The organism is Gluconacetobacter tumulicola, from assembly GCF_014174215.1.
Lineage (GTDB): Bacteria > Pseudomonadota > Alphaproteobacteria > Acetobacterales > Acetobacteraceae > Gluconacetobacter > Gluconacetobacter tumulicola.
This window is the reverse complement of record NZ_JABEQL010000001.1, coordinates 114,323-229,665: the sequence shown is the minus strand read 5'-3', so window position 1 is coordinate 229,665 and position 115,343 is coordinate 114,323. Positions and strand designations below refer to the sequence as shown.

The window sequence follows — 115,343 nt, the reverse complement described above, 5'->3', positions numbered from 1 at the left end:
AAGAACGACGACATCTCGATTTCCGTGCCGCCCATCGCCTGGGCGATCCTGGTCAGGTGCTGGCGCGAGAGGACGGCGGATTTGCGGACATATTCGCCGACATCGTAGGTGACTTCCGGATGCGGAATGCCCAGCGCGTCACGACGGTCCTTGGACAGGACCAGGCGATTGTCCGGGTTCGGCAGGACTTCGTGGTTGGCATAGATATCCACGCCATGCGCCGTGCGGCGACGGATTTCCTCGTCCAGTTTCCGGCCGACCAGGCCCATGGACAGCGCCTTCATCCCGGCGCGGGAATTCTGGGCGGTGTTGTTGTAGCCGATCTGGATGGCGGCATAGTCCGAACGGAACGGACCGTCGCGGAAATTGGTGATCGAGCTCATCTGTACCGAGCCGCCGCCGGCCCAGACGGGCTCGGCCGCCTGGAAGCTCATGCCGATGCCCGGATGGTCCATCATGTTGCGGCCGACCTGGTCGGACGAGTTGGCGATGCCGTTCGGGTTGCGATCGTTGGCGGCGAGCAGCAGCAGTTTCGGCGTCTCGATACCATTGGCCGCGATGACGAAGGTCTTGGCAACGACGCGATGCGATCCCTTGTCCGGATCGTAGTAGTTCATCGCGACGATCTTGTTCTTCGCGTCGGTCTCGATCGAATAGACGACGGCGTTGGGGATGATCCGCGCGCCGGCCCGTTCGGCCTTCAGTGCCGAATAGATGCCATTATACATGGCGCCGATCGGGCAGATGGGCATGCAGTTATTGTTGCCGCAGCACTGGGGACGGTCGTCATAGGGACGGCTGTTGCGTGCCTGGGGCACCGGCGTGTTGTCATAGCCGAGCGGCTTGACGATGTCCGTGAAGACGCGGTCGCCCGGCCCGTACGGCATGGAGTCCATCGGCCACGGATTCTTCCGCGGCGCGGAGGGGATGATCTCCTGCCCGTTGGGGCCCTTGACGCCCATTTCGCATTCCGCGGCGTAGTAATAGGCTTCGAGCTCATCATAGCTGAGCGCATAGTCGCGGCCGACGCCGTAGGCCGATTTCAGGCGGAAATCGTTGGGCAGGTAGCGCCAGCTGGACGCCGCCCAGTGCCAGGTGGTGCCGCCGACACCCTTGATGATGCCCTGGCGATAGGCGCTGGCATCGGGGCCCTTGACGATCAGGTAGCCGTTATCGGGGAAATAATTGGTGTGCGGCGCCCACGGAACCGACGGGTAGGGCGTCGCGTAATCATATTCCGACTTGTTGTTCGGCGGCATGTTCCGCCAGTTCTCGACGATCTGGTCGCGGTCGCGATAGGGGCCGGCATCGAGCAGGATGACGGACACGCCGTTGCGCGCGAGCTTGTGCGCCAGCATGGAGCCGCAGATGCCGGCACCGGCGATGACGACGTCCGCCGTCAGCGTTTCTTGAGCCATGAGTGAATCTCTCCTGTTTTCCGGCGGCTTACGCGGCGCGTCTGGACTTGAGGATAAAACGAAGCGCCAGGGCGAGAGCGCCCAGAATGATCAGGCCGACAATGCCGAGGACCGCGAGAACGCGCGGTTCGGAAAGCTGCGCGATGGCGGGCTTGGGGCCGCCGGCGCGAATGGTGGCGACGCTTTCGGCGGTGACGGTCGCCTGCCCGCTGCCGAAATGACCCGTCACGTAATTGGCGATTGCCGCGACCTGCTGGTCGTCCAGGCGCTGTACCAGCGATTGGGGACCGAAGTTCGGCATCAGGGTCTGATGGCCGTCGACCGTGCGGTCGACACCGAACAGGATGCTGGCGACCAGGTCGGCCGGGTTGAGCTGGCCCGTCGTCGTGTTGCCGATCAGGGAGGGGTAATATCCGTCGGCCGATCCCTTGCCGTTCGACTGGTGGCAGCTTGCGCAGACTTCCTCGTACAGCACGTTTCCTTCGGTCATGCCTTTGAGGGTGCTGTCATTGCGGCGCGCATTGGCGGCGGCGTAGTCGAAGAGCGCCGCCTTGCCGTCATGGGCGAAGTTCGCGGTGTTCTGGCCGGGCTCGGCAATCGCCGGTACGGTCTTGAGATAGGCGACCATCGCGGCCAGGTCGGTCGGCGTCAGGTACTGGAAGCTATGTTCCACCGCTTCGGCCATCGGGCCCGCGGCGCGCGCATGCGCGGATTTGCCCGTCCGCAGATAGTCCTGCAGTTCCTGATCGGACCAGCCGCCGATACCCGCAACCTTGTCGCTGGTGACGTTGGGCGCCCGCCAGGAGCCGAGATCGCCGCCGGCGAGATAGGCCGAGGATTTCGGCGCCATCATGATGTTGCGCGGTGTGTGGCATTCGCCGCAATGGGCCAGCGTATCCACCAGATATTTGCCGCGGTTCCATGCCGCATCGTGCGTGGCGTCGGGCACGAAGGGCTTGCCCTCGACGCCGCTCAGCAGCTTCCAGCCCCACAGCGAGGCACGGATCGAGAAGGGGAAGGGAAGGTTGGTCTTCGGCGCTGGCTGGTCGACCGGCTTGACCTCGTGCATCAGGTAATCATATAGCGCCGCGACGTCTTCGTCCGTCAGCTGGCTGTACGATCCATAGGGCATGGCCGGATAGAGTTCGGCGCCATCGGCGCGCACGCCGTGGCGGATCGCGCGCGAGAATTGCTCGAGCGTGTAATTGCCGATGCCATAGGTCTTGGACGGCGTGATGTTCGTCGAATAGATCGCGCCCATCGGCGAGGCGATGGCATAGCCGCCGGCCAGTTCCGCGCCCTCATGGCCGTTGGTGTGGCAGGCGGCGCAGTCGGCGGCGACGGCAAGATAATGGCCACGGCTCATGGACGTGTCGGCATGCGCGATCGCATGCCCCGTCAGGACCAGCGGGGCGGCCAGCCAGAGGCTGCGGAGGAGTCTCCGGGAGTTCGATACGGAATTTTTCATGATACGCCCCGGTCAGAATTGCGGCATTTGCTCAACGGGAGCAGGTTCGGCGACCCAGTAGTTCGGTCCGTTATGCGCATAGGTCGGGATGACCACGACATCGCGCGCAGGCTGATACATCAGGGCATTTTCAAAAGCATAGACGCGGGCGTTGGTGCCGTCCTCGATCACGCCGGAATACCAGGCCCGGATGATGTGCAGCAGCGTGTCGTGCAGCGGTGTGCCACGCAGGGATTCCTCAAGCGCCTCGACATCGGCCGGCTTGTTGTCGGCGACCGTCTTGACCAGTGCCGCGAGTTGAGCCGGAAAGAGCGCGCTCTGTGCACCCAGGGCGCCCAGCAGCGATTGGCCGACCAGCGGGTCCAGCGCGCTGTGTCCGGTCGCGAAACGGGAAAAGCTGATGAAATCAGCGGCTTCGTCTACGGTGGCACCGGTTGCTGCCTCGGCCGTGCCGGGCTGGAAGGACGGCAGGAGCAGGCCAAATGCCGACGCGGCGGAGACCATCAGCATATGGCGGCGGGACATATGGCCGCGCACAGGCTCCCCCCGCGCTTTATCGGAATTTCCCATGTTTTTCCCAGACGAGTTCAAAGGTATGGATTGTGCAAATATCAAGGCGTACGAACTATGTTTCCGATGTCCTTGAGATCTGAAGCATCATTGACGGATGGCAATCCATAATCGCCGAAATATCGGAACGCAATGGATTGATATGGTGAGCGGAGGAGCAAGAAGAGATAACGTTTTTTTGAACACGAGAGTAATTTCCAACAGATTCCTGACTTTCAGAAAATTAATAATCAAAGACGAAAATAAAAATGTTATAACATGATGGGAATGAGTTGATGTGGGTATGATTATAAATAATAGATGGCTCCATTCTTTGATTTTGGCGCATATTATTAGAATAATGTTATAAAAATCCGTAAGAAATTTCTTAATATCAGTATATGTATATAGTTTTTATACAGAATTACTGCAAAATTTGAAAAATTGATCAAAAAATAGACGGTGGGATGGCTTGAGTCGCGATTTTATCCGGAAACTAAAATTTTTTTTAATGGGAAAACGTTTTCTAATTTGTATTCACGGATGGCATTCGCGCGCCGCTTTGTGAAAAAAACTTTACGCAAGGCTGTTTTGGAAATATGGATCTGTGTGGGTTTGGGGCAGGTTCGGCCTGGACCCATGACGGCCATCGCAGGGCCCGCGCGGGCATATGATGATTAAAGAGCAATCATGGCCGATTGCGTTTTATTTCTTTATAATCATATGCCTTTTCAAAAATGAAAGATGACCTGATGCCCCTTTCCCGGCCATAAACGAGACGAAGCGTTTCATAGAGAAAAAGTTTCGCCATATTCCCAATAGGACTCCGATGATCGGACACTGTGAATGTCACCGGTCGCGCCACTTTGTGAAAAGTGTTGGACGGTTTGTAGCGTTTTTTATTTTGGTATGCAGCCTTCATGCCGGCGACGGTCATGCCCAATCGTCAAGCAGCAATAATCCCCCGTCGGCAACCAGCAAGGGCGAGGCGGTCGAATACGGCGCGGTCTCGTCCAAGGCTTACCAGCCGACGGCGTATCCGCTGGATGATGTGGGCGGATTCACGATCGGCCCCGTCATTCCGACCCTTGCGGGAGCGCCGCATCTGTTTGGTGACTGGTACGGCATTCAGCCGTGGCTGCTCAAGCACGGCGTTTTCCTGAACCTGGCCCTGAACGAGGAATATGTCGGCAATATCACCGGCGGCAAGACCCGGTCGAACGTGCTGGCGGGTCAGGTCGCGGGAGAGCTGGATATCGACTGGCAGCGCCTGGCCGGCGTGGAGGGGCTCTGGACCCATATGCTCGTCATCAACGGGCATGGCCGCAGCTTCAGCCTCAATTCCGGCGATTCGGTGACGAATCCGGAACAGATCTACGGCGCGCGCGGCAACGTCGTGGCCCATCTTGTCGAGATGTATGCGGACAAGAGCTTTTTCAACAAGCGCGTCATCGTGTCGGTGGGCGACATTCCGACCGGCAGCTTCTTCTCGTATGATTATACGGCGTGCTTTTTCATGAACGTCTCGGTGTGCAGCAACTGGGCGCCGGGAAAATACAATCCGGGTGGTCGTGACTGGCCGTCGGGGAATGTGGGCGGCGTGCTGAAGATCCGGCCGACGCAGCAGACTTATATCGAGGGTGGTATCTTCCTTGTCAGCCCGCATGCCTATAACGGCGGTATTTCGGGATGGGCGATTGCGCAGGACGGCATGGACAAGGTCACCTCGCAGGTCGAAATCGGCTGGATGCCCGAGTTCGGCAAGCACAAGCTGCGCGGCAACTACAAGATCGGCTATTGGTACGACAATTCGCGCTATCCGAACCTGTATGAGGATATTCACGGCAATTCCTTCCAGGCGACCGGTCAGCCGCGCCGCTATGAAGCCGGCATGAGCGTCGCATGGTTCATGTTCAACCAGATGCTGGTCCGTAACGGAGAGGGCCTGACCAACGGCCTGATCATCGAAGGCGGTGCGGGCTATGCGCAGGGCAACCTGGTTGCGATGCGCGATCGCGAATGGGTCGGTTTCGTGGAAAGCGGCACGCCGTGGCATCGTCCGAACGATGCGATGGGCATCATGTTCCAGCATTACGACATGAGCCGTACCGTCAGCCTCCAGCAGGAATCGTCCCTGGCGCTCGGTCTTCCGTTTATGTCGAACCAGTGGGGCCCGGTCTACGGTATTCAGAACTGGGAAAATGCCTACGAGGCTTTCTACAGCATCAATCTGGCGCCGGCGACCAACCTGATGGCCGATTTCCAGTATATGCAGCATCCGGGCGCCACGACGACGTTCAAGGATATTGCCATCCTGGGTGGTCAGTTCACGACGAATTTCTGATCGTCTCTTGACGCTCCGCAGGCGTGGCCCACAATGGGCCACGCCTGAACCGTTATGGAAAACAGGTGGTCCTTCCTTGATCGTTCCGAGACGATCCATGCAAAGGTGACGACATCATGATTCTATTCTCCGGCCTGTCCTTCTCCTCGACCGAAGGGGGGCGCGTGCGGCGTGCGGCGATGCGCTGCGCGGTGGCCGCGTCCTGCCTGCTGGTGGCCGGGGCGGTGTTTCCGCGTGCGGCGCTGGCGCATGAGCGCACCATGGATCTCAAGACCTCGCTTGCCTTCATCGAGCGTGCGAAGCAGGCCGCCGATGCGATCCATGCGCATGTCGCCATTGCGATCGTCGATGAGGGCGGCAATCTGGTCGCACTCGAGAAAATGGACGGCACGCAGCTCGGCAGCATGAAGCTGGCGATCATGAAGGCCAAGACCTCCGTGAACTATGCACGTCCGTCGGCGGACATGGAGCATGCCCTGAATGGCGGCAATTACATGATCGGCACCCTGCCGGATACGCTGCCTGCCGGCGGCGGATATCCGATCACCATCGGCAACAAGATGATCGGTGCGCTGGGCCTGAGCGGCGGCGAGGGCGAGACCGATGCCAATCTGGCCAAGGAAGCTGTCACGACGGCTCTGCAGGCCCTCAAATAAGTTTTCTCCGGCTTATTGTTCGCAGCGGGGCGTTTTGCCCCGCGATGGGGATATCAGCCTCGACTCCAGGCTGATATTCCGGATCCGAAATCCGCTGGCGCCTTTTGGAGATTTGCAGAGCAAGAGAAGATGGTGTGACGCGCCCGACGAGGCGCGGCATGCTCTCCCGTCCTGCTTTGAAGAGCGTCTTCACGCGATTGAGTGCGCTACCTCATCGCGACCCGCGCCGACGGCGGGACCATTTCCCTGACATTTTGTACGGTCCTGGTCATGCATCGGCGCGGCGAGAGCATATAATGATATCCTTATATGTGCAAATTATATTGACTGTTGTGCGAGCGGGTGCCTTAATCCGGCACGTCATGGTTCCGCGTCCCGTTGGGGCGCGGCGAAGAGGGAAGCCGGTGTGATGCCGGCGCTGCCCCCGCAACTGTAAGCGGCGAGCATCGGTCCATTCGCGTCACTGGGGTTTGCGCCCCGGGAAGGCCGGACCGGCGATGCGCGGACTCGCGAGCCAGGAGACCTGCCATGGCCACAAAGATCCTCCGGCGGGGTGTCCGGATGGGGCGTGGATGATGCCGCGCCGGCCCCTGGGCCGGCGTGAGCGCGCGTGCGCACCTGTCCCGACGGCACCGCCCAACCAGACGAGGCAGTCATGAGCGTTACCGTCGCTACCCTGGGGTTCCCCCGCATCGGCCCCCGCCGCGAACTGAAGACCGAACTGGAGCAGCATTGGGCCGGGCGGAGCGATGCCGCGTCGCTGCTGGCCGCAGCGGCCCGGCTGCGCGCCGGCAACTGGGCCTGGCAGCGCGACCGGGGGGCGGATGTGATTCCGTCCAACGATTTCTCGCTCTACGACCATGTGCTGGATACCAGCGCGATGGTGGGGGCGATTCCGCCGGTCTATGGCTGGGCCGGCGGGCCGATCGACAGCGCGACCTATTTCGCCATGGCGCGCGGCACGCAGGGCGAGGCCGCCTGTGCCCATGGCCATGCCGCGCATGCGGCGGGTGGTGTGCCGGCGGCGGAAATGACAAAATGGTTCGACACCAACTACCATTATCTGGTGCCCGAATTTTCTGCCGATCAGGTGTTCCGCCTGTCCTCGACCAAGCCGGTCGATGAGTATAACGAGGCCCGCGCCCAGGGGATCGAGACGCGGCCGGTGCTGCTGGGGCCGGTCAGCTACCTGTTGCTGGGCAAGGCGCGTGGTGGCGATTTCGATCCGCTGACGCTGCTGCCGCGCCTGCTGCCGGTCTATGTCGCCGTGCTGCGCGCCCTGGCCGATGCCGGCGCCGGCTGGGTGCAGATCGACGAGCCCTGTCTGGTGCTGGACCTGAACGATGCGGCGCGTGCCGCCTATGCGCAGGCCTACGCCCAGCTTCATGCGGCGCTGGACGGTACGCGCCTGATGCTGACGACCTATTTCGGCGATCTGGGCGACAATCTGGCGACCGCGCTGGCGCTGCCGGTCGACGGGCTGCATATCGACCTGGTGCGGGCGCCCGGGCAGTTGCAGCCCGTGCTGGATGGGGCGCGGCCCGACCTGGTGCTGTCGCTGGGCGTGATCGATGGGCGGAATGTGTGGCGGGCCGACCTGCATGCGATCCTGGAGAGGATTGCGCCGGCTGTGCGCTCGGGCCGGACGCTCCAGCTTGCGCCGTCCTGCTCGCTGCTGCACAGCCCGCTGGATCTGGACCGCGAGACCGCGCTGGACGAAGACGTGCGCTCCTGGCTGGCCTTTGCGGTGCAGAAGATCGGGGAACTGGCGATTCTGGCCCGGGCGTTGAACACGGGTGTGGAGTCGGTGCGCGGGGAACTGGATGCCGCCTCGGCCGCCGTTGCGTCGCGCCGGACCTCGCCGCGTATCAACAGCCCGGCTGTCCAGGCGCGCGTCGCTGGCGGAAGCGGGCAGGCGGGCCGCGCCACGCCGTTCCCTGTGCGGCAGGCCGCGCAGCGTGCGATGCTGGACCTGCCGCCTTTCCCGACCACGACGATCGGCTCGTTCCCGCAGACGCCGGAAGTGCGTCAGGCGCGCGCCGCGCAGGCAAGGGGCGCGCTGGCCGGCGACGCGTATGAGGCCTTCCTGAAGGAGGAGATTGCCGCTGCCGTCCGCTGGCAGGAAGAGATGGGGCTGGACGTGCTGGTGCATGGCGAGTTCGAACGCAACGACATGGTGCAGTATTTCGGTGAGCATCTGTCGGGCTTCGTGTTCACCAGGCATGGGTGGGTCCAGTCCTATGGTTCGCGCTGCGTGCGGCCGCCGATCATCTATGGCGACGTCGCGCGGCCCGAGCCGATGACCGTTGGATGGTGGGACTATGCCCAGTCGCTGACGGCGCGGCCGATGAAGGGCATGCTGACCGGACCGGTGACGATCCTGAACTGGTCGTTCGTGCGCGACGACCAGCCGCGCGAGACCACCTGCCGCCAGATCGCCTATGCCATCCGTGACGAGGTGGTGGATCTGGAGCGGGCGGGGGCTGCGATCATCCAGATCGACGAGGCCGCGCTGCGCGAGGGGCTGCCGCTGCGGCGGCGCGACTGGCAGGCCTATCTGGACTGGGCGGTCGCGAGTTTCCGCATCGCCTCGTCCGGCGTGGCCGATGTGACGCAGATCCATACCCACATGTGCTATTCGGAATTCAATGACATCATCGCCGCCATTGCGGCGATGGATGCCGATGTGATTTCGATCGAGACCGCGCGGTCGAAGATGGAACTGCTGGATGCCTTTGTCGGCCATCGCTATCCGGCGGAGATCGGGCCGGGTGTGTATGACATCCATTCGCCGCGGGAACCCTCGGTGGACGAGATGGTGGCGCTGCTGAAGGCCGCAGCCCGGCGGCTGGACGCGCGGCAGATCTGGGTGAATCCGGATTGCGGGCTGAAGACCCGCAAATGGCCCGAGGTCTGGCCGGCGATCGCCAGCATGGTCGCGGCGGCGCGGGCGATGCGCGCGGGTTGAACGGAGCCTGTTGCATCCGGGCACGGAACGAGGTTGGTTGGGCGCTTCGCGCGCGATTCGCTCGCCCATCCCTTCGTTCCGGAGTTTGCCCAACGTGTCGTCCCGCCTGAATCGTGCCCTTGGACCCTGGCAACTGATGTTCACCGGGCTGAGCGCCATGATCGGGTCGGGGTGGCTGTTCGGGGCCGAGCGGGCGGCTTCCACCGCCGGCCCGGCCGCCATCCTGGCCTGGCTGCTGGGGGCGTTCATTGCGCTGGTCATCGCCGCCATGGCGACCGAACTGGGCGGCATGTTTCCGGTGGCGGGCGGCATGGTCCGTTACGCCAACCTGACGCACGGGCCGCTGGTCGGCTTCATGGCCGCCGGGGCGAACTGGCTGTCGATCGTCAGCGTCGTGCCGGTCGAGGCCGAGGCGTCGGTGCAGTATATGAGTTCCTGGCCGTTCTCCTGGGCGCGGGGGATGTATCATGACGGGGTGCTGTCGCCGGGCGGACTGGCGGCTGCCGCCGTGCTTGTGGTGGTCTATTTCCTGCTCAATTTCTGGGGCGTGCGGTTCTTTGCCCGGTTCAATTCCGCCATCACGGTCTTCAAGCTGATCGTGCCGGCGACGACGGCGGTGCTGCTGATGGCCAGCAGCTTCCATGGCGGCAACCTGACCGGTGCGGAGACGGGGGGCTTCATGCCCTATGGCCTGTCCGGCGTGCTGACGGCGGTGGCGACCTCGGGCATCGTCTTCGCCTTCAACGGGTTCCAGAGCCCGCTGAACCTGGCGGGGGAGGCCCGCAATCCGGGCCGCAGCATTCCGTTTGCCGTGATCGGGTCGGTGGCGACGGCGACCGTGATCTATCTGCTGCTGCAATGCGCCTATCTGGGGGCGGTGCGGCCGGGTGCGGGGGGATGGGCGACCCTGTCCTTTTCCTCGCCCTTTGCGCAACTGGCCATTGCCTTCAACCTGAACTGGGTGGCGGTGCTGCTGTATTTCGATGCGTTCCTGGCACCCAGCGGGGCCGGGGCGACGCATCTGGCGTCCAGCACGCGCATGACGCTGGGCATGCAGCGCAACGGCACGCTGCCCGACCTGCTGGGGGCGATCCATCCGGAATATGGGGTGCCGCGCCCGGCGCTGTGGTTCAATCTGGGGGCGGCCTATATCTTCCTGTTCTGCTTTCGCGGCTGGGGCATCCTGGCGGCGGTGATTTCGGTCTGCACCGTGATTTCGTACCTGATGCTGCCGATTTCGGCGCTGGCGCTGCGGGGCACGCTGGCCGATCGGCCGCGTCCGGTGCGGGTGCCGGTGATGCGGGTGACCGGGGCGCTGGCCTTCATGTTCTCGTCGCTGCTGCTGTACTGGGCGCGCTGGCCGCTGAGCGGGGATATCATCCTGCTGATGCTGCTGCTTCTGCCGCTCTATCTGTGGTGCCGCCGCCAGGATAGCTGGGCGCAGCATCGCGCGGCGGCGCGGCATGCCATCTGGTTCATGGTCTATCTGCCGACGATCGCGGCGCTGTCCTATGCCGGCAGCCCGCAATTCGGCGGGCATGGGTGGATTCCCTATGGGTGGGACCTGATCGTGGTGGCGGGGGTCTCGCTGCTGTTCTGCGCATGGGGGGTGCGCAGCGCCGTGGCTGCGCCGGACCTGTCGCTGATGGATGAAGCGGATGACGGGCTGCCGGATATCGGGCACTGAACGGGTGCTGGGCGTCGTTGTGTGCGTGTCCATTGTGGACGCGGCGGCGTACCCGGTTGCCTTCCTGCGCATGGATGGACTCGCGCCCGGCTGCATCGACGTGTGCAACAAGAAGGCCAGGACCGCCGCGCTGTTCCATATGGACAGCGCGGATTTCGCCCTGGCTGCCGTTTCGTAAAATAGACCAGAATCCTGGACTGATCCGATGTCGACAGAGATGATTCCGGACGGGCACGGTATTGCCCGCATCCCGCCGCCGCATGGAACGGCCCTGGCCTTCCTGACGCTGACATTCGGCACATTCGTTGTCGGGACCGGCGAGTTTGCGATCATGGGGATGCTGCCCCAGTTCGCCTCGTCGCTCCATGTGTCGGAATCCCAGGCCGGCTATGCCATTACGGCCTATGCGCTGGGGGTGGTGGTCGGCGCGCCGCTCTTCACCATTCTCGGTGCCCGCCTGTCACGCCGGGAGCTTCTGCTGGCGCTGTTTGCCTTTTTCTGCTGCGGGAATTTTCTGTGCATCCTGATGCCGACCCCGCTGCTGGTCGATGGCGCACGCTTTATCGCCGGCTTGCCGCATGGCGCGTTGTTCGGGATTTCCGCGCTGATCGGTGCCTCGATGGTCGATCGCTCGCGGCGGGGCTGGGCGGTTGGCCGGGTGCTGTCGGGCATTGCGATCGCCACGCTGATCGGCGCGCCGTTCTCGACCTTTGCCGCCGATCATCTTGGCTGGCGGGTGGCCTATGCCGTGATCGGGCTGGCCGGTGCCGTGACCCTGCTGGGCGTGTTGCGGTATATTCCGGCGGACAAGCCCGATCGTGCCGTGACGCCGCTGGGGGAATTGCAGGGGCTGGCCAATGCGCAGGTGCTGCTGACGCTGCTGACGGCGGCCATCGGCTTTGGCGGCATGTTCACGCTCTACACCTTCCTGACCAGCATCCTGCATAATGTGACGCAGGTCCCGGAATGGATGGTCATGGTCTATATGGTGGTCTGGGGCGCGGGCATGCTGGCGGGTGCGAATGTCGGGGCCTGGATTGTCGACCGCAACCTGAATGCGGCCGTGCTCGTTGCGCTGGTCGGCAGTATTGCCACCATGCTGGTCCTGCCGTTTGTCCTGCACAGCCGCATCGGCCTGATGGCCGATGTCTTTCTGGTGCCGACCTTCTTCAATGCGCTGGGGCCGGCATTGCAGACGCGATTGATGGATTTTGCCGGCAACGCGCAGACCCTGGCCGCGTCGCTCAACCATTCCGCGTTCAATATCGCGAACGCGCTCGGCGCCGTGCTGGGCAGCGTGCTGCTGGCCCATCAATTCGGCTATGGCGCGCTTGGCATGGGTGGGGCCCTGCTGTCGGTGGGCGGGCTTCTGGTCTATCTGGTGGCGTTGTTTGCTCTGAGAGTGCGGAACGCCGAGTCCGCGTAAGGACTGGCGCGCGGCCTTTATCCGAGGGCGGCCGCCATCTCCGCCAGTCTGGCGACCGTGTTCATGTTGCGTGCGGTTCCGGTCTTTTCGCTGGGGATGCGCAGGCGGGTTGTCGCCATGCCGTTGGGGTAGAAGACGAACAATGCGCGTGGTCCCAGGCGGATCTGTTCGTCTTTCATGCCCGTGACACCCTCCATGGGATCGGCCGGCAGGGGGGTGTCGACGAACAGGGCCATGACGCGATTGCCCGGCATGTCGCGGAACGGGTTGCGTGCCACGATATCCGCGATCTCGGACGCGGTTCGGACGATTACGCCCACGCGCTTGCCGCAATAATCCTGTAGCCGGTCCTCGAGTGCTGTCCGCACATGTTCTTCGGGCCTGTCGCTGTGGAAGACGACGTTGCCGCTGGCGATATAGGTTTGCACGCGTGCGAGCCCGGCCGCCGTGCAGAGTTCGGCCAGGGTGGTCATCGGCAGTTTTCCGGTGCCGCCGACATTTACCGCCCGCAGCAGGGCAACATAGGCTGTCATTGGTTTCTCCTCGTCAGGACCGGGCTAGCCGGCGCAGCCATGCGGCGGCGGCCAGTGCCGCGCCCAGCAGCAGGAGCGTGAAGCTGGCGACCCCGTTCCATCCCAGGCCGGACCACCACCAGCCGCCGACCGACCCGGCGATGCTGGAGCCCAGATAATAGGCCAGCAGATAGAGCGAGGTCGCATGCCCGCGGTCGGTGCGCGCCAGGCGCCCCACCCAGCCGCTGGCGATGGCGTGGGCGGTGAAGAAGCCGATCGTGAGGAATACGATGCCGAGGAAGATGATTGGCAGGGCATGCGCCAGGGTCAGCACGATGCCGACGGCCATGATGAGGATGCCGGCCGTGAGCACGTGCCCGCGGCCCATGCGGTCGGACAGCGCGCCCGCGACCGACGAGGACACGATGCCGAACACATAGACCGAAAAGATCAGGCCCAGCCTGGTCTGGTCCAGATTGTAGGGCGGGGCCATCAGCCGGTAGCCGGCATAGTTGAAGATGGTGACGAACGTGCCCATCACCGTGAAGCCGATGGCGTAGAGTGCCGGCAGCGCCGGGTCCCGCAGGTGACGTGTCCAGGCCTCGGCATGGTGGCGGGCGCTCAGCCCCGGCCGGGGGACGAAATTGCGCGAGGGCGGCAGCAGCGCCAGGAAGCCGAGTGCGGCGAGCAGTCCGGCCACGCCGATGATGGTCATGGCGGCGCGCCAGGACAGTGCGTCGGTCAGGATGCCGGTGCCGACCCGGCCGATCATGCCGCCGAAGGCGGTGCCGGCGACATACAGGCCCATGGCCAGGCCCAGCTCGCCGGGATGGATCTCCTCGGCCAGGTAGGTCATCGCCACTGCCGGCACACCGCCCAGCACGAAGCCCTCGGCCATGCGGGCCGCCAGCAGGGCCGGCCAGACCGGTGCGCAGGCGGCGACGATGTTCAGCAGCGCCGACAGGATCATGGACAGGGTCATGATCTCGCGCCGGCCGATGCGCTCGGACAGGGCGGCGGCGAGCAGGATGGCGATGGCGAGCGCGCTGGTGGAGAGCGAGAGGGAGAGCGAACTGCTGGCAGCACCGATGGCGAACTGGCTGGAGAAGGCCGGCAGCAGCGGCTGCACGCAATAGAGCAGCGAGAAGGTGGCGAAACCCGCCAGGAACAGGGCCAGTCCGGCGCGTCGATAGGCCGGGCTGGCGCGGGTGATGAACGTGCCGGCATCCGCCGGAGCAAAGGGCATGAGGGCGTCCGATCGAGGGGTCAGAACATGGTCGTCGGAGGCTGTTTGAAAAATGGCGGTGCTGGCAAGCCCTGTGCGCGTTTTTCGGGGCAGGGGATGGCCGGACGGCGCGGCAGGTCCCGGCAGTCCCCCGAAAACAGGGACTGCCGGGCGGCGTCAACTTCGCGCGAGCCGCCGATGGTGGGGTAGCCGGGCCTGCTTTGGATTCAGCCGATGACTGTCATCCGGCCGACATCGACCAGCCCGTGATCGGTGATTTTCAGGTGCGGCACCACCGGCAGGGGCAGGAAGGCCAGTTGCAGGAACGGTTCTGCCAGCGTCACGCCCATGTCTCGCGTTGCGGCGCGCAGGATTTCCAGTTGCGCGCGCACGGTCTCGAAAGGTGCGTCGCTCATCAGGCCGGCGATCGGCAGGGGCAATTCGGCGCGGATTGCTCGGTTCTCGACGATCACGAAGCCGCCGCCGATTTCGGCCAGGCGGTTGACCGCCCTTGCCATGTCCGCATCGTTGACGCCGACGACGCAGATATTATGCGCGTCATGCCCGACCGAGGATGCCAGTGCCCCGCCGCGCAGCCCGAAGCCGCGTACGAAGCCCCGGCCGATATTGCCGTTCAGCCCGTGCCGCGCCACGACCGCGACCTTGGCGATGTCGCGGGGGATGTCGGGGAGGGTCTGGCCGTTGGCCTCTGGCAGGTCGAGGGTCAGGAACTCGGTGATGATCTGGCCGGGGATGATGCCCATCACCGGGCGGGCGGTGCCGCTGCCGGGCACCGCGAAATCCTCGGCCGTTGCCGGCCGGTGCAGGATGACGCTGTTGCGCCCGGGGGCGGCGATGGGCTGGCGCTGGTCTAGCGCCGGCCCGATCGGCCGGCCGCCGGCCAGCACGTCGGAGACCGTGCAGTGTTCCAGATCGTCGAGGAAGACGATGTCGGCACGTTTGCCCGGTGCCAGCATGCCGCGATCGGTCAGCCCGAAGGCGCGTGCCGCCGTCAGGCTGGCGGCGCGGTAGGCGGCCAATGGGGGCACGCCGCGCGCGATGGCGCTGCGGATCAGGAAGTCGATATGGCCTTCATGCGCGATTTCCAGCGGATTGCGGTCGTCGGTGCAGAAGGCGAGGAACGGCGAGGTTTCGACCGTCAGCAGCGGGGCGAGCGCCGCCAGGTCCTTGCAGACCGAGCCTTCGCGGATCAGCACCGTCATGCCCTTGCGGATCTTCTCCAGGGCCTCGTCGGCGCGGGTGGCCTCGTGATCGGTCGAGATGCCGCCCGACAGGTAGCCGTTCAGCTTCTTGCCGCGCATCAGCGGCGCGTGTCCGTCGATATGGCGGCCGGCGAAGGCGGCCAGCTTGTCCATGCAGTCGGGCGCGCCGGACAGTACGCCGGGCATGTTCATGAATTCCGCCAGGCCGATGACCTTGGGGTGGTTCATCAATGGCGTCAGGTCGTCCGCCATCAGGACGGCGCCCGAGGTTTCGACCGGCGAGGAGGGGACGCAGCTGGACAGATTGACCCGCAGGTCCATCACCATGCGGCTGGCGGCGTCGAGGAAATAGCGCAGTGCCGGGACGCCCAGTACGTTTGCCATTTCGTGCGGATCGCAGATCGCGGTCGTGACGCCGTGCGGGAGCACGCAGCGTTCGAATTCGAAGGGTGTGACCAGCGAGGATTCGACATGCAGATGGGTGTCGATGAAGCCGGGGACGACGATGCGGCCGCGCCCGTCGAGCACATTGGGGCCGTCGTACCGGTCCAGCGTGCCGACGATGGTGTCGCCGCAGAGAGCGATGTCGGTGTCGATCAGCGCGCCGGTCACCAGATCGAACAGCCGGACGTCGCGGACGACCAGATCCGGCGGTTCCTGGCCGCTGCCCTGGCGAATGCGGCGGGCGATCAGGTCGGGAGAGATGCTTGCCATGTCGTTCTTAAGCACGGACAGGCGAGGTCGTCCATTATATCCGTGTGGCGTCCTGCCCGGCGAGCGGAAGGGCGGGGGCGGGTGACGGGCGCGGGGTCGTGACGTCGGGCATGGCCCATAATGCGGCGCCGCCCGCCAGGGCCGTGCCGATCACATACAGGGCGGGGGCGCGCGGATCATGCCCCACCAGGGCCGAGACGCAGGCCGGCGTCAGGCCGCCGAAGACCGCGTAGGAGAGGTTGTAGGAGAAGGAGAGGCCGGAGAAGCGGATTGCCGGGGGGAAGGCCCGCACCATCGCGATCGGCACCAGGCTGACATAGCCGGCGCCGATCCCGGCCAGGGCGGCCAGTGCCGGGAACCATGACGGATGAGCCGGGGCCACCGCGTACAGCCCCCAGGCGCCGGCGATCAGCAGGGCGATGACCGGCGGGATGACACCGCGCAGGCCCCAGCGGTCGGTCGCCGCCCCGATCGCCACCGCGGCGATGGTGATGGTCAGCGTGGCGATCAGGCTGGCCTGCATGGTGCTGGTGGCGGAAAATCCGTGCAGGCTTTGCAGCAGGGCGGGCATCATCAGCAGCAGGACGACGATGGCGGCGGTCAGCGTCCAGGTGCCGATCACCGACAGGATGATGGCGCGGCGGCTGGCGCGCAGCACGGTCAGCAGCGGGGCCTGCCGCGCCAGCGCGTCGCTGGCCTGCATTTCGGCGAAGACCGGGGTTTCGTGCAGCCAGCGGCGCAGGCGCATGGCGATCAGCCCGAACACGCCGCCCAGGATGAACGGCAGCCGCCACCCCCAATCCGCGATCTCGGCGGGGGAAAGGGCCGCATTCAGCCCCAATGCGACCAGCGAACCGATCAGCATGCCGGCCGTCAGCCCGCCGGTCAGCAGGCCGCAGGCCAGGCCGGTATGCCGGGCGCTGGCATGTTCCGCGACGAAGACCCAGCCGCCGGGGGCCTCACCGCCGATGGCGGCGCCCTGGGCCATGCGCAGCAGCAGCAGCGCCAGCGGCGCGCCGACCCCGAGCATGTCGAAACCGGGCAGCAGGCCCATCAGCAGGGTGGGGGCGGCCATCAGCAGCACGCTGAAGGCGAACATTTTCTTGCGCCCATGCAGGTCGCCGAAATGGGCCATGATCACCCCGCCCAGCGGCCGGGCCAGATAGCCGGCCCCGAACAGGCCGAAGGTCTCGGTCTGGCGCAGCCAGTCGGGCTGGCTGGCGGGGAAGAAATGCTGGGCGATGATCTTCGCGAAATAGGCGAAGATGACGAAATCATAGAATTCCAGTGCCCCGCCCAGCGCGGCAAGTGCGAGCGTGCGCAGGTCCTTCCATGTCAGGCTGGCGGCGTGGGACGGGGCGGGGGATACGGGCATGACGGGGCTTGGTTCGCTGGGGCGTTGATGGGGCGGGCAGACGGCCTGCGTTCCATATGCTTTGTCAAGAGCAGGGTTTGCGCATCATTTGGAAAAGAATGTCTTGCGTTTGGGTCATATAGACCTCGAAACTGGGGTCCGGCCTGTCAAAAAGGCGGCCGGTGCAAGCATATAAAAAAACAAGAACGCGAGTGCATCCCAATGGTCGATACAGGCCTGACCCGTTCCGAGGAGCGGTTCATTCGCTGGTCTTTCGGGACCTATTCCGGCAGCAATCCCTCGCTGTCGGAGGGCATCATCCTGCCGACATGGAAAAGCGGGCCGCAGGTGGGCCAGCCGCGTATTCCCGCGTCGATCCGCGATCTGGTCGCGCGCGGCCTGTTGCGGGTGGCTGCCGGCGAGGCGCCGCCGCGCGCCTATTTCACGCCCACCGGCATCGACGCGGTCCGGCGCATGTTCATCAAGCCCCGGTTCGATACGCAGCGCTACGTGCATCTCTGGCGCGAGGTCGAACATCGGCTGGAGTGCGAGTAGCCCGCGATCCGGACCGCCCTCTGGATTTATCCACAGAAATGGGGACAATCCTGTGGGCGAAGTCGGGGAAGACGGTCGGACGAATCGGTTTCCGGCAGGCAGGCGCACGCAACGTCGCGACCCGTTCCGGAGGAGGCAGCCGCATGGTGCCGGTCGATCACATCCCGATCGTATTCTCGGCCGGTGTGCCGGAGGATCGGTGGTCCGACGTACGGGCGGCGCCGCATTTCCGCCGCTGGCTGGAGCAGGCCGCCGCGCGCTTCGACCTGCGCCGCGTCGTGGTGCGGGATGTGGTCTTTTTCGGGGCGCGGGTGGGGTTCATCCTGGTCGATGCCGATGCGTGGCATGACGGGCGGAAGGTGCCGGGCGCCGCGCTGTTGCGTGGGGATTCGGTCTCGGTCCTGGTGGTGCTGCATTGCCTCGGCCATGCGGCGCGGACCATCCTGACCCGCGAGCCGCGCCTGCCCGTGGCCTGTCCCGACCTGCTGGCGCTGCCGGCCGGGATGCTGGAGGGCGGGAGGCTGGTCAGCACCGCCCTGCGCGAACTGGCCGAGGAAGTCGGTACCGACCTGGCCGTATCCGCCGACCAGATGGTGGAGCTGACGACGGTATGGCTGTCACCCGGTGGCTGTGACGAAGCGATCACGCTCTATGCCGTGGACCTGGAGATCGGCGAGGCGGCGATGCGGGCGCTGGACGGACGGCGGACCGGAAATGCGGCCGAGCACGAATCGATCCGGCTGCATGTGGTCGAACTGGATGACATTCCGCGCATCGGGCATAGCGATGCCAAGACGCTGCTGTCTTATCATCTCTATCGGGCCCGAGACGCGCGCAGGGGCGTGGCGACGCAGTGCTGACGCGTTTCCTGACCGACCTCGCCGATCAGGATGTCCTTCTTCCGGTCGAGGCGCTGGTGTTCGTCGCCCTTCTGTCGCTGCGTCTCTGGCGCCTGGCGTGGGTCTGGGCGGTGGTGATGTGCGGCGGGGCGGCGTTGACCCTGGTCCTGAAACTGGGGCTGGAAGCCTGCGGCCCGGCACCGGACCGGATGCTGTACAGTCCCAGCGGGCACACGATGGCGGGCACGATGGTCTATGGCTGCCTACTGGCCATGCTGCGGGTCCGGACACCGATCGTGGTCGGGGCGGCTGTCGTGATCGCCTGCGTGCTGGGCTGGTCGCGCGTTGCGCTCGGGGTCCATACAATCACCGAGGTGCTGCTGGGCGGCGGGTTGGGTGTGGCGATGGTCTGCCTGTTTCGCCGCCTTGTCGGGCCGCCGTCTGCCATCCCCATGCAGGCGGTTCGCGGCGTGGCCGTGGCGATGATTGCGCTTATCGCGATCTGCCACGGCCACCGTTCGACAATCGAGCTTGCCATCCAGGATTTTTCGCGTTTCGACCTTGGACCGCTTCTGTGCCGTGCGGACGGGCATATTGCCGTCGTGGAGCGCGAAGGGGGAGGCGGGCTTTTCTCAGGCCAGGAATTTCACTGATTTTTTCATGGTCTGTCGGGAGGCGCGTTCCGGTTCCCGCCGGCCTTTCATTGGCGACCTTCAAGACCGTCCAGAAGGGGCCGCAATGTTTCGTCATCGGGGCGCCAACGCCCCACGGCATTGCGATAGAGCGGTTTGCGGACCTGTGCTGCGCTCGATGTCTTTACCAGGCGTTGGGTTTCGTGAAAGCGCAGGCAGGCATCGTTCCATGGCAGGCCGCAATAGGCGATGATACGGCGTGCGTTGGCCGCGAAATCCGCGACGATATCTTCGTAGCGGACGTCCAGTATCGCGCCGGCCGGCAGGACCTGCCGCCAGTGCGCCATCTGTTCCTGATATTGACGGTGATAGCGGCCGAGTTCGCCCAGATCGAACGTGAAATCCAGATTGTCGAAGGCAATCGAGAAACAGGACAGGCACGTATCGATCGGATCGCGAAATGTGTGGATGATGCGCGCATTGGGCCACAATTGCCGAATGACCCCGATATGGAAGAAATTATCCAGCATCTTGTTCGAAATGCGGGCGGGGAGACGGGCGCCCGTCCAGTCGGTCGCCAGCCGGTCCAGCCGATGCAGATAGTCCTCGGCGATGGCGTGTCGGTCCTGTTCGCTCAGGCAGGCCAGGGAGGTTCCCAGCGCCCAGGCCGGAAAGCGTCTGGCCGCGTTCTGCAGCGTGTCGGCCAATGTGCTGACCTCGCCGGCACCATAAACGTCCGGATGGCTCGCCAGTATCTGTTCGACCAGTGTCGATCCCGATCTCGGCATGCCGACGATGAAGACCGGGCGGGAGGAGGGATGCCCGGTCCCGGCGGTCGCCTGCAGGGCTTCGGACGTAAAGCATGCGCGCACTGCCTTTGCGGCCGTGGCGACACGTCTTTCGTCATAGGGAACGGCGCGGCGCCGGATGGCGTTTGCCTTCAGAAGATGGTCGAACGACGCACGATGTTGACCGATATCGGCTAGGGCCTTGCCGAGCGCGAAATGAAGGCTCGTTCTCCTGGTCTCGTCGAATGAGGCTTCACGCTCGACAAGCGTCAGCATGGCCGGCAGGACGGGGTCATCGGGCGTCAGCTTCGTCAGGCGTGTCAGGCCCAGATAATAATTCGGTTCATCCGGTGCCAGGGCGATTGCCTGGCGCAGGTGAGCGCGCGCGGCATCGATCCGCCCGAGCTCCTGAAGGACCAGGGCCAGGGCGGCATGGACCGGCGCTTCGTCCGGCTGCAGCGCGCAGGCCTGTTCCAGATGGTGCCGTGCCTCGGCATGGCGTCCGGCTTTCCGCAGCAGCGTTCCTGTTCCGGCATGGATGGCATAAAGGCTCGGGTCCTGTTCGAGAACGGAGCGATAGCAGGTGATCGCGTCCTCGATGCGGTCGAGTTCGACCAGAACCTGGACCAGATTGCGGGCCGTCTCCGCACAGGCTGGCGTGTATGTCAGTGCGGTCCGGAACTGTTCGACGGCCTCCTCGCGCTGTCCGATCGCCCATAAGGCCTTGCCCAGGCCGTTGAGGGCGGACACATCCGTTGTATCGGCCACCAGGGCTGCGCGATGGCGGGCAATCTCCTCGGCGCTGGCTTCGGCTGCCAGTGTTGCGCGATATTGTTCGATCGCGTTCTTGTCATGGCTGCGGGCTGCCAGGGCCTGTTTCAATCGTGTCAGCGCGCTGGGGAAGTCGGGCCGCAGGTCGATCGCCTTGCAGAAGCTGCGGATCGCTTCCTCTATTCTTCCCGATTTGTGCAATGCCAGGCCGAGCGTGTTGAAGGCTTCTGCATTGCCGGGCATCAGGGTCGTGGCGCGTTGCAGGTAGGGAACGGCCTGTGCGAACTCTCCCTGCCACATATGGATCGTGCCCATGAGCAGCAAGGCTTCCGGATGATCCGGAGCCCGGGTGAGGCACGTGGTGGCGTACTGGATGGCATTGGCGATGGCGGTAGCCATCATCGCGTCTGTTGCCGGTATGCCTGCCTCGGCGGGGGGCGCGCCCGGGGATGGGCAGCCTGATACGGCATTGCCATAGTCAGGCTGAATATCCTCGTTGGTTTCCTGCATTCTGCCAGCATAGGTGTCTGGCGGGTATATGTGTCAATCCACCCCGCCCGTTCAGCCCTGTGGCGCGGTGAAGGCGTGTTGTGTCGCGTCGGCCGGTACGGCATGAGGGGCGCTTGAAACGATCCCCCTGAATGTCGGCAGGTCCTTAAGAATATGACGGAACATACACCCATCGGTCTCGGTCATGAGGCGGCGCCCGTCAGGGCGCTGACCCATTCGGGCAATTTTCATGCTGACGAGACGCTGGGTTACGTCATCCTTCATTATGCGCTTGCGCCGCGGGGCGACCTGCGGGTGCGGGTTCTGGGCGCGCAGCCGGACGACCGGCTGACATTCGTGCGCTCGCGCGTGCCGGGGCAGATCCAGGCCGCGGATATCGTGTTCGATGTCGGTGGCGTGTACGATCCGGCCGCGGGGCGGTACGATCACCACATGAAGAAGAAGCCGCAGCGTGAGGACGGCACGCCGTACAGCGCGGCGGGGCTGCTGTGGAAGGATTACGGCCTGGCGGCGATCCGCAACATCCTGGATGAGCCCGTGGAGGAGGTGATGGAAGTCGCCATCTGGCAGGCCGTCGACAAGGCACTGATCATCCCCGTCGATCAGGACGATAATGGCGTGGCGAAGATGGGCCGGCTGTCGCTGGCGGAAATCGTGTCGACCTGCGGCGCGCCGTGGGACACCGCCGAGCGTTATGGCGTTGAAGAGGCCGGAAAGCGCGAGATGTCGGCCTTCGCGGACGCGGCTGCGATCGTCGGCCGGTATCTGGTCGGCGTCGTCGATCGGGCGCGGGCCAGCCTGAAGGCCACGGATCGCGTGCTGGGTGCATACGAGCAGGCCGAAGACAAGCGCATTCTGGTGCTGGAGACCGGCATGCCGGCCGAGAAGGTGATTTTCGAGCGTGATCTGCCGGTCGTCTATGTCGTCTCGCCGGCCGGTGGGGGGCAGTGGAACGTCAAGGCCGTGCCGCCGGCGCGCGGTGAGTTCGGGCAGCGCGTGCCGCTGCCGGAGGCCTGGGGCGGGCTGGAAGGCCGGGCGCTGGCCGAGGTCTCGGGGATTGCCGACACGGTCTTTGCCCATCCGGCACGCTTTATCTGCGGTGCGGCCAGCCGTGAGGGGGCGCTGGCCATGGCCCGTCGGGCGCTGGAAATCGCTGCCTCCTGAGAGGGGCTGACCGGCTCCCCGGTCACGCCTGTGCCGATCCGCATGCCATGGCCCTTGTCCGGAGGGATGGAGACGGCTCATGATCGCTTCTGCGATCAGCGGAGGGAACGAAGGTGGCGGATCATCAGCCGATCATGCTTTTGACCGGTGCCAGCCGGGGGATCGGTCATGCGACGGTCAAGCTGTTCCAGGAACGGGGATGGCGCATCCTGACCGTATCCCGGCAGCCATTCGACCCGGCCTGCGCATGGCCTGCCGCGCGCATGAGCCATATTACCGCCGACCTGAGCGACCTGTCGGGCATCGAGCGGCTGGCGGAGGATGTGCGGGCCCGCCTGCCGGACGGCCGGCTGCATGCGCTGGTCAACAATGCCGGCATTTCGCCCAAGGGACCGGATGGGGGGCGGCTGGGCGTGCTGGACAGCGACCTGTCGGTGTGGACCAGCGTGCTGAATGTCAACCTGGTCTCGATCGCGCTGCTGGTGCGGGCGCTGGCGCCGGAGCTGGAGGCCGCTGCCGGATCGGTCGTCAATGTGACCTCGATCGTGGGATCGCGCGTTCATCCTTTTGCCGGCGCGGCCTATGCGGTGTCCAAGGCGGGACTGGCGGCGCTGACCCGGGAAATGGCGCATGAGCTGGGGCAGCGGAACGTACGGGTGAACGCGATTGCGCCCGGCGAGATCTCGACCGCGATCCTGTCGCCGGGGACGGACCAGCTTGTGGCGTCGGACGTGCCGATGAAACGGCTGGGGGCGCCGCGCGAGGTTGCCGAGACGATCTATTTCCTGTGTTCCTCGGCCTCGTCCTACATCAACGGGGCCGAGATACACATCAATGGCGGCCAGCATGTCTGAAAGCCTGGCGGCAAGGACGGATGAGGTGCCGCCTGGTCTGGAGGGGGCTTTTGCCCAGTTCTGCCGTGCCCGCCCTGACGTCGGCGTGGAGCAGGCGCGCGATATCGCGCGGAGCGTCTATGGCATGGAGGTGTCCGCGACGGCCCTGCCGGGGGAGCGCGATGCCAATTTCCTGCTGTGCGACGGGAATGGCCGCCGGACGATGCTGAAAATCATGAACGCGAGCGAGACGGAAGAGGATGCGGCGTTCGTCTCGCGCGTCATGGAGCGTCTGGCCGGAGCGGTGACCGAGATCGGACTGGCCGGGATCGTCCCTGCCCTGGGCGGGGATGGCATCGCCGTCCTGACGATGCCGGGCGCGGAAGGGTTGATGGCGCGTATGGTCGGGTGGGTGGACGGTGTGCCGATGGGCGGGCGTGCCGGCTCGCTCCGTCTGGCGCATGGTACGGGGCGGGCGGTCGGGCTGATGGCGCGGGCGTTGCAGGGCATGGCCCCGCCCCAGCAGGCGCGGGCCGTCCTGTGGGATTCGCTTCAGGTGGATGCTCTGGGCGGATTGCTGGCCCATGTGCCGCAGCCGGCGCGCCGGCGGGCGATGGCGGGGTTTCTCGACATGTTTCGGGGGCGGGTGCGTCCGCTGGTGGATGCGTTGCCCCGGCAGCCGATCCATAATGATCTGAACGGATCGAACCTGCTGGTGGCCGCCGACGATGCCGAGCGGGTGGCGGGAATTGTCGATTTCGGCGATGCGGTGTTCGCCCCGCGCATCAATGATCTGGCGGTTGCCGCATCGTACCAGATGGGGAGCGGTCATGACCCGCTGGCCGGAGTGACGGCGATGCTGGCGGGGTTTGCGACGGTGATGGTGCCGGAGGCGGCGGAAATCGACTTGCTGTTCGATCTGGTCGTGGCGCGGCTGGCCCTGCGCGTATTGCTGACCGAATGGCGCAGCGTGCTGTTTCCCCACAATCGCGATTATATCCGCCGCAACAGCATGCAGGCGGGACAGGCGCTGGACTGGGCGCTGGCCCTGTCGCCGGGGCGGGGGCAGGCTGCCCTCCGCGAGGCGTGGGCCGGACGGTAGGTTGCCGGCGGGGTGTCCGGTGCAGGCTCTTTGACCGGCAGGGGTGGATGCTGCAAGCTCCCGCTCCAATGCGTCCAGTTGTTGGAGGACCCCTGACATGTCGTCTTATCCGGATACCTTGCTGTTTATCGACGGTCAGTGGACCGCGGCGCGGGACGGGCGGTTTATCGACGTCGTCAATCCCGCGACCGAGCAGGTCATCGGGCGCGTGGCCCATGCCGGCCAGCCCGACCTGGCTGCCGCCGTGGCGGCTGCCGAGCGCGGCTTCGCGCTCTGGAGCCGCATGTCGGTGTTCGAGCGCTATCGGATCATGCGTCAGGCGGCGACGCTACTGCGGGGGCGCGTCGACGAGATCGCGCCGGTCCTGACCCAGGAACAGGGCAAGCCGCTGGCCGAGGCGCGGACGGAATTGCTGGGGGCCGCGGATACGATCGACTGGCTGGCCGAGGAAGGGCGCCGGGCTTATGGACGGCTGATCCCGTCGCGCGCCGTGGGTGTGAGCCAGGCGGTGATCCGCAGCCCGGTCGGGCCGGTGGCGGCGTTCTCGCCCTGGAATTTCCCGGTCAATCAGGTGGTGCGCAAGGTCGGCGCGGCGCTGGCGACCGGCTGTTCGATCATCGTCAAGGCTGCCGAGGAAACGCCGGCCTCGCCGGCCGCGCTGATCCGGGCCTTTGCCGATGCCGGGGTGCCGGCGGGGGTGATCGGGCTGGTCTATGGCACGCCGTCGGAGATCTCGGAGACGCTGATTGCCCATCCGGCGATCCGCAAGGTGACGTTCACGGGTTCGACCGTCGTGGGCAAGATGCTGGCCGCGCTGGCGGGGTCGCACATGAAACGCGCGACGATGGAACTGGGTGGCCATGGGCCGGCCATTATCTGCGCCGATGCCGATATCGATCATGCGGCGGCGACGCTGGCGGCGGCGAAGTTCCGCAATGCGGGGCAGGTCTGCGTCTCGCCCACCCGTTTTCTGGTGGAACGGCCGGTCTTCGGGCGGTTCGTGGAGCGGTTCGCGGCCGTGGCCGGGGAGATTCGGGTGGGCGACGGGTTGCAGCCCGACACCAAAATGGGTCCGCTGGCCAATGTCCGGCGGGTGGATGCGATGGAAAGCCTGATCGGCGATGCGACGGCCAAGGGGGCGAAGATCGTGACCGGCGGGCAGCGGATCGGCAATGCCGGCTATTTCTTCGCGCCGACGGTATTGACCGAGCTGAGCACCGACATGCGCATCATGAACGAGGAGCCGTTCGGCCCGGTGGCGCTGATGAACCCGTTCGATACGCTGGACGAGGCGCTGGCCGAGGCCAATCGCCTGCCATACGGGCTGGCGGCCTATGCCTTTACCGGCGCGGCCCCCACGGCTGCCCGCCTGCGCGACGAGGTGCGGGCCGGGATGCTGACGGTCAATCATCTGGGGCTGGCGCTGCCGGAAGTGCCGTTCGGCGGAATCGGCGATTCCGGCTATGGTTCGGAAGGCGGCAGCGAGGCGCTGGATGCCTATCTGGACACCCGCTTCGTGACGATCCGTGACTATGCTGTCTGATGCTGCCGGGTCTGGCGCCGCCGGTCTCGCGGCGCTGTGGGCGGCGCGCTACCGTGCGGGAACGGCGCCCGGTGGCCTGCCGGACGAAGCGATGCTCCGCCACCTGATGGCGCATCGTTCGGTGCGGGCCTATCGGCCCGATCCGGTTCCGGAGAGTGTGCTGGATGGGGCGGTGGCGGCTGCCCAGTCGGCTTCGACCTCATCGAACCTCCAGGTATGGAGCGTGGTGGCGGTCGAGGATGCCGAGCGGCGCGGGCGGCTGGCGGACCTGGCGGGTGGGCAGGCGCATATTCGGCAGGCCCCGCTGTTTCTGGCGTGGCTGGTCGACCTGTCGCGGCTGGCGCGGATGGGTGAGGTCCGGGCCCATGCCACCGAGGGGCTGGATTATCTGGAAACCTTCCTTGTGGGCGTCGTCGATGCGACGCTGGCGGCGCAGAATGCAGCCGCCTTCCTGGAAGCCCAGGGGCTGGGGATCGTCTATATCGGGGGGCTGCGCAACCATCCCGAACAGGTGGCGCGCGAATTGGGGCTGCCGGATCGCTGCATGGCGGTCTTTGGCATGTGCGTCGGCCATCCGGACCCGGACCGGCCCGCTGCGATCAAGCCGCGCCTGCCGCAATCGGTCGTGCTGCATCGCGAACGCTATGATTGCGCAGGTGAGGGTGAGGCGATCGGCCGGTATGACGGGGCTGACGAGGCCTTTCAGCGCGAGCAGGGGCTGGCGTCCCGTGCGTGGTCGGACGTCATGTTGCGCCGCGTGGCCGGCCCGCAATCGCTGAGCGGACGCGACCGGCTGCGTGAGGCGCTGGATGCGCTGGGATTTGCGCTGCGATAGAGGGTCCGGCTGGACCTGATAGGGTGACACGTATGCAACGCCGCGCTTTTCTTCAATCCGCTCCGGCCCTGTTCATCTCTCCGGCGTCCGCGGGGACGCCGGCGCCCGGTCCAATTGCCGAGTACGAGCAGGCGACGGGCGGCCGGGTTGGCGTTTTTGCCGAAAATGTCTCCAGCGGAAAGACATTTGGCTGGCGGCAGAGCGAGCGGTTCGTCATGTGCAGCACGTTCAAGGCGTCGCTGGCTGCGTGCGTGCTGGCGCGTGCCGACCAGGGCAAGGCGGATCTGGATGAGGTCATCGCCTTTACGGCCGCGGACATGGGGACGATGTATGCCCCGGTCGCGAAGGCGAATCTGGGCCGGGGGGCCCTGTCGGTGCGCGAGATGTGCGCCGGGGCGGTCGAATTCAGCGACAATGTCTGCGCCAACAAGCTGCTGGCGCGTGTTGGCGGCCCGGCTGCGTTGACGCGTTTCTGGCGGGCGATCGGCGACGATGTGACGCGCCTTGACGATATCGAGCCCTATCTCAACCGCACACCGCTGGGGGGTGTGCGCAACACGACGACACCCCTGGCGATGGCCGGGATCGCGCGGCGGCTTGTCCTGGGCGATGTGCTGTCGGACGGGTCGCGCGCCACGCTGAAGAACTGGCTGGTCGATTGCCAGACCGGAAAGAACCGGCTGCGCGCGGGCCTGCCCGGCAATTGGGTCGTGGGGGACAAGACGGGGAATAACGGCAGGGATATTGCCGGCGATATCGCCATCGGGTGGCCCGGGACGGGCGGGCCGGTGATCATGGTCGTCTATACGCGCGGCGGTTCTCCGACCGACGCGCAGTTCGCCACCGTCTTTGCCGAGATTGGCCGGCATGTGGCGGCGACCCTGTCGTAACCGCTCGCGGGCCTGATGCGTGGGGCGCGGACTTGACGCGCCGCGTGATCTGGGGACTGTGGCCGGTCAGGACGTGCCGTGGGGCGCGTGCCTGTTGCGTCGTGCATGCGGCACGGAGCATTTCGTCGTGAGAGAGCAGGATCATGGATAGCGCCGATCAATTCCGTTTCACGCATATTCCGCACCCCGCGCCGGTATCGGTCGCGCAGCGTGCGGAACTGCTGGCCAATCCGGGGTTCGGCCGCGTCTTTACCGACCACATGGCGGTGATCCGCTACAAGGAAGGGCAGGGCTGGCATAATCCGACGATCGAGGCGCGGGCTCCGATCGCGCTCGATCCTGCCGCTGCGGTGCTGCATTACGCGCAGGAGATCTTCGAGGGCATGAAGGCCTATCGCGCCGCCGATGGCGGCGTGGTGATGTTCCGCCCCGATGCCAATGCCCGTCGCTTCCACCAGTCGGCCGAGCGGATGGCTATGGCGCCGCTGCCCGACGCACTGTTCCTGGAGGCGGTGCGCGAACTGGTGAAGGTCGATCGCGACTGGATTCCGTCGGGGGAGAGCGCCAGCCTGTATCTGCGCCCCTTCATGATCGCGAACGAGGCCTTTCTGGGCGTGAAGCCCTCGGCGGAATATCTGTTCATCGTCATCGCCTCGCCCGTTGGCGCGTATTTCAGCGGCGGTGCGGTGTCGGTGTGGGTGTCCGAGGATTATACGCGCGCGGCCCCCGGTGGCACGGGGGCGGCCAAGTGCGGCGGCAATTATGCCGCCAGCCTGCTGGCCCAGCGCGAGGCGAAGGCGCAGAACTGCGACCAGGTGCTGTTCCTGGATGCCGCCGAGCATCGGTGGATCGAGGAGATGGGCGGCATGAACATCTTCTTCGTCATGAAGGACGGCACGCTGGTCACGCCGCCGCTGGGCGGTACGATCCTGCCCGGCATCACCCGCGATGCGCTGCTGACGCTGGCGCGCGACAAGGGCCTGACGGTGCGCGAGGAACGCTACAGCATCGAGCAATGCTATGAGGACGCGGCCAGCGGACGCCTGGTGGAGGCCTTTGCCTGCGGCACGGCGGCGGTGGTGACTTCGATCGGCCGTTTCCGCGGGCAGCGCGGGGAGATCGTGATCGGTGCCGGCAATGGGGCCGATCCAGTGACCGAAGGGCTGCGCGACGCGCTGATCGGCATTCAGCGCGGTCAGCGTCCGGATCCCTATGGCTGGGTTCAGCGCGTCGACTGATTGACGCCAAGGGCGGGGCCTTCAACCCCGCCTTGTCGGGGTCAAGGGGCAAAGCCCCTTGGAGCCCGCCCGGCTCAGGGCAATGCCGCGATACCGGTCAACTCGACGCGCCAGGCCGGGTCGGCCAGACGGGCCTCGACGGTCGCGCGGGCCGGTTTGTTGCCGTGGTCCAGCCATTTGTCCCAGGCGCGGTTCATGTCCGCCAGATCGTCCATGTCGGCCAGGAAGATCTGGACCGACAGCAGGCGGCTCTTGTCCGTGCCGGCTTCGGCCAGCAGGGCATCGACCTGGTGCAGGATATCGGTCATCTGCCCTGCAACATCCTGCGACGGATCATCGGCGACCTGTCCGGCCAGATAGACCAGCCCGCTATGGATCGTTGCGCCGCACAGGCGGGTTTCGGGTTGCAGGCGGGTAATCGGACTCATGGCCGGTCTCTCTGTTCGTGGGTCGATGGAACGGACGATAGAATAACCCACGCGCCCGTGACAGGGCTGGCCCCTCAGCGTGCCGGCCGATCGGTCAGCATGTGCAGGAAGGCGATGATGTCCTGCCGTTCGCGCGGGGTCAGGGCCGGTGGGTCGCCCGGGTGGCGGTCGAAGGGTGCATCCGTGACGTCGAGATTGGGGTGGTAGGGGGGCGGCAGGTCGTCATATCGCAGGATCTGGCCGTCGGTATCCTTGGGGTAGATCCGGTCGGGGGTGATGTCGCGCAGCATGTAGAAATCCAGAACCTGGTCCAGCGTACGATAGACGCCATTATGGAAAAAAGCGTGTCTGGTGGCGCTGTTGCGCAAGGTCGGTGTGATGAACAGGCCGCACAGATCGGCGCGGGTTGCCATGTCGGTGCGGACGGGCCCGCAGAGGCCCAGATCGTGGAATGAAGGGTCGCGGTTGGCGGACAGGGCGCGGTTGCGCGGCACGCCCAGGGCCTCGAACTGATGGTCGGTCAGGAGCGGGGGCGTGCCGTCCGGGCCTGGACGGTCGGGGTGGCAGGCCGCGCAATTGCCCTTTGCCGGGTCGTTGAACAGCAGGTAGCCCCGGCGCTGGGCGGGCGTCATGCGGCGGCGGCCTTCCAGCCAGTCGTCGAACGGGCTGGCATAAGGGTGGAAGGACGGGTCTTCGATCTGATAGCGCGCGATGGCGAACAGGGCTTCGGAGAGCAGCAGATTGTCCGAACCGGCGACGGCGGGGCCGCCCAGGCGGCGGAGCATGGGGGCGTAGGGGCCGTGCGTCAGGCGGGCCAGGACGATGGCGCGGCTGGAGGCCATTTCGTCGGGATTGAAGAGGGGGCCGTCGGCCTGCTGTTGCAGGGTGTCGGCGCGGCCGTCCCAGAACAGGCCGCCCTGGGGGACCAGATTGGTGGCGGAGGCGGTGGTGTTCTGCGCGGTCTTGGCGCCGTGGGGGCCGATGGCGGTGGTCGACGGTGTGACGGCGGATTCGGTTTCGGCATCATCGGGGCCGATGCTGAAGCCGGGGCGGGTTTCCAGATAGGTCAGGGTCGGGACCGCGCGCAGCCCGTCGCGTGTCAGGCTGGTGCCGCCCAGCGCCACGGCGGCGGAGCCGGCGGGCGCGTAATGGTGGGCAGGGTCGTGGCAGGAGGCGCAGGATTGTCGCCCCGATCCGGACAGGGCGGGATCGTGGAACAGGTCGCGCCCCAGTTGCGCCATTGCCGAGAGCGGGGCGACGGACGGGCGATGCAGCGTGACGGGGCAGGGGTTGCTGCCGTTGGGCGCCGGCAGGCAGGCGGCCGATGGCGCTTTGGCGGCGAGAGCCGGTGTTGCCAGAAGCGACAGGAATGCGAATATCTTAAAAATCATTGGTGAATATCGAGAGATTTCTCGAAATCGGCGATGTCCATAACCCCAAGGGGTGAAGGGGACGACTGTCCCCTTCCGGGTGCAGGGCAGAGCCCTGCATAACCCATGTTCCTAATGCGCAACCGGCTCGCCGGTCTGAGGATTCAGCAGCAGGCGGCCGGTCCGGGGCGGCTGGGTGAAATCGAACAGGTCGCGCAGGTCGGCGGCGTCGGCGTCGAAGGAGCCGCCGCCCAGACGCGCGCCGTGCAGCCAGTTATCCTCGATGAAGCGGGCGACCGAGCTTTGGGTCAGCAGGACGTGGCTGACATGGTTGGTCTTTGCCCAGGGCGAGACGACCAGCAGCGGGATGCGGGTGCCGGGGCCGCAGCGGCCGTTGACGGGGCGGCCATCGACGCCCATCGGGCGGGGAGCGCTGCCGCAGCGGCCCGGGCCGTCCAGTTGGTCGGTCTCCGGGTCGCTTGAGGAATGGGTGGGGGGGACGAAGGCATGGTCGTACCAGCCATCGGAATCGTCCCAGGCGATGATGATGGCGGTGTCGCGCCATTCCGGCCGCTGCTGCACCATGTTGACGATCTGGACCAGGCCCTGCTGTTCGTCCAGCGGGTCGGAATAGCCGGCATGGCCATCCTGGTAGGCTGGAAGCTTGAGGAACGAGACGGCAGGCAGGTTGTCGGCGCGCAGGGCGGCGGTGAAGTCGCGCAGGTCATATTCATGATTGGCCGGATCACGCGTGACGCCGTCGGCCGCGAAGGTGTGGCCGATGGCGGCGACCGAACCGGGGCGGGCGTGGGTCGGGTTGGCGGTGCTGGGATAGTACTGGAACCAGTTGTGGTGGGGGATGTAGTCGGTGATCGTCTCGCCCACCACGGGGGAGGGGGTGGAGCGGGCGCATTCGGTCGTGCCGTTCGGGTTGCGCGTGCCCAGGTCGAAGCCGCCCATGAAGCCGCCCCAGGTGATGCCGGCCTGGTTCAGCAGGTCGCCGACATTGCGTCCACGCATCGTGACCTGGTTGCCTGGCACCGAGCAGACATCATAGGCGGGATCGATATCGTTGATCATCGTCCAGCCGCCCTGGCCGTCGGCGATATAAGGGGTGGCGGCGTGCCTGGTGGCCGGTTTCTGCGAGGTCCTGACGATCTGCATGCCGCCGGTCTGGCCGGAGACCGCTTCCAGCGCGCCGGGGGTGGAGGGGCCGTACGTGTCGGTATAGGTGGCGTCGCTCATCGCGAAATGCTGGGCATATTGCCACAGCGCGGTGACGGTGTTGCCGTCGAAATAGCCCATCACCTGGCCGCGCGTGGCGAAGGCGCCGACGCCGCCGGGGGTGCCGCGCCCGGTATGGAGGGGGAACAGGTCGGCCTTGCCGCCATGATAGGCCATCTGTTCGGCGGTGTAGGCGTGGTTCTGGTCGGCGGTGGCGGCCTGGGTGCGGTCCAGGCGGAAGGGCAGGCTGGCGTCGGGGCCGTTGGCGGGGCCGGCATTGGGGTTGCTGGTCAGCAGCCCCGCCGTGATCAGCGTGTTGGCCGCCGGCGTGTCGGGCCGTGCCGTGAAGGCGGGCTCGCCGGGCGGGTTGGCGGCCTGCGGATAGGTGGCGAAGTAATGGTCGAACGAGACGTTCTCGTCATACACCACGATCAGGTGCCTGATCGGTGTCGCTGTCTCTGTCGCCGGTGCGCTCTGCCTTGGGGCGGCCATGGCGGGCATGGTGGCCAGCAGGGCCACCATGGCGCTGGCGAGGCGGACAGGATGGGGGTGAATCATACCGGGCGCGTATCCTGCTGATGTCGGTTTGGTGGCCGGAGCATGGGGCGAACCGATCGTGCGGGACGATTTTCCCCGGGCCATTGCCGTCCGGCGGCGGCCCCGGCGGTCGGCCTTCGTTCTATAAGGCGTCGTCCGGTCGTTGGCCAGAATGGAACGGAAGCGGAAGAGCGTGAATTCCTGATGATAGGTGCGGGCCCAGGCCGAAGCATTGGTGTTGACGTAGATCACGTTCCTCCGGCCGTGGGTGGGTTAGCATGGCGGACAAGGCGCCTCGCGCGCCGCCCCATGCAATGCGAGGAACGAGCATGACCGGAAAGATGAAGGCTGCCGTCGTCCGTGAATTCGGCAAACCGCTGACGATCGAGGAACTGGATATTCCGACCATCCGCCCGGACCAGATCCTGGTCCGGCTGGATGCGTGCGGTGTGTGTCACACCGACCTGCATGCTGCCCGTGGCGACTGGCCCGTGAAGCCGAAGCCGCCCTTCGTGCCGGGGCATGAGGGCGTCGGGCATGTGGTGGCCGTGGGCGATGCCGTCAAATGGGTGAAGAAAGGCGACGTGGTCGGCGTGCCGTGGCTGTATTCGGCCTGCGGCCATTGCGAGCACTGCCTGGGCGGGTGGGAGACGCTGTGCCCGACGCAGGACGATACGGGTTATACCGTCAACGGGTGCTTCGCCGAATATGTGGTGGCCGACCCCAATTACGTGGCCCACCTGCCGAAGACCATCGACCCGTTGCAGGTCGCGCCGGTGCTGTGCGCCGGGCTGACGGTCTACAAGGGCCTGAAGATGACCGACACGAGGGCCGGCCAGTGGGTCGCGGTGTCGGGGGTTGGCGGGCTGGGACAGATGGCGGTGCAGTATGGCGTTGCCATGGGCCTGAACGTCATTGCCATCGATATCGACGACGAGAAGCTGCAGACGGCCAAGGTGTTGGGGGCGGCGCTGACCGTGAATGCGCGCTCGGTCGATCCCGCGCCCTATATCCAGTCGCAGGTGGGCGGCGCGCATGGCACGCTGGTCACGGCGGTCTCGCGCTCCGCCTTCGCGCAGGCGATGGGATTTGCCCGGCGGGGTGGGACGATCGTGCTGAATGGCCTGCCGCCGGGGGAATTCCCGATTTCCATCTTCGACATGGTGATGGCCGGGACCACGGTACGCGGTTCGATCGTCGGCACGCGGCTGGACATGATCGAAGCCTTGTCCTTCTTCGCCGACGGCAAGGTCAAGACGGTCATCGAGCCCGACCGGCTGGAGAATATCAACCAGATCTTCGCCGATCTCGAGACCGGTAACGTGCATGGACGCAAGGTGCTCGATCTGCGGGATTGAGCGCGCCGCCCCCTGACGGGACCATGGTGGGGTGGTGTCGTTATGGGTTATGACTCCTCCATCACGGATGGATGGGTTGGGAACGGGCGATGCGAAACAGCGCGCGGATCTGGGAATGTGTCGAGGCGCGCAAGGCGCCGCTGATCGCGTTGAGCGATGCGGTATGGGCGGTGCCGGAGCTGAATTTCGGTGAATTCCGCTCGGTCGCGCTGCATGACGCGGCCCTGGAGCAGGAAGGCTTTCGCGTGACCCGTGATGTGGCGGGGTTGCCGACCGCGATCATGGGCGAGGCCGGGGAAGGCGGGCCGGTGATTGCCTTCCTGGGCGAATATGACGCGCTGCCGGGCCTGAGCCAGCAGGCGGGGGCGATGGAGCACGAGCCCCTGGCGGGTGACGGCAACGGGCATGCCTGCGGGCATAATCTGCTGGGTTCGGCGTCGCTTCTGGCGGCGGCGGCGCTGAAGGACTGGCTGGCCGAGACCGGGATGCCGGGGCGGGTGCGCTATTATGGCTGCCCGGCCGAGGAGGGCGGTGCCGGCAAGGGCTTCATGGTGCGGGCTGGCGTGTTCGACGACGTGGATGTCGCGATTTCATGGCATCCCTTTGCCTTCGCCACGGTCTTTCCGCCGGCGGCGCTGGCCAACATGCGCCTGGATTTCACCTTCATCGGGCGCTCCGCCCATGCGGCGGCGGCGCCCCATCTGGGCCGCTCGGCGCTGGACGCGGCGGAATTGATGAATATCGGGGTGAACTACCTGCGCGAGCATATGCTGCCGAGTTCGCGCATCCATTACGCCTATCAGGACGCAGGGGGTGCCGCGCCCAATGTGGTCCAGTCGCGGGTGGTCATCCGCTATACCGTCCGCGCGGCGGAGCTGGACGACATGCTGGCCCTGGCCGAGCGTGTGCGCCGCGTGGCCGAGGGGGCCGCGATGATGACCGAAACCCGGGTCGAATGCGAGGTGGTCAGCGGCATGGCGAATCTGCTGCCCAATCCGCCGCTGGAAGCGGCGATGCAGGCGAATCTGGAACGGCTGGGGCCGCCGCCCTTCGACGCGGCGGATCGTGCCTTCGGCCGGGAGATGCAGAAGACCTTCACGCAGGAGGACATTGTGACGGCATTCCGCCAGGTGGGGCTGCCGCCCGCGGCCGACAGGCCGCTATGCGATGTCGTCCTGCCCTATCCGTCGCCGGTCGGGCCGATTCTGCTGGGGTCGACCGATGTGGGGGATGTCAGTTGGACGGTGCCGACCGTCCAGGCGTTCGGTGCGACCTGTGCCATCGGCACGGCGCTGCATTCGTGGCAGATGACGGCGCAGGGCAAATCGTCGGTCGCCCACAAGGGCATGGTCCATGTTGCCAAGGTGATGGCGGCGACGGCGGTGGATGTGCTGTCCGACCCCGAATTGCTGGCGCGGGCCCGGCGGGACCATGCCGTGCGGCTGGCCGAACGTCCCTATGTCAGCCCGATGCCGCCGGACCTCATGCCGCCGATTATGCGGCAGGATTCCTGACCCATCTGGTTTCATGGACATATTGTAACGATTTTTTTTGTTTCAAAGTTGTATTCAAATCGCGCCCTGCCGCGGACGATTTTTTTTCGAGGCCGGAAGGGTCTGGGAAACAAATGATTTTTCGCCGCAAGGGTATGGAGGGTGCTTAACAAATCGTTACGACAGGGGGATCATGTCATTGCCCATATGGGGCAGACCCCTATAACGGGCTTGGTGTTTCTGCCCCCCGGACGGTCGGGCCGCCCGGGGAACGTTCTTGAATGGTAAGGTTTTCTGTCCTGTCTGCTTCTGTCCTGTCTGCTGGGGAAACTTGATGACAAATGCTTTTCGGCGTCCGGTGGCCACCCGCCGCCAGATGCTGACACGAATCGGTATCCTGGGGGGGAGTGCTGCCCTGTACCAGGCCATGACGAGCCTGGGGCATGCCGCGGGCACGGATTTCAAGGGACCGCCCGCGCTGACGGGCGGCAAGCCCGGCACGAAGGTCCTGGTGCTGGGCGCCGGCCTGGCGGGCATGCTGGCCGCGTATGAGCTGCGCAAGGCCGGGTATCAGGTCCAGATCCTGGAGTTCCAGAACCGTGCCGGCGGCCGCAACATCTCGCTGCGCGGCGGCGACACGCTGACCGAACTGGGCGGCGCCGTGCAGAAGGTGCAGTTTGCGTCGGGGAACTATATCAATCCCGGCCCGTGGCGGATTCCGTATCATCATCAGGGCCTGCTGCATTACTGCAAGACCTTCGGCGTCGAGCTGGAGCCGTTTGTCGAGCTGAATCACAATTCCTGGTTGCATTCCAGCGAGGTGTTCGACGGCAAGCCTGTCCGCTACCGCGATTACGCGGCGGATTTCACCGGCTTCACCGCGGAGCTGCTGGCCAAGGCGATCAACCAGCACAAGCTGGATGAGGTGATCTCACCTGACGAGCGCGCGCATGTCGTCTCGGCAATGCGCGGCTGGGGTGGGCTGACGGCCGATGGGGCCTATCGCAAGGGGGCCATCAGCTCGCTGCGCCGTGGCTTCGCCAAGCCGCAGGGTGGCGGGCTGGATGGTGCGCCCGTGCCGTCCGACCTGTTCGCGCGGGAAGACGTCATGCGGTCGGGCCTGTGGCAGTGGATGGCGTTCCACGAGCGGCTGGACATGCAGACGACGATGTTCCAGCCGGTGGGTGGCATGGACCAGATCGGCAAGGGCTTCAACCGCCAGGTGCACGACCTGATCACGCTGAACTGCAAGGTGACGGCGATTCATCAGGACGATCGTCATGTGACGGTCACCTACAACGACATGTCCCATGGCGGCGCGGTGCGGCAGGCCGAGGCGGATTATTGCGTCTGCACGATTCCGCTGCCGGTGCTGTCGCAGCTGGACGTGCAGGTCAGCGGCCCGATGAAGGCGGCGATTGCGGCGGTGCCCTATGCGTCGTCGGTCAAGCTGGGGCTGGAATTCAAGCGCCGGTTCTGGGAGCAGGACGACCAGATCTATGGTGGCATCAGCTTCACCGACCAGCCGATCAGCCAGATCTCCTACCCCAGCCATGGCTATTTCTCGGACGGGCCGGCGGTTCTGCTGGGCGGCTACATGTTCGGGCCGGCGGCGTATGATTTTGCCGGCATGACCCCGGCCGAGCGGCTGGAGCACGGCCTGGCGCAGGGTCAGGTCATTCATGCCAACTACCGCAAGGAGTTCCGTACCGGCGTGTCGATGGCCTGGAGCCGCATGCCCTGGACCCTCGGCTGCTGTTCCATGTGGTCGGAACAGGCGCGCAAGACCCATTACAAGGCACTGTGCGACATCGACAACCGGATCGTACTGGCCGGCGAGCATGCGTCGCATGTCGGCTGCTGGCAGGAAGGCGCCATCCTGTCGTCGCTGGATGCCATCACCCGTCTGCACAAACACGCGCAGGGAGCTGCCTGATGCGGTCCGTATTTCTGCTTCTGGCCGGCCTGGCGGCCGGCGCGTTTCTTGCCCCGCAGGCGCGGGCCGACAGTGCCAGCGCCGTCGTGGGCAAGATGCAGCCGTTGAAGGACGGCGCTGACGTCTACAAGCATGTCTGCCAGAGCTGCCACATGCCCGATGCCAAGGGCGCCGAAGGGGCCGGCGCCCGTTTCCCGGCGCTGGCCGGGAATGCCAAGCTGGCCAGCGCGGACTACCCTGTCTATGTCGTAATGAACGGTTTCGGCGGCATGCCGTGGTTTTCCGGCATGCTGACCGACCAGCAGGTCGCGGACGTAGTGAATTATATTCGCACCCATTTCGGCAATCATTACACCGACATGGTGAAGCCGTCGGATGTCGCGGCTCAGCATCCGACCATCAGCTCCGAAGAGGATTGACAGGGATATGACGATTTTCAAGACATGCCGCATCGCCGCGCTGGCGTCCGTTCTGGCTGCGGGAGCGGTCTCTGCCGCCGGGGCGGCGGATGTGGTCCGGCATGGTGAGCCGGGCAGCCATTTCCCGATTTCCAGCGCCATCGAGGTGCCTCCTGGGGCCTCGACGATCTATCTGAGCGGCATGGGCGCGCCGCCGGTCGACAAGGCGGCCGATCCGAAGACGCTGGCCGCCTATGGCGACACAGAAACCCAGGTGCGTGGCGCGCTGACCCGCATCCAGGGTGAACTGGCCAAGCTGAAGCTGACCATGGGTGATGTCGTCAACATGCACATCTACATGGTCGCCGACCCCAAGCTGGGCAAGATCGACTTTCCGGGGATGATGAAGGCCTATACCGAGTTCTACGGCACGCCGGCCCAGCCGAAGCTGCCGACCCGCTCGGCATTCGAAGTTGCCCATCTGGCCAATCCCGGCTGGCTGGTGGAAATCGAAGTCGTCGCGGTTCGCGCGCACTGACTGAGGCCGGTTCCCGGAGGGCGTGCCCTCCGGGATGGTTGGTGATCGGCCTGTGTCGGGCACCCGATTATATGTCCGGGCGTCAAGCCTGGGAGATGTGCTGACCGAGAAGCCGTGGTGGCGATCGACGGAACAACGGTTTGCGCAGCCGGTGTGTCGGCCATGCGGCGCACCATGCCTGTGCTTCGGTGCTCTTCGCCTATAAGGCAGGTGTATCGAAGCTGGGACGGCGTTCATGATGAAATGCATCATCCTCGACGATTATCAGAACGTCGCGTTGCGAAGCGCCGACTGGGCGTCGTTGCATGACCGGGTCGATGTGCAGGTGCTCACGACCCATATCGATGACGAAGCGGCGCTGGTTGCGGCACTGGCGTCGGCCGACATCGTGGTTGTCATGCGCGAGAGAACGCCTTTTCCGGCAGGATTGTTCGCGGCCCTGCCGTGTCTGCGCCTGCTCGTGACCAGCGGCATGCGCAATGCGTCGATCGATCTGGAGGCCGCGCGCGCCCACGGCGTGACGGTATGCGGTACGGCCAGCAGTCTGATGCCCCCCGTGGAGATGACCTGGGCTCTTATCCTCGGGCTGGCGCGGCATATCGTCCCGGAAAATCGCGCGATGCAGCAGGGTGGTCCATGGCAGCGGAGTCTCGGCAGGGACCTTGCGGGACATCGGCTGGGGCTGCTGGGGGTGGGCCGGATCGGCGGCGCGGTCGCGCGTGTCGGGCAGGCCTTTGGCATGAGGGTCAGCGGATGGAGTCCCCATTTTACGCCGGAACGTGCGGCATCGGCCGGGGTGGAATTTGTCGCCTCCAAGGAGCTGCTCCTGGCCGAAAGCGATATCGTCAGCATCCACCTCGTGCTTGGCGACGCAACGCGCCGTCTTGTCGGGGCGAGCGATCTGGCCCTGATGAAGCGGGATGCGCTTCTGATTAATACATCCCGTGCCGCCATTGTGGACGAGGCGGCCCTGATCGAGGTGCTGGAAAGCGGCCGTATCGGAGGCGCGGGCCTGGATGTATTCGAGCATGAGCCGTTGCCGCCGCAGCATCCCTATCGCACATTGTCCAATGTGCTGGCGACACCGCATCTGGGTTATGTGACCCGTGACAATTACGATACCTATTTCCGGCAAGCGGTTGAGGATATCCATGCCTGGCTCGATGGATGTTCTGTCAGGATATTGTGACCTTCGCCGGTAGCGCGCGAACATCCGGATCGGCATCCGGGTCGATCATAGCGCGCATTGAGTGAGCGGACGCCATGGCGAGACGGACGCGCCGGACGCTACGGATGATCCGGGCGCCGATCTTCAGCAGTTTTAGGCGGATAGTGCCGTAGCCGGTCGTGATCGATCAGATCCTCTTTCTTCTTTCCAGACCAAGAACTGTCGCCCATATCAGAGTCTGATACACCGACATGTGTGGGATATGCGGGTTAGAACTGAGCAGAAAGCGTCCCAAAATATTGCCTTGGTGCCCCAACGAACAGCGTAGGATAATCACCGGAAACCGGGAAACCGGAGATGCCCAATCCGCTGATGTACGCGGAATTGAACAGGTTGGTGATGCCAAAACTGACCTGAACGTGCTGGGCAAAACCGATATGTCCAAAATCATAGCTGCTGGAAAGGCCGACTAACCAGTAAGACGGCACATAAACATCGTTAACATACGAAAGCGGGCGTCTGCCGGTATAAGTAGCATTAAAATTCACCCGAAATTTCCTGTAAGTGTAGGACGCATTGGATTTGTAAATAATGCGGGGATATGCGACCTGACTCTTTCCCTTCAGACTGACATATGTACCTTCATAATTGATGCCACTTCGGTACTCAGCGTCGGCGTAACTGACGCTGTTGAGAATCTCCCAACCCGAGAATGGACGAATAGTTACCGAGGCGTCTCCACCATTTACTTCCTCACGTCCCGCATTGACAAATGTGCTAATTGGTTGGAGGGGCGAACCGGTCTCGGTGTTCAATAGTCGATTATAATAATCCACATGATAGATATCAGCCGTAATGTCGATGATTTGACTTCCATATCGGTAGCCAATGACGTAGTTCCAAGTTCTTTCCGGTCGAATTTTGTTCTTGTTTTCTAGGAATTGCTGCTGATTCCCCACGGACCAGGCTCCGCCATTGCCAAGAAACCATGGGTTGTAGGTATATGCGCGCATGTTTTCAGCGACGTCGAGATAGAGTTCGCTGTGTGGATTGATTCTGTAATTGATAGAAAAATGCGGAAGAAATGCGTTGGAAGCCGTGAGGGAACCATCAGGAAGTGCGGTCTCGCCGGTCAGGTCGGGATCGTTCTGCTTGGCGCCGCCGTATGTCGTCTGGATAACAGATCGAAATCCTGCACCAACGTGCAGATCCCGACGTATTTCGTAGGTATCCTGCAAATAGTACTGAAACGTATTCGAATTGAACTGGTCATCCAATTCTTTAGCGAAGGCGTTGTTAAACGGACCGAACGGATTGCGTGGTGGCCCCTCCCCAAGCAAAGGTTGCTCATAGAGATAGTTTGGAAAGGAAAAGGAATTGTTTTCATACCAAATACCGGTTTTTGCGGTATTCCGACCGGTCTCGTAGGTCAAGGATTGGGTAAAGCCGACTCGCCTCATGGTGGGCTTTCCATCGACCTGCGCGAATGGTGCGCCATTCGGAGAAGGAAAGGGTTGGGTCGCTTCGTAATCACCATTTGATAACTGGCTATATAGAATAGTTTTTGAACTGAGATGAGATGTCAGATGAAAATCGCCGATGAGACCCATGAGGGCATTTTCCTGGGTCTGCGCACCGTCCAGATAGGTCGCATTCGCTTCATCGGACGCATTTCCGAGAGCCTGATATGCAGGAGGATAGATCCCTTGAGCCGCGTTGTATGCGACTTCATAGTTAGGATATAAGTAATCCAAGCTTGTTCCGAAGGTCTGGAACATATTCATGCTCATATTGAGATAATTAAATTGGCGGAATGATGACCAGTCGAATACGGCAGTGATTTTTCCTGCATTGCCTACAGGCTGTTCCAATTTTGCATTGACCTGCTGCTCCAGCTGGCTACCGTAACCCTTCCACTTGTCGTTATCCGTTCGAGCCATGGAAACGAAAAACTTCGTGCCGCTTGAGTTAAGCTTCCCACTGTCAAGGCGGACAAAGGTCCGGACAGCATTATTGCTTCCAAACATCTGCGAGACTCGTCCCCCCATTCGATCATCCGGATCGGAGGTATGGAATTGGATTGCTCCGCCCAGATTTTGCGCGGATGGAATATCGACCGCCCCACCACCCTGCGACACGCTCATGGCCACGATATTATCCTGAATGGCGGCCTGATCCACACCGAGTCCATTGTATTGAAGAAATCCTTGATCACCCATAGGGATTCCATCAAGTGTTCCCGCAATCTGGCTCTGGTTGAAGCCACGAATGTAAAGCGTGTTGGCCGCGGTATCGAGGCCGAAAGCATCGTCAGACGCGAAAGTCACCCCTGGGGTTGTGGCCGAGAGGATCTTCAGCGGGCTGGTGCCCGACACAAACTGGTCCATGACACGGCGCGTGACCATTGCTTCCGATCCATGCGACCGGAAACGTGATGCACTGACCTGGATAGTCTCGTCTTTTAGTGGGATACCCTTCGCGACGGGCGGCGGCGCGACATGCCGGCTGAGATGGGCATTCGCCTGACTGTGACGATGATACGGTTTTGCACCCTCGTGATCGGCGGCAAAGGCAGACAGGCTGACGGACGCGGTGAGGAGAAACGTAAAGCCGAACAGTGTTGGTTGGCGGGGTATCCAATATCGGATATCGTCGCAACGATGGTGCGTGCCAACTCCATGTTCGTCCTTTCGGGGATATCGATCGGACGGCTCATCAAAGATAAGAAAAAGAGATTTACTCATCATTGTTTTCCTAAATGCGTGATCTGGCTCGGGCGTGATGCCTTTGCAATCGTCCACAGCCTCATCTTGTAACGAGGTGAGCTGTTGGGCAGGCTGCGGCGTATTGTCATCTGCCTGCCTTAGTGTTCTCGCGCGCAACCTGCTTCATCCCGAGGGATGTTTCCTAAACAGATCCGGAAAATACTGTTTTTTGCGGAATGTGTTTTACGGCCAGGGATAAGGGGGAAGAGTTACACCGCGTTTGTTCAATAGTGCCGCTACTTTTCGGCGATATTCTACGAGGTTTCCGATATTTTTCTTGCGTAGTTCGGAAACCTCCCGCGGAGAAAACGATCTGTAGTCCGAACTCAGGGAGGTGCCGGCAAACGTTTCCATAATATAATTCATGACGTCCGAGATGCCCTTGTCATCCATACTCGATCCAATGACGCCGGGAACGTGCATCAGGTAGGCGCGCCCCTCGGGAAGGTCTGCGAATACGCCGACACTGCCAACGAAATTCGGAATTCCACCTGATATCTCTCCTGATCCATCGGGAAGATGGCAGCCGGAACATTTCAGTAGATAGCGCGTGCGGGCCGATGGCTCTGCCAGCGCACTGGAGGAGAAAAGCAGGGCTGAGGCAATGAAGAGAATATCGTATCTCATTTGACTGCAACCGCGCGCATAGCCTTGATCTCCGGATGCGAGGGTGGCGTCCGACGAAGGGTTGCAAACAGATCGGGCGTCACATGCGCGTCAACGCCATTCAGACCGTTGAGTACATAGGTCGCGATGGACGCCAACTGTGCGTCGCTTAGTTGCGATTGCGGCGGCATGGCGAGGCCCGCGTATGTATTGCCCTGCGAGTTGATCGTTCCATTCAGGCCGATCAACATTACCGCGGCAATATATCGCGCCTTTGCATCGCCCAGTCCGCCCCACAATACTGCATTGGACAGCGGTGGAGCGAGGCCGGGTTGCCCCTCTCCCGATGGCTGGTGACAACCGGAGCACGTCTCAAGATAGAGTGCTTTCCCGTCGTTACCGGCAAAAGCCGGCGATGACGATGCGATCAATACCATGACGCTGCACAAACGCGATTTCATTCGGCCAACCCGACAACGATGGCGACCGTGCAGTGAACCCCCTGCTTTCCATTTGCGATACACCAACTGGATTCGCTCGCAAGGCCCATGCGGTAGCCCGGACGGTCGCGTTCCTGCCGGGTACATTCATCCCCGCAACTGCCTGCCTTTCCGCAGCAATCATTGTATGAAACAAGGTAGTCCTTGTTATCCTTGGGATTTCGGCACGTTCCGACCCACGCAACCTTTGATGGCGTGGTTCCTGGCGGGCATTGGGTCACGCTGCCGCCACATTTGCTACAAAGCCCGCCGTGCAATGAACAATAACGCCAGTACTGGCAGTCGTCAGGGATCGTGCCTTCTGCATGTCGTTCTTCGGCGTGAGAAACGCCATTTGAATTATCATATGGCAGCATCGGCAAGACTGCGCCGCCGATGAAGATTTTTCCGGCCTTGTGGAGGAGGCTTCGGCGTCCGGACATGCCGGCAAGATGACGCATGCTGGCCTCGGCAACGCCATCTACCCATTCAACCAAGTTGTCGATCCGTTTGGCCATCCGGGGAGGCTCCTTTCATGTTTCAAGTGATGGACTGTGACAGGGTGCGCGGTGCGGAAATCGATCGTTGCTACGCCGCCGGCTGAGCGTCGAGATAGGATTGGATGGAGCCGAATTTCATCTCGAATGCGTTGAACAGACTATCAAACTGTTCGCGGCTATTGATCAGCCCCTTGGCACGGATCATGCCGTCCTGGTCGAGAAGGACCGCGTAAGGAAGGCGGGCGACACGATAGGCGATTCCAAGTTCGGCCGAGACTACGTAGGGGTAGCTTCCCAGGCCCGCTCTCTCGATGAAGCGCTCGTGCTGCGCTGTCTCTCCGTCGCTGGCCAGTACCACGTCCAGCCAACTGTCTTCAGCCTTCCGGATCGAATGTACGATAGGAAGCAACTTCTTGCAGACGGGGCAGGTCGGAGAAAGAAAGAACACCATGGTCGAGCGCTTCGTTCCCGGGCCGATGACGGTCGTGCCGCCGGTCAGGCTGGGAAGGCTGAACGCCGGTGTTCGTTGGCCGACAGCAGGACCTGAATCGTTAACCAATGCACCCATGGGAGAGATCCGTTCGAACAGGATACCTACCTGGCGACCGAGCGCGAGCAAACAGAGAGAGAGCGCTACGAGCAGGAGAACGATTACAGTCAAGATGAAAATGATAAGTTTCATGTAAGGTCCTCACGAAGCCGGCGTCCTATTGCGTAAGACGAACCAACGATGAATTGGCGAGAATTTGCTCGCTAAGCAGAAAGACGATCCAAAACAAAAAGCCGCAGAGGACAGCGATCTCGGTGCTGAAAGCGTCAAGACCGCGCGATGGATACATCGCGACGGCACAAATCAGTGCCAGAAGGATACAATTGCGAATAACCAACGACCACGATAAATGTTGAACGGCGCCACCGCATCCGCATTCTATATCGGTATGTCCACGAACAATATTGATGGCCATGCCAGCGGAGTAGGTAACCAGCAGTCCGGCCGCCAGAACGAGCCCAAAAATCTGACTGATTGGGAGCAACTGAAGTAGAACGACCAGTATTTCCGCCGCTACGAGACCACCACAGACGAAGGACAAAAAACGTCCTGTAATGAGCCTGTAGTCAGCGACATAGCCAGTGAATACAGTGAAGCTGAACAGCTTGTGGCCGCTCGCGCGCAGGAAGACGAGCAGGATAAAGACAACAAGCGAGAGTGACAGGCACGAAGGGACGTTGGCTTGCATTACAGGTTGCCCATGATCATCGTGGCAAAGCCGAAATCTGTATGCTGTGTCGTCTTTTTCAGGGAGAATCCGTGATTTCTATCCACGGCATATTCCTCAAGAAAATTCTTTTTCATATTCAGGCCATAAAGGGATGGTTTTTCTCCCGTGCTGACGGCGATCGTTGAGATGTCGTTTACCGGGGAGCGGGAGAGCAGCGTCCCACGCGCAAGATCGTAGGCCCAGATCTGCTTGCCGCCACGATGGTGGGTGCCCTCATGATGATTGGGATACATTGTGACGAACAGAACATTGTTGGCATCATTGTAACTGAGGACGCCGTAACCCGAAGTGCCCCAGTTCCCGGAAACGCCCCGAGTGAGACTGGTGACATTGACTTTCCTGATCACGCCGCTCTTGTCTGACAGCCGATACACGTTGGCATTATAGGAGATGAACAACAGATCATCGCCTGCGCGAGCCGATGCCAGATAAATCGGATCATTGTCGACGTCGAAGATCTTTTCGCTCTTCCGAGATGTGAAGGTGGTACCGTCCGCCCCCATCGAGAACGTCATGAAGCTGCCGTCAGTACAGATAGTGGAAAAACTGTGCCCCTCGGTAGCCGGGTAGATGCCGTAGCAGCCCGGCTGCGGGATTTCCTGGGAAACCTTGGCGCTTTCAAGATTGACTACGGTAACGGATGTCGCCGGAGTCGCGTTCTGGACATAGATGAATTTTTCATCCGCACTCAGGCGTAACTGCGAGGCATCCGGGGTGTATTGTGTGACCTTGAACGGAAGGCGAATTTCCTTCCTTACCGTATTGGTGGGCACGTCAAAGACCTGAAGAATGTCTTCACCGGTTCCATAGGTGATGCGGCTGAAGAAACTGGACGCCATATAGGCGGTATTCCCATCGCGCGAGAGCGTGGACAGCCCCCAGGCGCCGCCACTGACGCTTCCTTTCAGGGTCAGGTCCTGCGCGGAATAGATGTAGAGTGTGCTGCTCGCCATCCCCATCTGGTTTACGAGGACATTGGGACCCGGCGATATCCTCGTCTTGACCGTGACGGTCTCGGGCACGAATGCCGCTTCATCAGCATGGACGGCAATGGGAAACAGGGTCAAGAGAATCAGCCACGAACCGGCAGTGATCATTTTAGCCATCAAAATCTCTCTCCCCGACAGCGTTTCTTTGTGGGTAGCAGGTCGATGGGAGGTGCAATATCCAGTTTTGCAAATTTTATTGCACAAACATTGTGCATTCGATATGTTGCTTATATGCAATGATGGCGAGGTACGAAATTGCCACAGGATTTCAGGATGCAAAGGTTTTCCGACGCGTCCGAACAGGAATCAGCCCTGCCAGACTGGGAACAGCGCTACATGCAACTGGGGAGAGGCGCGTTCGAGGGTTCGGTCAAAATCGCGTCTTTTGGAAATGTTTCAATTATCGAGGAGAAAATAAAAGTCGCTGTTGGTCAGACCACCAGTCCTCCACCGAATAATATTGCCATCGTGCTGCCGATTCATGCCAGCGGCAGTGGCCTGATTAACGGTGAGCGGCGCCGCGATAAGGCGTTCGTGCACCTCGGAGGGCATGAAATCACCGTGACCGGAAAGGAGAACTGTCATGCCTATTACATCTTGATCGAACAGATGGCATTGCCGGAGTTTGACCCGCGAAAAATCAGTGGAGTCGTGCCAGTACCTGCTTATCCGGAAATGCAATACATGGCGAGCTGGCTCGCATCGCTGATATCAACCGCGTCGGATATGGTGCAACGCTTTCCAGGACGACCTGAAGGGGTTATTCCCGGCCTCGTGGCCGACCGCGTTTCAGAGATCGTGTCATATATCGGTAACAGTAATGGCGCGGACCCGCACCCCCTGCGTGGGAAGCTTGCATATAGCGTCTTCTCCCGGGCTCGCCACGTCATCAACGACTCTGACGAAACGTTCCTATCTGTCGCTTCTATTGCGCAACAAATTGGTATTCCGGCCTATATCCTCCGATCTGCCTTCTTGCAGGTGACCGGCATGACACCACGCGTATGGCTGCGCCAACGTGCACTGGACCGGGCTAGGCGGGCCATGCTGGCGCCCGACCTGGCGCGGAGGGGCGTATCCCATATTGCTATGGAATGCGGGTTCTTCCATCTCGGGCGCTTTGCAGCCTATTATGCCGAGACATTCGGGGAACCTCCGGCCAAGACGATCCGTAAAGTCTTGGAGGGGGCGTGACCGAACTGCGCTGGTGACCTGCCCTTCGCGCAACTGGCCCGGGCTTCGGCCGGGGCGCAGACCATCTGCATCGCCAGCCTGGTCGACAATCCGACACAGATCCTGCGCTACGAAACCAGGCGGCGCAGCCACTGGCTGCATGAAAAGCATGAAATCCCGCGTGGCCTGGGCAATGCCGGATTTACATGATGGCTGCAATGGCCGTTAACTGAGAGCGCATTTGCAAAATTGCCCTGTCGGCGATCCACCGCGCGTTTGCGGTCATGTGCCCTTCGACCTCCGAAGCCGCATGATCGGCGAGAGGCTAGGCGAGGTGGGAAAAATCGAGGTTTCGCGGCCCACCTTCGGCCACGCGGCGTTTGCGGCGCTGACCCTGGTACAGTTGTCGCGTGGTGGAAACGGCTTCTTCCATGTCGACCGTTTCGAGGCGGACATCCCGCACCTGGACCGTTCCCATGCCGGTCAGCAGGAAGCCGTAATGGAGACTGTCGGCATCGTCGGGGATCTGGAAGACGATGTGGCGTGGCGTCCAGTCCGATGTGCCCGTCAGGGCGGCGTCATTCTGCCGGTTCGTCAGATTGTCGAAGAGGATCGTGGTCGGTTTGTCATCGTCGACCCGCATCCAGATCGTGGCCTGGCCGGTGACGTCGCGGGTTTTCAGTCGGGCCGAGAAACGCAGCCGCTGCCCGATGAACGGGTGGGCATCGACCGCCTGCATCAAGGTGGCGAAACCCTTTTCGATCCGCGCCGCATCGGGGTCGTCGGGGGTGAACAGGCAGGTGATGCCGGCCGTGCGCGTCGGAGCGTCGCCGTGATCCGGTTCCACGCCGATCCGGTAGTTTTCCGGGGCGGTGCCGGCGGCGAACCATCCAGTCGGCAGCCGGGCGGGTGCGGCCTGCTGTTCGGCGGCGGCGATCCGGGCGGCCAGGACGTTCCAGTTCCTGAAACCGAATTGTCGTGCCACGATCTCCAGGCTTTCGGAGTGACCGATTATCGTGCCCCGTTCCGCGAGATCCGCGCGGAGGGTCGATGCCATGAGTTTGGCGTGTCTGAAGGTACGCATGCCCAACCTCGTCTGTCAGGGCGAACCGTCGGGATCAGGGCCTGCATTGCTGACGGGCTCGCCCGGGACAGGAGGGGGCGGAGCGAAGACGTGTTCACCGTGGCCGGTGGGGCCGCAGGCGGCGGGTCGCGTCGAACCGGCCACGAATTTACGACATGGCCGGCAGGCGTCAATGAAAATCGTCCGCTTTACGGTGCGCTGGCTACGGCCGCCGGCTGGTTGTCGGTGCGGCGGATGAAGTCGGCGATGTTGTCGTGCAGTTCGGTCAGGGCCGGGATATTGGCATAGACCATGTGGCCTGACCGGTACTGGCGGAATTCGATATTCTTCTGCAAGGCGGCCGGGATCGGCAGGTGGCGCATTTCGTAGATCCCCTCGTAATACGGGGTCGCCAGGTCGAAATAGCCGGCGTTGAGCATGATCTTCAGCGTCGGGTTGGTCTTCATCGCCTGGGCGAGGTCGGGCATCACGTTGGCAGGGCCGTCGGATTCCGTCGCGTCGGGACCGCCGGCGGCGTGGTGGAAGTTCCAGTGCTGGATGTCGATTTCCGGACGGTAGGTCAGGCCGTCGCCGTAATTCAGCGTCTTGCGCACATAGTCGTTGAACAGCGACACATAGGCCGAGCTGATGGCGGTCGATTGCGGGTCGTATCCGGCTTCCTCGCTCAGCGGGTCCAGCGCGGGGCCGGAGAAGCGGGTATCCAGCCGGCCGGTCGTCATGCCGTCATCCGATTGCAGGGTCTTGGAGAATTCGCCGCCGTCGATGCGCAGGTCGGCGCGGCGGACATAATCCGCGGGCAGGCCGGTATAGGCATGCAGGCGCTCGACGATCCTTGCCCGGTCGGCGTCGGGCAGTCCTGCGCCCTGCTGCAGGGCTGCCAGGTAGTCGGTGCTGGCGAAATGCTCGACCTCGGCCAGGAAGGTCTTGAGGTCCGCGGGCTGCTGCGGCAGCTTGTGATGATACCATGCCGTCGCGGCATAGGTCGGCAGGGCCAGCACGAACGGTTCGTCCATGCCCGGATTCAGCGCCGGTTCGTCCACGCTGTTGTCGTAGCTGAGGATCTGCGACAGCAGGATCACGCCGTTGAAATCGATGTTTTCCTGATTTTGCAGATCGTTGACCAGGACGGCCGAGCGCATGGTGCCGTAGCTTTCGCCGAACAGGTATTTCGGCGAGTTGTAGCGGCCATATTTCGCCAGGAACTGGGTGACGAAGCTGGTAAAGGCCTGGCCGTCGGCATCCACGCCCCAGAACAGCTTTTCCTTGTCCTTGCCGTTGATGCGGCCGAAGCCGGTGCCCGGCGCGTCGACGAACACCAGGTCGGTGACGTCCAGCAGGCTCTGCGGGTTGTCGATCAGCCGGTAGGGGCTGGCGGGGGTGTGGGTGTCGTCGTTCGTCACCACCCGGCGCGGGCCGAAGGCGCCCATATGCAGCCACACCGAGGACGAGCCCGGTCCGCCATTATAGATGAAGGTGACGGGGCGGGATTCCGCCCGGCTGTCCTTGCGGAAATAGGCGACATAGAACATCGACGCCGTGGCGTCGGGATTGCCGTCGATGGCATGGGCGTCGCTGCCCGGGGTCTGGTGCTGAACGGTTTCGTCGGAATCGTCCCATCCATGGGGATGGACCACCAATGTGCCGGCCACCGCCTGGTAGGCGATGGATTTGCCGTCGATCGTGATCGTGCCGCTGCTGGTCCGTTCGATGGGCTGTGCAGGGTGGGCGGCGTGCGTGGTGTCGGCATGGGCCGTGTCGGGATGGTCGATGGCGGCGCGGGCCGGCGACAGGCCCAGGCAGATGAGCGACGCGGACAGCAGCAGGGACAGGCGTGTGGTCAACGGTTCCTCCGGTTCGTCAGGGGCACGGGCGGCCCGGGACCTGGGAAGGCGGGGACTCTCCGTGGGCGGTGGTGGCGCGCCAGCCATCGCGATCGTGAATGGCGCGACCGTCATCACGTAATTTTTCCAGGTGCGCCAGCAGATTCAGTTCCGCCGCCCGGCGCAGCGTGGGCGGTATGGCGCGGTAGACGCGCCGCATCATCTCATCGAGCGTCGCGGGACCCTGATGCAGGGCGGCGAGGATTCTTTCCTCGCGCGACAGGCGATGCGCGATCAGGGCCCGGATGCAGGATTCGGGGGTCGGGATCGGCGGCCCGTGGGCCGGCAGCAGCAGGGACGGTGCCAGGGCGCCGATGCGGGCCAGGCCGTCGAGGAACTGGCGCACCGATCCATCGGGTGCGGGTGGGACCATGGTCGTCGACCAGCCCATGATGTGATCGCCGGTGAAGAGGATGCCGTCCGCCGTCAGGAAGCACAGATGGTCGGTCGCATGGCCCGGTGTGTGCAGGACCGTCAGCCCCGCCACGACCGACCCGTCATCGAGCGCGATGTCGGGGGTGAAGGAGGGAACCGCGCTGTGGCGGAAGCCGCAGACCGGCGCGCCCGCCATCTGGCCCAGCGGACGGGCGCCGGTCAGATGGTCGCGATGGGTGTGGGTCAGCAGGATATGGGTGATCCGCCCGCCAGCCGCCGCGAGGAGGGCTTCGAGATGGGCAGGATGGTCCGAGCCCGGGTCGATGATGGCCGTGCCGCCGGGGTGATCGACCAGCCAGCTATTGGTGCCATGCCCGGTCATGGGGCCGGGATTGGGGGCGACGACGCGCCGCAGCCCCGGCAGGTGCGCCGCCGCCTTCAGGGGGCGGCCTGTGGGCGGCGGCGGTTCGCGGACCTGCCAGGAGGGGCGTGAGCGGGAGGCGAGCGAAATACTCAGCCGAAGGCTCCGACATGATGCATAACCGCGACGCTGGTTTCGCGCAGCAGATTGAACAGGCGCAGCATGGGCGCGAAGATTTCGGCATGTTCGCGGACATAGGCCCCTTCGGAGCGGGGGCTGTGTTCCTCGTGATAATCCAGTTCCAGCCCGCTGCGCGTGACCGAGGGGAAGACGTGGTCCAACTCACGCAGGGCGGCGGGGATTTCCAGGCACAGCACGCGCGTCGTCAATGCTTCCCGCGAGAAGGCGTTGCGCGGCGAGAAATAGGGGATGCGTGTCGACAGCAGCCAGAGCTGCTCGATCATGGCGATGCGGATGGCGTGCAGCAGCTTTTCTTCGGTGCCCATGGTGGGGGCCTGTGCCCAGGCGCGACGCAGGGCCAGGTGGTCGGACTGGATGCGGCGGAACATGGCCTGGGTGCTGGCCCAGAAATTCAGCCGCTCCAGCCCCTGCATGAGGGCCAGATAGGCGTCGCGCCGGGCCGGGTCGGTCTCGGCCGTTGCGCGGTTCAGCCACATATCCGGGTCCAGCATGTAGATCACGGCGCGCAGCACCATGTCGTCGGAATGGGACAGGGCGTGGGCCGCGAAATCCAGCGCGCGGCGAAAGCGCGGGCTGCGGCCGAGGAATTCCTCGAACGTTTCGGGATGGCGGGCGGAGGCGGTGCCCAGCCCCTGGATGGTGTTGGCGCACCAGCCGAGCTGCTGGAGGATCGCGTTGTTGGGGATGGCGCGCAACTGGCTGGGATGGCTGATGCGGGTGGTGGCGGCGCCGGCATCGCTCTGCCGGGCCGAGGGGCGGGACCCGGTCTTGTCGATCAGGGACGGGCCGAAGGCGCCCAGCAGGGCGGCGTAGCCCGGGTCCTCGACCAGGGCCGCCATGCCCGCGCCGATGGTCGAGAAGAAATCGGCGGAAAAATCGGGCTCGTCATAGACCGGGTCGCGGTCCCGGGGGGCATGGGCGAAGGCATGTTCCGCGATGATGCTGACGGTGGCGTCGGCCAGTGCGCTTGTGCCGAACAGCAGGTAGCCGTCGCCGCCCTGGAAGGCGGTTTCCTCGCGGATATGCAGGCCGGCATCGGCGAAGATGGCGCGTGCCTGCGGCGGCGACAGATAGTCGAGCCGGTCGGTCAGGCGGAACGGGTGGGCGCCGCGGCCGATGCTCTCGCCATGGGTGTCGAACAGGATGACCTCGACATCCGTGAGGTCCCAGCGTCGCAGCAGGTCGCAGATCTTCAGCCGCAGGCGCTCGATCAGGTAGGTGGCGGCGAGCTGCCCGACATAGCGGCCGGAATCCGAATAGCCGAATTGCAGGCTCATCCGCCCGGTGCGGCGCAGATAGTCGCGCCAGTGGGGCGAGCGCAGGGCCTCTTCGACGATATGGGCGCCGTTTTCCAGTGCCTCCTGCGTTTCGAACAGCGGCGAGATTTCGACATGATCGGCGATGCCGAAGGTGCGGGCCAGCCAGAGGGCGGCCAGCAGCGTGTAGCCGCTCTCGGTCTCGGCGATCAGGAAGCGGACCGGGCTCTCATGGTCGATATGGCGGACGATCTGGCGCACCGTCATCATCAGGCGGGCGGCGGTGGCCTGCTCGACCAGCAGCGATCCGAAATCGATCTCGACCGGCTGGGCTTCTTCCAGCGCGTCGTTGATGTGCGTCAGCAGCGCGCGGCGCTGTGACGGGTTTTCCGGGTTGTCCTCGATCCCCAGCCGTTGGCGGGCGACATTGTGGATCTGGGTCGAATTCAGCCGCACATGGGTGTGGGCGGCGCCCATGCCATGGGCCAGCAATCCGGCCCGGGCGACGGACAGGGCCATCCGGTCGTCGGGCGGAGCGGAGTCGATGGCCTCCTGGAACAAGGCGGCCAGATGGCTGGCTGCCGGGATCGCCTCGTCACTGCGGCCGATCAGCACGGCGGCGAAGGCGGCCACGGCTTCGGGTTGCACACTGATGCCGACCGGGCAGGCTTCGATCTGCGCGGTCACGGCGTCCAGCGCGCGTTCGACCCGCGCATGCAGATCCTGGGCCGGCGGCAGCAGGGGGGCGATCTGCGCGTGCAGCCGTTCCAGTTGCAGCTTCTTCATGCGCAGCCGCAGGCGGATCGTGTCCCACCAGCCGATATCGGTGCGCCCGTCCGTGTCGTAGCCGACCCAACTGGTCAGGATCACCGGGCGGGGGCTGAGGACCGACCATTCATGCGGCCAGCGGGCGCGGGCCTCGGCCAGCAGGGCGCCGGTAAGCCGGTCCACCGCGTCGCGGCCGCGCAGGATCGCGGCCGAGGCGAGGGCGAATTCCTCCTCCAGGGTCGGCGGGGCGGCGCGGCGGTGGGTTTCAAGCTCCGGCAGGGCGGCGGGGGGCGTGGCGTCGGAAGAGGCCATCGTCGCCAGCAGGTCGTAGACCGGATTGGCCAGGGCGAAGGTCGGGTGGGCGGTGAAGACGGCCGCGAAGCGGCAGCGTTCCACGGTCTTGCGGAAGGCGCCGAAGGTGGGCGGGGTGCCGTCCGGCCCCGGTGCGCCGGCGACCGTGCGGGCGACGTCGCGCAGGCGGGTCGCGATCCGCGAATCGTCGGTGCCGTCGACATAGCTGCCCAGGCGTGCGGCCCGGCTGCGAAAGGCGTCGTCGCGCAGATGACGCACCACGCCGTCGAGCATGTCGGTGGTCAGCGTGCCGGCGGTCAGGCGCCGGCCGATTCGGCGGGCCAGCGTGATGATGGGATTGCCCGCGGACAGGTCTTCGGCCCCCGTGACCGATTGCCGTGCGAGGTCGAGCAGCATTTCCGCCGCATCGCTGATGGAGGTGTCGGTCATTGCTGGCCTGTCTTTTCCGTAGTCATCCGTGCATCACGCCCCGGCAGCGTTTCATGTTCGCGTTCCCATCGCAATGTCTCGCGGGGCGGATCACGCCGAATTTCGGTCGGCGTGCCGCAGGCGGGACAGCGGATCGCGCGGGCGGCGCTTGGGTCGGCGCGTGCGGAGTGGTATCGAGCGGGGGATGAAGACGAGCCCCGATGCGGAAAATGCCAGGTTCGACGCGGATCGGGCCGCCTGGCGGACATTGCGCCGATATCGCCGCGCGGCCGGTGGCCTGCTGGCCGGCATGGGGGCGGTGACCGTGGCGGCCTACGCCGCGCCGGCCGCCGGCCTGGTGGCCGATGCGCTGTGGCTCGACGTGCTGCGGGCGGGCGCCAAGGCGGGGGTGGTGGGCGGACTGGCGGACTGGTTCGCGGTGACCGCCCTGTTCCGGCGGCCGATGGGCCTGCCGATTCCCCATACCGCCATCCTGCCCGCGCAGAAGGCGCGCCTGGGCGAGGCGCTGGGCCGCTTCGTGGCGACGCATGTCTTTACCGAGGCCGATGTGGCCGCGGCACTTGAGCGGATCGACCTGCCGGGAATCGTGGCCGGGCTGCTGGACGACCCGGCGACCGCCCACACCGTGTGCCGCACGCTGGCCGGCGCCGCGCCCGCGGTGATGGCGCGCCTGGAGGACGGGCGGGCCGGGTCGGCCGTGGCGCGGATGCTGCCGCTGATCCTGGGGGGCGAGGAGGTGGCGCCGGTGGTGGCGCGGACCCTGCGGGCCCTGGTGGAGGGGAACCGGCATCAGGAAGTCCTGTCGTTTCTGCTGGCGCGGATGAAGGATGGGCTGAAGGCCAAGGAAGATTCGCTGCGCGCCATGATCGAGGACCGCGTGCGCGAGCAGGGCGGGCGGATTCTGGGCTGGGCCATCGGGGGATCGATCGCGACCAAGGTGCTGATCGCGGTCAATCAGGAACTGGACCGGATCGATCCGCAGAATTCGGAGCTGCGCGAGGGATTCACGACCTGGGTGCGGGGCGAGATCGACCGGATCGAGACCGACCCCGAGCGGCGCCGCGAGATCACGGGGGCGATCGCGGGCGTGATGACCCATGACAGCATCCGCGACTGGGGCGGGGATGTCTGGCGCCGGATGCGGCAGATGATCGAGGCCGACATGGCCTGTCCCGACGGCTGGGCTGCGTCGATCGTGCGGGACACGCTGCAGCGGCTGGCGGACCAGATGCGCACCGACCAGGCCCTGCGTGAGCGCGTGGTCGGGTGGGCGCGGCGCATGATCCTGGGCAGCCTGCCCTTCGTGCGCGAGCGTCTGTCGCGCTTCATTGCCGGAGTGGTGGCGGGCTGGGATACCGACATGCTGGTCTCGCGGCTGGAATTGCGGGTGGGCAAGGACCTGCAGTTCGTGCGGCTGAACGGCACGCTGGTCGGTTTTCTGGCCGGGGCGGTGCTGTCGCTGGCGCTGCACCTGGTTTTCGGAGCGCAGGTGGGATGAACGGCCGGTGCCATGCGGCCGCGACGGCCCGGCGTGCGTGGTTTGCACTTGACGCTGGCGCCGTGGGGCATCATCTGGATCATAAATCAGTACTGAATTGGTCCGCTATGGGGCGGGCCGCAATCCAGGGACGAAAAGGAGGGTGCGGGTGCTGAGACTGTCGAAGCTGACCGACTATGCCGTCGTTGCCCTGGTGCGTCTGGCGCAGCAGGACGAGGTGATGACGTCGCCGGCGCTGTCGCAGGCCACGGGCATTCCCGAACCCACCGTGGCCAAGGTGCTGAAGATCCTGGCGGCCGACGAACTGGTGATTTCCCTGCGCGGCGCGCGTGGGGGATACCGTCTGGCGCTGCCGCTGAACGCAATTTCGGTGGCGCGGGTCATTACCGCCGTGGACGGGCCGATCTCGCTGACGGCGTGCGTCGATGGCGGGGAGTGCGATGCACGCACGCTGTGCGGCCTGTGCGGGCAATGGGATGCGGTCAATGACGCGATCCGCGGGGCCTTGTCCTCGATCACGCTGGCCGACATGCAGACCCGCGGGCAGGCCGCGCGGGGACCGGGGGCTGCGTGTGCGGCCCATGACATATCCGCTGCCGGCCCGGCCGTCGCAGTCTGAGGGAGCAGGAAGACATGCCAGCGATTGCCGAAACCCGCGATGCGGTCGAGAGCCTGGGCCAGTCCACCTATAAATGGGGCTTCGAGACCGAGATCGAGATGGACATGGCCCCCAAGGGCCTGACCGAGGATACGATCCGCCTGATCTCGCACCGCAAGCAGGAGCCGGAATGGCTGCTGGAATGGCGGCTGAAGGCGTTCCAGGCCTGGCAGGCCATGACCGAGCCGACATGGGCCAAGGTCAGCCATCCGCCGATCGATTTCCAGGACGCGCATTACTATGCCGCGCCGAAGAAGAAGGCGGGCCCGAAATCGCTGGAAGAGGTCGATCCGGAACTGCTGCGCACCTACGAGAAGCTGGGCATTCCGCTGCATGAACAGGCGCTGCTGGCTGGCGTCGAGCTGCCCGAAGGAGAGGTTGCGCGGCCGCCGGTCGCGGTGGATGCGGTGTTCGACAGCGTGTCGGTGGTGACCACCTTCCGCGAGACGCTGGCCAAGGCGGGCGTGATCTTCTGTCCGATTTCCGAGGCGGTGCGCGAGCATCCCGAACTGGTGCGCCGTTATCTGGGCAGCGTGGTGCCGGTAGCCGATAATTTCTATGCGGCGCTGAATTCGGCCGTCTTCACCGACGGGTCGTTTGTGTATGTGCCCAAGGGCGTGCGCTGCCCGATGGAGCTGTCGACCTATTTCCGCATCAATGCGCGCAATACCGGACAGTTCGAGCGCACGCTGATCGTGGTCGAGGACGGGGCGTCGGTCTCGTACCTGGAAGGCTGCACCGCGCCGATGCGCGACGAGAACCAGTTGCATGCGGCGGTGGTCGAACTGGTGGCGATGGACGATGCGTCGATCAAATACTCGACGGTGCAGAACTGGTATCCGGGCGACGAGCACGGGCGCGGCGGGATCTATAATTTCGTGACCAAGCGCGGCGCGTGCCGGGGCGACCGGTCCAAGATCTCGTGGACGCAGGTTGAGACCGGGTCGGCCATTACCTGGAAATATCCGTCCTGCATCCTGCAGGGCGACGGCGCGGTGGGCGAGTTCTATTCGGTCGCGGTGACCAACAACCACCAGCAGGCCGATACCGGGACCAAGATGATCCATCTGGGGCGCAATACGCGCTCGACGATCATCGCCAAGACCATCAGCGCCGGCCATTCCGACAGCACCTATCGCGGGCTGGTGCGGATGATGCCCAAGGCGGCCGGCGCGCGGAACTTTACCCAGTGCGACAGCCTGCTGATCGGCGACCAGTGCGGTGCGCATACCGTGCCCTATATCGAAAGCCGCAACCTGTCGGCCAAGATCGAGCATGAGGCGACGACCTCGAAGATTTCGGAAGACCAGCTGTTCTATTGCCGCCAGCGCGGCCTGTCCGAGGAAGATGCGGTCGGGCTGATCGTGAACGGCTTCTGCAAGGACGTGCTGAAGGAACTGCCGATGGAATTCGCGGTCGAGGCCCAGAAATTGCTGCAGATCAGCCTTGAAGGCAGCGTCGGCTGAACGGAGATGAGTGACGTGAGCAACGAGTTTTTGCGGATTGCCGGCCTGTGCGCCAAGATTTCGGATAACGGCGCGGACAAGGAAATCCTGCGCGGCGTCGATCTGGAGATCCCGGCCGGCGAGGTCCATGCCATCATGGGCCCGAACGGGTCGGGCAAGTCCACGCTCTCCTATGTGCTGGCCGGGCGCGAGGATTATGAGGTGACGGCGGGCAGCGCGACCTTCAAGGGTCAGGACCTGCTGGCGCTGGAGCCGGAAGAGCGCGCGGCGCTGGGCCTGTTCCTGGCCTTTCAGGCGCCGGTCGAACTGCCGGGCGTCAATAATGCGAATTTCCTGCGTACGGCCGTGAACGCGGTGCGCCGCGCCCGCGGGCAGGACGAACTGGACGCGGTGGCCTTCCTGAAGGCGGTGCGGCAGGAGACGAAGCATCTGTCGATGTCCGACGACATGCTGAAGCGCAATGTGAATGTCGGCTTTTCGGGCGGTGAGAAGAAGCGCAACGAAGTGCTGCAGATGCGCATGCTGAACCCCTCCTTCGCCATTCTGGACGAGACCGACAGCGGGCTGGACATCGATGCGCTGCGCATCGTGGCCGAGGGCGTGAATTCGCTGCGCGCGCCGGATTTCTCGGCGCTGGTCATTACCCATCATCAGCGGCTGCTGGATTACATCGTGCCGGACCGCATCCATGTGATGGCGCGCGGGCGCATCATCCATAGCGGCGGGCCGGAACTGGCCAAGCAGCTCGAGGCCCAGGGCTATGCCCGTTTCCTGGCGGAGGCCGCGTGAACGCGATCGCTCCCGCCGGCGTCAGCGCCGCCGCGTTCCTGAACCGCTACACGGGCGGGGACGGGAACGCCACGCGCGTGCAGGCGGCCGACCTGCTGCGCCGGGCCGGCCTGCCGCGCACGGGTGTCGAGGCGTGGAAATATACCTCGCTGCGGACGCTGGCGGATATTCCCTTTGCCGGGGCGTCGGCGCAGGCGGACGGGGTGGTGGTCGATGCGCTGCTGGCCGATACCGTGCGGGCTTATGATCCGGATGCCGATCTGCCGCGTGCTGTCATGGTCAATGGGCGTTTTGCGCCGGACCTGTCGCGCCTGCCGGACGGGGTGTCGGTCACGCGGTTTGCTGCCGGCGCGGACCTGACGGCGCATGACGATGTTGCCAGCGCGCTGAATGCCCTGTTGGCTGAAGACGGGCTGGCGCTGACGGTGGCACCTGGCGTCGATGCCGGGCGGATGATGCTGCTGTCGGTCGTGGTTGCGCCCGATGGCGTGGCGCTGTCGGTTCATCCAAGGCATCGCATCGTGCTGGGGGCCGGGGCGCGGCTGTCGGTGCTGGATCTGTCGGTCGGGCGCGGCGACTATCTGAACAATCCGGTGCTGGATGTTGCGGTTGCCGAGGGCGGGCATCTGATCCACGCCAAGCTGCAGACCGAGGACCCGGCTGCCCGGCATCTGGCGGTGGTCCATGCCGAGGTCGGGGGCGATGCGTCCTATGACAGTTTCACCCTGACGCTGGGCGCGGCCCTGGCGCGACACGAGGTTCATGCGCGGCTGAATGCCGAGGGTGGCATCGTGCATGTCAACGGTGCGCAGTTGCTGGACGGGCGGCAGATTGCCGACCTGACCAGCGTGATCACGCATGCCGCGCCGTCGTGCAATTCGCGCCAGACGGTGAAGAACGTGCTGGCGGGCCATGCCAGGGGCGTCTTCCAGGGGAAGATCCTGGTGGAGCGTGTTGCGCAGAAGACCGACGGCTACCAGATGAACCAGGCCCTGCTGCTGTCGGACCATGCCGAGATCGATGCGAAGCCGGAACTGGAAATCTATGCCGACGACGTGCGGTGCAGCCATGGCGCGACCGTGGGGGCACTGGATGCCGACCAGCTGTTCTATCTGCGCAGCCGTGGCGTGGCGGGGGAAGAGGCCCGGGCCATTCTGGTCAAGGCGTTCCTGCACGACGCGGTCGAACTGATGGGGGACGAGGCCCTGCGGGCGGTGTTGAACCGCGCGGTCGAGACCTGGTGGACCCGAAAGGACGCGTAACATGGATGTCTCGCCTTCCGTGATGACCGACCCGATCGACGCGCTGCGCGACCGGCGTGCCGACTTCCCGATCCTGGGCGAGACGGTGCATGGGCGCCCGCTGGTCTTTCTGGACAGTGCCGCCTCGGCGCAGAAGCCGGTTCAGGTGATCGATGCGATGGCCGACACCATGCGCACGCAATACGCCAACATCCATCGCGGGCTGCACTGGATGAGCGAGCGCACCACCGATGCCTATGAGGCGGTGCGTGACCAGGTGGCCGGGCTGATCGGTGCTACGGCGCGGGAAGAGGTGATCTTTACCCGCAACAGCACCGAGGCGATCAATCTGGTCGCGCATTCCTTCGGCAGCCTGATGCGGCCGGGGCAGGCGGTGGTGATTTCGGAGATGGAGCACCATGCCAATCTGGTGCCGTGGCAGATGCTGCGGGACCGGACGGGTATAGAGCTGCGCGTGGCGCCGATTACCGATGAGGGCGACATTGCACTGGACGCGCTGGAGCGGCTGGTGGCGGACGGCAAGGTGGCGCTGGTGGCCGTTACCCACATGTCGAACGTGCTGGGCACCGTGACGCCGGCGCGGCGGATTGCCGATATCGCCCATGCGGCCGGGGCGCGCGTGCTGTTCGACGGCAGCCAGTTCGTCGTGCATCGGCGGGTCGATGTGCAGGCGATCGACGCCGATTTCTACACCTTCACCGGCCACAAGCTGTATGGTCCCACCGGGATCGGCGTGCTGTGGGGACGGCGCGAACTGCTGGAGGCGATGCCGCCGTTCTTGGGTGGTGGGGACATGATTTCCTCGGTCAGTTTCGAGCGCTCCACCTGGGCTACCGTGCCGCATAAATTCGAGGCCGGCACGCCGGCGATCATCGAGACGATCGGGCTGGGGGCGGCCATCAGCTATATCGAAGCGATCGGGTACGATGCGATTGCGGCGCATGAGACGGCGCTGGTGGATTATGCGCTGCAGCGCCTGGCCGAGGTGCCGGGCCTGCGCGTCGTGGGGGCGCCTGCGGAGCGTGGGGGCGTGATTTCGTTCACGATGGACGATGTGCATCCGCATGACATCGCAACCCTGCTGGACCGCAACGGGATCGCGGTGCGGGCCGGCCATCATTGCGCGGAGCCGCTGATGCGGCGCCTGGGCCTGTCCGCCACCGCCCGTGCCAGCTTTGCGCTCTACACGACGCGCGAGGAGGTGGATGCGCTGGCATCGACGCTGACGCAGATCCGCGGCTTCTTCGTCTGAGACGGGAGCGGGCGCGGGCCGATGGATCAGGACGGGCTTTATCAGCGGCAGGTGATCGAACGGGCGCGTGCGCCCGTCCATGCCGGCCCGCTGGAAGGCGCGACCGGCCGGGGCGAGGGCACGAACCCGATGTGCGGCGACCGGGTGCGGATCGGGGTCTGGCTGGATGCGGACGGGCGGATCGGGACGGTTCGTCACCAGACGCGAGGATGTGCGATCTGCCTGGCCTCGGCCGACATGATGGCCGGGCTGGTGGCGGGGCAGGACAGGATCGGGGCCGCGACCATGGGGCGGGATTTTACCGCCCTGCTGCAAAGCGGGCAGGACGGCGATTCCTGTCCGGAATTGAGGGTCTTCGCGCCCCTGCACCGGCACCGGTCGCGCATCCGCTGCGCGACCCTGGCATGGTCGGCGCTGGAGGCGGCATTGATCGAGGCGCCTGCGGGAACGCCGGTGGGTGAGACGAGGGACGGATGAGGCGGGAATGATGGTTCAGACCGACAGGATGGCCGCGATGGAAGAGACCGGAAACGGGGCGGAGGGGCATGCCTTCTCGTTCGACGCGCCTGCGGCTGGGGACAGCCCTGCGGTGGCAGGTTGGACGCCTGACGGCGAGCCGGCGGCGGACGGTGCGGCGGCGGTGCCCGACGAGGAGGCCGTGATCGCGGCCATCGCCTCGGTCTACGATCCGGAAATTCCGGTGAATATCTATGAGTTGGGCCTGATCTACGCCATCGACCTGCATCGTGACGGCACGGTGCGCATTGAAATGACGCTGACGGCCCCCAACTGTCCCAGCGCGCAGGAACTGCCGGCTCAGGTGCAGGAAGCGGTTCGCGCCGTCCCTGGCGTGACCGAGGCGACGGTCGAGATCGTCTGGGACCCGCCATGGGATATGTCGCGCATGAGCGACGATGCCCGTCTGAGCCTGAACATGTTCTGACACGTCGCGGCGGGATGCCATGCCCGCCGGGATTGGGAGATTGCCAATGACTGTTTCCAGCAATGCGACGACCGCATCGTCCGCTCCGACCCGGCGGGCGCTGCCGCCCCTGATGGCGCTGTCCGACCGCGCGGCCGATCGGCTGCGGGCGCTGTATGCCACGGCCCATGCCGGGCAGTTGCTGCGGATTGCGGTCTCGACCAAGGGGTGTTCCGGCCACGCCTACGATATGAGCTTTGTCGAGGCGGCCGGGCCGGGCGATGAGGTCGTGACCGACAAGGGCGTGACCGTGCTGGTCGACCGCAAGGCGACGCTGTTCCTGATCGGCACGACGATGGATTATGAGGTCAAGCAACTCGAATCCGGCTTCACCTTCAATAATCCGAACGAGAAGGGGCGGTGTGGCTGCGGCGAGAGCTTTCACGTCTGACGTGTGAGGCCGCGTTTTTCTGCCGGATTGTGACGTGCGTTATTTTATGCCTTTTGTTCTGTTCAGAAAACAACGGGGCGAGAGACCGACGACGGATTTGAAATCACGCGTAAAATGCGCCTGGTCGAAATAGCCGAGTTCCGCCGCGATCGAGGCGATCGTGCCAGCACCCTTCGCCAGGCATTCCGACGCTTCCTGAAGCCGAAAGCGCCGCAGGACCCATTTGGGACTGACCCCCAGATAGTCGCGGAAAAGTCGTTGCAGCGCGCGCTCGGTCCATCCTGATTTCAGGACCAGGTCGGCCACCGAGCGCATGTCCGGATTGGTGCGAACGTCTTCGACCAGATCGCGGATCTGGAGGGCGCGCCGGTCGACGGGCCTTGCGACCAGACGCAAGACCATTTCCGCGAGACGCGCTTTTTCCTGTATCGACGGAGCGTGGAGCAATTGGGAGATGAGTGCGCGATCCCAGACGGCAAGATCCAGCGGGAGGGTTCTATCCGTCAGCTTGCAGGCGGACGTGCTGTCGCATTGGCGGAACATGGCGGGACGGAATTTGATTCCGAAGACTTCTCCGTCTCCTTCAAGTCTTCGTGTGAATTTTTTCCGTACGATTCCCACGATTTCGGCGTGCTGTTTCTCGAACACGATATGAACGGAGGGATAGGACAGCACCTCTGATGACTGTCCCTGTTCGGTCGACCATTGTACCCACCAGAAATGCTCGATCATCGGGGACAGGTCGTCTGGCGGCGAAATTCTGCCGGTCCTGACGCTCGCAGGAATGGACAGGACGGCACGATCCAGCGAAGGGGGCGATTCCGTCGGGTTTTTACAAGCCATGGCTCGGTGCCGAACTTATCCTTGCGTCTCGTTTCGAGGATAGCGCGATGTATGAAAAATCCGCCAACATTCTGATTGATGCACCTATTGCCATGGTCTGGGATGCCCTGACCAGTCCGCCCTTGATTGAACGTTATTTCTTCGGGACGAAGCTGACGACGGATTGGCAGATCGGCGCGTCGATGATTTTCCGGGGGGAGTATCAAGGCAAACACTATGAGGATCGCGGTACGGTGCTGGCTTTCGAGCCCCGAGCCGGTCTGTCCTACAGCTATTGGTCGAGCTTTTCGGGCACCGAGGATTTGCCCGAGGCGCGTCTGGTCATTCGATATCGCCTGGGCGACGAGAATGGACGGGTGAACATCACGGTGACGACGTCCAATTGCGCGACCGAAGAGCAGGCGGACCATGCGGCGCAAAACTGGGATATCGTCCTGCACGGTCTGAAAACAATGGTGGAAAGCGGAGAGGGAGGCTGAACCGCCCTTTCACTCCTGCGCGCGGATATCCAGCCCGAGGCAGGCCGCGCCGAGCAGGCCGGCATCGGCTCCTAGTGCAGCGCGCCTGAGAAGCGGGCCGGACGTGGTGGTCAGGATGCGGGCGCGGACGGCCTCGTCCAGCGCGTCGACCAGGGCGTGGGCGTTGCTCAGGCCGCCGGCGACCGGGACGATGGTGCTGCCGGTGACGTTGATCACATGGGCCAGGCCGGCGCCCATATAAGACAGCCAGATATCGAGCGTCCTGCCGGCCTGGCGATCGCCTGTCTGCCAGGCTTCGAAGATCGCCCGGCTGGTCTGCGGCGTGCCGCCCGCCCAGAGATGCAGCCGTTCCAGCGCGCGGGCGCCCGCGATCGTGTCGAGGCACCCCGAGATGCCGCAGCCGCAGCGAAAGAGCGGGACCAGGGTCTCGGCTGCCTCCTGATCAAGGGGGACAGGAGGGGGGATGACAACCGGCGCATGCCCCCATTCGCCCGTCACGCCGCCCAGGCCTGGCACGATCCGGCCATCGAGGACGAAACCGCCACCGATTCCCGTACCGAGAATCACGCCGAAGACATTGCGATGCCCCTTGGCGATGCCGAAATGGGCCTCGGCCAGTGCAAAACAATCCGCATCATTGGCGATCCGGACCGCGCGACCGGTTTCCCGGTGGAGATGGGCGGCAAGCGGAAGGGCTTGCAGGCAGGGAATGTTCGCCGCGTGGATGATGCCGGTATCGGGACATTCCACGCCCGCTATGGCGATGTGCAGCGGCATGTCGGGCCAGGGCGCGCAGAGCGCGACAAGTGCGCCGATGAAGGCGGGGGCGTTATCGAGCGGTGTCGGAACGGAGCGGCGGTGTTCGGTCCGTCCATCGGGGTGAACCACCGCGAAATCGATGAACGATCCACCAATATCTGCGCAAAGAATCATGAAGGGTTCCACACTCAGATTGCCCATCCGGACGACAGGCAGGCCCGTCTACCCCGACCCTGTTTATCGGCCCTTTTTTGTAAACAGACATTTCCCTATTCCGTCAACATAGTTCATAATATAAACTATTGACCGACGATTCCTTCAGGGACCTCTCAGCATGTTCTCCACCGGACATTATCTGATTCTGAGCAGCCTCAGTCGCAATGGACCGGAGAGCCGGAGCGAACTCGCCTTGCGCCTGGGCATGAGCAAGGCCGCCGTGTCCAGCCTGGTGCGCGATCTGCTGAAGCAGGAAATCCTGTGCGAGCAGACGCCGGTTCACGGCAGCGGGCGGCCTTCGGTGCCGCTTGCCGTGCGGGCGGAAGCGGCGTGGTTCATCGGCATTTCCCTGCAGGACGATCCGGCAATCGTGGTGCTGACCGACCTGCATGGAACCGTGCACGACCGTATGGAGCTGCCGCGTCATGCTGATCTGGAAACATGCGTGTCGTCCTTGTGCGATGCGATCACGCACCTGCGGAAGGGGCTTCGGTCGGCCAAGGTTTCGGGCGTTGGCATGGCTCTTCCGGGTTTTGTGGCCAACGATCGTCAGACCTGCCTGGCCTGTGCCGCCCTGGGCTGGCGCGATGTCGATATCGGGGGGGTGCTGTCGAAGCGGACCGGCCTGCCGACCTGGATCGAGAACGATGCGAATGCCCTGATCCTGGGCGAGCAATTGTTCGGAGCCTTGCGAAGCAGCCCCGATTTCAGCGTGATCTTTATCAGCAACGGCATCGGTTGCGCGAACATCGTCAATGGGCGGCTTCTGCGCGGTTATGCCGGTGGGGCGGGGGAAATGTCGCACGCGCCGATCGTGACGGACATGGCCCATGCCCTGCCGTGTCGCTGTGGCAATCGCGGCTGCCTGGAGACCGTGGCCTCGCTTCTGGCAATCGGCAATGCCGCTCGGCGGGCGGGGCTGCCCGGAGAGATCGCCGAATTGGCCCGGCTGGCGGCCGGTGCGCACCCCGAGGCGCTGTCGATCCTGCATCATGCCGGCGCCTCGATGGGACTTGCCACCGCCCATCTGATCCAGCTGATCGATCCGAGCCATGTCGTGGTGATGCTGGACCCCAACCTGCGTGACGGGATCTATGGCCATGCCCTGCAACGCGAGACCGAGTCCCACATCCTGCGGCGCCCGGTTTCGCGGGGTATGATCCAGTTCCGGGATTTTGAGCCCGACAGCTTTGCCTGCGGCGCCGCAAGCCTTGCGGCGCGCTACTTCATTTTCGGTCCGGACGGCGTTTGAACGGCCTGTGTGGCCGGCGAGATTGTGTCATTCCCGCAACAGTTTTGCGGGTGGAGAACGAAAACACTTTGTTTTAAGTTCGAATTAAGTCACCCGAATTAAATTCCTGTTGCGCATTAAAAACCCGTTTGCGAGCTTGTTTCTGAAGAGCAATGACAGAGACTGTTCACCGTCAGCCGGGTCGTGGAGTTGTCACCATGCGCATCTCATTCCGCCAGCTTTCCCTCTCCTGCGTTGCGCTGACCGGCCTTGTCGCGGCAGCCGCGCACGCCCAGACGAAAAAGACGGCCATCGGCGAGGACCGGAAGGCCACGGCGAGCGCGCCGGCGGTCCAGAACCAGGCTTCCGGCGGCGATGATCTGAGTTCGTCCGTCCTGGGGCAGTTCACCCGGTCATCAGAAGAAATCTCGGTCACCAACCATGCCGTGGCGGCGACGGGCATTACCAATCGCACGCCGGGCGGCGGGCTGATGCCGCCGCAATCCGCGCCGCGTTCGCAGAGCGGCATCACGCGCGATTTCATCGCCAAACAGTCGCCGTCATCCAACATCACGTCCCTGATCGCCGATCTTCCCGGCGTGACGGTGAGCAGCCAGGACCCGTTCGGCACCACCGGGGACCATCTCCAGGTTCGTGGCCTGAACGAAACCCAGTTCGGTTATCTGTTCGAAGGCGCGCCGCTGGCGGACCCGATCAATTACGCGCCCTATACGGCAACGCTGGTCGATACCGAGAATCTTGGTTCCGTCACGATTTCCCAGGGGGCGCCGGACCTGAACGCGCCGTTCTACAACGCCGTGGGCGGACAGATCACGGCGACGGCGATCAACCCGTCGCACCATATGGGCGGATTTGCCGATCTTGCCGGCGGTTCCTATAGTTTCAACAAGGAATTCCTGCGGTTCGATACGGGTGACATCGGTAAGTCCGGCGTGCGCGGGTTCCTGTCCTTCTCCCATACCGGCTACGATAATGGCGCGCGCGGTCCCGGTGGTTTCATGCGTTATCATCTCGACACCAAATTCGTGAAGGAGTGGGGGGACGGCAACAATATCGCCGCCATATTCTCCTACAACCGTCAGGAAGCGACCTCGTGGCGGGCGCCCACCATGGCGCAATGGAAGCAATATGGCGTCGGATTCTCCTACGACCCGAATTTCACTCCGGGCGACGCGCGTTACTACAAGCTGGCGAACCAGAATCTGAACCAGCAGCTTCTCGTGATGCCGATGAACTTCTCGCTGACGGACCGGTTGAAGCTGCATGTGACGCCTTACTACGTCCATCAGTTCGGTCCGTCCCTGGGCGGCGAAAACATTCCGGCGGTCGGCGGGTATTACGGAACGCAGCAATATGGCCAGCTTTCGGGCGGAACCGTCGTCAATGGCAGCATCCTGACCGTGGGTCGCGATCCGTGGAACCAGAAGACGGGTGGGCTGAACATGTCGGCCGACTGGCGGATCAGCAAGAGCAACACGTTCTCCTTCGGCTGGTGGTACGCCTATACCACCCATGAGGAACTGTCGGATTTCCTGCCGGTCAATGCCGATGGCAGCGGCTGGTCGGGCACGCCGATCCGCGTGAACGGGCATATCCTGTCCGGGTACGATCTGAATTTCATGCAGCAGGTCAACACGCTGTTCATCGCCGATACGCAGCGCCTGCTGAACGACAGGCTGACCCTCAGCGCCGGCTTCCGCGTCGCCATGGTCTCGCGTCAGGGAACGAACCTGATCCCCGGGGCGGACCCGTACAAGATGCAGGGCAATTACTTCGAACCGTTGCCGCAATTCTCGGCAAGTTACAAGATCACGCCGCACGACCAGATCTTCCTCAACGGGACGACGGCATTCCGGGCTCCGGCCTCGGTCGAGGCCTATTCGCAGATCTTCGACCCGAATTCGTCACACGCGGTGATGCAGCCGCAGAGCCTCAAGCCCGAATATTCGATCAGCGAGGAAATCGGTTATCGTCATCAGGGCGGTCTTTATAATTTCTCGATGTCGCTGTTCAACATCAACATGACCAACCATCAGGTAACGTCGACGGGCTATATTCCCGGCACCAACCAGATGGTTGCATCCCCGATCAATATCGGCGGCCAGACCTCGCGCGGCATCCAGGCGGAACTTGGGCTGGCGCGCTGGCATCATTTCAGCCCGTATGTCTCGGGCCAGTTCCTGCATTCGACCTTCGACAATGATTTCAACACCGGGATGGGCTCGCTGCCGACGGCAGGCAAGGTCGCGGTGGCGGCGCCGAAATTCACCGGCACCATCGGCCTGAATTACGATGACGGCACCTTCTTCGGCAATTTCGACCTGCGCTATGTCGATACCCAGTACACGACCTTCATGAATGATGAGAAAATGCCGTCCTACATTACGTCGAACCTGGGGCTGGGTTATCGGATGAAGGCGCTGGGGCCGATGAAGCACCCGCAGATCCAGCTCAACCTGACCAATCTCGGCGACAATCACTATCTCTCCGGCTCCAGCTACACCGCGAACGCCCATCCGCACGTCACGTCGACCGGCCAAATCGCCACGGGCGGCGCGCCGGTCTATTATGTCGGCGGCGTGTTTGCCGCCGTGGTTTCGCTGTCCACCGGGTTCTGATGGTGCAGGACGGACCCGATCTTTCGCCCCGGCCGGTGTCTTCACCGGCCGGGGGATTCAATGGACGGTCGTGGGTGGCCAGCCTTGCGGCACGCAGCCCCGCCGGGGCCTATGGCTGGCGCCCCATCCTGATCATGGCCACCCTGTTCTTCAGCATCGGTTTCGTGACCTGGCTGAACGGCCCGCTGATCACGTTCGTCCAGGTTGCTTTCAATCTGGATGATGTCTCGGCGTTTCTGGTGCCCGTCTGTTTCTATCTCGCCTATTTCATCTTTCCGCTGCCGGCGACGGCGCTGACGCGGCGGATCGGTCTGCGGCGGGGCCTGTCCATCGCGCTGGTGGTGATGGCGGCGGGGACCGCGCTGTTCGGGGAATGCGTCAACGCGCGATGGTATGCCGGTGCGCTTGCCGGCCTGACGGTGATCGGGGCCGGGCTGTCGTTGCTGCAGATTACGATCAATCCGTATGTCAGCCTGCTGGGGGGCCATGATCGTGCCGCCCAGCGCATCGCGATCATGGGGGTCGCCAACAAATTCGCCGGGATCGTGGCACCCGCGCTGTTCGCGGTCATCGTCATGCCGAATGTCGGAGGCGTGGCGGCCGATATCGCGCGTACGCCGCCCGGCCCTTCGCGCGACGCGATGCTGGCGGCCTTTACCCACGCCGTTCACGCACCCTATGCGGCCATGGCTGCCGTGCTGCTGCTGCTGGCGGTCTTTACCGCGCGCGCCAGGCTGCCCGATATCGCCATGGAGACCACCGCGCCGCGTACCCGCGATCGTGGGGCGGCGGCCCAGCCGGGATGGCTTGCGACCGGGGCCCTTGCCATGTTCCTGTATGTCGGGGTGGAGGTCATGGCCGGGGACGCCATCGGGCTCTATGGCCGTTCCTTCGGCCTGTCGCTGGACGTGACGAAATATCTGACGGCATTGACCCTCGCCGCGATGATGGCCGGCTATCTGGCCGGCATGGTCCTCGTGCCGCGTGTCGTCGACCAGGAACGCTATATGCTGCTGTCCTGTGTCGGCGGGATCCTGCTGTGCCTGGTGGCGATGGTGGCTCCGGGCGTGGTGCCGGTCTTCTGCGTGGCGCTGCTGGGGTTTGCTAATGCGATGATCCTGCCGGCGCTTTTTCCCATCGTGCTTGCCGAGGGTGGCCCCGAGGGGGGGCGGACGACGTCGTTCCTGGTCATGGCCTATTCCGGCGGGGCGGTGCTGCCGCAGGTTTTCGTGCATCTTGTCCCGGTGCTGGGCACCACGCCTTCCTTCATGGCGCTGGCCGTTCCATCCTATGTCTTCATCGGCGGATGGATCGTCGCGCTGCGCGCGGGGATGCGACGGCCGGCCCTGGCCACGGGAAGGAGCGAAGCGCCGTGAAGATCATCATCTGCCCCGATCCTGCCCATGTTGCCGGACTGGCGGCGCGGCTGCTGGCCGATCAGGTGCGCGGCAGGCCGGATTCCGTCCTGGGGCTGGCGACAGGGCGGACCATGGAGGCGATCTACCGCCTGCTGGTCGGGACTGCCCGTGCGGATGGTGTCGATTTCGGTGCTGTCACCACCTTCAATCTCGACGAGTATGTCGGCCTGCCGGGCGGTCATGCCCAATCCTATCGTCATTATATGCATGCGCACCTGTTTGCGCATGTCGACCTTGCTCCGGAGCGGAGCCATGTTCCCAATGGCGCGGCGGCCGATGCCGATGCCGAAGCCGCCGGATACGAGGCGCGTATCGCACAGGCCGGCGGGATCGATCTGCAGCTTCTCGGCCTGGGCGAGAACGGACATATCGGTTTCAACGAGCCCTTGTCGTCGCTTGCCAGCCGTACCCGTGTCGTCACCCTGGCGCAGGCGACCCTGGCGCAGAATGCCGGGATGTTCGGCGGCGACCCGTCGCGTGTGCCGACGCGGGCCATCACGATGGGAACGGGCACGATCCTGGAGGCCCGCAGGACGCTGATGGTCGTGACCGGTGCGCGCAAGGCCGCGATCGCGGCGCGTGCGATCGAGGGGCCGGTCAGCGCGGCGGTGCCGGGGTCCGCCCTGCAATTCCATCCGGACTGCCTTGTCCTGCTCGACGCGGCGGCGGCTTCGGGCCTGGCCCAGCGCGATGCGATCGAATGGCAGATGCGGCATGACCCGGAACTCGTCGCGATTCAGTCGGCGCGATCGGCGGGGCCGTGATGCACGCGCGCCCCATCCTGCTGGAAGTCTGCGTCGATGGGGCCGAGGACCTGGCGGCGGCCGTGGCGGGCGGTGCCGACCGGGTCGAGCTTTGTGCCGCGCTGGTGCTGGGCGGACTGACGCCTTCGGCGGGGCTGATGGCGATCGCCGCCCGTGCACCGTGCCCGGTCTTTGCGATGATCCGGCCCCGTCCTGGCGATTTTGTATTTTCTCCGGACGAGGAGGCGGTCATGCGCGGCGATATCGCCGCCCTGGCGCAGGCTGGCCTGTCCGGTATCGTACTGGGCGCTTGTCTGGCGGATGGGCGGCTTGACGAGGCCATGCTGCGCCGGCTGCTCGACCATGCCCGCGCCTGCGGCCTGTCCCGTGCCACGCTGCATCGCGCCTTCGACCAGGCGGTCGATCCGGACGCGGCGCTGGAGGTCGCGGTGGGGTTGGGGTTCGAACGCATCCTGACCTCGGGCGGGGGGACCACCGCCTGGGAGGGGCGCGAGAGGCTGCGCCGTCTGGCCGATCGGGCCGGTGGACGCATTGCCGTCATGGCCGGTGGCGGCGTCTCGCCGGTTTCGGTCGCGGCACTCGTCGCGGCCACCGGGGTCAAAGAGATTCACGGCTCCTGTCGCAGTGGCGATCCGCCACGGGGGCAGGGTGCGCGACATGCCGGTTTCGGCGACAATCCGGTGCCGACCGATGCCGCGACGGTCAGGGCGATACGCCGTGTGCTGGACAGTGCAGGTCGCGTTGCCCCGACGTCCGGGGATTGTTCCAGGAGAAAATGAGCATGATGTTTTCGACCGCGCGCGCGGCTCTTGCCGGGTCTTCGCTGCTTGCCGCGACGATGGCGCTTTCGGCCTGCGCGACGCAACCGGGAGAGCTGCCGGCGGCGGCAGGGCCCGTGGCGCCTGCTCCCGCGCCCGCGCTGATGCCGCTTCCTTCGTCGGTTGCCTTCCCCGGCGGGGCGCTTCCGCTGCCCGGCGGCTTCGTCGTGTCGTGGAGCCGTCCGCCTTCCGCGATGCTGCGGGCGGCGGCCGGGCGCTTCCTGGGCCGTGCCGATGCGCTGGCCGGACGGGTGATGCCCGTGGCCGATCGGCCCGCCGACCCGGCTTCGGCGCCGGTTCCGCTGAGGATCGAGGCGGGACAGGATGCGGGCTGGCTGACGACGCGGGCGAAGGAGGATTACCGGCTGGAGGTCGGCCCCGGCGGCGTCACGCTGACGGCTGACGGCCCCGATGGGGTGGTCCACGGTCTGGCGACGCTCGCGCAACTGATCGGGCGGGATGAAAACGGGCCGAAGATCGATTTTGCGACCATCGCCGATCATCCCCGTTTCGCCTGGCGCGGGATCATGATCGACACGTCGCGCCATTTCGTGTCGGTCGAGACCATCAAGCGCCAGATCGACGCGATGGAGATGCTGAAACTCAACGTCCTGCACCTGCATCTCAGCGATGGAACCGGCTTTCGGGTGGAGAGCCGCGTGTTGCCCGAACTGACCGCGAAGGGATCGCACGGCCAGTACTACACCCAGCGCCAGATCCGGGACCTGGTGGCTTATGCGGCGGATCGGGGTATCCGGGTCGTGCCCGAATTCGACGTGCCGGGCCATGCGCTGGCCCTGTTGCTGGCCCATCCCGAACTGGCGGCGCAAAGTCCGGTCGATCCGGAGCCGAAGAACAAGAATACGGCCGCGCTCGACCCGACCCTGCCGGCGACGCTGCGCCTTGTGCGCCGGCTCTATGGCGAAATGGGCCGGCTGTTTCCCGATGCCTATTTCCATTCCGGCGGTGACGAGGTCGATCCCGGCGAATGGATGAAGAATCCGAAGATCGCGGCCTGGATGAAGGACCATGGCTATGCGACGCCGCAGGCGTTGCAGGCGGCCTTTACCGCGCAGGTGCAGAAGATCCTGGCCGGTCAGGGAAAGATCATGGTCGGGTGGGATGAGGTCAGCGAGGCGGCCATTCCGTCCGACGTGGTGGTCGATGTCTGGCGCAGTTCGAAATTCATTGCCTCCGCCACCGAAGGCCGTCATCCCGTCATCGTGTCCGCCGGGTATTACCTCGATCTGCTCCAGCCGGCCGGCCAGCATTATCTGGTCGACCCGTACGATCCGGCCGCGAACGGCATTACCCGTGCCCAGGCCGACAGGATGTTGCAGAAGGGCGCGCGGCCGGACCTGGTTGCCGCCTTCCTGAAGGAACCCGCGCCGCCGCCCCTGACCGAGCAGCAGAAATCCTACGTGCTTGGCGGCGAGGCGCCGTTATGGGCGGAACTTGTAACCGACGAGATGCTCGATGCGCGGATCTGGCCGCGTGCGGCCGCAATCGCCGAACGGTTCTGGTCGCCAGCCGCCGTGCGGGATGTCGACGACATGTATCGGCGCCTTGCCGTGGTGAATTCCGAACTCCAGATCACGGGATTGCAGGGCGAGGCGAACAGGTGGCGCATGGCGGCACGGCTTTCGCCCGGTACGGTCGATCCGGTGATGGTGCTGGCGAGTGCCACGGTTCCGCTGCGCAACTACAACATGAATCGCTATGTGGGGCGCCACGGCCACAGGCTGGATGAAATCGGGGAAGTCGCGTCGCCCGATCCGGCACAGGCGCAGCGGTTTTCGATACTGGTGGCGCGCTATGTGGCGGGAGACCACAGTGTGGCGCCGGCCCTTCGGCGGCAGCTTGCGGTCTGGCGCGACAATGATGCGGCCTTCGCCCCGGTGGCGCATGTGCGTGGCCTGTCCGAAGCCCTGGTGACGTCCAGTCACCTCGCGGTCATCGCCCGGGCGGGATTGAAGGCGCTGGATGGCAGGCGGATACTCTCTGCGCCGGAGAAGGAGATTTTCGATCAGGAAGATGCCGCCATCAATGGTTCCGCCGATGTGTCCGGCACGTCCGCCGGCGCGACCTTGCCGCCTGCCGGGCTGATGATCGCGGTCGAGCCGGCGGTGCGGAGGCTTCTCGCTCCGTAAGGTCCTGCGGAGGGGATCGCGGCGATCGGGGGAGCGGGCCCCCGATCGTCAGATCTGTCCGGACTTCAACCGGCCTGCCAGATGCGCGCAGGCCCGCATCGTCACCGCCATGACCGTCAGCGTCGTGCCCGCGTGCGGCCGGCTGGCCAGGTCGAGTGGCGCGTACGCCCCCGTTCGCGCCGTTCCGGGGGGCTGGATGGGCGTTTATTCCGCTCGCTTCCACGGATTGAGCGGAACCGGAAAAGCCATCGCGATGCCCGAGATCGGTTTTGTGCTGCTGAATACGGCTTCGGCGGGATAGAGGCGGGGCTGGAAGGTGAAGGCATAGGGCCTGTCGGCCTGATTCTGGACCAGGCTGAATATCTTTTCGTTTTCCGTCACGGAAAATTCCGATCGGGCGGGCAGCGTGACGGTGAGGCTCTTCGTGGCGGGGACGAAGGCGGACAGGAGAAAGCCGGTCCTGTGGCCAATCTGGCGGTCAAGCCGTCGATAGCCAGGCGCGCGCGTCCCGGCCCGTGAAGCGGGTGGCCGGAAACCGGTCCACGCTTGCCGTCGCCTGGAACCTGATTTCCTGTTGCGGGGACAGGGCTGCCAAGACGTTGGGATTTTCCGCCGCCAGGGCCTCGTCGAGCGGCAGGACGAGTTCATTGCCGGTTTTGGGAAACAGGGCCGCGCTTCGTGTCGAGAAAGAGACGGGTGTCTTCCGGGGGACGGTCCCCAGGTTCCAGACGTGCCGCGACATGGAGATGGAGGCCGCTCGGCTGGCCGTCCCTCAGGGCGATGGCGTCCATCGTGTCCTGCATGCGGCGCAGATTCGATACCACGACGGGATGAACCGTACCGCGAACGGAGATATCTTCCGCCCATGCGGGCGAGAGCATGAACAGCCAGGCGGGAAGGGTCGGCCCGAACCTGAAGCGCATTCCTCGATCCTCGTTCCGTGGGCGCCCTCATCTCTATCGGATCGCGAGGCGGGGCCGGAAGGGCGGCTCCCGTCGCTTGTTCCGGACAGGATTTATCGCGTCCGGCGGCGTGGCGCAGGTGGGGTGCTGAAGACACAGACGGCCTCGACCTCGGTCGACCACAGGAACTGGTCGATGATCGTCACGCCGTCCAGCGTGTATCCGGCCGCCTTCAGCCCGGCGGCGTCGCGGCACAGGGCCTGGGGGTTGCAACTGACATAGACGACCCGTTCCGGCCGGCCTTCGACGATCTGCGCCATCTGGGCGCCGGCGCCCATGTAGGGCGGGTCGAGGACGATGGCGCCGGCCTCGGCGATCTGGCGGGCCATGACCGGCTGGCGGTTCAGGTCGCGCTGCTCGGCCACGACACGGGTGCCGCTGGTGGCGCGGCGCAGGGATGCGACGGCGTCGGGATGGCCTTCGAAGGCCAGGACCCGGGCCTTCTCGCTGAGTGCGAAGGAGAGGGTTCCGCAGCCCGCATAGAGTTCGATGATCGCGTCACGGCGGCCCAGCTTGCGCGGAAGTGCGGCCAGGACGGCCGCGATGATGGCGGCTTCGCCCGCGCTGCTGGGCTGGAGGAAGGCGCCGGGCGGCGGGGCGACGGCGACACCCGAGAAGAGGTGGTGCACCGGACCGGTCTGGGCGGCGGTCTCCGGCGTGTCGGTGGTGCCGGCGCGGCGCCAGGCGATGCGGGGGATGTGCTGGCTGCGCGCGAATTCCGCCAGTTTGGCGCGGTCGCTCGGCTCCAGCGGTCCGTCGGTTGCCAGCAGCAGGTCCGGCCCCGAATCGAGCAGGTTGATCAGCACATCGCCGCTCTGCCGCAACGCGCCCAGCGAGCGGGCGACGTCACGCAATGCGGGCAGCAGGGCGAACAATGCGGGGGCGAGGATCGGGCAGGTCGTGAGGTCGACCACGTCGCCGCGCCTTGCGTGCAGCCCAATCGCCACGCCGTCGGGCCGACGGCGGATTGCCAGATCGACGCGCCGGCGCGAGGCGGGTGGGCTCTGGAATCGGGCGGTGACGATTGGATCGGCAAAGCCGGCCCGTTCCAGGGCGTGGACGAGGGTTTCGGTCTTCCAGTCCAGTGCGGCGGGGAGGGACAAATGCTGGATGGCACAGCCGCCGCATTGGCCGAACAGCGGGCAGGGTGGCGCGACCCGGTCCGGGCTGGGGCGCAGCACGGACAGGAGATGGGCCGAGCGGGCATCGACCTGCCGGACGCTGACGCGTTCGCCGGCCAGGGCGCCGGGGACGAACAGGCGCTCGCCATCCGGCATGCGGGCAATGCCATCCCCGTCCACGCCGAGTGCGCTGATATCGATTTCGGTGTTCATCGGTTTTCTATCCACGGTGTCCCGACCAGCGTGCGCCAGTCAGGACGCCGGGGGCCTGGAGCCTGACTGTGGGCTGGTGGGCGGGAGCGGCCGGTCATGCCCGCGCCCGTCATGTCTTTGCGCGCATCGAAGCGCGGGAAACGCGCGTCGGATCGTCACCGACGCGCATGTCCGGCCAGGCTGTCAGGCCAGTTCGTCGGCCGTATGCGTGCTCTCGTCTTCGGCCGAGGGCGTGATGGTGAACTGGCGGCGCGGCAGCAGCATGAAGGCGGGGACCTCCGCGCCGAAGCCCAGAACGGGGTTGCCGTTCGTCTGCGCGGCGTCTTCCAGCTCGCGTTCCCGATGATGGCGAGGCGGGGCGGGTCTGTGCGCGGGTGGCGGCGCGGTGACGGCTTGGGGTGCGGGGTTGGCCTCGACCGGCGTGGCCGGAGCAGGAGCAGGAGCGGGGGCGATGGCGGGGGCAGGACGGGCGGGCTTGCCGCCGCGACGGTCGTCCTTCTCCCGGCCGCGTCCGCGACCCTTGCCCCCACGGGGGCGTTCTTCCTCGGACCATTCGAGCTGGGTCATGCCTTCGACCGCCAGGCGGGGAATCGGGTGGCCGGTCAGCGTTTCGATCGCCTCGGCCAGGCCCCGGTCATGCGGGGAGGCCAGGCTGTAGGCATGGCCGGTGCGGCCGGCGCGGCCGGTGCGGCCGATCCGGTGCACGTAATCCTCGGCATGGAACGGCAGGTCGAAATTGAAGACGTGCGACAGGCCGCCGATATCGATGCCGCGTGCCGCGACGTCGGAGCAGACCAGAATCTTGAGATCGCCGGCCTTGAAACGCTCGAGGGTCGAGAACCGGACCGACTGCGGCAGGTCGCCATGCAGCGCGCCGGCCGAGAATCCGTGCTTGACCAGCGATTTGTACAGCACGTCGACATCGCGCTTGCGGTTGCAGAAGACGATGGCGTTCTGCACCGCTTCACTGCGCAGCATCTGGCGCAGGACGCGCCGCTTGTCTTCCTCGTCGACCACGACCAGGCCGGCCTCGATGGTCGTGGCGACCGAGGACGGGCGGCTGACGGTGATTTCCTGGGGGTTCTGCAGGAACATGTCCGCCAGGCGCCGGATTTCCGGCGCCATGGTGGCCGAGAAGAACAGCGTCTGCCGCAGCGGGGACAGCATGCCGACGATTTTCTCGATATCGGGGATGAACCCCATGTCGAGCATGCGGTCGGCCTCGTCGATCACCAGCAGGCGGGTCTGTGTCAGCAGCAGGCCGCCGCGCTCGAACAGGTCGATCAGCCGGCCCGGAGTCGCGATCAGCACGTCGACGCCGCGGTTCAGCACGTCCTTCTGTTCGGCCATGCTTTCGCCGCCGATCAGCAGCGCGTGGTTCAGCTTGAGGTATTTGCCGTATTTGACGAAATTCTCGGCCACCTGCAGCGCCAGTTCGCGCGTCGGCTCCAGGATCAGCGAGCGGGGCATGCGGGCCCGCGCCCGGGAACCCGAGAGGATCTCGAGCATCGGCAGGGTGAAGGAGGCGGTCTTGCCGGTGCCGGTCTGCGCCACGCCCAGCACGTCGCGGCCCATCAGCACATACGGGATGGCCTGGGCCTGGATCGGCGTGGGATGGCGGTAGCCGGCTTCGTCGATGGCGCGCTGGATCGGCTCGGACAGGCCAAGATCGGAAAAGAGGGGCTGCGGGGCAGCGTCAGCCTGCTCGGCCGCGAGATCCACGGCACCGGAAGCGGACGGCTCGCCACCGGGGGAACCGGCGTCCGTGTCAGGCGGAACAATGGAGACGGGATGGACTTCGGCGTCATGTTCGGCCGAAGCGGAGGCATTCGTCTTAGGGCTCAAAATTCTCTCGAACGTGTCAGTGGTGTGGTCCCGTCCATTCCGCCACGATGTGGTTCGGCAGGCTTTTTTCGGCCTGTTTTCCTGCGACGAAGCAGGGCCTTGCGAAAATGAAGGCGAATCCTCCGATTCCGCGTGACTGTCCGTATCGAGAAATGGGACGAAAATCAAGCGCGGAGCATCGGGGAGGGCGGGGCAGCCTTCCGGCGCCGCGTTGTGTTGGGTGTCATGTCTCTGGCGTCTTGTCTCTGGAGGAACCGTGGTCACAGTCACGCCGTTGAAAATCGAGGATTATGGCCTGATCGGCGACGGGCGCAGCTGCGCCCTGGTAGGGCGGAACGGGTCGATCGACTGGCTCTGCTGGCCGCGCTTCGACAGTCCGGCCTGTTTCGCCGCCTTGCTGGGCGACGGCGAGAACGGACATTGGCAATTGGCGCCGGACGAGGAGCGGGGCGGCACGCCGATTACGGTGACACGGTCGTATCGCAACCATGGCATGGTGCTGGAAACGGTGTTCGAGACCCATACCGGTGTGGTCGCGATCCTGGATTTCATGGCCATCGGCGCTGCCGAGCCGACCCTGATCCGGATCGTCGAGGGGCGGCGCGGGGCGGTGCCGATCCTCAACTGGCTGGTGATGCGGTTCGATTACGGGCTGTCGGTGCCGTGGGTCACGCGCCTGCCGGACAATATGGGCATCAGTGCCATCGCCGGGCCGTCGCGTTGCGTGCTGCGCTGTCCGGTCGCGCTGCATGGCGAGGATCGCCATACCGTATCGCGCTTCATCGTGTCCGAGGGCGATCAGGTGCCCTTCGTGCTGACCTATATGGATTCGCACGGCGCGCTGTCCCAGCCGATCGACGCGCTGGCGGCGTTGCACCGGACGGAGCAGTTCTGGTCGGACTGGATCGGGCGCTGCACCTATCAGGGGGAGCATGCCGCCATGGTGCGGCGCTCGCTGCTGACGCTCAAGGCGCTGATCTACCAGCCCACGGGCGGGATCGTCGCGGCGCCGACCACCTCGCTGCCCGAGGAGCTGGGGGGCGGGCGCAACTGGGATTATCGCTATTGCTGGCTGCGCGATGCCTCGCTGACGCTGATCGCGATCATGGCCGGCGGTTATTTCGAGGAGGCGATGGCGTGGCGTGACTGGCTGCAGGCGGCCGTCGCCGGCAGCCCCGACCAGGTGCAGATCATGTACGGGATCGCCGGCGAGCGGCTGCTGAATGAATGGGAGGCCGGCTGGCTGCCGGGCTATGAGGCGTCGAAGCCGGTAAGGGTGGGCAATGCGGCGGCCGGTCAGCTTCAGCTCGACGTGTATGGCGAGGCCATTGCGGCGCTGCATGTGGCCCGGCAGACGCGCCTGTGCGCGATTACCGACGGCTGGCGGCTGCAGGTGGGACTGCTGCAGCATCTGGCGACGATCTGGAAGGAGCCGGACGAGGGCATGTGGGAGGTCCGCGGGGGGCGGCGCCAGTTCACCGTGTCCAAGATCTCGTGCTGGCTTGCGTTCGACCGGGCGATTCGCGATGTCGAGAAATACGGGCTGGAGGCGCCGTTGGAGGAGTGGAAGGCCCTGCGGCAGGATATTCATGACACGGTGTGTCGTGAGGCGTTCAACGCGGACAAGAATTGTTTTGTCCAGTATTTCGGCGGCACGGGACTGGATGCGGGATTGCTGCTGATCCCGGTCGTGGGCTTTCTGCCCGCCGATGATCCGCGCGTGAGCGGCACCATCGCGGCGATCGAACGCGAATTGCTGGACGAGCACGGATTCGTCCGCCGCTATCTGCCCGATCGGGTGGTCGAGGGAGTGGCCGGGGACGAAGGGGCGTTCATTGCCTGCTCGTTCTGGCTGGTGAACGCTTATGTTGCCCAGGGGCGGATGGAGGAGGCCCATGCCCTGTTCAACCGGCTGCTGGCGCTGTGCAGCGACCTGGGCCTGCTGGCGGAGGAATATGATGCCACCACCGGGCGGCAGGTGGGAAATTTCCCGCAGGCGTTCTCTCACCTGTCGCTGATCAACTCGGCATCGATCCTCAACGCCGGGCGCATTACCACCATGGGCGCCGCGCCGTTACCTGTTTTGTAGGAGTGCCTGAGGGGTAGGCTGGTGCGGCGGCGTCGATCCTGAGCGAGAGCGGCCCGTGAGGGCCGCGCCCGTCGTGTGTTTCCGAGCATCGGAGCGGAGCGGCCTTGGTGGCCGTGAGCACCGAAGCGCAGGAAACGCGCGCAGGCTTGCCAGGAGCGGCGCTTTTCCGCCGGCCTACAGGCCTCGGGCCATGGCGGCGGACAGAATGGTGAGGATGCCCAGGCCGATATTGATCGTCACCAGCGAGCGGATGGTGTCGAACAGCGCGGGCTGCGGGCGGATGGCGCGGCGGGCCTTCTGGAACGGGCCGAAATAGATGCGGGCGAAGACGGCCGCCATGGCCAGGCCGAGGAGCTGCATCGCGTTCACCTGCCACGGAATGGCGGCGAAGCCGCCTTCGTGCAGGATCATCAGCCAGCCGGTGACCAGGACGGTGGGCATCGTGTGCCAGACGAGGCGGAAGAAGCGCGTGAGTGTCTGCAGGTGGACCGACGCGCGCTGGGTTGCATCCAGCAGCCCCAGGCTGGGGCGCAGGACGAATACGGCGTAGACCATGCCGCCGACCCAGGCGGTCATGCCGAGCAGGTGGATCGCGAGCACGAGGCTCCAGAGGATCGAGGAGGTCATGTCAGCTCCCGGCCAGGGGTAAGGGATGGCCCGCGTGACGGGACGCGGACGGCGATGGTATGCTTGATCGCCAATTCCGCCCCGGCGCGCAAGACGATGGCACGGGCCGCGCCCGCGAGAGGCCGCCTTTGACCGGAGGAGATTGCCCGATGGACCAGCTGCCGCTTCAGGCGTCGAACGCGCTGCTGTTGCCGGACCCGGCCGAGATGGCCCTGATCGACGAGGCGGGCAGCCGGACGGTGCCGGTGCGCGACCTGATGGAGCATGCCGGCCGGGCGGTGGCGCGTGCCGTCATGCGTCATGTCGCGCCGTGCCGGGTGCTGGTGCTGTGCGGGCCGGGGAATAATGGCGGGGATGGCTATGTCGCGGCGCGGCGCCTGGCGCAGGCCGGCTGGCCGGTGGCCGTGGCGCGCCTGGCGCCGCCTCGGGCGGGTGGTGACGCGGCGGCTGCCGCCGCCGAATGGTGTGGGCCGCGCGTGGCTTTTACGGCGGAAGAGGTTGCGCGGGCTGACCTTGTGATTGATGCGGTGTTTGGCGCGGGGCTGAGCCGGGCGATCGACCCGGAGCTGGCATCGGTGCTGGCGGCGGCCCGGCGGGTGGTGGCGGTGGACATGCCCAGTGGCATTGACGGCGCGACCGGGCTGGTCCTTGGCTATGCGCCTTCGGCGGAAATGACCGTGACCTTCGTGCGGGCCAAGCCCGGCCATCTGCTGCTGCCGGGGCGCGAGAGGCTGGGGCGGCTGGTGGTTGCCGATATCGGCATGCCCGACATGGTGTGGGACGCGGTGTCGGTTCGTACCTGGCGCAACGAGCCGGGATTGTGGCAGGTGCCGGGCCAGACGGTGGACAGTCACAAATATGCGCGCGGCGTGGTCAGCATCTGCGGGGGCGGCACGATGCCGGGCGCGGCGCGGCTGGCCGCCGGGGCGGCGCGCGCGGCGGGGGCGGGGCTGGTACGGCTGGCGGCCGGTTCGGCGGCGGACCTTTACAGAATGGCCGAGTCTGGGCTGGTGGTGGATGACGGCGATTTGTCCAGCCTGCTGGAGGATCGGCGCCGGACGGTGTGGGTGTGCGGGCCGGGGTTGACGGAAGAGGAGGTGGGCCGGGTGCTGCCCGTTTTGCTGGGGGCGGGGCGGACGGTGCTGGCCGATGCCGGGGCGTTCGCCTGGGCGGCCGGGCAGCCGGAGCGTCTGGCCGGGGTGGGGGTCATCACGCCGCATGAGGGGGAGTTCGCCCGGGTCTTCGGGGCGCCTGTGGCCGGGCGGCTGGATGCGGCCCGGGCCGCGGCGCGCCGGATCGGGGCCGTGGTGGTGCTGAAGGGGCCGGATACCGTGATCGCGTCGCCCGACGGCCGGGCGGCCATCAACGCCCATGCCACGCCGGCGCTGGCCACCGCCGGTTCGGGCGATACGCTGACCGGAATCATTGCCGCCCTGCTGGCGGCGGGGATGGAGCCGTGGCATGCGGCCTGTGCCGGCGTGTGGATCCACGGCGAGGCCGGGATGCGCGCGGGACCCTGGCCGGTGGCCGAACAATTCGACCGGCATCTGGGCGCGGCACGGGCTGAGGCGGTGGCGTTGGGCGAGCGGGCGCGCCGGAGCGCGGACTCGCGCCATTGTCGGCTTGCCGGATCAGGCGGCGTGCGCTAAAGCCGCGCGCTTGGAGGCCGGGCGCCGATGCGGGCGTGGTGGAATTGGCAGACACGCCAGATTTAGGTTCTGGTGGCGCAAGTCGTGGGGGTTCAAGTCCCTCCGCCCGCACCAGCCCGGCCTGTGTCCTGCCCGAGAAGTTCTTGCGGGAATTTTTCGGATCAGCGGGGTACGAGGCACTGATTGAATTCGGTGCGGGGGTGGCGCGCGTGCGGCTGCCGCCCGCGCCGGCTGCTTTTTGCGTGCGGATGTCGCCGTCCCGGGTGGACTCGTGCGTTCTTTGGAAGTTCTGACCGAGAGGATGGCCTGGCAGATGCAGGTTACTGAAACGCTTTCCGACGGCCTGAAGCGCGGCTTCACCGTCACGGTGCCCGCCGGCGAACTGGAGAGCAAGCGGACCGCCCGCCTGAAGGAAGTGGGGCAGTCCATGACTCTGCCGGGTTTCCGTCCCGGCAAGGTGCCCCTGAGCCTCGTCAAGCAGCGCCATGGCGCCGCCGTGCAGGGTGAAGTGCTGGAGCAGGCGGTCAGTGACGCCACCCGTGCGCTGCTGGAGGAACGCAACCTGCGCCCGGCGCTGCAGCCGCGAGTCGACCTGGTTTCCGGCGCCGAGCCGGACGGGAAGACGGACCTGGAATTCAAGGTCGAGATGGAAGTGCTGCCCGAGATCGCGCAGCCCGATCTGTCGGACCTGACGCTGACGCGGCTGAAGGCGACGGCGGATGCCGAGACGGTCGACAAGGCCCTGAAGGACATTGCGAGCCGCCAGCGCAACTTCGTGACGGTCGAAGAGATCCGTCCGGCCGCGCAGGGTGATATCGTGGTCGTCGATTTCGTGGGCAAGCTGGACGGTGTGCCGTTCGAAGGCGGCACCGCCGACGACGTGAATGTCGAGATCGGCGGCACGGGCTTCATCCCCGGTTTCGCCGAGCAGATCGAGGGCCTGTCGCCGGGCGAGGAGAAGGTGATCACCGTCACCTTCCCGGCCGATTATTCGGCTGAGAACCTGGCGGGCAAGGAAGCGACCTTCGACATCAAGGCCAAGGGGCTGAAGCGCCCGGTCGATGTCGAGATCGACGACGAACTGGCCAAGAAGATGGGCTTCGAGGGGCTGGAGAAGGTCCGCGAGCTGATCACGAAGCAGGTCGAGCAGGAATACGAGCAGCTTTCGCGCCTGCGCATCAAGCGCGAGCTGCTGGACGCCCTGGCCGGGAAGACCGATTTCGAGGCGCCGCAGGGCATGGTCGATGCCGAGTTCGGCCAGATCTGGCAGCGCGTCGAGGCCGACCGCAAGGAAGGGCAGCTCGACGAGGAAGACGAGGGCAAGGACGAGGAAACCCTGCGGGCCGACTATCGCAAGATTGCCGAGCGCCGGGTGAAGCTGGGCCTGCTGCTGGCCGAGATCGGCCGTGCGAACGCCATCACGGTCTCGCAGGACGAGATGCTGCAAGCGATCCGGGCCGAGGCCATGCGCTATCAGGGCCAGGAACAGGCGGTGTTCGACTTCTTCCGCAAGAACCCGCAGGCGGCCGAGAGCCTGCGTGGCCCGATCTTTGAAAACAAGGTCGTCGATTATGTGATCGAACTGGCCACCGTGACCGACAAGGACGTGACGCCCGAGGAACTGGCCGAGATTCCGCCCGCCGATCTCTGATCGGTCCGGCATCCCGCCATCGGTACCCCATCGCTTTTATCGCCGCTATCGCCGCGAAATGATGGCGGTGGGGTGGTATCCGCTCGGTTTATCTCTATCTTGTGTGAGGTAACCGGGGAACGACCCGGCCACCTTCCCCGATGGACGCTCAGGCGCCGCCGGGGGTGGTGAGTCGGGTCTTCGCGTTTTCAGGAACGGGAATGAGACTATGAGGGATCGGGATCCCGTGGAGATCTTCAGCAACGCCCTAGTACCCATGGTGGTCGAGCAGACCTCGCGCGGGGAGCGGGCTTTCGATATCTATTCCCGCCTGTTGCAGGAACGGATCATCTTCCTGACCGGACCGGTCTACGATCAGGTGGCTGCCCTGGTGTCGGCGCAGCTCCTGTATCTGGAGAGCGTGAATCCGACCAAGGAGATCTCGTTCTACATCAACAGCCCGGGTGGCGTGGTGTCGGCCGGCCTGGCCATCTATGACACCATGCAGTACATCCGCAGCCCGGTGAGCACGGTGTGCATCGGCCAGGCGGCCTCGATGGGGTCGCTGCTGCTGGCGGGTGGCGAGAAGGGGCGGCGCTTCGCCCTGCCGAACGCGCGGGTCATGGTGCATCAGCCTTCGGGCGGGGCGCAGGGGCAGGCCAGCGACATCGAGATCCAGGCGCGGGAGATCCTGACGATCCGCCAGCGCCTGAACGAGATCTACGAAACCCATACCGGCCAGACGCTCGAGGAGATCGAACGCAAGCTGGAGCGCGACAGCTACATGTCGGCTGACGAGGCCTTGGCCTTTGGCATCGTGGACGAGGTGGTGCGCAATCATGCGACGACGGTTGCGGCCAAAAGCTGAGACCTGATGGCGATATATTGATTTATTTAATGTTTTTGATCTGAAGTCTTCGGGTTTCAGATCGGGGGCATGAGGGGTGGGGGCGCTTTTTTCTGTTCGGCGCAACCCGCCGGCTTGGGCGGGCTTGATGGAAGGCCTGTCCTGAGTCAAGATTTTCGACCCCGGTCCGGGCAGTACGCGGCCTGGCATTCCGGGGGTAGGAGCGGTTATGAATAACAAGTCCAGCGATTCCAAGAACACCTTGTATTGCTCGTTCTGCGGCAAGTCGCAGCATGAGGTCCGGAAGCTGATCGCTGGTCCGACTGTCTTCATCTGTGACGAATGCGTTGAACTCTGCATGGATATCATCCGTGAGGAGCACAGGACGCATCTGGTGAAGTCGCGCGATGGCGTGCCGACTCCCAAGGAGATCTGCAAGGTTCTGGACGATTACGTGATCGGGCAGTTCCATGCGAAGAAGGTGCTGTCGGTCGCGGTCCATAACCATTACAAGCGCCTGGCCCACAGCCAGAAGAACAATGACGTCGAGATCGCGAAGTCGAACATCCTGCTGGTCGGGCCGACCGGATCGGGCAAGACGCTGCTGGCACAGACGCTGGCGCGGATTCTCGACGTGCCCTTCACCATGGCCGATGCGACCACGCTGACCGAGGCGGGCTATGTCGGCGAGGATGTCGAGAACATCATCCTCAAGCTGCTCCAGGCTGCCGACTATAATGTCGAGCGGGCGCAGCGGGGCATCGTCTATATCGACGAAATCGACAAGATCTCGCGCAAGTCCGACAATCCGTCGATCACGCGCGATGTCAGCGGCGAGGGCGTGCAGCAGGCGCTGCTGAAGATCATGGAAGGGACGGTGGCTTCCGTCCCGCCGCAGGGCGGGCGCAAGCATCCGCAGCAGGAATTCCTGCAGGTGGACACCACCAACATGCTGTTCATCTGCGGCGGTGCCTTTGCCGGGCTGGACAAGATCATCGGTGCGCGCGGCAAGGGCTCGGGCATCGGCTTCGGCGCGGATGTCCAGTCGCCCGACGAACGACGCACGGGTGCGATCCTGCGTGACGTCGAGCCTGAGGATCTGCTGAAATTCGGCCTGATCCCCGAGTTCATCGGCCGTCTGCCGGTGGTGGCGACGCTGGAGGATCTGGACGAGGCGGCGCTGATCGAGATCCTGACCAAGCCGAAGAACGCGCTGGTGAAGCAGTATGCCCGCCTGTTCCAGATGGAAGGGGTCAAGCTGACCTTCACCGACGATGCGCTGAAGCAGGTGGCGCTGCGGGCGATCGCCCGGCGCACCGGCGCGCGCGGCCTGCGTGCGATCATGGAGAGCATCCTGCTGTCCACCATGTTCGACCTGCCTGGGCTGGAGAACGTGGAGGAGGTGGTGATCAACAAGGAGGTCGCCGAGAACAAAACCAGCCCGGTCTATGTCTATGGCAAGGAAAAGCCCGCTGAACAGTCGGCCTGACCGACTGTTCGCCCTGGCCTTTTCTCAGGGACTGCCGTCCCGCATCGGGGGCGGTGCCCCATGCGGGCAGCGCGTCCCCATCGTCCGGGGTCTTGCCGTGGCGGCCCCGAATGACGACATGATGTTATCCGTGATCGCGTCAGCGACACACCGGGCGGGGCGTGCCGCGAATGGGCGCCCGCCCGCGATCGTCCTTCAGGAGGTCACACGATATGCCCAAATCCATCCGACCCGATTCTGATCGTCCCGAGAGCGGCCCCTCCGCCGCGGATGAAAACCAGAATCTGCCCCTGACCGCCGCCGACTCCGATGTGGAAGGGGCGGGGATTGCCGATTCCGAGACGATGGCGGTGCTGCCGCTGCGCGATATCGTCGTCTTTCCGCACATGATCGTGCCGCTGTTCGTCGGGCGCGAGAAATCGGTCCGGGCGCTGGAAGCGGTGACCAAGCATGACAAGCAGATCCTGCTGGTCGCGCAGAAGAATGCGTCGCAGGACGATCCGTCGGCGGACGATATCTATCGCTACGGCACGGTTTCGACGATCCTGCAGCTGCTGAAGCTGCCCGACGGCACGGTGAAGGTGCTGGTCGAGGGGGTGCGCCGGGCGCGGATTACCGTGCTGCACGATATCGAGGGGCATTTCGAGGCCGAGATCACGCCGGTGACCGAGGAGCCTGCTGCCGATAACGAGGGCGAGGCGCTGGGGCGCACCGTGGTCTCGCAGTTCGAGCAATATATCAAGCTGAACAAGAAGATCGCGCCCGAGGTCCTGGTTTCGCTGAACCAGATCGAGGATCTGTCGAAGCTGGCCGACACGATCGCCAGCCATCTGAACCTGAAGATCGCCGAAAAGCAGGAGATCCTGGAGATCCCCGGCGTCAACGCCCGGCTGGAGCGTGTGTTCGCGCATATGGAGGCCGAGATTGGCGTCCTGCAGGTGGAAAAGCGCATCCGCAACCGCGTCAAGCGGCAGATGGAGAAGACGCAGCGCGAATACTATCTGAACGAACAGCTGAAGGCGATCCAGAAGGAACTGGGCGAGGGCGAGGAAGGTCGGGACGAGACCGCCGAGCTTGAGGAAAAGATCGCCAAGGCCCGCCTGCCCAAGGAAGCCCGCGACAAGGCGATGGGGGAGCTGAAGAAGCTGCGCGCCATGAGCCCGATGTCGGCCGAATCGACGGTGGTGCGCAACTATCTGGACTGGATCCTGAGCCTGCCGTGGAAGAAGCGGTCCAAGGTGCAACGCGACCTGACCGAGGCCGAGAAGGTGCTCGATACCGACCATTACGGGCTGGAAAAGGTCAAGGAGCGCATCCTGGAATATCTGGCGGTCCAGAGCCGGGCGCAGAAGGTCAAGGGGCCGATTCTGTGCCTGGTGGGGCCGCCTGGCGTGGGCAAGACCTCGCTCGCGCGGTCGATCGCCAAGGCGACGGGGCGCCATTATGTGCGCATGTCGCTGGGCGGCGTGCGTGACGAGGCCGAGATCCGCGGCCACCGGCGGACCTATATCGGCTCGATGCCCGGCAAGATCATCCAGGGGATGAAGAAGGCGAAGGCCTCCAACCCGCTCTTCCTGCTGGACGAGATCGACAAGCTGGGGGCCGACTGGCGCGGTGATCCGTCTTCGGCGCTGCTGGAGGTGCTGGACCCGGAGCAGAACGGGACCTTTGCCGACCATTATCTGGAGGTCGATTACGACCTGTCGGATGTGATGTTCGTCACCACCGCCAACAGCCTGAACATGCCCCAGCCGCTGCTGGACCGCATGGAGATCATCCGCCTGTCCGGCTACACCGAGGACGAGAAGGTTGAGATCGCCAAGCGCCACCTGCTGAACAAGCAGGCGGACGCGCACAGCCTGAAGGCGGACGAATGGTCGGTCAGCGACGATGCGCTGCGCGAGCTGGTGCGGAGCTACACGCGTGAGGCCGGCGTGCGGAACCTGGAGCGCGAGATCGCGACCCTGGCCCGCAAGGCGGTGCGCGAGATCGTGACCGGCAAGGCCAAGAAGGTGGCGATCACCCGCAAGAATCTGGAAAAATACGCGGGCGTGAAGCGGTTCCGCTACGGCGAGACCGAGGCCGAGGACATGGTCGGCGTCGTGACCGGCCTGGCCTGGACCGAGGTCGGGGGCGAGATCCTGACCATCGAGAGCGTGATGGTGCCGGGCAAGGGTGCGATCAAGCAGACGGGCAAGCTGGGCGACGTGATGCAGGAGAGCGTTGCGGCGGCCCTGTCCTATGTCCGCAGCCGGGCCGTGACCTTCGGCATCAAGCCGACCCTGTTCGAGAAGCGCGACCTGCATGTGCATGTGCCCGAGGGAGCGACTCCGAAGGATGGGCCGTCGGCCGGCATTGCGATGGCGACGTCGCTGGTCAGCGTGCTGACCGGCATTCCGGTGCGGCGCGACGTGGCGATGACGGGTGAGATCACGCTGCGCGGCCGCGTGCTGGCGATCGGCGGGCTGAAGGAGAAGCTGCTGGCGGCCCACCGGGCGGGCATCAAGACGGTCTTCATCCCCAAGGACAACGAGAAGGACCTGGTCGATATTCCCGACACGGTGAAGAAGGGCCTGCGCGTCATTCCCGTCTCCCATGTCGATGACGTCATCGGCCAGGCCCTGGCTCGGCGCCCCGAGCCGATCGAATGGAGCCAGGAGTCGGAAGATGCGGTGGCCAGCCCGGCCCCTGCAACGGGAATGGCTGCTGCGTCCCTGCCGCATTGACACCGCATTGATTGTGTCAAAATGGCACCAACCCCCCGGTTTGGCCGGATTTTCGGCTGATCCGGGCGGTGTGCTCGGTTGACGCGGCAAAAAACGGCTGCATAGTGCGGGCCAATGCGGCGTTGGCGGGAGCTCGGTTCCGGCGCGTGCACAGAGAAAGAAAGGCGTAAAATGGAGAAGCCACTTAACAAGCAGGAACTCGTCGCCGCTGTGGCCGATGATGCCGATCTGCCCAAGGCGAAGGCTGGCGAAGTGGTCGACGCCGTGTTCAGTGCGATCGAGAAGGCCCTGTCGAAGAAGCAGGAAGTCCGTCTGGTGGGCTTCGGGACCTTCGTGACGGCGACCCGCAAGGCAGCCAAGGGCCGCAATCCCCGCACCGGCGAGGAAATCGACATTCCGGCTTCGACCTCGGTTCGCTTCAAGCCGGGCAAGAACCTGAAGGAAGCCGTGAGCTGATCACGCGCTGATGTGACCGGAGCAGGCGGCCTGTCCGCCTGTTCCCCGGCTGGCCCTGGCGGGCCAGCCCTGTCTTGGGGCGATTAGCTCAGCGGTAGAGCGTCTCGTTTACACCGAGAGGGTCGGCGGTTCGATCCCGTCATCGCCCACCATGATGCCGGCCCGGTGCCGGATGATTGTCCTGCTTCGTCGGCATACCGGACAAAATGACAATCGTCTGGTTGACGCGTCCCGGCTGCATGGTTAAACACCGCCTCACGCCTTCGCGGGTGTAGCTCAGTTGGTTAGAGCGCCGGCCTGTCACGCCGGAGGTCGCGGGTTCGAGCCCCGTCACTCGCGCCATGGTCGTTTCATGTTTAATAATGATCGACCGTATGGCACCTGTTAAAGGTGCATCTTCCCAATAATCGGATCTGGCCCGGCTTCCAATATTTTGGTCCGGGAAAAGACAGGTCGTCCCTAACGCGCATATCCGTATAGCGTATTCATCATCACGGGAATGTTCATCCCCCGATGGCGCGTCGCGGTCTGGTCGCGTCCGGACGATGGGTCTAACCTCCTGACCATGACGACGCCCTGTTCGTCATGACGCCCGCGGCAAGCGGGCCATCAGTCAGGGAGACGCGCCATGAATTCCGTTCTTGCGGATTATTTTCCAGTTCTGGTTTTCGGTGTTCTGGCGGTGGTGATCGCCGGCGCGATGCTGGGAAGCTCCCTGCTCTTCGGTCATCAGAAGCCCTATGCCGAGAAGGTCTCGGCCTATGAATGCGGGTTCGAGGCATTCGACGATGCGCGGCATCGTTTCGATGTCCGGTTCTATCTGGTGGCGATCCTGTTCATCATCTTCGACCTTGAAGTCGCCTTTCTTTTCCCCTGGGCGGTCAGCCTGTCGCGGATCGGCCTGTTCGGCTTCCTGTCGATGATGGGGTTCCTGGGCATTCTGACGGTGGGGTTCATCTATGAATGGTGCAAGGGTGCCCTGGACTGGGATTGAGCGGCGCTGGGATCGCGTGAGGGGAGGAGACGAGGCATGAGTATCGCTGATGCGACAGGTGACGGGCAGGGCGCGATCGCCTGGAACCGGGACATGCTGCCCCCCGGGCCGGAGCAGGATGCCGTCATCAAGGGGATTACCGGCGAGATCACCGAGAAGGGGTTCGTCGTCGCCAACCTCGACAAGCTGGTCAATTGGGGCCGCACCGGCAGCTTGTGGCCGATGTCCTTCGGGTTGGCCTGCTGCGCGGTGGAAATGATCCACGCCTACATGCCGCGCTATGATCTGGACCGGATGGGCATCATTCCGCGCGGGTCGCCGCGCCAGTCGGACGTGATGATCGTGGCCGGAACCCTGACCAACAAGATGGCGCCGGCCCTGCGCCGCGTCTACGACCAGATGGCCGAGCCGCGCTGGGTGATCTCGATGGGGTCCTGCGCCAATGGCGGCGGCTATTACCATTATTCCTATTCCGTGGTGCGCGGATGCGACCGGATCGTGCCGGTGGACGTGTACGTTCCCGGCTGCCCGCCGACGGCCGAGGCGCTGATCTACGGCATCCTGCAATTGCAGAAGAAAATCCGCAGGACAGGGACGATTCTCCGTGGCTGAACCGGGCACCGAACTGACGACCCAGCAGGCCCAGTCGCGTGGCGCGCTGGGGTCCTTGGCCTTCGCGCTGTCGACGAGCGTGCCGGGTATCCATTCCGCCGCGATCGAGGATGGCGAACTGGTCGTGCGGACCAGCCGCGACCGGTTGCTGGCGCTGATGGGGTTGCTGCGCGACGATCCGCGTTATGCCTGCGAACAGATGATGGATCTGTGCGGTGTCGATTATCCGGCGCGGGCGGAGCGATTCGAGGTTGTCTACAATCTGCTGTCGGTGACGCGTAACCACCGGGTCCGCGTCATCGTGACCACGGATGAGACCAATCCGGTGCCGTCGGTGCATCATCTGTGGCCCTGTGCCACGTGGTGGGAGCGCGAGTGCTACGATCTGTTCGGGGTCCTGTTCTCGGGCCAGCCGGATCTGCGCCGTATCCTGACCGATTACGGGTTCGAGGGGCATCCGCTGCGCAAGGACTTCCCGCTGACCGGCTATGTCGAGATGCGGTACGACGAGGATCGTCGTCAGGTGGTCTACGAGCCGGTGAAGCTGACGCAGGATTTCCGCAATTTCGATTTCGAATCGCCGTGGGAGGGCATCCTGACCCTGCCGGGCGACGAGAAGGCGCATGAATCCCGCCAGGGGCTGAAGTTGCCGCGATGACGGGACCATCCAGACATATGGCGAGGGCGCGCAAGGTGAGGGAGAGCGGACGATGAGCGACATTGTCCTTCACGAGGATATTCCGGAAGAGCTGCTGTCGGCTGACGCGGCGGCCAAGGCGGAAATCCGGACCGTGGAGATCGATTCCCACGCCCTGAATTTCGGCCCGCAGCACCCGTCGGCCCATGGTGTGCTGCGCCTGGTGCTGGAGATGGAAGGCGAAGTCGTCGCCCGCGCCATTCCGCATATCGGGCTGCTGCATCGCGGCACCGAGAAGCTGATCGAATACAAGACCTATCCCAAGGCGCTGCCTTATTTCGATCGGCTCGATTACGTCTCGCCGATGTGCGAGGAACAGGCTTTCGCGCTGGCGACGGAGAAGCTGCTGGGGATCGAGATCCCCGACCGCGCGAAATGGATTCGCGTGATGTTCGCCGAAATGACGCGCATCCTGAACCATATCCTGAACCTGACCTCGTTCGGGCTCGATTGCGGCGCGCTGACCCCGGCGCTGTGGGGGTATGAAGAGCGCGAAAAGCTGATCGAGTTCTACGAGGCGGCGTCAGGCGCGCGCTTCCATGCCAATTATTTCCGCCCGGGTGGGGTCGCGCGCGACCTGCCGGCGGGGCTGGAAGAGCGGATCGCGGAATGGGCGCGGCAGTTCCCGCGCTGGATCGACGATCTGGAAACGCTGCTGACCAACAACCGGATCTGGAAGCAGCGGACGGTCGGGATCGGCGTGTTCACCACCGAGCAGGCGCTGGCCTGGGGGTTCAGCGGCCCCTGTCTGCGCGCTTCGGGCGTGCCGTGGGATCTGCGCCGCGCGCAGCCGTATGACAATTACGACAAGGTGACGTTCAACATCCCCGTCACGCGCCAGGGCGACTGCTACGATCGCTATCTGGTCCGTGTGGCCGAGATGCGCGAGAGCGTGAAGATCGTCGAGCAGTGCCTGGCGCAGATCAAGCCGGGGCCGGTCAAGATTCAGGACCACAAGATCACCCCGCCGCCGCGCCGGGAGATGAAGCGGTCGATGGAAGCTTTGATCCATCATTTCAAGCTGTTCACCGAAGGGTACCACGTGCCGCCGGGCGCGACCTATACTTCGGTCGAAAGCCCCAAGGGCGAGTTCGGGGTCTATCTGGTCGCGGACGGCAGCAACCGGCCCTACCGGTGCAAGATCCGGCCCACGGGCTTTGCCCATCTGCAGGCGATCGACGAGATGTCGCGCCGCCACATGCTGGCCGACGCGGTCGCGATCATCGGGTCGCTGGACCTGGTGTTCGGCGAGATAGACAGGTGACAGAGATGTCCGCTCATTCCCCCATCGATCAGATCGAACAGCCCGCCACCTTTGCCTTCGATGCCGAGAGCGAAGAGCAGATCGCGGCGATCCTGGCCAAATATCCGCCCGAGCGTAAGGCCAGCGGCACGCTCCCGCTCCTGTATGTCGTGCAGAAGCAGATGGGCCGGCAGACGGGCAGCGCCTGGGTGCCGCGCGTGGCGATGGACGAGATCGCGCGCCGGCTGGAGGTTGCGCCGATCCGTGTCTATGAGGTGGCGACCTTCTACCTGATGTTCAATACCAGGCCGATCGGGCGGTATCATCTTCAGGTCTGCACCACGACTTCGTGCTGGCTGCGTGGCTCGGACGATGTGGTCGCGGCCTGCAAGAAGGCGACCGGGATTGCCGGTTTCGGCCAGTCGAGCGCCGACGGGCTGTTTACCCTGACCGAGGTGGAGTGCCTGGGTGCCTGCGCCAATGCGCCGATCCTGCAGGTTGATGATGATTTCTACGAGGATCTGGACGGGCCGCGCACGATCGAGCTGATCGAGGCGCTGCGTCGTGGCGAACGCCCGACGCCGGGACCGACGATCGACCGGGTGAGCTCGGCACCGGAAGGTGGGCGCAAGACGCTGACGGATAGTCCGGCGAAACAGGGCTGAGCGGGAGAGACGGCAATGCTTCAGGATAAAGACCGGATCTTCACCAACCTGTATGGTCAGAATGACTGGCGCCTGGCCGGGGCGCGCCAGCGCGGCGACTGGGATGGCACCGCCGAGATCCTGGCGCGTGGCCGGGACGCCATCGTCAACGAGATGAAGGGCTCCGGCCTGCGTGGCCGGGGTGGGGCGGGCTTTCCGACCGGTGTCAAATGGTCGTTCATGCCGAAAAATTCGGACGGACGCCCGCATTACCTGGTCATCAATGGCGACGAGTCCGAACCGGGGACCTGCAAGGACCGCGAAATCCTGCGGCACGAGCCGCACAAGCTGATCGAGAGCGCGCTGATTGCGTCGTTCGCGATGGGCGCGCATGCGGCTTATATTTATATCCGCGGCGAGTTTTTCAATGAGGCGCGTCATCTGCAGATTGCGATCGACGAGGCCTATGCGGCCGGGCTGATCGGCAGGAATGCCGCCGGGTCGGGCTGGGATTTCGATTTCTACATTCATCGGGGTGCCGGCGCCTATATCTGCGGCGAGGAAACCGCGCTGCTGGAAAGCCTTGAGGGCAAGAAGGGGCAGCCGCGCATGAAGCCGCCCTTTCCGGCGGCGATGGGCCTGTATGGCTGCCCGACGACGGTCAACAATGTCGAGAGCATCGCGGTGTCGTCCACCATCCTGCGGCGCGGGGCCTCGTGGTTCTCGGCGCTGGGGCGGCCGAACAATGCGGGCACCAAGCTGATGGCCATTTCGGGCCATGTGAATACGCCCTGCGTGTTCGAGGAAGAGCTGGGCGTGCCGCTGAAGGACATCATCGAGAAGCATGGCGGCGGGGTGCGCGGCGGCTGGGACAATCTGCTGGCGGTGATCCCCGGCGGGTGTTCGGTGCCGCTACTGCCGGCGTCGGTCTGCGAAACGGTGCTGATGGATTATGACAGCCTGCGCGCCGAGCGCTCGGGCCTGGGCACTGCCTGCATGATCGTGATGGACAAATCGACCGACATCATCAAGGCGATCGCCCGGTTCTCGCAATTCTTCAAGCATGAGAGCTGCGGCCAGTGCACACCGTGCCGCGAGGGTACCGGCTGGATGATGCGGGTGATGAACCGGATGGTCGAGGGGCGGGCGGAGATCGAGGAAATCGACATGCTCGAACAGGTGACGCGCCAGGTCGAGGGCCACACGATCTGCGCGCTGGGTGATGCCGCCGCGTGGCCGATCCAGGGGCTGATCCGGCATTTCCGCCCGGTGATGGAAGAGCGGATTATGGCCTACAAGGCGGCCCATGGCGGTGGGCGGATTACGCAGGTGCCGCTCGGTATTCCTGTGGCGGCGGAGTAAGGGCGATGGTGAAAGTAACCGTCGACGGGATCGTGGTCGACGTTCCCAACGGGTCCAGCGCGCTGCAGGCGTGCGAGGCGGCCGGCAAGGAAATCCCGCGCTTCTGTTTCCATGAGCGTCTGTCGGTCGCCGGCAATTGCCGCATGTGCCTGGTGCAGGTGGTGCGGGCACCCAAGCCGGTGGCGTCCTGCGGCTTTCCGGTGGCGGAAGGGATGGAAATCCTGACCGACACCGAGATCGTGCGCAAGGCGCGGCGGGCGGTGATGGAATTCCTGCTGATCAACCATCCGCTGGATTGCCCGATCTGCGACCAGGGTGGCGAATGCGACCTGCAGGATCAGGCGTTCGGCTATGGCGCCGATCACTCGCGCTATCAGGAAGCCAAGCGCGCGGTGACGGACAAATATCTCGGCCCGCTGGTCAAGACCGTGATGACGCGCTGCATCCAGTGCACGCGCTGCATCCGTTTCGCGACCGAGATCGCGGGCGTGCCCGAACTGGGCGCGGTCTCGCGCGGCGAAAACATGGAAGTCACCAATTACGTCGAGAAGGCGCTGACCTCCGAACTGTCGGGCAATCTGATCGACATCTGCCCGGTGGGGGCCCTGACCTCCAAGCCTTATGCCTTCACCGCCCGGCCGTGGGAGCTGAAGCGGACGGACTCCATCGATGTCAGCGACGCGGTGGGCGCCAATATCAGCCTGCATGTGCGCGGCACCGCCGTGCTGCGGGCCGTGCCGCGCGTCAATGACGCCGTGAACGAGGAGTGGCTGGCCGACAAGGGGCGGTTCTCGGTCGATGGGCTGAAACATCGCCGGCTGGACCGGCCCTGGGTGCGGGTCCATGGCAAGTTGCAGGCCGTGTCGTGGCAGGACGCGTTCGTGGCCATCGGCAAGCGGCTGGAGGGCGTGGCGGGCGACCGGATCGGGGCGATTGCCGGTGATCTGTGCGATGCCGAGAGCCTGCTTGCGCTGAAGGACCTGATGACGGCGCTGGGTTCGCCCAATATCGACTGTCGCCAGGATGGCGCGGATTACGATCTGTCGCACCGGGCCTATTACACGTTCGGCACCACCATTGCCGGGATCGAGGATGCCGACGCGCTGCTGATCGTGGGGTCGATCCCGCGCCAGGAAGCGCCGGTGCTGAATGCGCGTATCCGCAAGCGTTTCCTTGCGGCGGGCCGGGGTGAGTTCCCGATCGGGCTGATCGGCGCGCCGACGGCGGACCCGACCTACAAGGCGGAATTGCTGGGTGAGGGGCCGGAGGTGCTGGCAGCCCTGCGGGATGGCACGCATCCTTTCGCCGAGGTGCTGAAGGCGGCGAAGACGCCGATGATCATCGTCGGGCATGGCGCGCTGACGCGGCCGGATGCGCGGGCGATCCTGGCTTCGACCTGGGCGCTGGCGGCCGAGACGGGCGTGGTCGGGGCTGGGTGGAACGGCTTCAACGTGCTGCATCGCGCGGCGAGCCGCGTCGCCGGGCTGGATCTGGGGCTGGTGCCGGGCAAGGGCGGGCGCAGCGCCGCCGGAATGATGAGCGGCGGCGTCGATGTGCTGTGGCTGCTGGGGGCGGACGAGTTCCATACCGCGCAGATCGGGCCGCAAACATTCGTCATCTATCAGGGCCATCATGGCGATGCGGCGGCGGTGCGGGCGGATGTGATCCTGCCCGGCGCGACCTATGCCGAGAAGTCCGGCACCTATGTGAATACCGAGGGGCGGGTCCAGCGGTCGTTCCGGGCGGTCATGCCGCCCGGCGACGCGCGCGAGGACTGGCGCATCCTGCGCGCCTTCTCCGAGGTTGTAGGCCATACGCTGCCCTATGACACGGTGGAGATGCTGCGGGAGCGGCTGGCCACGGTCAATCCGGTCTTCCGGGTGATTGGCGGGCTGGATGCGGTGGACGCGTCGGCGCTGCCGGGGCCGATGGGCGCCGGCGCGGTGTCGTCGGCGCCGTTCCGCCCGGTCTTCGACGATTATTATCAGACGGATCCGATCTGCCGGGCCAGCCCGACGATGGGTGAGTGTTCGCGGATCTATGTCCATCCCCGGACCGTGGCGGCGGAGTAAGGCGACGTGGCGCATTTCTTTCTGCACACACTGATCGGCCAGGTGATCCTGACGGTTCTCGAGGCGCTGGCCGTTCTGGTGCCGCTTCTGCTGGGCGTGGCCTATCTGACGCTGGCCGAACGCAAGGTCATGGCGGCGATGCAACTGCGCAAGGGGCCGAACGTCAACGGCCCGTTCGGCGTGCTGCAGGCCTTCGCCGACGCGATCAAGATGATCACCAAGGAAACCGTGATCCCGTCCGGGGCCAACCGGTTCCTGTTCCTGTTCGCGCCGTTCCTGACCTTTTCGCTGGCCATGACCGCCTGGGCGGTCATCCCCACCAATGACGGCTGGGCGGTGGCCAATATCAATGTCGGGGTTCTCTACCTGCTCGCCATCTCCTCGCTGGGTGTCTACGGTGTGCTGATCGCGGGTTGGGCGTCGAATTCGAAATATGCCTTCCTCGGCGGCCTCCGTGCGGCGGCGCAGATGGTGTCGTATGAGGTGTCGATCGGCCTGGTGATCGTGTCGGTGCTGCTGGCGGTGGGCAGCCTGAACCTGAACGATATCGTGCTGGCGCAGCGCCATGTCTGGTTCTGCCTGCCGATGTTCCCGATGTTCATCATCTTCTTCATCTCGGCGCTGGCGGAAACCAACCGCGCGCCGTTCGACCTGCCCGAGGGCGAGAGTGAACTGGTGGCCGGCTTCTTCGTCGAATATTCGGCGCTGGCCTTCGGCCTCTTCTTCCTTGGCGAATATGCCAACATGTTCCTGATGTCGGGGATGGTCAGCATCCTGTTCCTCGGTGGCTGGCTGCCGCCGATCGGGATCGCGCCCTTTACCTGGATACCGGGGCCGCTGTGGCTGATCGCGAAAATCCTGTTCTGCCTGTTCGTCTTCATCTGGGTGCGCGCGACATTCCCGCGCTACCGCTACGACCAGCTGATGCGGCTGGGATGGAAAGTGTTCCTCCCGCTTTCGCTGGTGTGGATGGTGCTGACGGCGGGCTTTCTGCTGGCCACCGGGCTGTTGCCCCAGGGAGGAGCGAGCTGATGGGCACTCTTGACCGAACGGTCCGTTCCTTCCTGCTGGCCGAACTGGTGGCCGGCATGGGAGCGACGCTGCGGGCCTTCTTCAAACCCAAGGTGACGATCAACTATCCATACGAAAAGGGGCCGCTCTCGCCGCGTTTCCGTGGCGAACATGCGCTGCGCCGCTATCCGAACGGCGAGGAACGCTGCATTGCCTGCAAGCTGTGCGAGGCGACCTGCCCGGCCGAGGCGATCACGATCGAATCCGAACCGCGCGATGACGGGTCGCGGCGCACCACGCGCTACGACATCGACATGACGAAATGCATCTATTGCGGCCTGTGCGAGGAAGCCTGCCCGGTCGATGCGATCGTCGAGGGGCCGAACTATGAGTTCGCGACCGAGACGCGCGAGGAACTCATGTACAACAAGGACAAGCTGCTCGCCAACGGCGACCGCTGGGAGAGTGTCCTGGCACGACGGCTGGAACTCGATGCGCCCTATCGTTGAGGGAGAGGCCGGGACAGTGCGGCAGCGGGAGAAAAGAGCCATGCGGCAGGAAGGTCACCGATGATGACCCAAATCGTCTTCTACGTGTTCGCGACGGTACTGGTCCTGTCGGCCGGAATGGTGGTCAGCGCGCGTAATCCCGTTCACTCCGTGCTGTTTCTGATCCTGGCCTTTTTCAATGCTGCGGGTCTGTTTCTGGTCGCTGGGGCCGAATTCCTCGCGATGATCCTGGTCATCGTCTATGTCGGCGCCGTTGCGGTGCTGTTCCTGTTCGTCGTGATGATGCTCGATGTCCGCTTCGCGCAGATGCGGGAAGGATTGCAGCGTTACGCACCCTTCGGGGCGGCGGTGGGGCTGGTGCTGCTGGCCGAACTGGCGCTGGCCTTCAGCCACTGGCAGGTGGCGCAGGATATCGGGTCCGTGCCGCATGTGGTGGCGGCGCCGGGGCGGACCAATACCGCGGCGCTGGGTGACGTGCTGTATACGCATTACGTCTTCCTGTTCGAGGCGTGCGGCCTGGTGCTGCTGGTTGCGATGATCGGTGCCATCGTGCTGACGCTGCGCGAACGGCCGATGGGGCGCCGACAGAACATCGATCGCCAGCACGAACGCACGGCGGCGGATACGCTGACCATGATGACCGTGCCCCTGGGGCAGGGCGTGGCGGCCAATGGCGGTTTCCGCCGGCCGGAACATTCCTACTACATCGCGTCGGTTCCGGGGTCGTACGGGGTGACGGAAGAGCCCGTGCCCCAGGGCAAGTCGGTCGATGAGACCGGGCAGGGCGGGCTCGGTGCCGAGAATCATGGAGGGCTGGCGCAATGACCGGCGGATTGGGAAGCATCGGCATCGGGCCCTATCTGACGGTCAGTGCCATCCTGCTGGTTCTGGGTGTGTTCGGCATTTTCCTGAACCGCAAGAACGTCATCATCATCCTGATGTCGATCGAACTGATCCTGCTGTCGGCGAATTTGAATTTCGTCGCGTTTTCTTCCGCGCTCGGCGATCTGTCCGGGCAGGTCTTCACCCTGTTCGTCCTGACCATCGCGGCGGCTGAATCCGCCATCGGGCTGGCGATCGTGACGGTCTATTTCCGCAATCGCGGTTCGATCGAGGTCGAAGACATCACCATGATGAAGGGCTGAGCGGGCCATGCAAACGGCATCTACCCTTTTCGAGATCGCGGTCCTCGGACCCCTGTTCGCCTGCATGGTGGCGGGACTGTTCGGGCGGATGATAGGCGACGGGCCGGCCAAGGCGCTGACCACGTCCGTCATGGTGATCGCGGCCCTGTGCGGCAGCGGGGCGCTGCTCACCGCGATGCACGCCGGCGGCATGCCGGTCGTGGTGCAACTGGCGGACTGGATCCGCGCCGGCAGCTTCCACGCCGCCTGGACGCTGCGGCTGGATACGTTGTCGCTGTCGATGGTCGCCATGGTGACCGCGGTTTCGGCCCTCGTGCATATCTACAGCATCGGTTACATGGGGCATGAGACGACCCCGACCTATCGGTTCTTCTCGTATCTGTCGCTCTTCACCTTCGCCATGCTGATGCTGGTGACGTCGAACGACCTGATCCAGCTCTTCTTCGGCTGGGAAGGTGTGGGCCTCGCGAGCTATCTGCTGATCGGCTACTGGTACGACCGCCCGAGCGCCTGTGCCGCCGCGATCAAGGCCTTCGTGGTCAATCGCGTGGCCGATCTGTTCTTCATGGTCGGTATCGCGCTGCTGTTCGTCGAGTTCGGCTCGGTCACCTACGACAATATCTTTGCGCTGGTGCCGGCGCATGGCGACGATACCTATAGGCTGTTCGGCACGCACCGGATCTACGAGACGATATGCCTGCTGCTGTTCATCGGTGCGATGGGCAAGTCGGCGCAGCTTTTCCTGCACACCTGGCTGCCGGATGCGATGGAAGGCCCGACGCCGGTTTCCGCGCTGATCCATGCCGCGACCATGGTGACCGCAGGCGTGTTCCTGATGGCGCGGATGTCGCCGCTGGTGGAATTCGCACCCGACACCAAGGCCTTCATCCTCTTCATCGGGGCGACGACCTGCTTCTTTGCGGCCACAGTCGGGCTGGTGCAGCCGGATATCAAGCGCACGATCGCCTATTCGACCTGTTCGCAGCTTGGCTACATGTTCATGGCCGTCGGGGCCGGGGCCTATCAGGCGTCGATGTTCCATCTGACGACGCATGCCTTCTTCAAGGCGCTGCTGTTCCTGGGCGCGGGCTCGGTGATCCATGCCGTGCATGATGAGCAGAACATGTTCCGCATGGGCGGGCTGTGGAAGAAGATCCCGCTGACCTATGGCGCGATGTGGGTAGGCAGCCTGGCCCTGGCCGGCATCTTCCCCTTCGCCGGCTATTGGTCCAAGGACGCGATCCTGGAAGCCACATGGATGGCCCATAGCAGCCTCGGCTTCTATGGCTGGACGCTGGGCTGCGTCACGGCCTTCATTACCGCGCTGTATAGCTGGCGCCTGATCTTCCTGGTCTTCCACGGCGCGCCGCGCGATGCGCACCTGCATGAGGGCGCGCATGAAAGCCCGGCCTGGATGACGCTGCCGCTGGTCCTGCTCGGGGTGGGTGCCGTGCTGGCCGGCCTGCTGCTGGCGCCGTACTATGTCGGCGCGGGCCAGGAAGCCTTCTGGAACGGGGCGATCGTGAATGCGCCGGGCAATACCATCATCGCGACGCTGGAACAGACGCCGGAACTGATCGCGCTGGTGCCGACCTTTGCCGGTGTGCTGGGTATTCTGGTCGCTTATCTGTGCTACGTGGCCAGCCCTGCCATTCCGGTGTCGCTGGCGACCAGCCTGCGGCCGATCTACCTGTTCCTGCTGAACAAATGGTATTTCGACGAGCTGTATGACCATCTGTTCGTCCGGCCGTATCGGGCGCTTGCCAACCTGCTGTGGAAAGGCGTGGACGAAGAGGTGATCGAGGGGATTCCCCACGGTCTGGCCCGGATGACGGCGGGTACCGCCGCCCAGGCGGTGCGGACCCAGACCGGTTCGATCGCGATCTATGCCTTCACGATGCTGATCGGCCTGGTGGTGCTCGTCTCCACCCTGCTGGTCTTCCGTTGATCTCCGGGAACGGGTTTGAACCGATGAACTGGACACTTGCTCTGCCGGAAATCGTCCTGGCACTGTGCGGCCTCGCGATCCTCGTCTTCGGGGTGGTGCAGAAGAAGGGGCAGCCGTTCCTCGCCTGCTCCATGCTGACGATCGGCGCCTTCGTCCTGACCGCGTTCCTGGTCGTGATGTCGCCGGACGGGACCGGCTACAACCATATCTTCATCAATGACAGCTTTGCCCGCTTCATGAAGCTGCTCAGCCTGGCAGGCGGGGCGCTGGCGACGATGCTGACCGTGGGCTACGCGCGGGACCTGAAGGTGGAGCGGTTCGAATTCCCGGTCCTGCTGCTGTTCTCGACGCTGGGTACCATGATGATGGCGTCGTCGGGTAATCTGATGACGCTGTTCATCGGGCTGGAACTGTCGTCACTGGCCATCTACATCCTCTGCGCCTTCGCGCGGGACGATGTGCGGGGGGCCGAGGCGGGGCTGAAATATTTCGTGCTCGGGTCGCTGGCCTCGGGCCTGCTGCTCTATGGTTCGGCGCTGGTCTATGGCTTTGCCGGCACCATGGAATATGGGGCCATCCAGACGGCGCTCAGTGCTACCTCCGCCGTGCCGATGGGGCTGATGATCGGCATTGTGTTCATGCTGGCGGGGCTGACCTTCAAGCTGTCGGCGGTGCCATTCCATATGTGGACGCCTGATGTGTATCAGGGTGCGCCGACGCCGGTGACCGCCTTCATGGCCGGCGCGCCGAAGATCGCGGCCTTTGCGCTGCTGCTGCGGGTGATGGCGGGGCCGTTCGGCCATGTCGCGCCGCAATGGCAGATCCTGGTCGAGGCCATTGCGATCGTCTCGATGCTGTTCGGGTCGCTGGCGGCCATTCCGCAGACCGATATCAAGCGGCTGATGGCTTATTCCTCGATCGGCCATATGGGCTATGCGCTGATGGGCCTGTCGGCCGGGACCGAAGAGGGCATGCGCGGCACGCTGGTTTATCTGACCACCTATCTGCTGATGAATGTCGGGGCCTTTGCCGTGATCATCGCCATGCGCCGCAAGGGGCGCGCGGTGACCGGGATCGCCGACCTGGCCGGGCTGGGCCGTACCGATCCGGGGCTGGCCACCGCGATGGCGATCTTCATGTTCAGCATGGCGGGGGCGCCGCCGCTGGCCGGGTTCTTCGGCAAGCTGATGGTGTTCTATGCCGCGATCAATGCCCATCTGTTCGGGCTGGCGGCGGTTGGTGTCGTCAGCAGCGTGATCGGTGCCTATTATTATGTGCGTATCATCAAGGTGATGTTCTTCGATGAGGCGGCGGCGCCTCTCGACCGGCGGCCGCTGTCGCTGTCCTTCGTCTCGGTCGGGATGGGGGTTGCGACGGCCGGGTTCCTGATCGTGCTGGGTCCGGTTTCGACCGCGGCCCAGGCAGCGGCGCAGGCCCTGTTCAGGTGACGGTGGAGTTGGCGCCGGGTACGACCGCCTGGCGCCTCGAGATCCATGACGAGCTGGGCTCGACCTCCGATCACTGTATCGCGCGGGCTGGCGAGGGGGCGGAGGCGGGGCTGGCGGTCATGGCCCGTCGCCAGACCAGTGGCCGGGGGAGCCGGGGCCGCGACTGGCAGGACCCGGGCGGCAATCTGGCATTCTCGGTCCTGCTGCGTCCTGCCGAGGCGGATGGTGCGGTGGGGCTGTGGCCGTTTGTGGCCAGTCTGGCCTTTCACGGGGCGATCCTGCCGTGGATTCACGATCCGGCGCAGTTGCGGCTGAAATGGCCCAATGACCTGCTGCTGGCGGGATGTAAGACCGCCGGCATCCTGATCGAGCGTGGGAGCGATGCCACGGGACGCTGGCTGGTCATCGGGTTCGGGGCCAATCTGCGGGCCGTGCCCGCGATTGCCGGACGGAGTCTGGCCTGCGTCGCCGCCTATGGAACGGCCCCGGACCCCGAGATCGTGGCCCGTGCGATATGCGCCGAACTGGACCGCTGGCAGGCGGTGTGGCGCGCGGAGGGCTTTGCTTCGCTGCGTGCGGCATGGCTGGAACGCGCCCACCCGCCGGGCACCAGACTTGTGGTGCGCGGCGAAAGCGGGCAGGTAGAAGGTTCGTTCGTCGGCCTGGACGAGCAGGGGATGCTCCTGCTGCGCTGTGCCGATGGGCTGAAACGGATTTCGACCGGCGAAATCCTGTTGCTGGATCGCGACGCCGCCGGGGCGTCGGGCGGCACGGGAACCTGACAGCCGGTCTGGGTTTTAGGGTCGCATGGGTCCGATGATCGTCGAGCGGGAAGGATGATTCCCGGCTCCGATCTCATGGGACCAGGCGGCCGGACGCGGCGGGATTGCCCCAAAAGGGGGCGTTGGAGTCAGATGGACAGGATTGCTGTCCGCGAAGGGAGAGATGTCGGCAGGCCCGCCGCGGGCCATGCGGACCATCCCGACATGCATATTCCCATGAAGGGACTGTTTTCCCGTCATGATTCGTGTTGGTACAAAAGGATAGGTTATGAACGACACCAATGATGGTCTGGCCTTTCTGCCCCTGGGCGGAACGGGCGAGATCGGCATGAATCTGAATCTCTACCGGCTGGGATCCACCTGGCTGGCCATCGATTGCGGTATCGGCTTTTCCGGCAACGACACGCCGGAAGCCGAGATCCTGATGCCGGACCCGGTCTTCATCGTCGAGCGCAAGAACGATCTGGCCGGGCTGGTCATTACCCATGCGCATGAAGACCATCTGGGGGCGGTCGCCCATCTGTGGCCGCGTCTGGGTTGCCCGATCTATGCCACGCCTTTCGCAGCCTCGGTGCTGCGCCGCAAGCTGGGCGAGGCGCATCTGACCCAGCAGGTGAAGATCCACGTCATCGCTCCGGGCGGCGCCTTCAATGTCGGGCCGTTCGACCTGCGCTTCATCCCGGTGACGCATTCGGTGCCCGAGGCGCAGGCGGTGGTGCTGCGCACGCCCCATGGCATTATCGTGCATACCGGCGACTGGAAGTTCGACCCGCAGCCGATGGTGGGGCCGCCCACCGATGTCGCGGCGTTCGAAGCCCTGGGCGACGAGGGCGTGCTGGCCATGGTCTGCGACAGCACCAATGTGATGACCCAGGGGCCGTCGGCGTCGGAATCCGACGTGCGGCGGAGCATGACCGACCTGATCGCCTCGCTGAGCGGGCGCATTGCCGTGACCTGCTTTGCCAGCAACGTGGCCCGCATCGAGACCATCGCCAAGGCGGCGCAGGCGGCCGGCCGGTCGGTGGTGATCGTCGGCCGTTCGCTGCGCAATCTGGACGTGTCGGCGCGGGAATGCGGCTATCTGGCCGATGTGCCACCCTTTTTGTCCGAGCAGGAAGCCAATTCGCTGCCCGACGACGAGGTGGTGATGATCATCACCGGCAGCCAGGGCGAGCCGCGTTCGGCCCTGTCGCGTATCGCCAGCGACAGCCACCCCAACATTTCGCTGGGCGAGGGGGATACGGTCATCTACAGCAGCCGCATGATCCCGGGCAACGAGCAGGCGGTCATGCAGGTGCAGGACAATCTGACCCGGCGTGGTGTGCGGGTGCTGACCGATCGTGACCATCTGGTGCATGTGTCCGGCCATGCCACGGGTGGCGATGTGCGGCGGTTGTTCGACCTGGTGCGGCCGCGCTTTGCGGTGCCGGTGCATGGCGAATGGCGCCACCTGACGGCCAATGCCGCGATCGCGCGCGAAAAGGGTGTGCTGCCGATCCTGCTTGAAGATGGCGACATCCTGAACCTGGCGCCGGGTGCGGTCGAGGTGGTGGATACCGCGCCGACCGGCCGGCTGGTGCTGGATGGCGGGCGGCTGCTGCCGATGAATGGCGGCGTGCTGGCGGCACGCCGGCGCATGCTGTTCAACGGCATCGTGATGGGCAGCTTCGCGGTGGATGACGAGGGCTATCTGATCGGCGACCCGAAGGTGAGCGCGCCCGGACTGCTGGACCCCGAGGACCCCGAGACCTCCCGCCTGACCGAAGAATTCGGCAATGCGCTGGATGAGATCCCCGACGAGCTGCGCCGGGACGACAATACGTTCCGCGAGGCGGCGAAGACAGCGCTGCGTCGTGCGCTGGGGCGGAAACTGCAGAAGCGGCCGCTGGTCGACGTCCATCTGCTGCGGGTCTAGGCCTCTTCGGAAGAGGTGCCCCCAGGAGAGGAGACCGGGAGGGTTGCGGCAGAAAGGTGCGTCGTCCTTCCTGCCGGCCCCGGACGTTTTTCCCTAAACCCGGCGTTTCTCCGGATTGGGTGGCCGCACTTTATGAGCCCTGACCCGGCATGTCACGGGTTGGGGCGGCTCCGGCCCTTCACAGTTGGGTGTTGTTCATCCTGACGCGGGCCGTGTTGCCGGACATGGCGGCGGCGCGGATTCTGGCGTATTCGTCTTGTCCTGAATAACGAACCATCCGGCGCTGCGCCGGTCTTTCGAGGTTGATAACGGTATGCGTCTGTCGCGCGGCTTCCTGCCCACTCTCAAGGAGAATCCTGCCGAGGCGCAGGTCATTTCCCACCGGCTGATGTTGCGGGCCGGGCTGATCCGCCAGACGGCGGCGGGGATCTATGCCTGGTTGCCGGCGGGTTGGCGCGTGCTGCAGAACATTTCGCGCATCGTGCGCGAGGAGCAGGATGCGATCGGGGCGCAGGAACTGCTGATGCCGACCGTCCAGTCGGCCGAATTGTGGAAGCGATCGGGCCGCTATGACGCCTACGGACCGGAAATGCTGCGCATCCAGGACCGGCATGAGCGCGAGCTGCTGTACGGGCCGACCAACGAGGAGATGATCACCGACCTGTTCGGCCAGGTGATCAAATCGTACCGCGAACTGCCGCAGGCGCTGTACCATATCCAGTGGAAGTTCCGCGACGAGGTGCGGCCCCGCTTCGGCGTGATGCGCGGGCGCGAGTTCCTGATGAAGGACGCCTACAGTTTCGATGTCGATTATGCCTCGGCGGTCGATTCCTACCGGCGGATGATGCTGGCCTATCTGCGCACCTTCCAGCGGCTGGGCGTGAAGGCGATCCCGATGGTGGCCGATACCGGGCCGATCGGCGGCGAGCTGAGCCATGAATTCCTGATCCTGGCGCCGACCGGCGAGAGCGGCGTCTTCTTCGACAGTGCGTTCGAGGCGCAGGACTGGCTGTCGGAGCCGGTGGATATCGACGATCGGGAGTCGCTGGACGCGTTCTTCACCCGCATGACCTCGTTCTATGCCGCGACGGACGAGAAGCATGACGAGGCTGCCTGGGCGAATGTGCCGGACGAGCGTCGGCGCGAGGGGCGGGGCATCGAGGTGGGCCATATCTTCCATTTCGGCCGCAAATATACCGAATCGATGGGGATCACCGTCAGCGGGCCGGACGGGGCGCCGCTCTATCCGGAAATGGGGTCGTACGGGATCGGCGTCTCGCGCCTGGTGGCCGCGATCATCGAGGCCAGCCATGACGAGAACGGCATTATCTGGCCCGACAGCGTGGCGCCGTTCCGTGCCGCGATCCTGAACCTGAAATCGGGCGACGCCACCTGCGATGCGATCTGCGAGAAGATCTATGCGGCCGCGCCGGAGAATTTCCTCTACGACGACCGGGGCGAGCGTGCGGGCGTGAAGTTTGCCGATGCCGATTTGATGGGTCATCCGTGGCAGGTCATCGTCGGCCCGCGCGGTGCCAAGGATGGGGTGGTGGAACTGAAGCGCCGCGCCGATGGCACGCGCGTCGAGCTGCCGGTGGATGAGGCCCTGACGCGTATCCTCGGGGGCTGATCCATGTTCGGTCCGTTCGAACGGGCGGTTGCCGGCCGGTATCTGCGGGCTCGCAAGGGCGAGCGGTTCGTATCGGTCATCGCCATCTTCTCGCTGGTCGGCATCGCGCTGGGTGTCGCGACGCTGATCATCGTCATGTCGGTGATGAACGGGTTCAAGGCCGACCTGATGGGACGGATCCTGGGCCTGAACGGTGATCTGAGCCTGTTCGGCGTGAGCCGGACCATCGGGGATTATGACGATCTGGCGGCGACTGTGCGCCAGGTGCCCGGCGTGGTGACCGCGACGCCGCTGATCGAGGGGCAGGCGCTGCTCAACTCGGGCTCGTACAATGCGGGCGGCATGGTGCGGGGCATGACCATGCAGGGGCTGCGGGACCTGCATGAGGTCAGCGATTCGCTGGTGGCCGGGTCGCTGGACAAGTTTGTCGGCAATGACGCGATCATCATCGGCGTGACGCTGGCGGAGCGGGCGGGGCTGTCGGTGGGATCGAAGATCACGCTGATCTCGCCCAACGGGGCGGCGACTCCGTTCGGCACCATGCCGCGCATCCGTGCCTATCACGTGGTCGGCATCTTCGATGCCGGTATGAACGATTATAATGTGGGCTATGTGTTCCTGCCGCTGGCGGCGGCGCAGATCTATTTCGAGATGCCTGCGCAGGTGACGCAGATCCAAGTGATGACGCGGGACCCGACGAATGTGCGGCCGGTGCGTCAGGCGATCGAGCAGGCGGTCGTCGCCGATCCGCGCGTGCGGGTGCTGGACTGGACGCAGAGCAACAATGCGTTCTTTGGCGCCGTGCAGGTGGAACAGAATGTGCTGTTCCTGATCCTGACGCTGATCGTGCTGGTGGCGGCGTTCAATGTGATCTCGTCGCTGATCATGATGGTGAAGGACAAGACCGGGGATATTGCGGTCCTGCGCACCATCGGCGCCACGCGCGGGGCGATCATGCGCATCTTCCTGATGTGCGGGGCTTCGGTCGGGGTGACGGGGACGGCGATCGGCACCGTGATCGGGATCGTGTTCTGTCTGAACATCGAGCGGATCCGCCAGTTCCTGCAATCGCTGACCGGGACCAATCTGTTCAATCCGGAAATCTACTATCTGGAGCGCCTGCCGGCGAAGCTGGTCTGGTCGCAGGTGTTCGAGGTGATCGGCATGGCGCTGGTGCTGTCGCTGCTGGCGACGCTCTATCCATCCTGGCGCGCGGCGCGGACTGATCCGGTGGAGGCCCTGCGCCATGAATGACGCATCCGATATGCCGCTGGTGCTGCGTGATGTGCGCCGCACCTTTCGCAGTGGCGACGAACGGCTGGACGTGCTGCGGGGTGTGGATCTGAGCCTGCGGGCCGGCGAGATCGTGGCGCTGGTTGCGCCGTCCGGCACGGGCAAATCGACTCTGCTGCATCTGGCGGGGCTGCTGGAATCGCCCGATGCGGGCCAGGTTATCGTTGGCGGGCAGGATGCCGGGCGGCTGGGGGATCTGGAACGGACCGCGATCCGTCGGCGCATGATCGGCTTTGTCTATCAGGCGCATCATCTGCTGCCGGAATTCACGGCGCTTGAGAATGTGGTGTTGCCGCAACTGATCGCGGGCGTACGCCGGGCCGATGCGCGGGTGCGGGCGGAGGCGCTGCTGGGCTCGTTCGGGCTGGCGCATCGGCTGGACCATCTGCCCGGGCGTCTGTCCGGTGGCGAGAAGCAGCGGGTGGCGATTGCGCGTGCCCTGGCTAATCGGCCGGGCATTCTGCTGGCCGACGAGCCGACGGGGAATCTGGACGTGAAGACGTCTGGGGCCGTGTTCGATGAATTGCTGCACATGGTTCGGGGGCAGGGGGTGGCGGCGTTGATTGCCACGCATAATGAGGAGCTGGCGGCGCGGATGGATCGCGTGGTGACGTTGCGCGATGGGCAGTTGGTGAGTCTATAGGCGGGTAGGCAGGGTCTTCTTTTTCTGAAGAAAAAGAAGCAAAAAGACTTTTGATTCGTTCAGGGCCTTATAAGGCGCACGTACAAAGCTCCTGAACAGATCAGAAGTTTTTTTGGTTCTTTTTTTCAAAAAAGAACGAAGGGCCTTGTGATAGAATTCCGGGCATGTCCTACGCCGATTTCGTCCATCTTCGTGTCCATTCCGCCTATTCGCTGAGCCAGGGGGCGATCCGGGTGCCGGATATCGCCGGGCTGGCGAAGGACATGCGGATGCCGGCGGTGGCGATCACCGATACGGGCAATCTGTTCGGGGCGCTTGAGTTCTCGCAATATTGCTCGGGCAAGGGCGTGCAGCCGATCATCGGCTGCCAGATCGGCCTGCCGCCGCGCGGGGACAAGCCCGGCCTGCCGGCCGAGCCGGTGGTGCTGCTGGCGCAGGACGATACCGGGTTGATGAACCTGCAATATCTGTCCTCGCAGGGGTTCCTGCAGGGCGATACTGCCGAGCCGACGGTACCGCTGGAGACGCTGTGCGCGCGCGCCGAAGGGTTGATCCTGCTGACCGGGGGCACGCGGGGGCCGCTGTTTCGCCTGCTGGCCGATGGGCAGCAGGCCGAGGCCGCGCGGTGGCTGGAAACGTTGCGGGAGGCGTTTGGCGACCGGCTGGCGGTGGAGTTGCATCGCCATGGCCTGCCGGTCGAGCAGGCGGTGGAGCCGGGCATGATTGCGCTGGCCGACCGGCTGGGGCTGCCGCTGGTGGCGACCAATGAATGTTTCTTCCCCAATCCGGGGATGTACGAGGCGCATGATGCGCTGCTGTGCATCGCGCAGGGGCGCACGATCGCCGAGCGCGACCGCTGGCGGGTGACGCCGGAACATTGGTTCAAGCCGCCCGAGATGATGCGCGAACTGTTCGCCGATCTGCCGGAGGCCTGCGACAACACGCTGGCCATCGCCCGGCGCTGTGCGGTGCGGGTGGAGACGCGCAAGCCGCTGCTGCCGGTATGCCCCAAGGTGCAGCCGGGATCGACCGAAGAGGAAACGCTGCGCGCGATGGCGGCCGAAGGGCTGGAAAACCGCCTTTCGCGCATGACGATGGATGAGGGGACCCGGCAGGTCTATCGCGACCGGTTGACCTTCGAACTCGATATCATCGCGAAGATGGGCTTCCCCGGCTATTTCATGATCGTTGCCGACTTTATCCAGTGGGCGAAGGCGCATGACATTCCGGTGGGGCCGGGGCGTGGATCGGGTGCGGGGTCGCTGGCTGCCTGGGCGCTGACGATCACGGATATCGATCCGATTCCCTTCAACCTGCTGTTCGAGCGGTTCCTGAACCCGGAACGCGTGTCGATGCCCGATTTCGATATCGATTTCTGCCAGGACCGGCGGGACGAGGTGATCCGCTACGTGCGGGGGGAATATGGCCCCGACCGGGTGGCGCAGATCATCACCTTCGGAAAATTGCAGGCGCGGGCGGCGGTGCGCGATGTGGGCCGCGTGCTGGGCCTGCCGTTCGGCATGGTCAACAAGGTTGCGGAGTTGATTCCGAACAATCCGGCCAAGCCCGTGACCCTGAAGCAGGCGATCGAGGGCGAGCCCCGGTTGCAGGAAATGCGCGACGACGACGAGGCGATCCGTCGCCTGCTGGAGATCGGCCAGCAGCTTGAGGGCCTGTATCGGCATGCCAGTACGCATGCTGCCGGCGTGGTGATCGGCGACCGTCAGCTTGTCGAACTGGTGCCGCTCTATCGCGATCCGAAGAGCGACATGCTGGTGACGCAGTACAACATGAAGTTCGTCGAGCAGGCGGGGCTGGTGAAGTTCGACTTCCTGGGCCTGACCACGCTGACGATTCTTCAGCGCGCGGTGCAGTTCCTCAAGGGGCTGGGGGAGACGGTGGAACTGTCCGCCCTGCCGCTGGATGACGCGCTGACCTACGAGATGCTGGCGCGCGGGGATACCGGCGGCGTGTTCCAGTTCGAAGGTGCTGGCATGCGCGACGTTCTGAAGCAGATGCGTCCGACGCGGCTGGAGGATCTGATCGCGGCGGTGGCGCTGTATCGGCCGGGGCCGATGGCCAACATCCCGGATTATTGCCGCCGCAAGCATGGCGAGGCGTGGGAGCCGCCGCACGAGGAGATCCGCTCGATCCTGGAAGAGACCTACGGCATCATGGTCTACCAGGAACAGGTGATGCAGATCGCCCAGAAGATGGCGGGCTACAGCCTGGGCGGCGCCGACCTGCTGCGCCGCGCGATGGGCAAGAAGATCCGCGCCGAGATGGACACGCAGCGCGAGATTTTCACCGAGGGGGCGGTGGGGCGCGGCATCGACCATGACAAGGCGGTCGAGGTCTTCGACCTGATGGCCAAGTTCGCGGATTACGGGTTCAATAAATCCCATGCCGCCGCCTATGCGCTGGTGTCGTACCAGACGGCGTGGATGAAGGCGAACCATCCGGTGCCCTTCCTGGCGGCGTGCATGTCGCTGGCGCGGGAAAAGACCGACAAGCTGGCGGCCCTGCGCCAGGAGGCCGAGCGGCTGGGGATTCCGGTACTGCCGCCCGACATCAACGCTTCGGGCCCGGATTTTACGGTGGAGCGCCTGGCCGATGGGCGGCTGGGCATTCGCTATGCCCTGGCGGCGGTGAAGAAGGTCGGGTTTTCGGCGATGGAGGCGCTGGTGGCGTCGCGTGGCGGGCGCCCGTTCGCCGATCTGGCTGACATGGCTGCGCGGGTCGATCCGCGGCAGTTGAACAAGATGCAGATCGAGAACCTGGCCAAGGCCGGAGCCTTCGATACCATCACCCCTAACCGGCATCTGGTTGCGGCGGCTTCGGAAACCGTGCTGCGCCGCGCGAACGCGCAGGCGGAGGAAGCGGCCAGCGGGCAGATCGGCCTGTTTGGCGGCGGGGGGGCTGCCGCGGCGCCCGAGCCGCTGCGCCTGCCCGACGTGGCCGACTGGCCGGAATTCGAGCGGCTGGGGATGGAGGCGGAGGCGATCGGCTTCCATCTGACGGCGCATCCGCTGGATTCCTATGGGCCGTTGCTGCGCCGGCTGGGGGCGGTGCGGGCCACGGGGCTGGAGGCGGCAGCCCAGGCCGGGCTGACCCGCGTGAAGATCGCGGGGTGCGTGGTCGACCGCAAGGAGCGGCCGACGCGTACAGGCAGCAAGATGGCGTGGGTTCGCCTGTCCGATTCCAGCGGCGGGTGCGAGGTCACGCTGTTTTCCGAGGTTCTGTCGCGCACCCGTGAGATCCTGACCGCCGGGACCGCCATCCTGGTGACGGCGGATCTGCGGCTGGATGGCGAGGCGCTGCGTATCACCGCCAGCGATGTGGTCTCGCTGGAACAGGCGGCGGCCGACGCGGCGGCGGAACTGCGCATCTGGTTCGACCGCGAGGATGCGGTGCCGCCGATCCATGACATCCTGTCCGACAGCAGGGGGGGGCGCGGCAAGGTCGTGCTGTTGCCGTCGGTGGCCGAGACGCGGGATGTCGAGGTGACGTTGCGGGGCGCCTATCGCGTGACGCCGCGCATGGCCCAGACGATCCGGGCGGTGGCGGGTGTCGCGCGCGTGGAGCAAGGCTGAGAGGCGGCTTTCCGCCACGCGCGGCTTGCATTCCGCGGCGAAAATGGCCATAGGACGCCCGTCGGTGGAAACACCGGCAATTCGCACGCGAGGCAATTCCTCTGGTGTCCCCCTGTGGGACCGGGGCCTCGCGGAGGAACAACCAGAAGATCAAGGATTCAGCCGCCATGGCTATGCCCGATTTCACCATGCGCCAACTGCTGGAAGCCGGCGTCCATTTCGGACACCATACCCGTCGCTGGAACCCGCGCATGGCGCCGTTCCTGTTCGGCGTGCGCAACCAGGTCCATATCATCGACCTGCAGCAGACCGTTCCGATGCTGGATCGCGCCCTGAAGGCGATCCGTGACACCGTCGCCGGTGGCGGCCGCGTCCTGTTCGTCGGCACCAAGCGCGCCGCCGCCGACCAGATCGCTGAGGCCGCGAAGCGGTCCGGCCAGTATTACGTCAACCACCGCTGGCTGGGCGGCATGCTGACGAACTGGAAGACCATCACCGGTTCGATCAAGCGCCTGCGCCAGATCGACGACATGCTGAGCGGCGACACGCACGGCCTGACGAAGAAGGAAATCCTGGACATCACCCGCAACCGCGAGAAGCTTGAGCGCTCGCTGGGTGGCATCAAGGAAATGGGCGGCCTGCCGGACATCCTGTTCGTGATCGACACGAACAAGGAGAAGCTGGCGGTCGAGGAAGCCAACAAGCTGGGCATTCCGGTCGTGGCGATCCTGGACAGCAATTCCGACCCGCGCGGCGTGACCTTCCCGATCCCGGGCAATGACGACGCCATCCGCGCCATCGCGCTGTATTGCGAGCTGGTGTCGGGCGCGGTGCTGGACGGCATTTCCGCCGAGCTGGGCGCGTCGGGCGAGGATTTCGGCGCTGCCGAGGAGCTGCCGATCGACACCGCCGCCGAAGTGGCGGCGGCAGAAGCCGAGACCGCCCCGGCGGTCTGATCCCGGCGAACCGGTTGAAGGGACCCTGGCCCATCCACGGGACGGGGTCTTGATGATGATGAAAGCGCGGGCGCGTCCGGCCGGAAGGCAGGACGCGCCCCTGCCTTGAGGAGAGACGGATATGGCGGAGATTACCGCGGCCCTGGTGAAGGAACTTCGTGAGAAGACCGGCGCCGGCATGATGGATTGCAAGAAGGCCCTGAACGAGGCCGCTGGCGAGATCGAAACGGCCATCGACTGGCTGCGCAAGAAGGGTCTGGCCGCCGCGGCGAAGAAGTCGGGCCGTGTCACGGCCGAAGGCCTGGTTGCCGTGGCTTCGGCCCCGAACCGCGCCGCCATCGTCGAAGTGAACGCCGAGACCGACTTCGTCGCCCGCAACGAGAGCTTCCAGGGCTTTGCCGAAGCCGTGGCCAAGGCCGCGCTGACGGCCGGCGAGGATCTGGAGAAGATCAAGGAAGTCATGCTCGAGAGCGGCCGCACGGTTGCCGAGGAACTGACGCACCTGATCGCGACCATCGGCGAGAACATGTCGATCCGCCGCGCCCGCGTGCTGAGCGTGCCGTCGGGCGTCGTGGCCAGCTACATCCACTCGGCCGTTCGTCCGGGCCTGGGCAAGATCGGCGTCCTGGCCGCTATCGAAGCTCCGTCCGAGAGCGAGGCGCTGGAGATTCTGGGTCGCCAGATCGGCATGCATGTGGCCGCGACCCGTCCGGCCGCGCTGGATATCGACAGTGTCGATCCGGCCGCGCTGGAGCGTGAGCGCGCGGTGCTGGTCGAGCAGGCGCGTGCGTCGGGCAAGCCCGAGGCGATCATCGAGAAGATGGTCGATGGCCGTATCCGCAAGTTCTACGAGGAAGTCGTTCTTCTGGAGCAGGTGTGGGTGCATGACGGCGAGAGCCGCGTGCGCAAGGTCGTCGAGAAGGCCGGGGCGAAGCTGAACGGCTTCGAGCGCTTCCAGCTCGGCGAAGGCATCGAGAAGGAAGAGAACGACTTCGCGGCCGAAGTCGCGAAGGCCGCCGGCGGCTGATCGGCGCCCGGCTGACGGCATGAACGGGGCGGGGCCTTCCTGATGGAATGGGAGGCGCCCGCCCTTGTGCTGTCTGCCGCCCCTTATGGCGAGAGCAGCGCCATCGTTCATCTGCTGACCGAGGAGCATGGACTGTTCCACGGTCTGTCGCGCGGCGGTGCCGCGCGCGCCGGGCGGGCCTTGTGGCAGCCCGGCAATCTGGTCCGGGCCGTGTGGCGCGGCCGTCTGCCCGAGCAGTTGGGCAATCTCTCCGGCGAACTGGTGCATGGGTCGGCGGCCCGGGTGATGTCCGCCCCGCTGGCGTTGGCCATGCTGGCCTCGGTCTGCGCGGTGGCCGATGGCAGCCTGCCGGAGCGCGAGCCGCATCCGCGCATCTTTCATCTGCTGACGCGCTTCTT

General features: G+C 64.8%; 97 protein-coding genes, 3 tRNA genes and 1 riboswitch (2 of these 101 running past the window's edge). Of the genes, 71 read left to right on the top strand and 29 right to left on the bottom strand.

Annotated features, from left to right (window positions below; translation table 11 throughout):
- The 3 genes in view from HLH29_RS01030 to HLH29_RS01020 are tightly spaced (at most 28 nt apart) and all read right to left on the bottom strand, a layout consistent with a single transcriptional unit that may run on beyond the window.
- On the bottom strand, positions 1-1,418 hold the 5' portion of the coding sequence (locus HLH29_RS01030; RefSeq protein ID WP_182964142.1) for a GMC family oxidoreductase. The gene continues 217 nt to the left of window position 1, outside the view; the window shows 1,418 of its 1,635 coding nt (coding positions 1-1,418); the start codon lies at positions 1,416-1,418; its stop codon lies beyond the left edge, outside the window.
- A 28-nt stretch (positions 1,419-1,446) separates the two neighbouring features.
- Positions 1,447-2,886 (bottom strand): cytochrome c, encoded by a 1,440-nt coding sequence (locus HLH29_RS01025; RefSeq protein ID WP_182964141.1) that lies wholly within the window; start codon positions 2,884-2,886, stop codon positions 1,447-1,449.
- A 12-nt stretch (positions 2,887-2,898) separates the two neighbouring features.
- A complete protein-coding gene (locus HLH29_RS01020) occupies positions 2,899-3,411 on the bottom strand; it encodes a sugar dehydrogenase complex small subunit (RefSeq protein WP_182964140.1) in 513 nt (170 codons plus the stop codon).
- Between the two features lie 928 nt (positions 3,412-4,339).
- Between HLH29_RS01020 and HLH29_RS01015 the strand changes: the two genes are divergently transcribed.
- The 6 genes from HLH29_RS01015 (at position 4,340) to HLH29_RS00990 (ending at position 12,516) form a co-directional block, all read left to right on the top strand.
- Positions 4,340-5,779 (top strand): carbohydrate porin, encoded by a 1,440-nt coding sequence (locus HLH29_RS01015; protein ID WP_246373544.1) that lies wholly within the window; start codon positions 4,340-4,342, stop codon positions 5,777-5,779.
- Positions 5,780-5,895: 116 nt separating this feature from the next.
- Complete coding sequence (locus HLH29_RS01010) at positions 5,896-6,435, top strand: GlcG/HbpS family heme-binding protein (protein WP_246373542.1); 540 nt, start codon at positions 5,896-5,898, stop codon at positions 6,433-6,435.
- Between the two features lie 346 nt (positions 6,436-6,781).
- Positions 6,782-6,980: riboswitch (cobalamin riboswitch) on the top strand.
- Positions 6,981-7,090: 110 nt separating this feature from the next.
- On the top strand, positions 7,091-9,403 hold the full coding sequence (gene metE, locus HLH29_RS01005; RefSeq protein WP_182964138.1) for a 5-methyltetrahydropteroyltriglutamate--homocysteine S-methyltransferase: 2,313 nt from the start codon (positions 7,091-7,093) through the stop codon (positions 9,401-9,403).
- Positions 9,404-9,497: 94 nt separating this feature from the next.
- Positions 9,498-11,090, top strand: coding sequence for an amino acid permease (locus HLH29_RS01000; protein ID WP_182964137.1), 1,593 nt, complete (start codon positions 9,498-9,500; stop codon positions 11,088-11,090).
- Positions 11,062-11,268, top strand: a complete 207-nt coding sequence (locus tag HLH29_RS00995) for a heme-binding protein (protein ID WP_408871929.1) — start codon at positions 11,062-11,064, stop codon at positions 11,266-11,268. The genes HLH29_RS01000 and HLH29_RS00995 overlap by 29 nt, the downstream gene beginning before the upstream one ends.
- A 27-nt stretch (positions 11,269-11,295) precedes the next feature.
- Positions 11,296-12,516 (top strand): MFS transporter, encoded by a 1,221-nt coding sequence (locus HLH29_RS00990; RefSeq protein ID WP_182964135.1) that lies wholly within the window; start codon positions 11,296-11,298, stop codon positions 12,514-12,516.
- 17 nt (positions 12,517-12,533) lie between these two features.
- Here HLH29_RS00990 and HLH29_RS00985 read toward each other — a convergent pair whose 3' ends face one another.
- The 4 genes from HLH29_RS00985 to HLH29_RS00970 form a co-directional block, all read right to left on the bottom strand.
- The gene (locus HLH29_RS00985) at positions 12,534-13,049 is read right to left on the bottom strand and encodes a DUF1697 domain-containing protein (RefSeq protein ID WP_182964134.1); all 516 of its coding nucleotides are present in this window, start codon (positions 13,047-13,049) and stop codon (positions 12,534-12,536) included.
- Between the two features lie 13 nt (positions 13,050-13,062).
- Positions 13,063-14,274 (bottom strand): MFS transporter, encoded by a 1,212-nt coding sequence (locus HLH29_RS00980; protein ID WP_182964133.1) that lies wholly within the window; start codon positions 14,272-14,274, stop codon positions 13,063-13,065.
- 206 nt (positions 14,275-14,480) lie between these two features.
- Positions 14,481-16,190 (bottom strand): adenine deaminase, encoded by a 1,710-nt coding sequence (gene ade, locus HLH29_RS00975; protein WP_182964132.1) that lies wholly within the window; start codon positions 16,188-16,190, stop codon positions 14,481-14,483.
- Between the two features lie 34 nt (positions 16,191-16,224).
- Complete coding sequence (locus HLH29_RS00970; protein ID WP_182964131.1) at positions 16,225-17,565, bottom strand: MFS transporter; 1,341 nt, start codon at positions 17,563-17,565, stop codon at positions 16,225-16,227.
- Between the two features lie 201 nt (positions 17,566-17,766).
- Between HLH29_RS00970 and HLH29_RS00965 the strand changes: the two genes are divergently transcribed.
- The 3 genes from HLH29_RS00965 (at position 17,767) to HLH29_RS00955 (ending at position 19,591) form a co-directional block, all read left to right on the top strand.
- Positions 17,767-18,099 (top strand): hypothetical protein, encoded by a 333-nt coding sequence (locus HLH29_RS00965; protein ID WP_182964130.1) that lies wholly within the window; start codon positions 17,767-17,769, stop codon positions 18,097-18,099.
- Positions 18,100-18,242: 143 nt separating this feature from the next.
- Positions 18,243-18,959, top strand: coding sequence for an NUDIX domain-containing protein (locus HLH29_RS00960; RefSeq protein WP_182964129.1), 717 nt, complete (start codon positions 18,243-18,245; stop codon positions 18,957-18,959).
- The gene (locus HLH29_RS00955; protein WP_338030146.1) at positions 18,953-19,591 is read left to right on the top strand and encodes a phosphatase PAP2 family protein; all 639 of its coding nucleotides are present in this window, start codon (positions 18,953-18,955) and stop codon (positions 19,589-19,591) included. The genes HLH29_RS00960 and HLH29_RS00955 overlap by 7 nt, the downstream gene beginning before the upstream one ends.
- Before the next feature lie 47 nt (positions 19,592-19,638).
- On the opposite strand, the gene HLH29_RS00950 is transcribed toward HLH29_RS00955, so the two are convergent.
- A complete protein-coding gene (locus HLH29_RS00950) occupies positions 19,639-21,531 on the bottom strand; it encodes a tetratricopeptide repeat-containing sulfotransferase family protein (protein ID WP_182964128.1) in 1,893 nt (630 codons plus the stop codon).
- Positions 21,532-21,792: 261 nt separating this feature from the next.
- On the opposite strand from HLH29_RS00950, the gene HLH29_RS00945 reads away from it, so the two are divergent.
- The 7 genes from HLH29_RS00945 to HLH29_RS00915 all read left to right on the top strand — a co-directional run bounded on the left by HLH29_RS00945 (position 21,793) and on the right by HLH29_RS00915 (position 29,244).
- Positions 21,793-22,803, top strand: coding sequence for an MYG1 family protein (locus tag HLH29_RS00945; protein WP_182964127.1), 1,011 nt, complete (start codon positions 21,793-21,795; stop codon positions 22,801-22,803).
- A gap of 134 nt (positions 22,804-22,937) precedes the next feature.
- Positions 22,938-23,657, top strand: coding sequence for an SDR family NAD(P)-dependent oxidoreductase (locus HLH29_RS00940; protein ID WP_182964126.1), 720 nt, complete (start codon positions 22,938-22,940; stop codon positions 23,655-23,657).
- Positions 23,650-24,738: a phosphotransferase gene (locus HLH29_RS00935; RefSeq protein ID WP_182964125.1), complete on the top strand. Its 1,089-nt coding sequence runs from the start codon at positions 23,650-23,652 to the stop codon at positions 24,736-24,738. The genes HLH29_RS00940 and HLH29_RS00935 overlap by 8 nt, the downstream gene beginning before the upstream one ends.
- A gap of 97 nt (positions 24,739-24,835) precedes the next feature.
- Positions 24,836-26,281: an NAD-dependent succinate-semialdehyde dehydrogenase gene (locus HLH29_RS00930; RefSeq protein ID WP_182964124.1), complete on the top strand. Its 1,446-nt coding sequence runs from the start codon at positions 24,836-24,838 to the stop codon at positions 26,279-26,281.
- Positions 26,271-27,116 carry a nitroreductase family protein gene (locus HLH29_RS00925; RefSeq protein WP_182964123.1) on the top strand — a complete coding sequence of 282 codons (846 nt, stop codon included), beginning with the start codon at positions 26,271-26,273 and terminating at the stop codon, positions 27,114-27,116. Before HLH29_RS00930 ends, HLH29_RS00925 begins: the two co-directional genes overlap by 11 nt.
- A gap of 32 nt (positions 27,117-27,148) precedes the next feature.
- A complete protein-coding gene (bla, locus tag HLH29_RS00920; protein WP_182964218.1) occupies positions 27,149-28,006 on the top strand; it encodes a class A beta-lactamase in 858 nt (285 codons plus the stop codon).
- A gap of 143 nt (positions 28,007-28,149) precedes the next feature.
- Positions 28,150-29,244 carry a branched-chain amino acid aminotransferase gene (locus HLH29_RS00915; protein WP_182964122.1) on the top strand — a complete coding sequence of 365 codons (1,095 nt, stop codon included), beginning with the start codon at positions 28,150-28,152 and terminating at the stop codon, positions 29,242-29,244.
- Between the two features lie 74 nt (positions 29,245-29,318).
- Here HLH29_RS00915 and HLH29_RS00910 read toward each other — a convergent pair whose 3' ends face one another.
- The 3 genes from HLH29_RS00910 to HLH29_RS00900 all read right to left on the bottom strand — a co-directional run bounded on the left by HLH29_RS00910 (position 29,319) and on the right by HLH29_RS00900 (position 32,824).
- Positions 29,319-29,672 carry a RidA family protein gene (locus HLH29_RS00910; RefSeq protein WP_182964121.1) on the bottom strand — a complete coding sequence of 118 codons (354 nt, stop codon included), beginning with the start codon at positions 29,670-29,672 and terminating at the stop codon, positions 29,319-29,321.
- A gap of 74 nt (positions 29,673-29,746) precedes the next feature.
- Entirely contained in the window at positions 29,747-31,063 is a 1,317-nt protein-coding gene (locus HLH29_RS00905) for a cytochrome c peroxidase (RefSeq protein ID WP_182964120.1), read from the bottom strand.
- Between the two features lie 111 nt (positions 31,064-31,174).
- Positions 31,175-32,824 carry a phospholipase C gene (locus HLH29_RS00900; protein ID WP_182964217.1) on the bottom strand — a complete coding sequence of 550 codons (1,650 nt, stop codon included), beginning with the start codon at positions 32,822-32,824 and terminating at the stop codon, positions 31,175-31,177.
- Positions 32,825-33,132: 308 nt separating this feature from the next.
- Between HLH29_RS00900 and adhP the strand changes: the two genes are divergently transcribed.
- From adhP to HLH29_RS00870, 6 genes are all read left to right on the top strand, one after another.
- Positions 33,133-34,161, top strand: coding sequence for an alcohol dehydrogenase AdhP (gene adhP, locus HLH29_RS00895; RefSeq protein WP_182964119.1), 1,029 nt, complete (start codon positions 33,133-33,135; stop codon positions 34,159-34,161).
- A gap of 89 nt (positions 34,162-34,250) precedes the next feature.
- Positions 34,251-35,675, top strand: a complete 1,425-nt coding sequence (locus HLH29_RS00890; RefSeq protein WP_182964118.1) for a M20 family metallopeptidase — start codon at positions 34,251-34,253, stop codon at positions 35,673-35,675.
- Positions 35,676-35,988: 313 nt separating this feature from the next.
- On the top strand, positions 35,989-37,590 hold the full coding sequence (locus HLH29_RS00885; protein WP_182964117.1) for a flavin monoamine oxidase family protein: 1,602 nt from the start codon (positions 35,989-35,991) through the stop codon (positions 37,588-37,590).
- Entirely contained in the window at positions 37,590-38,009 is a 420-nt protein-coding gene (locus HLH29_RS00880; protein ID WP_182964116.1) for a c-type cytochrome, read from the top strand. Before HLH29_RS00885 ends, HLH29_RS00880 begins: the two co-directional genes overlap by 1 nt.
- A gap of 7 nt (positions 38,010-38,016) precedes the next feature.
- Positions 38,017-38,526 (top strand): RidA family protein, encoded by a 510-nt coding sequence (locus HLH29_RS00875; protein WP_182964115.1) that lies wholly within the window; start codon positions 38,017-38,019, stop codon positions 38,524-38,526.
- A gap of 235 nt (positions 38,527-38,761) precedes the next feature.
- Complete coding sequence (locus HLH29_RS00870; RefSeq protein ID WP_182964114.1) at positions 38,762-39,715, top strand: D-2-hydroxyacid dehydrogenase family protein; 954 nt, start codon at positions 38,762-38,764, stop codon at positions 39,713-39,715.
- 248 nt (positions 39,716-39,963) lie between these two features.
- Here HLH29_RS00870 and HLH29_RS00860 read toward each other — a convergent pair whose 3' ends face one another.
- The 7 genes from HLH29_RS00860 to HLH29_RS00830 all read right to left on the bottom strand — a co-directional run bounded on the left by HLH29_RS00860 (position 39,964) and on the right by HLH29_RS00830 (position 46,430).
- Positions 39,964-42,576, bottom strand: coding sequence for a TonB-dependent receptor (locus tag HLH29_RS00860; protein ID WP_338030145.1), 2,613 nt, complete (start codon positions 42,574-42,576; stop codon positions 39,964-39,966).
- A 66-nt stretch (positions 42,577-42,642) separates the two neighbouring features.
- The gene (locus tag HLH29_RS00855) at positions 42,643-43,086 is read right to left on the bottom strand and encodes a c-type cytochrome (protein ID WP_182964113.1); all 444 of its coding nucleotides are present in this window, start codon (positions 43,084-43,086) and stop codon (positions 42,643-42,645) included.
- Positions 43,083-43,526: a c-type cytochrome gene (locus tag HLH29_RS00850; protein ID WP_182964112.1), complete on the bottom strand. Its 444-nt coding sequence runs from the start codon at positions 43,524-43,526 to the stop codon at positions 43,083-43,085. The genes HLH29_RS00855 and HLH29_RS00850 overlap by 4 nt, the downstream gene beginning before the upstream one ends.
- Positions 43,523-44,062 carry a methylamine dehydrogenase light chain gene (locus HLH29_RS00845; protein ID WP_182964111.1) on the bottom strand — a complete coding sequence of 180 codons (540 nt, stop codon included), beginning with the start codon at positions 44,060-44,062 and terminating at the stop codon, positions 43,523-43,525. The genes HLH29_RS00850 and HLH29_RS00845 overlap by 4 nt, the downstream gene beginning before the upstream one ends.
- Before the next feature lie 70 nt (positions 44,063-44,132).
- A complete protein-coding gene (gene mauD, locus HLH29_RS00840; RefSeq protein ID WP_182964110.1) occupies positions 44,133-44,726 on the bottom strand; it encodes a methylamine dehydrogenase accessory protein MauD in 594 nt (197 codons plus the stop codon).
- 25 nt (positions 44,727-44,751) lie between these two features.
- Entirely contained in the window at positions 44,752-45,282 is a 531-nt protein-coding gene (locus tag HLH29_RS00835) for a MauE/DoxX family redox-associated membrane protein (protein ID WP_182964109.1), read from the bottom strand.
- Positions 45,282-46,430 carry an amine dehydrogenase large subunit gene (locus HLH29_RS00830; protein ID WP_182964108.1) on the bottom strand — a complete coding sequence of 383 codons (1,149 nt, stop codon included), beginning with the start codon at positions 46,428-46,430 and terminating at the stop codon, positions 45,282-45,284. Before HLH29_RS00830 ends, HLH29_RS00835 begins: the two co-directional genes overlap by 1 nt.
- A gap of 156 nt (positions 46,431-46,586) precedes the next feature.
- On the opposite strand from HLH29_RS00830, the gene HLH29_RS00825 reads away from it, so the two are divergent.
- Entirely contained in the window at positions 46,587-47,507 is a 921-nt protein-coding gene (locus HLH29_RS00825; protein WP_182964107.1) for a helix-turn-helix domain-containing protein, read from the top strand.
- A 304-nt stretch (positions 47,508-47,811) separates the two neighbouring features.
- On the opposite strand, the gene HLH29_RS00820 is transcribed toward HLH29_RS00825, so the two are convergent.
- The 4 genes from HLH29_RS00820 to HLH29_RS00805 all read right to left on the bottom strand — a co-directional run bounded on the left by HLH29_RS00820 (position 47,812) and on the right by HLH29_RS00805 (position 54,152).
- Positions 47,812-48,570, bottom strand: coding sequence for a glyoxalase superfamily protein (locus tag HLH29_RS00820; protein WP_182964106.1), 759 nt, complete (start codon positions 48,568-48,570; stop codon positions 47,812-47,814).
- 188 nt (positions 48,571-48,758) lie between these two features.
- The gene (locus tag HLH29_RS00815; protein WP_182964105.1) at positions 48,759-50,411 is read right to left on the bottom strand and encodes a S10 family peptidase; all 1,653 of its coding nucleotides are present in this window, start codon (positions 50,409-50,411) and stop codon (positions 48,759-48,761) included.
- 16 nt (positions 50,412-50,427) lie between these two features.
- Complete coding sequence (locus tag HLH29_RS00810; RefSeq protein ID WP_182964215.1) at positions 50,428-51,342, bottom strand: MBL fold metallo-hydrolase; 915 nt, start codon at positions 51,340-51,342, stop codon at positions 50,428-50,430.
- On the bottom strand, positions 51,339-54,152 hold the full coding sequence (locus HLH29_RS00805; protein ID WP_182964104.1) for a phosphoenolpyruvate carboxylase: 2,814 nt from the start codon (positions 54,150-54,152) through the stop codon (positions 51,339-51,341). The genes HLH29_RS00810 and HLH29_RS00805 overlap by 4 nt, the downstream gene beginning before the upstream one ends.
- 184 nt (positions 54,153-54,336) lie before the next feature.
- On the opposite strand from HLH29_RS00805, the gene HLH29_RS00800 reads away from it, so the two are divergent.
- The 9 genes from HLH29_RS00800 to HLH29_RS00760 all read left to right on the top strand — a co-directional run bounded on the left by HLH29_RS00800 (position 54,337) and on the right by HLH29_RS00760 (position 62,450).
- Entirely contained in the window at positions 54,337-55,650 is a 1,314-nt protein-coding gene (locus HLH29_RS00800) for a DUF445 domain-containing protein (RefSeq protein WP_182964103.1), read from the top strand.
- 148 nt (positions 55,651-55,798) lie between these two features.
- Positions 55,799-56,269, top strand: a complete 471-nt coding sequence (locus tag HLH29_RS00795; RefSeq protein ID WP_182964102.1) for an SUF system Fe-S cluster assembly regulator — start codon at positions 55,799-55,801, stop codon at positions 56,267-56,269.
- A gap of 14 nt (positions 56,270-56,283) precedes the next feature.
- A complete protein-coding gene (gene sufB, locus HLH29_RS00790; RefSeq protein ID WP_182964101.1) occupies positions 56,284-57,774 on the top strand; it encodes a Fe-S cluster assembly protein SufB in 1,491 nt (496 codons plus the stop codon).
- Between the two features lie 15 nt (positions 57,775-57,789).
- Positions 57,790-58,563: a Fe-S cluster assembly ATPase SufC gene (sufC, locus tag HLH29_RS00785; protein ID WP_456305424.1), complete on the top strand. Its 774-nt coding sequence runs from the start codon at positions 57,790-57,792 to the stop codon at positions 58,561-58,563.
- Positions 58,560-59,825, top strand: a complete 1,266-nt coding sequence (gene sufD / locus HLH29_RS00780; RefSeq protein ID WP_182964099.1) for a Fe-S cluster assembly protein SufD — start codon at positions 58,560-58,562, stop codon at positions 59,823-59,825. Before sufC ends, sufD begins: the two co-directional genes overlap by 4 nt.
- 1 nt (position 59,826) lies before the next feature.
- Positions 59,827-61,077 carry a cysteine desulfurase gene (locus tag HLH29_RS00775; RefSeq protein WP_182964098.1) on the top strand — a complete coding sequence of 417 codons (1,251 nt, stop codon included), beginning with the start codon at positions 59,827-59,829 and terminating at the stop codon, positions 61,075-61,077.
- Between the two features lie 21 nt (positions 61,078-61,098).
- Positions 61,099-61,554: a Fe-S cluster assembly sulfur transfer protein SufU gene (sufU, locus tag HLH29_RS00770; protein ID WP_182964097.1), complete on the top strand. Its 456-nt coding sequence runs from the start codon at positions 61,099-61,101 to the stop codon at positions 61,552-61,554.
- 28 nt (positions 61,555-61,582) lie between these two features.
- Entirely contained in the window at positions 61,583-62,020 is a 438-nt protein-coding gene (locus HLH29_RS00765) for an SUF system Fe-S cluster assembly protein (RefSeq protein ID WP_408871931.1), read from the top strand.
- A gap of 46 nt (positions 62,021-62,066) precedes the next feature.
- Positions 62,067-62,450, top strand: coding sequence for a HesB/IscA family protein (locus HLH29_RS00760; protein WP_182964095.1), 384 nt, complete (start codon positions 62,067-62,069; stop codon positions 62,448-62,450).
- 39 nt (positions 62,451-62,489) lie between these two features.
- Here the strand turns inward: HLH29_RS00760 and HLH29_RS00755 are convergent, their stop codons facing one another.
- Positions 62,490-63,293, bottom strand: a complete 804-nt coding sequence (locus HLH29_RS00755; RefSeq protein ID WP_338030144.1) for a helix-turn-helix domain-containing protein — start codon at positions 63,291-63,293, stop codon at positions 62,490-62,492.
- Positions 63,294-63,340: 47 nt separating this feature from the next.
- Here HLH29_RS00755 and HLH29_RS00750 point away from each other — a divergent pair, with 47 nt between their 5' ends.
- Complete coding sequence (locus HLH29_RS00750; RefSeq protein WP_182964093.1) at positions 63,341-63,772, top strand: SRPBCC family protein; 432 nt, start codon at positions 63,341-63,343, stop codon at positions 63,770-63,772.
- Positions 63,773-63,781: 9 nt separating this feature from the next.
- Here HLH29_RS00750 and HLH29_RS00745 read toward each other — a convergent pair whose 3' ends face one another.
- A complete protein-coding gene (locus HLH29_RS00745; RefSeq protein ID WP_182964092.1) occupies positions 63,782-64,705 on the bottom strand; it encodes an ROK family protein in 924 nt (307 codons plus the stop codon).
- 160 nt (positions 64,706-64,865) lie between these two features.
- Here HLH29_RS00745 and HLH29_RS00740 point away from each other — a divergent pair, with 160 nt between their 5' ends.
- The 6 genes from HLH29_RS00740 to HLH29_RS00715 all read left to right on the top strand — a co-directional run bounded on the left by HLH29_RS00740 (position 64,866) and on the right by HLH29_RS00715 (position 73,767).
- Positions 64,866-65,999 (top strand): ROK family transcriptional regulator, encoded by a 1,134-nt coding sequence (locus tag HLH29_RS00740; protein WP_182964091.1) that lies wholly within the window; start codon positions 64,866-64,868, stop codon positions 65,997-65,999.
- A 197-nt stretch (positions 66,000-66,196) separates the two neighbouring features.
- On the top strand, positions 66,197-68,617 hold the full coding sequence (locus HLH29_RS00735; protein WP_182964090.1) for a TonB-dependent receptor: 2,421 nt from the start codon (positions 66,197-66,199) through the stop codon (positions 68,615-68,617).
- A gap of 74 nt (positions 68,618-68,691) precedes the next feature.
- On the top strand, positions 68,692-69,993 hold the full coding sequence (gene gluP / locus HLH29_RS00730) for a glucose/galactose MFS transporter (protein WP_408871928.1): 1,302 nt from the start codon (positions 68,692-68,694) through the stop codon (positions 69,991-69,993).
- Positions 69,990-70,799: a glucosamine-6-phosphate deaminase gene (gene nagB / locus HLH29_RS00725; protein ID WP_338030143.1), complete on the top strand. Its 810-nt coding sequence runs from the start codon at positions 69,990-69,992 to the stop codon at positions 70,797-70,799. Before gluP ends, nagB begins: the two co-directional genes overlap by 4 nt.
- Complete coding sequence (locus tag HLH29_RS00720) at positions 70,799-71,578, top strand: copper homeostasis protein CutC (protein ID WP_182964087.1); 780 nt, start codon at positions 70,799-70,801, stop codon at positions 71,576-71,578. Before nagB ends, HLH29_RS00720 begins: the two co-directional genes overlap by 1 nt.
- 2 nt (positions 71,579-71,580) lie before the next feature.
- A complete protein-coding gene (locus HLH29_RS00715; RefSeq protein ID WP_246373537.1) occupies positions 71,581-73,767 on the top strand; it encodes a beta-N-acetylhexosaminidase in 2,187 nt (728 codons plus the stop codon).
- A gap of 204 nt (positions 73,768-73,971) precedes the next feature.
- On the opposite strand, the gene HLH29_RS00710 is transcribed toward HLH29_RS00715, so the two are convergent.
- The 4 genes from HLH29_RS00710 to HLH29_RS00695 all read right to left on the bottom strand — a co-directional run bounded on the left by HLH29_RS00710 (position 73,972) and on the right by HLH29_RS00695 (position 77,785).
- Positions 73,972-74,148, bottom strand: a complete 177-nt coding sequence (locus HLH29_RS00710; protein WP_182964086.1) for a hypothetical protein — start codon at positions 74,146-74,148, stop codon at positions 73,972-73,974.
- Positions 74,149-74,245: 97 nt separating this feature from the next.
- Complete coding sequence (locus tag HLH29_RS00705; protein ID WP_182964085.1) at positions 74,246-74,509, bottom strand: hypothetical protein; 264 nt, start codon at positions 74,507-74,509, stop codon at positions 74,246-74,248.
- A gap of 273 nt (positions 74,510-74,782) precedes the next feature.
- Positions 74,783-76,063 (bottom strand): class I SAM-dependent RNA methyltransferase, encoded by a 1,281-nt coding sequence (locus tag HLH29_RS00700; protein WP_182964084.1) that lies wholly within the window; start codon positions 76,061-76,063, stop codon positions 74,783-74,785.
- Between the two features lie 183 nt (positions 76,064-76,246).
- Positions 76,247-77,785, bottom strand: a complete 1,539-nt coding sequence (locus HLH29_RS00695; RefSeq protein ID WP_338030151.1) for a DEAD/DEAH box helicase — start codon at positions 77,783-77,785, stop codon at positions 76,247-76,249.
- A 379-nt stretch (positions 77,786-78,164) separates the two neighbouring features.
- On the opposite strand from HLH29_RS00695, the gene HLH29_RS00690 reads away from it, so the two are divergent.
- Positions 78,165-79,997, top strand: a complete 1,833-nt coding sequence (locus tag HLH29_RS00690) for a glycoside hydrolase family 15 protein (protein WP_182964082.1) — start codon at positions 78,165-78,167, stop codon at positions 79,995-79,997.
- Between the two features lie 174 nt (positions 79,998-80,171).
- Here the strand turns inward: HLH29_RS00690 and HLH29_RS00685 are convergent, their stop codons facing one another.
- Positions 80,172-80,624: a CopD family protein gene (locus HLH29_RS00685; protein WP_182964081.1), complete on the bottom strand. Its 453-nt coding sequence runs from the start codon at positions 80,622-80,624 to the stop codon at positions 80,172-80,174.
- A gap of 149 nt (positions 80,625-80,773) precedes the next feature.
- Here HLH29_RS00685 and HLH29_RS00680 point away from each other — a divergent pair, with 149 nt between their 5' ends.
- The 31 genes from HLH29_RS00680 to recO all read left to right on the top strand — a co-directional run.
- Positions 80,774-82,273, top strand: coding sequence for an NAD(P)H-hydrate dehydratase (locus HLH29_RS00680; RefSeq protein ID WP_182964080.1), 1,500 nt, complete (start codon positions 80,774-80,776; stop codon positions 82,271-82,273).
- A 29-nt stretch (positions 82,274-82,302) separates the two neighbouring features.
- Positions 82,303-82,387, top strand: a tRNA-Leu gene (locus tag HLH29_RS00675).
- A gap of 199 nt (positions 82,388-82,586) precedes the next feature.
- On the top strand, positions 82,587-83,924 hold the full coding sequence (tig, locus tag HLH29_RS00670) for a trigger factor (protein ID WP_182964079.1): 1,338 nt from the start codon (positions 82,587-82,589) through the stop codon (positions 83,922-83,924).
- 208 nt (positions 83,925-84,132) lie between these two features.
- On the top strand, positions 84,133-84,771 hold the full coding sequence (locus tag HLH29_RS00665) for an ATP-dependent Clp protease proteolytic subunit (RefSeq protein ID WP_182964078.1): 639 nt from the start codon (positions 84,133-84,135) through the stop codon (positions 84,769-84,771).
- A gap of 208 nt (positions 84,772-84,979) precedes the next feature.
- Positions 84,980-86,239 (top strand): ATP-dependent Clp protease ATP-binding subunit ClpX, encoded by a 1,260-nt coding sequence (gene clpX, locus HLH29_RS00660; RefSeq protein WP_182964077.1) that lies wholly within the window; start codon positions 84,980-84,982, stop codon positions 86,237-86,239.
- A gap of 344 nt (positions 86,240-86,583) precedes the next feature.
- On the top strand, positions 86,584-88,965 hold the full coding sequence (gene lon, locus HLH29_RS00655; protein ID WP_246373577.1) for an endopeptidase La: 2,382 nt from the start codon (positions 86,584-86,586) through the stop codon (positions 88,963-88,965).
- Between the two features lie 171 nt (positions 88,966-89,136).
- Positions 89,137-89,421: an HU family DNA-binding protein gene (locus tag HLH29_RS00650; RefSeq protein ID WP_012227333.1), complete on the top strand. Its 285-nt coding sequence runs from the start codon at positions 89,137-89,139 to the stop codon at positions 89,419-89,421.
- 77 nt (positions 89,422-89,498) lie between these two features.
- Positions 89,499-89,573: transfer RNA gene (locus HLH29_RS00645), tRNA-Val, on the top strand.
- 113 nt (positions 89,574-89,686) lie between these two features.
- Positions 89,687-89,763: transfer RNA gene (locus tag HLH29_RS00640), tRNA-Asp, on the top strand.
- Between the two features lie 286 nt (positions 89,764-90,049).
- Positions 90,050-90,415, top strand: a complete 366-nt coding sequence (locus HLH29_RS00635) for an NADH-quinone oxidoreductase subunit A (RefSeq protein ID WP_182964075.1) — start codon at positions 90,050-90,052, stop codon at positions 90,413-90,415.
- A gap of 36 nt (positions 90,416-90,451) precedes the next feature.
- Positions 90,452-91,027 (top strand): NuoB/complex I 20 kDa subunit family protein, encoded by a 576-nt coding sequence (locus HLH29_RS00630; RefSeq protein WP_182964074.1) that lies wholly within the window; start codon positions 90,452-90,454, stop codon positions 91,025-91,027.
- Between the two features lie 46 nt (positions 91,028-91,073).
- Positions 91,074-91,685 carry an NADH-quinone oxidoreductase subunit C gene (locus HLH29_RS00625; RefSeq protein WP_408871930.1) on the top strand — a complete coding sequence of 204 codons (612 nt, stop codon included), beginning with the start codon at positions 91,074-91,076 and terminating at the stop codon, positions 91,683-91,685.
- A 52-nt stretch (positions 91,686-91,737) separates the two neighbouring features.
- Positions 91,738-92,988, top strand: a complete 1,251-nt coding sequence (locus HLH29_RS00620) for an NADH-quinone oxidoreductase subunit D (protein WP_182964072.1) — start codon at positions 91,738-91,740, stop codon at positions 92,986-92,988.
- 5 nt (positions 92,989-92,993) lie between these two features.
- Positions 92,994-93,632 carry a complex I 24 kDa subunit family protein gene (locus HLH29_RS00615; protein ID WP_182964071.1) on the top strand — a complete coding sequence of 213 codons (639 nt, stop codon included), beginning with the start codon at positions 92,994-92,996 and terminating at the stop codon, positions 93,630-93,632.
- 15 nt (positions 93,633-93,647) lie between these two features.
- Positions 93,648-94,973, top strand: coding sequence for an NADH-quinone oxidoreductase subunit NuoF (gene nuoF / locus HLH29_RS00610; protein ID WP_182964070.1), 1,326 nt, complete (start codon positions 93,648-93,650; stop codon positions 94,971-94,973).
- A 5-nt stretch (positions 94,974-94,978) separates the two neighbouring features.
- Positions 94,979-97,045 carry an NADH-quinone oxidoreductase subunit NuoG gene (nuoG, locus tag HLH29_RS00605; protein ID WP_182964069.1) on the top strand — a complete coding sequence of 689 codons (2,067 nt, stop codon included), beginning with the start codon at positions 94,979-94,981 and terminating at the stop codon, positions 97,043-97,045.
- A gap of 6 nt (positions 97,046-97,051) precedes the next feature.
- The gene (gene nuoH / locus HLH29_RS00600; RefSeq protein ID WP_182964068.1) at positions 97,052-98,077 is read left to right on the top strand and encodes an NADH-quinone oxidoreductase subunit NuoH; all 1,026 of its coding nucleotides are present in this window, start codon (positions 97,052-97,054) and stop codon (positions 98,075-98,077) included.
- Entirely contained in the window at positions 98,077-98,565 is a 489-nt protein-coding gene (gene nuoI / locus HLH29_RS00595) for an NADH-quinone oxidoreductase subunit NuoI (protein WP_182949729.1), read from the top strand. The genes nuoH and nuoI overlap by 1 nt, the downstream gene beginning before the upstream one ends.
- Before the next feature lie 60 nt (positions 98,566-98,625).
- Entirely contained in the window at positions 98,626-99,390 is a 765-nt protein-coding gene (locus HLH29_RS00590) for an NADH-quinone oxidoreductase subunit J (protein ID WP_182964067.1), read from the top strand.
- Complete coding sequence (gene nuoK / locus HLH29_RS00585; protein ID WP_012227311.1) at positions 99,387-99,710, top strand: NADH-quinone oxidoreductase subunit NuoK; 324 nt, start codon at positions 99,387-99,389, stop codon at positions 99,708-99,710. The genes HLH29_RS00590 and nuoK overlap by 4 nt, the downstream gene beginning before the upstream one ends.
- 7 nt (positions 99,711-99,717) lie before the next feature.
- Entirely contained in the window at positions 99,718-101,658 is a 1,941-nt protein-coding gene (gene nuoL / locus HLH29_RS00580; protein WP_182964066.1) for an NADH-quinone oxidoreductase subunit L, read from the top strand.
- 23 nt (positions 101,659-101,681) lie between these two features.
- The gene (nuoN, locus tag HLH29_RS00575) at positions 101,682-103,106 is read left to right on the top strand and encodes an NADH-quinone oxidoreductase subunit NuoN (RefSeq protein ID WP_182964065.1); all 1,425 of its coding nucleotides are present in this window, start codon (positions 101,682-101,684) and stop codon (positions 103,104-103,106) included.
- Positions 103,103-103,888, top strand: coding sequence for a biotin--[acetyl-CoA-carboxylase] ligase (locus tag HLH29_RS00570; RefSeq protein ID WP_338030142.1), 786 nt, complete (start codon positions 103,103-103,105; stop codon positions 103,886-103,888). The genes nuoN and HLH29_RS00570 overlap by 4 nt, the downstream gene beginning before the upstream one ends.
- Before the next feature lie 268 nt (positions 103,889-104,156).
- The gene (locus tag HLH29_RS00565; RefSeq protein WP_182964064.1) at positions 104,157-105,803 is read left to right on the top strand and encodes a ribonuclease J; all 1,647 of its coding nucleotides are present in this window, start codon (positions 104,157-104,159) and stop codon (positions 105,801-105,803) included.
- 313 nt (positions 105,804-106,116) lie between these two features.
- The gene (gene proS, locus HLH29_RS00560; RefSeq protein ID WP_182964063.1) at positions 106,117-107,433 is read left to right on the top strand and encodes a proline--tRNA ligase; all 1,317 of its coding nucleotides are present in this window, start codon (positions 106,117-106,119) and stop codon (positions 107,431-107,433) included.
- A gap of 3 nt (positions 107,434-107,436) precedes the next feature.
- Complete coding sequence (locus HLH29_RS00555; protein ID WP_182964062.1) at positions 107,437-108,687, top strand: lipoprotein-releasing ABC transporter permease subunit; 1,251 nt, start codon at positions 107,437-107,439, stop codon at positions 108,685-108,687.
- A complete protein-coding gene (locus HLH29_RS00550; RefSeq protein ID WP_182964061.1) occupies positions 108,680-109,369 on the top strand; it encodes an ABC transporter ATP-binding protein in 690 nt (229 codons plus the stop codon). The genes HLH29_RS00555 and HLH29_RS00550 overlap by 8 nt, the downstream gene beginning before the upstream one ends.
- 164 nt (positions 109,370-109,533) lie before the next feature.
- The gene (gene dnaE, locus HLH29_RS00545) at positions 109,534-112,962 is read left to right on the top strand and encodes a DNA polymerase III subunit alpha (RefSeq protein WP_182964060.1); all 3,429 of its coding nucleotides are present in this window, start codon (positions 109,534-109,536) and stop codon (positions 112,960-112,962) included.
- Positions 112,963-113,129: 167 nt separating this feature from the next.
- Positions 113,130-113,918 carry a 30S ribosomal protein S2 gene (gene rpsB / locus HLH29_RS00540; protein WP_182964058.1) on the top strand — a complete coding sequence of 263 codons (789 nt, stop codon included), beginning with the start codon at positions 113,130-113,132 and terminating at the stop codon, positions 113,916-113,918.
- A gap of 121 nt (positions 113,919-114,039) precedes the next feature.
- On the top strand, positions 114,040-114,945 hold the full coding sequence (tsf, locus tag HLH29_RS00535; protein ID WP_182964057.1) for a translation elongation factor Ts: 906 nt from the start codon (positions 114,040-114,042) through the stop codon (positions 114,943-114,945).
- 42 nt (positions 114,946-114,987) lie between these two features.
- A protein-coding gene (gene recO / locus HLH29_RS00530) for a DNA repair protein RecO (protein WP_182964055.1) crosses the window boundary here: on the top strand, positions 114,988-115,343 show its start. It continues 394 nt past the right edge of the window; only the first 356 of its 750 coding nucleotides appear in the window; it begins with the start codon at positions 114,988-114,990; the stop codon falls past the right edge of the window.

What these genes read in the sequence shown, in the direction of transcription:
- HLH29_RS00720 (WP_182964087.1), top strand. Translation starts at nt 70,799, where the DNA reads ATGCACGCGCGCCCCATCCTGCTGGAAGTCTGCGTCGATGGGGCCGAG.
- HLH29_RS00945 (WP_182964127.1), top strand. Translation starts at nt 21,793, where the DNA reads ATGACGGAACATACACCCATCGGTCTCGGTCATGAGGCGGCGCCCGTC.
- HLH29_RS00900 (WP_182964217.1), bottom strand. Translation starts at nt 32,824, where the DNA reads ATGATTCACCCCCATCCTGTCCGCCTCGCCAGCGCCATGGTGGCCCTG.
- HLH29_RS00990 (WP_182964135.1), top strand. Translation starts at nt 11,296, where the DNA reads ATGTCGACAGAGATGATTCCGGACGGGCACGGTATTGCCCGCATCCCG.
- HLH29_RS00935 (WP_182964125.1), top strand. Translation starts at nt 23,650, where the DNA reads ATGTCTGAAAGCCTGGCGGCAAGGACGGATGAGGTGCCGCCTGGTCTG.
- ade (WP_182964132.1), bottom strand. Translation starts at nt 16,190, where the DNA reads ATGGCAAGCATCTCTCCCGACCTGATCGCCCGCCGCATTCGCCAGGGC.
- HLH29_RS00680 (WP_182964080.1), top strand. Translation starts at nt 80,774, where the DNA reads ATGGACCAGCTGCCGCTTCAGGCGTCGAACGCGCTGCTGTTGCCGGAC.
- HLH29_RS00950 (WP_182964128.1), bottom strand. Translation starts at nt 21,531, where the DNA reads ATGATGGCTACCGCCATCGCCAATGCCATCCAGTACGCCACCACGTGC.
- HLH29_RS00970 (WP_182964131.1), bottom strand. Translation starts at nt 17,565, where the DNA reads ATGCCCGTATCCCCCGCCCCGTCCCACGCCGCCAGCCTGACATGGAAG.
- HLH29_RS00805 (WP_182964104.1), bottom strand. Translation starts at nt 54,152, where the DNA reads ATGACCGACACCTCCATCAGCGATGCGGCGGAAATGCTGCTCGACCTC.
- HLH29_RS00870 (WP_182964114.1), top strand. Translation starts at nt 38,762, where the DNA reads ATGATGAAATGCATCATCCTCGACGATTATCAGAACGTCGCGTTGCGA.
- HLH29_RS00555 (WP_182964062.1), top strand. Translation starts at nt 107,437, where the DNA reads ATGTTCGGTCCGTTCGAACGGGCGGTTGCCGGCCGGTATCTGCGGGCT.
- HLH29_RS00590 (WP_182964067.1), top strand. Translation starts at nt 98,626, where the DNA reads ATGATGACCCAAATCGTCTTCTACGTGTTCGCGACGGTACTGGTCCTG.
- proS (WP_182964063.1), top strand. Translation starts at nt 106,117, where the DNA reads ATGCGTCTGTCGCGCGGCTTCCTGCCCACTCTCAAGGAGAATCCTGCC.
- nuoF (WP_182964070.1), top strand. Translation starts at nt 93,648, where the DNA reads ATGCTTCAGGATAAAGACCGGATCTTCACCAACCTGTATGGTCAGAAT.
- nuoI (WP_182949729.1), top strand. Translation starts at nt 98,077, where the DNA reads ATGGGCACTCTTGACCGAACGGTCCGTTCCTTCCTGCTGGCCGAACTG.
- HLH29_RS00820 (WP_182964106.1), bottom strand. Translation starts at nt 48,570, where the DNA reads ATGCGTACCTTCAGACACGCCAAACTCATGGCATCGACCCTCCGCGCG.
- metE (WP_182964138.1), top strand. Translation starts at nt 7,091, where the DNA reads ATGAGCGTTACCGTCGCTACCCTGGGGTTCCCCCGCATCGGCCCCCGC.
- HLH29_RS00760 (WP_182964095.1), top strand. Translation starts at nt 62,067, where the DNA reads ATGACTGTTTCCAGCAATGCGACGACCGCATCGTCCGCTCCGACCCGG.
- nuoN (WP_182964065.1), top strand. Translation starts at nt 101,682, where the DNA reads ATGAACTGGACACTTGCTCTGCCGGAAATCGTCCTGGCACTGTGCGGC.
- HLH29_RS00930 (WP_182964124.1), top strand. Translation starts at nt 24,836, where the DNA reads ATGTCGTCTTATCCGGATACCTTGCTGTTTATCGACGGTCAGTGGACC.
- HLH29_RS00550 (WP_182964061.1), top strand. Translation starts at nt 108,680, where the DNA reads ATGAATGACGCATCCGATATGCCGCTGGTGCTGCGTGATGTGCGCCGC.
- HLH29_RS00665 (WP_182964078.1), top strand. Translation starts at nt 84,133, where the DNA reads ATGAGGGATCGGGATCCCGTGGAGATCTTCAGCAACGCCCTAGTACCC.
- nuoG (WP_182964069.1), top strand. Translation starts at nt 94,979, where the DNA reads ATGGTGAAAGTAACCGTCGACGGGATCGTGGTCGACGTTCCCAACGGG.
- sufB (WP_182964101.1), top strand. Translation starts at nt 56,284, where the DNA reads ATGCCAGCGATTGCCGAAACCCGCGATGCGGTCGAGAGCCTGGGCCAG.
- dnaE (WP_182964060.1), top strand. Translation starts at nt 109,534, where the DNA reads ATGTCCTACGCCGATTTCGTCCATCTTCGTGTCCATTCCGCCTATTCG.
- HLH29_RS00985 (WP_182964134.1), bottom strand. Translation starts at nt 13,049, where the DNA reads ATGACAGCCTATGTTGCCCTGCTGCGGGCGGTAAATGTCGGCGGCACC.
- HLH29_RS00965 (WP_182964130.1), top strand. Translation starts at nt 17,767, where the DNA reads ATGGTCGATACAGGCCTGACCCGTTCCGAGGAGCGGTTCATTCGCTGG.
- HLH29_RS00565 (WP_182964064.1), top strand. Translation starts at nt 104,157, where the DNA reads ATGAACGACACCAATGATGGTCTGGCCTTTCTGCCCCTGGGCGGAACG.
- HLH29_RS00715 (WP_246373537.1), top strand. Translation starts at nt 71,581, where the DNA reads ATGATGTTTTCGACCGCGCGCGCGGCTCTTGCCGGGTCTTCGCTGCTT.
- HLH29_RS00885 (WP_182964117.1), top strand. Translation starts at nt 35,989, where the DNA reads ATGACAAATGCTTTTCGGCGTCCGGTGGCCACCCGCCGCCAGATGCTG.
- clpX (WP_182964077.1), top strand. Translation starts at nt 84,980, where the DNA reads ATGAATAACAAGTCCAGCGATTCCAAGAACACCTTGTATTGCTCGTTC.
- HLH29_RS00630 (WP_182964074.1), top strand. Translation starts at nt 90,452, where the DNA reads ATGAGTATCGCTGATGCGACAGGTGACGGGCAGGGCGCGATCGCCTGG.
- HLH29_RS00735 (WP_182964090.1), top strand. Translation starts at nt 66,197, where the DNA reads ATGCGCATCTCATTCCGCCAGCTTTCCCTCTCCTGCGTTGCGCTGACC.
- HLH29_RS00755 (WP_338030144.1), bottom strand. Translation starts at nt 63,293, where the DNA reads ATGGCTTGTAAAAACCCGACGGAATCGCCCCCTTCGCTGGATCGTGCC.
- HLH29_RS00980 (WP_182964133.1), bottom strand. Translation starts at nt 14,274, where the DNA reads ATGCCCTTTGCTCCGGCGGATGCCGGCACGTTCATCACCCGCGCCAGC.
- mauD (WP_182964110.1), bottom strand. Translation starts at nt 44,726, where the DNA reads ATGAAACTTATCATTTTCATCTTGACTGTAATCGTTCTCCTGCTCGTA.
- HLH29_RS00740 (WP_182964091.1), top strand. Translation starts at nt 64,866, where the DNA reads ATGTTCTCCACCGGACATTATCTGATTCTGAGCAGCCTCAGTCGCAAT.
- HLH29_RS01025 (WP_182964141.1), bottom strand. Translation starts at nt 2,886, where the DNA reads ATGAAAAATTCCGTATCGAACTCCCGGAGACTCCTCCGCAGCCTCTGG.
- HLH29_RS00880 (WP_182964116.1), top strand. Translation starts at nt 37,590, where the DNA reads ATGCGGTCCGTATTTCTGCTTCTGGCCGGCCTGGCGGCCGGCGCGTTT.
- HLH29_RS01020 (WP_182964140.1), bottom strand. Translation starts at nt 3,411, where the DNA reads ATGTCCCGCCGCCATATGCTGATGGTCTCCGCCGCGTCGGCATTTGGC.
- HLH29_RS00835 (WP_182964109.1), bottom strand. Translation starts at nt 45,282, where the DNA reads ATGCAAGCCAACGTCCCTTCGTGCCTGTCACTCTCGCTTGTTGTCTTT.
- HLH29_RS00855 (WP_182964113.1), bottom strand. Translation starts at nt 43,086, where the DNA reads ATGAGATACGATATTCTCTTCATTGCCTCAGCCCTGCTTTTCTCCTCC.
- nuoK (WP_012227311.1), top strand. Translation starts at nt 99,387, where the DNA reads ATGACCGGCGGATTGGGAAGCATCGGCATCGGGCCCTATCTGACGGTC.
- HLH29_RS00705 (WP_182964085.1), bottom strand. Translation starts at nt 74,509, where the DNA reads ATGTCGCGGCACGTCTGGAACCTGGGGACCGTCCCCCGGAAGACACCC.
- HLH29_RS00875 (WP_182964115.1), top strand. Translation starts at nt 38,017, where the DNA reads ATGACGATTTTCAAGACATGCCGCATCGCCGCGCTGGCGTCCGTTCTG.
- HLH29_RS00650 (WP_012227333.1), top strand. Translation starts at nt 89,137, where the DNA reads ATGGAGAAGCCACTTAACAAGCAGGAACTCGTCGCCGCTGTGGCCGAT.
- HLH29_RS00765 (WP_408871931.1), top strand. Translation starts at nt 61,583, where the DNA reads ATGGCCGCGATGGAAGAGACCGGAAACGGGGCGGAGGGGCATGCCTTC.
- HLH29_RS00745 (WP_182964092.1), bottom strand. Translation starts at nt 64,705, where the DNA reads ATGATTCTTTGCGCAGATATTGGTGGATCGTTCATCGATTTCGCGGTG.
- tsf (WP_182964057.1), top strand. Translation starts at nt 114,040, where the DNA reads ATGGCGGAGATTACCGCGGCCCTGGTGAAGGAACTTCGTGAGAAGACC.
- HLH29_RS00800 (WP_182964103.1), top strand. Translation starts at nt 54,337, where the DNA reads ATGAAGACGAGCCCCGATGCGGAAAATGCCAGGTTCGACGCGGATCGG.
- HLH29_RS00960 (WP_182964129.1), top strand. Translation starts at nt 18,243, where the DNA reads ATGGTGCCGGTCGATCACATCCCGATCGTATTCTCGGCCGGTGTGCCG.
- HLH29_RS00830 (WP_182964108.1), bottom strand. Translation starts at nt 46,430, where the DNA reads ATGGCTAAAATGATCACTGCCGGTTCGTGGCTGATTCTCTTGACCCTG.
- adhP (WP_182964119.1), top strand. Translation starts at nt 33,133, where the DNA reads ATGACCGGAAAGATGAAGGCTGCCGTCGTCCGTGAATTCGGCAAACCG.
- HLH29_RS00750 (WP_182964093.1), top strand. Translation starts at nt 63,341, where the DNA reads ATGTATGAAAAATCCGCCAACATTCTGATTGATGCACCTATTGCCATG.
- sufU (WP_182964097.1), top strand. Translation starts at nt 61,099, where the DNA reads ATGGATCAGGACGGGCTTTATCAGCGGCAGGTGATCGAACGGGCGCGT.
- lon (WP_246373577.1), top strand. Translation starts at nt 86,584, where the DNA reads ATGGCGGTGCTGCCGCTGCGCGATATCGTCGTCTTTCCGCACATGATC.
- HLH29_RS00700 (WP_182964084.1), bottom strand. Translation starts at nt 76,063, where the DNA reads ATGAACACCGAAATCGATATCAGCGCACTCGGCGTGGACGGGGATGGC.
- HLH29_RS00825 (WP_182964107.1), top strand. Translation starts at nt 46,587, where the DNA reads ATGCAAAGGTTTTCCGACGCGTCCGAACAGGAATCAGCCCTGCCAGAC.
- bla (WP_182964218.1), top strand. Translation starts at nt 27,149, where the DNA reads ATGCAACGCCGCGCTTTTCTTCAATCCGCTCCGGCCCTGTTCATCTCT.
- HLH29_RS00925 (WP_182964123.1), top strand. Translation starts at nt 26,271, where the DNA reads ATGCTGTCTGATGCTGCCGGGTCTGGCGCCGCCGGTCTCGCGGCGCTG.
- HLH29_RS00635 (WP_182964075.1), top strand. Translation starts at nt 90,050, where the DNA reads ATGAATTCCGTTCTTGCGGATTATTTTCCAGTTCTGGTTTTCGGTGTT.
- HLH29_RS00890 (WP_182964118.1), top strand. Translation starts at nt 34,251, where the DNA reads ATGCGAAACAGCGCGCGGATCTGGGAATGTGTCGAGGCGCGCAAGGCG.
- HLH29_RS00910 (WP_182964121.1), bottom strand. Translation starts at nt 29,672, where the DNA reads ATGAGTCCGATTACCCGCCTGCAACCCGAAACCCGCCTGTGCGGCGCA.
- HLH29_RS01010 (WP_246373542.1), top strand. Translation starts at nt 5,896, where the DNA reads ATGATTCTATTCTCCGGCCTGTCCTTCTCCTCGACCGAAGGGGGGCGC.
- HLH29_RS00620 (WP_182964072.1), top strand. Translation starts at nt 91,738, where the DNA reads ATGAGCGACATTGTCCTTCACGAGGATATTCCGGAAGAGCTGCTGTCG.
- tig (WP_182964079.1), top strand. Translation starts at nt 82,587, where the DNA reads ATGCAGGTTACTGAAACGCTTTCCGACGGCCTGAAGCGCGGCTTCACC.
- HLH29_RS00995 (WP_408871929.1), top strand. Translation starts at nt 11,062, where the DNA reads ATGACGGGCTGCCGGATATCGGGCACTGAACGGGTGCTGGGCGTCGTT.
- HLH29_RS00685 (WP_182964081.1), bottom strand. Translation starts at nt 80,624, where the DNA reads ATGACCTCCTCGATCCTCTGGAGCCTCGTGCTCGCGATCCACCTGCTC.
- HLH29_RS00850 (WP_182964112.1), bottom strand. Translation starts at nt 43,526, where the DNA reads ATGAAATCGCGTTTGTGCAGCGTCATGGTATTGATCGCATCGTCATCG.
- HLH29_RS00775 (WP_182964098.1), top strand. Translation starts at nt 59,827, where the DNA reads ATGGATGTCTCGCCTTCCGTGATGACCGACCCGATCGACGCGCTGCGC.
- HLH29_RS00940 (WP_182964126.1), top strand. Translation starts at nt 22,938, where the DNA reads ATGCTTTTGACCGGTGCCAGCCGGGGGATCGGTCATGCGACGGTCAAG.
- HLH29_RS00615 (WP_182964071.1), top strand. Translation starts at nt 92,994, where the DNA reads ATGTCCGCTCATTCCCCCATCGATCAGATCGAACAGCCCGCCACCTTT.
- nuoL (WP_182964066.1), top strand. Translation starts at nt 99,718, where the DNA reads ATGCAAACGGCATCTACCCTTTTCGAGATCGCGGTCCTCGGACCCCTG.
- HLH29_RS00915 (WP_182964122.1), top strand. Translation starts at nt 28,150, where the DNA reads ATGGATAGCGCCGATCAATTCCGTTTCACGCATATTCCGCACCCCGCG.
- HLH29_RS00845 (WP_182964111.1), bottom strand. Translation starts at nt 44,062, where the DNA reads ATGGCCAAACGGATCGACAACTTGGTTGAATGGGTAGATGGCGTTGCC.
- HLH29_RS00905 (WP_182964120.1), bottom strand. Translation starts at nt 31,063, where the DNA reads ATGATTTTTAAGATATTCGCATTCCTGTCGCTTCTGGCAACACCGGCT.
- rpsB (WP_182964058.1), top strand. Translation starts at nt 113,130, where the DNA reads ATGGCTATGCCCGATTTCACCATGCGCCAACTGCTGGAAGCCGGCGTC.